The sequence below is a fragment of the Mesoflavibacter zeaxanthinifaciens DSM 18436 genome, from assembly GCF_000422365.1.
GTDB classification, from domain to species: domain Bacteria; phylum Bacteroidota; class Bacteroidia; order Flavobacteriales; family Flavobacteriaceae; genus Mesoflavibacter; species Mesoflavibacter zeaxanthinifaciens.
In genome coordinates this window covers 5,001-120,343 of the sequence record NZ_AULQ01000006.1, presented here as the reverse complement: position 1 = coordinate 120,343, position 115,343 = coordinate 5,001, and the positions used below count along the sequence as shown (strand labels likewise).

General features: G+C 31.5%; 102 protein-coding genes, 1 tRNA gene and 2 rRNA genes (2 of these 105 cut by a window edge). 51 read left to right on the top strand and 54 right to left on the bottom strand.

Going from position 1 to position 115,343, the window contains the following annotated elements; translation table 11 throughout:
- The 19 genes from H574_RS0106505 to mnmE all read right to left on the bottom strand — a co-directional run.
- On the bottom strand, positions 1-3,153 hold the 5' portion of the coding sequence (locus H574_RS0106505) for an efflux RND transporter permease subunit (protein ID WP_027879796.1). 585 nt of this gene lie to the left of the window's left edge; the window shows 3,153 of its 3,738 coding nt (coding positions 1-3,153); its start codon is at positions 3,151-3,153; its stop codon lies beyond the left edge, outside the window.
- 107 nt (positions 3,154-3,260) lie between these two features.
- Complete coding sequence (locus H574_RS0106495; RefSeq protein WP_036122971.1) at positions 3,261-3,674, bottom strand: HYC_CC_PP family protein; 414 nt, start codon at positions 3,672-3,674, stop codon at positions 3,261-3,263.
- 71 nt (positions 3,675-3,745) lie between these two features.
- A complete protein-coding gene (locus H574_RS0106490) occupies positions 3,746-5,695 on the bottom strand; it encodes a heavy metal translocating P-type ATPase (protein ID WP_027879794.1) in 1,950 nt (649 codons plus the stop codon).
- Between the two features lie 11 nt (positions 5,696-5,706).
- Positions 5,707-5,913: a GDCCVxC domain-containing (seleno)protein gene (locus tag H574_RS14550; protein WP_081653185.1), complete on the bottom strand. Its 207-nt coding sequence runs from the start codon at positions 5,911-5,913 to the stop codon at positions 5,707-5,709.
- Complete coding sequence (gene merTP / locus H574_RS0106485) at positions 5,913-6,509, bottom strand: mercuric transport protein MerTP (protein WP_027879793.1); 597 nt, start codon at positions 6,507-6,509, stop codon at positions 5,913-5,915. Before merTP ends, H574_RS14550 begins: the two co-directional genes overlap by 1 nt.
- A 61-nt stretch (positions 6,510-6,570) precedes the next feature.
- Positions 6,571-6,984, bottom strand: a complete 414-nt coding sequence (locus tag H574_RS0106480; protein ID WP_027879792.1) for a Fur family transcriptional regulator — start codon at positions 6,982-6,984, stop codon at positions 6,571-6,573.
- 2 nt (positions 6,985-6,986) lie between these two features.
- A complete protein-coding gene (locus tag H574_RS0106475) occupies positions 6,987-8,192 on the bottom strand; it encodes an efflux RND transporter periplasmic adaptor subunit (protein ID WP_027879791.1) in 1,206 nt (401 codons plus the stop codon).
- 4 nt (positions 8,193-8,196) lie between these two features.
- Entirely contained in the window at positions 8,197-12,531 is a 4,335-nt protein-coding gene (locus H574_RS0106470; protein ID WP_027879790.1) for a CusA/CzcA family heavy metal efflux RND transporter, read from the bottom strand.
- A 117-nt stretch (positions 12,532-12,648) separates the two neighbouring features.
- On the bottom strand, positions 12,649-12,960 hold the full coding sequence (locus H574_RS0106465) for a DUF6660 family protein (protein ID WP_027879789.1): 312 nt from the start codon (positions 12,958-12,960) through the stop codon (positions 12,649-12,651).
- A 46-nt stretch (positions 12,961-13,006) separates the two neighbouring features.
- Entirely contained in the window at positions 13,007-15,118 is a 2,112-nt protein-coding gene (locus H574_RS0106460; RefSeq protein WP_027879788.1) for a Piwi domain-containing protein, read from the bottom strand.
- A 6-nt stretch (positions 15,119-15,124) separates the two neighbouring features.
- Positions 15,125-15,418 carry a helix-turn-helix domain-containing protein gene (locus H574_RS0106455; RefSeq protein WP_027879787.1) on the bottom strand — a complete coding sequence of 98 codons (294 nt, stop codon included), beginning with the start codon at positions 15,416-15,418 and terminating at the stop codon, positions 15,125-15,127.
- A 155-nt stretch (positions 15,419-15,573) separates the two neighbouring features.
- Positions 15,574-17,325 (bottom strand): DUF3987 domain-containing protein, encoded by a 1,752-nt coding sequence (locus H574_RS0106450; RefSeq protein ID WP_027879786.1) that lies wholly within the window; start codon positions 17,323-17,325, stop codon positions 15,574-15,576.
- The gene (locus H574_RS0106445) at positions 17,322-18,230 is read right to left on the bottom strand and encodes a BT4734/BF3469 family protein (protein WP_027879785.1); all 909 of its coding nucleotides are present in this window, start codon (positions 18,228-18,230) and stop codon (positions 17,322-17,324) included. The genes H574_RS0106450 and H574_RS0106445 overlap by 4 nt, the downstream gene beginning before the upstream one ends.
- The gene (locus H574_RS0106440) at positions 18,217-18,489 is read right to left on the bottom strand and encodes a helix-turn-helix domain-containing protein (protein ID WP_223878837.1); all 273 of its coding nucleotides are present in this window, start codon (positions 18,487-18,489) and stop codon (positions 18,217-18,219) included. The genes H574_RS0106445 and H574_RS0106440 overlap by 14 nt, the downstream gene beginning before the upstream one ends.
- A gap of 20 nt (positions 18,490-18,509) precedes the next feature.
- Positions 18,510-18,812, bottom strand: a complete 303-nt coding sequence (locus H574_RS0106435; RefSeq protein WP_027879783.1) for a helix-turn-helix domain-containing protein — start codon at positions 18,810-18,812, stop codon at positions 18,510-18,512.
- Positions 18,813-18,968: 156 nt separating this feature from the next.
- A complete protein-coding gene (locus H574_RS0106430; protein ID WP_027879782.1) occupies positions 18,969-19,916 on the bottom strand; it encodes a DUF6617 family protein in 948 nt (315 codons plus the stop codon).
- On the bottom strand, positions 19,916-21,010 hold the full coding sequence (locus tag H574_RS0106425; RefSeq protein WP_027879781.1) for a site-specific integrase: 1,095 nt from the start codon (positions 21,008-21,010) through the stop codon (positions 19,916-19,918). Before H574_RS0106425 ends, H574_RS0106430 begins: the two co-directional genes overlap by 1 nt.
- Positions 21,011-21,017: 7 nt before the next feature.
- Positions 21,018-21,470 carry a helix-turn-helix domain-containing protein gene (locus H574_RS0106420; RefSeq protein ID WP_235898267.1) on the bottom strand — a complete coding sequence of 151 codons (453 nt, stop codon included), beginning with the start codon at positions 21,468-21,470 and terminating at the stop codon, positions 21,018-21,020.
- 130 nt (positions 21,471-21,600) lie between these two features.
- Positions 21,601-23,007, bottom strand: coding sequence for a tRNA uridine-5-carboxymethylaminomethyl(34) synthesis GTPase MnmE (gene mnmE / locus H574_RS0106415; RefSeq protein ID WP_027879779.1), 1,407 nt, complete (start codon positions 23,005-23,007; stop codon positions 21,601-21,603).
- Positions 23,008-23,071: 64 nt separating this feature from the next.
- Between mnmE and H574_RS0106410 the strand changes: the two genes are divergently transcribed.
- Positions 23,072-23,584, top strand: coding sequence for a peroxiredoxin family protein (locus H574_RS0106410; protein WP_027879778.1), 513 nt, complete (start codon positions 23,072-23,074; stop codon positions 23,582-23,584).
- Between the two features lie 61 nt (positions 23,585-23,645).
- On the opposite strand, the gene H574_RS0106405 is transcribed toward H574_RS0106410, so the two are convergent.
- Positions 23,646-24,296: a rhomboid family intramembrane serine protease gene (locus H574_RS0106405; RefSeq protein WP_027879777.1), complete on the bottom strand. Its 651-nt coding sequence runs from the start codon at positions 24,294-24,296 to the stop codon at positions 23,646-23,648.
- Between the two features lie 62 nt (positions 24,297-24,358).
- Here H574_RS0106405 and H574_RS0106400 point away from each other — a divergent pair, with 62 nt between their 5' ends.
- Positions 24,359-25,249, top strand: a complete 891-nt coding sequence (locus H574_RS0106400) for a lysophospholipid acyltransferase family protein (RefSeq protein WP_027879776.1) — start codon at positions 24,359-24,361, stop codon at positions 25,247-25,249.
- A gap of 70 nt (positions 25,250-25,319) precedes the next feature.
- On the opposite strand, the gene H574_RS0106395 is transcribed toward H574_RS0106400, so the two are convergent.
- From H574_RS0106395 to uvrA, 3 genes are all read right to left on the bottom strand, one after another.
- Complete coding sequence (locus H574_RS0106395) at positions 25,320-26,009, bottom strand: LOG family protein (protein ID WP_027879775.1); 690 nt, start codon at positions 26,007-26,009, stop codon at positions 25,320-25,322.
- A gap of 146 nt (positions 26,010-26,155) precedes the next feature.
- Positions 26,156-26,323: a lmo0937 family membrane protein gene (locus H574_RS14635; RefSeq protein ID WP_027879774.1), complete on the bottom strand. Its 168-nt coding sequence runs from the start codon at positions 26,321-26,323 to the stop codon at positions 26,156-26,158.
- An 88-nt stretch (positions 26,324-26,411) separates the two neighbouring features.
- Positions 26,412-29,246, bottom strand: a complete 2,835-nt coding sequence (gene uvrA / locus H574_RS0106385) for an excinuclease ABC subunit UvrA (RefSeq protein ID WP_027879773.1) — start codon at positions 29,244-29,246, stop codon at positions 26,412-26,414.
- A gap of 152 nt (positions 29,247-29,398) precedes the next feature.
- Here uvrA and H574_RS0106380 point away from each other — a divergent pair, with 152 nt between their 5' ends.
- A complete protein-coding gene (locus tag H574_RS0106380; protein WP_027879772.1) occupies positions 29,399-29,923 on the top strand; it encodes a hypothetical protein in 525 nt (174 codons plus the stop codon).
- A gap of 121 nt (positions 29,924-30,044) precedes the next feature.
- On the opposite strand, the gene H574_RS0106375 is transcribed toward H574_RS0106380, so the two are convergent.
- The 3 genes from H574_RS0106375 to H574_RS0106365 all read right to left on the bottom strand — a co-directional run bounded on the left by H574_RS0106375 (position 30,045) and on the right by H574_RS0106365 (position 33,228).
- Positions 30,045-30,773 (bottom strand): hypothetical protein, encoded by a 729-nt coding sequence (locus H574_RS0106375; protein ID WP_027879771.1) that lies wholly within the window; start codon positions 30,771-30,773, stop codon positions 30,045-30,047.
- Between the two features lie 170 nt (positions 30,774-30,943).
- Entirely contained in the window at positions 30,944-32,632 is a 1,689-nt protein-coding gene (gene ggt, locus H574_RS0106370) for a gamma-glutamyltransferase (protein ID WP_027879770.1), read from the bottom strand.
- The gene (locus H574_RS0106365; RefSeq protein ID WP_027879769.1) at positions 32,629-33,228 is read right to left on the bottom strand and encodes an acyl carrier protein phosphodiesterase; all 600 of its coding nucleotides are present in this window, start codon (positions 33,226-33,228) and stop codon (positions 32,629-32,631) included. The genes ggt and H574_RS0106365 overlap by 4 nt, the downstream gene beginning before the upstream one ends.
- 40 nt (positions 33,229-33,268) lie before the next feature.
- On the opposite strand from H574_RS0106365, the gene H574_RS0106360 reads away from it, so the two are divergent.
- The 6 genes from H574_RS0106360 to H574_RS0106335 all read left to right on the top strand — a co-directional run bounded on the left by H574_RS0106360 (position 33,269) and on the right by H574_RS0106335 (position 43,694).
- On the top strand, positions 33,269-34,339 hold the full coding sequence (locus H574_RS0106360; protein WP_027879768.1) for an acyltransferase family protein: 1,071 nt from the start codon (positions 33,269-33,271) through the stop codon (positions 34,337-34,339).
- On the top strand, positions 34,336-35,724 hold the full coding sequence (glmM, locus tag H574_RS0106355; protein WP_027879767.1) for a phosphoglucosamine mutase: 1,389 nt from the start codon (positions 34,336-34,338) through the stop codon (positions 35,722-35,724). The genes H574_RS0106360 and glmM overlap by 4 nt, the downstream gene beginning before the upstream one ends.
- Positions 35,725-35,751: 27 nt before the next feature.
- On the top strand, positions 35,752-37,251 hold the full coding sequence (locus tag H574_RS0106350; protein ID WP_027879766.1) for an aminotransferase class V-fold PLP-dependent enzyme: 1,500 nt from the start codon (positions 35,752-35,754) through the stop codon (positions 37,249-37,251).
- A 10-nt stretch (positions 37,252-37,261) separates the two neighbouring features.
- On the top strand, positions 37,262-38,098 hold the full coding sequence (locus H574_RS0106345) for a hypothetical protein (protein ID WP_027879765.1): 837 nt from the start codon (positions 37,262-37,264) through the stop codon (positions 38,096-38,098).
- 232 nt (positions 38,099-38,330) lie between these two features.
- Positions 38,331-41,096, top strand: coding sequence for a metalloprotease (locus tag H574_RS0106340; protein ID WP_240471257.1), 2,766 nt, complete (start codon positions 38,331-38,333; stop codon positions 41,094-41,096).
- Between the two features lie 186 nt (positions 41,097-41,282).
- On the top strand, positions 41,283-43,694 hold the full coding sequence (locus H574_RS0106335) for an alpha-ketoacid dehydrogenase subunit alpha/beta (protein WP_027879763.1): 2,412 nt from the start codon (positions 41,283-41,285) through the stop codon (positions 43,692-43,694).
- Between the two features lie 71 nt (positions 43,695-43,765).
- Here H574_RS0106335 and H574_RS0106330 read toward each other — a convergent pair whose 3' ends face one another.
- Complete coding sequence (locus tag H574_RS0106330) at positions 43,766-44,596, bottom strand: alpha/beta fold hydrolase (RefSeq protein ID WP_027879762.1); 831 nt, start codon at positions 44,594-44,596, stop codon at positions 43,766-43,768.
- A 147-nt stretch (positions 44,597-44,743) separates the two neighbouring features.
- On the opposite strand from H574_RS0106330, the gene H574_RS0106325 reads away from it, so the two are divergent.
- Positions 44,744-45,010: a DUF202 domain-containing protein gene (locus H574_RS0106325; protein ID WP_027879761.1), complete on the top strand. Its 267-nt coding sequence runs from the start codon at positions 44,744-44,746 to the stop codon at positions 45,008-45,010.
- A complete protein-coding gene (locus tag H574_RS0106320) occupies positions 45,011-45,484 on the top strand; it encodes a hypothetical protein (protein ID WP_027879760.1) in 474 nt (157 codons plus the stop codon). It abuts the gene before it with no gap.
- Between the two features lie 84 nt (positions 45,485-45,568).
- Here H574_RS0106320 and H574_RS0106315 read toward each other — a convergent pair whose 3' ends face one another.
- The 3 genes from H574_RS0106315 to holA all read right to left on the bottom strand — a co-directional run bounded on the left by H574_RS0106315 (position 45,569) and on the right by holA (position 47,657).
- On the bottom strand, positions 45,569-46,129 hold the full coding sequence (locus tag H574_RS0106315; RefSeq protein ID WP_027879759.1) for a type 1 glutamine amidotransferase domain-containing protein: 561 nt from the start codon (positions 46,127-46,129) through the stop codon (positions 45,569-45,571).
- Positions 46,130-46,290: 161 nt separating this feature from the next.
- Entirely contained in the window at positions 46,291-46,653 is a 363-nt protein-coding gene (locus H574_RS0106310; RefSeq protein ID WP_027879758.1) for a cupin domain-containing protein, read from the bottom strand.
- Positions 46,653-47,657 (bottom strand): DNA polymerase III subunit delta, encoded by a 1,005-nt coding sequence (gene holA / locus H574_RS0106305; protein ID WP_027879757.1) that lies wholly within the window; start codon positions 47,655-47,657, stop codon positions 46,653-46,655. The genes H574_RS0106310 and holA overlap by 1 nt, the downstream gene beginning before the upstream one ends.
- Positions 47,658-47,753: 96 nt before the next feature.
- Between holA and H574_RS0106300 the strand changes: the two genes are divergently transcribed.
- From H574_RS0106300 to H574_RS0106290, 3 genes are all read left to right on the top strand, one after another.
- Positions 47,754-48,203 (top strand): type I restriction enzyme HsdR N-terminal domain-containing protein, encoded by a 450-nt coding sequence (locus tag H574_RS0106300; RefSeq protein WP_027879756.1) that lies wholly within the window; start codon positions 47,754-47,756, stop codon positions 48,201-48,203.
- Between the two features lie 47 nt (positions 48,204-48,250).
- A complete protein-coding gene (locus H574_RS0106295) occupies positions 48,251-49,240 on the top strand; it encodes a glycosyltransferase family 2 protein (protein ID WP_027879755.1) in 990 nt (329 codons plus the stop codon).
- 95 nt (positions 49,241-49,335) lie between these two features.
- Entirely contained in the window at positions 49,336-50,199 is an 864-nt protein-coding gene (locus tag H574_RS0106290; RefSeq protein WP_027879754.1) for an OmpA/MotB family protein, read from the top strand.
- A gap of 61 nt (positions 50,200-50,260) precedes the next feature.
- Here the strand turns inward: H574_RS0106290 and H574_RS0106285 are convergent, their stop codons facing one another.
- The 4 genes from H574_RS0106285 to H574_RS0106270 form a co-directional block, all read right to left on the bottom strand.
- Entirely contained in the window at positions 50,261-50,605 is a 345-nt protein-coding gene (locus H574_RS0106285; protein ID WP_027879753.1) for a VOC family protein, read from the bottom strand.
- 147 nt (positions 50,606-50,752) lie between these two features.
- Positions 50,753-51,373, bottom strand: coding sequence for an L-threonylcarbamoyladenylate synthase (locus tag H574_RS0106280; protein WP_027879752.1), 621 nt, complete (start codon positions 51,371-51,373; stop codon positions 50,753-50,755).
- A gap of 109 nt (positions 51,374-51,482) precedes the next feature.
- Positions 51,483-53,822 (bottom strand): ATP-dependent helicase, encoded by a 2,340-nt coding sequence (locus tag H574_RS0106275; protein ID WP_027879751.1) that lies wholly within the window; start codon positions 53,820-53,822, stop codon positions 51,483-51,485.
- A 75-nt stretch (positions 53,823-53,897) separates the two neighbouring features.
- Entirely contained in the window at positions 53,898-55,448 is a 1,551-nt protein-coding gene (locus H574_RS0106270; RefSeq protein ID WP_027879750.1) for a hypothetical protein, read from the bottom strand.
- Between the two features lie 113 nt (positions 55,449-55,561).
- On the opposite strand from H574_RS0106270, the gene H574_RS0106265 reads away from it, so the two are divergent.
- Positions 55,562-57,115: an FMN-binding glutamate synthase family protein gene (locus tag H574_RS0106265; protein ID WP_027879749.1), complete on the top strand. Its 1,554-nt coding sequence runs from the start codon at positions 55,562-55,564 to the stop codon at positions 57,113-57,115.
- Between the two features lie 87 nt (positions 57,116-57,202).
- Positions 57,203-57,721 carry a DUF7935 family protein gene (locus H574_RS0106260; protein ID WP_027879748.1) on the top strand — a complete coding sequence of 173 codons (519 nt, stop codon included), beginning with the start codon at positions 57,203-57,205 and terminating at the stop codon, positions 57,719-57,721.
- 3 nt (positions 57,722-57,724) lie between these two features.
- Here the strand turns inward: H574_RS0106260 and H574_RS0106255 are convergent, their stop codons facing one another.
- Positions 57,725-58,657, bottom strand: a complete 933-nt coding sequence (locus H574_RS0106255) for a patatin-like phospholipase family protein (protein ID WP_027879747.1) — start codon at positions 58,655-58,657, stop codon at positions 57,725-57,727.
- Between the two features lie 25 nt (positions 58,658-58,682).
- Positions 58,683-60,731: a M1 family metallopeptidase gene (locus tag H574_RS0106250; RefSeq protein WP_027879746.1), complete on the bottom strand. Its 2,049-nt coding sequence runs from the start codon at positions 60,729-60,731 to the stop codon at positions 58,683-58,685.
- Between the two features lie 83 nt (positions 60,732-60,814).
- Here H574_RS0106250 and recG point away from each other — a divergent pair, with 83 nt between their 5' ends.
- From recG to H574_RS0106235, 3 genes are all read left to right on the top strand, one after another.
- Positions 60,815-62,953, top strand: a complete 2,139-nt coding sequence (gene recG, locus H574_RS0106245; RefSeq protein WP_027879745.1) for an ATP-dependent DNA helicase RecG — start codon at positions 60,815-60,817, stop codon at positions 62,951-62,953.
- A 54-nt stretch (positions 62,954-63,007) separates the two neighbouring features.
- Positions 63,008-63,538 carry a CIA30 family protein gene (locus H574_RS0106240; RefSeq protein ID WP_240471256.1) on the top strand — a complete coding sequence of 177 codons (531 nt, stop codon included), beginning with the start codon at positions 63,008-63,010 and terminating at the stop codon, positions 63,536-63,538.
- A gap of 392 nt (positions 63,539-63,930) precedes the next feature.
- Positions 63,931-64,533, top strand: coding sequence for a hypothetical protein (locus H574_RS0106235; RefSeq protein ID WP_027879743.1), 603 nt, complete (start codon positions 63,931-63,933; stop codon positions 64,531-64,533).
- A gap of 162 nt (positions 64,534-64,695) precedes the next feature.
- Here H574_RS0106235 and H574_RS0106230 read toward each other — a convergent pair whose 3' ends face one another.
- The 3 genes from H574_RS0106230 to H574_RS0106220 all read right to left on the bottom strand — a co-directional run bounded on the left by H574_RS0106230 (position 64,696) and on the right by H574_RS0106220 (position 66,960).
- The gene (locus tag H574_RS0106230; RefSeq protein WP_027879742.1) at positions 64,696-65,901 is read right to left on the bottom strand and encodes a peroxiredoxin family protein; all 1,206 of its coding nucleotides are present in this window, start codon (positions 65,899-65,901) and stop codon (positions 64,696-64,698) included.
- 88 nt (positions 65,902-65,989) lie between these two features.
- Complete coding sequence (locus tag H574_RS0106225) at positions 65,990-66,745, bottom strand: coiled-coil domain-containing protein (protein WP_027879741.1); 756 nt, start codon at positions 66,743-66,745, stop codon at positions 65,990-65,992.
- A gap of 2 nt (positions 66,746-66,747) precedes the next feature.
- Positions 66,748-66,960 carry a hypothetical protein gene (locus H574_RS0106220; RefSeq protein ID WP_027879740.1) on the bottom strand — a complete coding sequence of 71 codons (213 nt, stop codon included), beginning with the start codon at positions 66,958-66,960 and terminating at the stop codon, positions 66,748-66,750.
- A 290-nt stretch (positions 66,961-67,250) separates the two neighbouring features.
- On the opposite strand from H574_RS0106220, the gene pheT reads away from it, so the two are divergent.
- The 4 genes from pheT (at position 67,251) to H574_RS0106200 (ending at position 71,848) form a co-directional block, all read left to right on the top strand.
- Positions 67,251-69,680, top strand: a complete 2,430-nt coding sequence (gene pheT / locus H574_RS0106215) for a phenylalanine--tRNA ligase subunit beta (protein ID WP_027879739.1) — start codon at positions 67,251-67,253, stop codon at positions 69,678-69,680.
- Between the two features lie 7 nt (positions 69,681-69,687).
- Complete coding sequence (locus H574_RS0106210) at positions 69,688-70,545, top strand: phosphatase PAP2 family protein (RefSeq protein WP_027879738.1); 858 nt, start codon at positions 69,688-69,690, stop codon at positions 70,543-70,545.
- Between the two features lie 308 nt (positions 70,546-70,853).
- Positions 70,854-71,570 (top strand): hypothetical protein, encoded by a 717-nt coding sequence (locus H574_RS0106205; protein WP_027879737.1) that lies wholly within the window; start codon positions 70,854-70,856, stop codon positions 71,568-71,570.
- A 50-nt stretch (positions 71,571-71,620) separates the two neighbouring features.
- On the top strand, positions 71,621-71,848 hold the full coding sequence (locus tag H574_RS0106200) for a putative signal transducing protein (protein ID WP_027879736.1): 228 nt from the start codon (positions 71,621-71,623) through the stop codon (positions 71,846-71,848).
- 70 nt (positions 71,849-71,918) lie between these two features.
- Here H574_RS0106200 and H574_RS0106195 read toward each other — a convergent pair whose 3' ends face one another.
- Positions 71,919-72,497 carry a fasciclin domain-containing protein gene (locus H574_RS0106195; RefSeq protein WP_027879735.1) on the bottom strand — a complete coding sequence of 193 codons (579 nt, stop codon included), beginning with the start codon at positions 72,495-72,497 and terminating at the stop codon, positions 71,919-71,921.
- Between the two features lie 159 nt (positions 72,498-72,656).
- Positions 72,657-74,276 (bottom strand): ABC-F family ATP-binding cassette domain-containing protein, encoded by a 1,620-nt coding sequence (locus H574_RS0106190; protein ID WP_027879734.1) that lies wholly within the window; start codon positions 74,274-74,276, stop codon positions 72,657-72,659.
- Between the two features lie 191 nt (positions 74,277-74,467).
- Between H574_RS0106190 and H574_RS0106185 the strand changes: the two genes are divergently transcribed.
- Complete coding sequence (locus H574_RS0106185; RefSeq protein WP_155912604.1) at positions 74,468-75,862, top strand: TlpA family protein disulfide reductase; 1,395 nt, start codon at positions 74,468-74,470, stop codon at positions 75,860-75,862.
- Positions 75,863-75,906: 44 nt separating this feature from the next.
- On the opposite strand, the gene H574_RS0106180 is transcribed toward H574_RS0106185, so the two are convergent.
- The 4 genes from H574_RS0106180 to H574_RS0106165 all read right to left on the bottom strand — a co-directional run bounded on the left by H574_RS0106180 (position 75,907) and on the right by H574_RS0106165 (position 79,699).
- Positions 75,907-76,263 (bottom strand): heavy-metal-associated domain-containing protein, encoded by a 357-nt coding sequence (locus H574_RS0106180; protein WP_027879732.1) that lies wholly within the window; start codon positions 76,261-76,263, stop codon positions 75,907-75,909.
- Positions 76,264-76,275: 12 nt separating this feature from the next.
- On the bottom strand, positions 76,276-78,513 hold the full coding sequence (locus H574_RS0106175; RefSeq protein WP_027879731.1) for a TonB-dependent receptor: 2,238 nt from the start codon (positions 78,511-78,513) through the stop codon (positions 76,276-76,278).
- 1 nt (position 78,514) lies between these two features.
- Positions 78,515-79,240: a heavy metal translocating P-type ATPase gene (locus H574_RS0106170; RefSeq protein WP_027879730.1), complete on the bottom strand. Its 726-nt coding sequence runs from the start codon at positions 79,238-79,240 to the stop codon at positions 78,515-78,517.
- Between the two features lie 66 nt (positions 79,241-79,306).
- Positions 79,307-79,699 (bottom strand): HYC_CC_PP family protein, encoded by a 393-nt coding sequence (locus H574_RS0106165; RefSeq protein WP_240471255.1) that lies wholly within the window; start codon positions 79,697-79,699, stop codon positions 79,307-79,309.
- 132 nt (positions 79,700-79,831) lie between these two features.
- Here H574_RS0106165 and H574_RS0106160 point away from each other — a divergent pair, with 132 nt between their 5' ends.
- The 5 genes from H574_RS0106160 to H574_RS0106140 all read left to right on the top strand — a co-directional run bounded on the left by H574_RS0106160 (position 79,832) and on the right by H574_RS0106140 (position 84,395).
- Positions 79,832-80,623, top strand: a complete 792-nt coding sequence (locus H574_RS0106160) for a DUF3108 domain-containing protein (protein WP_027879728.1) — start codon at positions 79,832-79,834, stop codon at positions 80,621-80,623.
- Positions 80,624-80,626: 3 nt separating this feature from the next.
- Complete coding sequence (locus H574_RS0106155; RefSeq protein ID WP_027879727.1) at positions 80,627-80,959, top strand: hypothetical protein; 333 nt, start codon at positions 80,627-80,629, stop codon at positions 80,957-80,959.
- 158 nt (positions 80,960-81,117) lie between these two features.
- The gene (locus H574_RS0106150; protein WP_027879726.1) at positions 81,118-82,152 is read left to right on the top strand and encodes a M28 family metallopeptidase; all 1,035 of its coding nucleotides are present in this window, start codon (positions 81,118-81,120) and stop codon (positions 82,150-82,152) included.
- Positions 82,153-82,247: 95 nt separating this feature from the next.
- Positions 82,248-83,807 (top strand): M28 family metallopeptidase, encoded by a 1,560-nt coding sequence (locus H574_RS0106145; protein ID WP_027879725.1) that lies wholly within the window; start codon positions 82,248-82,250, stop codon positions 83,805-83,807.
- 135 nt (positions 83,808-83,942) lie between these two features.
- Positions 83,943-84,395: a hypothetical protein gene (locus tag H574_RS0106140; protein ID WP_027879724.1), complete on the top strand. Its 453-nt coding sequence runs from the start codon at positions 83,943-83,945 to the stop codon at positions 84,393-84,395.
- 45 nt (positions 84,396-84,440) lie between these two features.
- On the opposite strand, the gene H574_RS0106135 is transcribed toward H574_RS0106140, so the two are convergent.
- The 4 genes from H574_RS0106135 to H574_RS0106120 all read right to left on the bottom strand — a co-directional run bounded on the left by H574_RS0106135 (position 84,441) and on the right by H574_RS0106120 (position 87,368).
- Positions 84,441-84,516: transfer RNA gene (locus H574_RS0106135), tRNA-His, on the bottom strand.
- A gap of 81 nt (positions 84,517-84,597) precedes the next feature.
- A complete protein-coding gene (gene bshB1 / locus H574_RS0106130) occupies positions 84,598-85,314 on the bottom strand; it encodes a bacillithiol biosynthesis deacetylase BshB1 (RefSeq protein WP_027879723.1) in 717 nt (238 codons plus the stop codon).
- 4 nt (positions 85,315-85,318) lie between these two features.
- Positions 85,319-86,209 (bottom strand): 23S rRNA (adenine(1618)-N(6))-methyltransferase RlmF, encoded by an 891-nt coding sequence (gene rlmF, locus H574_RS0106125; protein ID WP_027879722.1) that lies wholly within the window; start codon positions 86,207-86,209, stop codon positions 85,319-85,321.
- Between the two features lie 4 nt (positions 86,210-86,213).
- The gene (locus H574_RS0106120; protein WP_027879721.1) at positions 86,214-87,368 is read right to left on the bottom strand and encodes a trans-sulfuration enzyme family protein; all 1,155 of its coding nucleotides are present in this window, start codon (positions 87,366-87,368) and stop codon (positions 86,214-86,216) included.
- A 140-nt stretch (positions 87,369-87,508) separates the two neighbouring features.
- Between H574_RS0106120 and H574_RS0106115 the strand changes: the two genes are divergently transcribed.
- A complete protein-coding gene (locus H574_RS0106115) occupies positions 87,509-87,880 on the top strand; it encodes a hypothetical protein (protein WP_027879720.1) in 372 nt (123 codons plus the stop codon).
- A gap of 27 nt (positions 87,881-87,907) precedes the next feature.
- Here H574_RS0106115 and mscL read toward each other — a convergent pair whose 3' ends face one another.
- From mscL to H574_RS0106095, 3 genes are all read right to left on the bottom strand, one after another.
- Positions 87,908-88,366, bottom strand: a complete 459-nt coding sequence (gene mscL / locus H574_RS0106110; RefSeq protein ID WP_027879719.1) for a large conductance mechanosensitive channel protein MscL — start codon at positions 88,364-88,366, stop codon at positions 87,908-87,910.
- A 371-nt stretch (positions 88,367-88,737) separates the two neighbouring features.
- The gene (locus tag H574_RS0106100; RefSeq protein ID WP_027879717.1) at positions 88,738-91,950 is read right to left on the bottom strand and encodes a cytochrome c biogenesis protein CcsA; all 3,213 of its coding nucleotides are present in this window, start codon (positions 91,948-91,950) and stop codon (positions 88,738-88,740) included.
- 75 nt (positions 91,951-92,025) lie between these two features.
- Positions 92,026-92,433, bottom strand: coding sequence for a group III truncated hemoglobin (locus H574_RS0106095; protein WP_027879716.1), 408 nt, complete (start codon positions 92,431-92,433; stop codon positions 92,026-92,028).
- 58 nt (positions 92,434-92,491) lie between these two features.
- Between H574_RS0106095 and H574_RS0106090 the strand changes: the two genes are divergently transcribed.
- The 21 genes from H574_RS0106090 to H574_RS14685 all read left to right on the top strand — a co-directional run bounded on the left by H574_RS0106090 (position 92,492) and on the right by H574_RS14685 (position 114,779).
- Positions 92,492-93,253: a Rossmann-like and DUF2520 domain-containing protein gene (locus H574_RS0106090; RefSeq protein WP_027879715.1), complete on the top strand. Its 762-nt coding sequence runs from the start codon at positions 92,492-92,494 to the stop codon at positions 93,251-93,253.
- Entirely contained in the window at positions 93,243-93,773 is a 531-nt protein-coding gene (locus H574_RS0106085) for a KdsC family phosphatase (RefSeq protein ID WP_027879714.1), read from the top strand. The genes H574_RS0106090 and H574_RS0106085 overlap by 11 nt, the downstream gene beginning before the upstream one ends.
- Before the next feature lie 44 nt (positions 93,774-93,817).
- On the top strand, positions 93,818-94,726 hold the full coding sequence (locus H574_RS0106080) for a geranylgeranylglycerol-phosphate geranylgeranyltransferase (RefSeq protein ID WP_081653183.1): 909 nt from the start codon (positions 93,818-93,820) through the stop codon (positions 94,724-94,726).
- A 2-nt stretch (positions 94,727-94,728) separates the two neighbouring features.
- On the top strand, positions 94,729-95,322 hold the full coding sequence (locus H574_RS0106075) for a Maf family nucleotide pyrophosphatase (protein WP_027879712.1): 594 nt from the start codon (positions 94,729-94,731) through the stop codon (positions 95,320-95,322).
- A gap of 33 nt (positions 95,323-95,355) precedes the next feature.
- On the top strand, positions 95,356-96,258 hold the full coding sequence (locus tag H574_RS0106070) for a hypothetical protein (protein ID WP_027879711.1): 903 nt from the start codon (positions 95,356-95,358) through the stop codon (positions 96,256-96,258).
- Between the two features lie 40 nt (positions 96,259-96,298).
- Positions 96,299-96,826: a mechanosensitive ion channel domain-containing protein gene (locus H574_RS0106065; RefSeq protein WP_027879710.1), complete on the top strand. Its 528-nt coding sequence runs from the start codon at positions 96,299-96,301 to the stop codon at positions 96,824-96,826.
- Positions 96,827-96,828: 2 nt separating this feature from the next.
- Complete coding sequence (gene corA / locus H574_RS0106060) at positions 96,829-97,908, top strand: magnesium/cobalt transporter CorA (protein WP_027879709.1); 1,080 nt, start codon at positions 96,829-96,831, stop codon at positions 97,906-97,908.
- Between the two features lie 276 nt (positions 97,909-98,184).
- Positions 98,185-100,713, top strand: a complete 2,529-nt coding sequence (locus H574_RS0106055) for a PIG-L family deacetylase (protein ID WP_036227213.1) — start codon at positions 98,185-98,187, stop codon at positions 100,711-100,713.
- Positions 100,714-100,755: 42 nt separating this feature from the next.
- Positions 100,756-101,649, top strand: coding sequence for a carboxypeptidase-like regulatory domain-containing protein (locus H574_RS0106050; RefSeq protein WP_027879707.1), 894 nt, complete (start codon positions 100,756-100,758; stop codon positions 101,647-101,649).
- Between the two features lie 110 nt (positions 101,650-101,759).
- Positions 101,760-103,460: a sodium:solute symporter family protein gene (locus tag H574_RS0106045; protein ID WP_027879706.1), complete on the top strand. Its 1,701-nt coding sequence runs from the start codon at positions 101,760-101,762 to the stop codon at positions 103,458-103,460.
- The gene (locus tag H574_RS0106040; protein ID WP_027879705.1) at positions 103,453-104,433 is read left to right on the top strand and encodes a Gfo/Idh/MocA family protein; all 981 of its coding nucleotides are present in this window, start codon (positions 103,453-103,455) and stop codon (positions 104,431-104,433) included. Before H574_RS0106045 ends, H574_RS0106040 begins: the two co-directional genes overlap by 8 nt.
- Before the next feature lie 111 nt (positions 104,434-104,544).
- The gene (locus H574_RS0106035; protein ID WP_036227210.1) at positions 104,545-104,769 is read left to right on the top strand and encodes a hypothetical protein; all 225 of its coding nucleotides are present in this window, start codon (positions 104,545-104,547) and stop codon (positions 104,767-104,769) included.
- Between the two features lie 40 nt (positions 104,770-104,809).
- Positions 104,810-105,418 (top strand): hypothetical protein, encoded by a 609-nt coding sequence (locus tag H574_RS0106030; protein WP_155912600.1) that lies wholly within the window; start codon positions 104,810-104,812, stop codon positions 105,416-105,418.
- A gap of 78 nt (positions 105,419-105,496) precedes the next feature.
- On the top strand, positions 105,497-106,174 hold the full coding sequence (gene trmD / locus H574_RS0106025) for a tRNA (guanosine(37)-N1)-methyltransferase TrmD (RefSeq protein WP_027879702.1): 678 nt from the start codon (positions 105,497-105,499) through the stop codon (positions 106,172-106,174).
- A gap of 196 nt (positions 106,175-106,370) precedes the next feature.
- Positions 106,371-106,724, top strand: coding sequence for a 50S ribosomal protein L19 (gene rplS / locus H574_RS0106020; protein ID WP_027879701.1), 354 nt, complete (start codon positions 106,371-106,373; stop codon positions 106,722-106,724).
- A gap of 621 nt (positions 106,725-107,345) precedes the next feature.
- Complete coding sequence (locus H574_RS0106015; RefSeq protein ID WP_240471254.1) at positions 107,346-107,969, top strand: pentapeptide repeat-containing protein; 624 nt, start codon at positions 107,346-107,348, stop codon at positions 107,967-107,969.
- A gap of 154 nt (positions 107,970-108,123) precedes the next feature.
- A complete protein-coding gene (locus tag H574_RS0106010) occupies positions 108,124-110,349 on the top strand; it encodes an NADP-dependent isocitrate dehydrogenase (protein WP_027879699.1) in 2,226 nt (741 codons plus the stop codon).
- 79 nt (positions 110,350-110,428) lie between these two features.
- Positions 110,429-112,804 (top strand): TonB-dependent receptor, encoded by a 2,376-nt coding sequence (locus H574_RS0106005; RefSeq protein ID WP_027879698.1) that lies wholly within the window; start codon positions 110,429-110,431, stop codon positions 112,802-112,804.
- Positions 112,804-113,616 (top strand): DUF4249 domain-containing protein, encoded by an 813-nt coding sequence (locus tag H574_RS0106000; RefSeq protein ID WP_027879697.1) that lies wholly within the window; start codon positions 112,804-112,806, stop codon positions 113,614-113,616. The genes H574_RS0106005 and H574_RS0106000 overlap by 1 nt, the downstream gene beginning before the upstream one ends.
- A gap of 112 nt (positions 113,617-113,728) precedes the next feature.
- Entirely contained in the window at positions 113,729-114,547 is an 819-nt protein-coding gene (murQ, locus tag H574_RS0105995) for an N-acetylmuramic acid 6-phosphate etherase (RefSeq protein WP_027879696.1), read from the top strand.
- A complete protein-coding gene (locus H574_RS14685; RefSeq protein WP_027879695.1) occupies positions 114,537-114,779 on the top strand; it encodes a DUF6095 family protein in 243 nt (80 codons plus the stop codon). The genes murQ and H574_RS14685 overlap by 11 nt, the downstream gene beginning before the upstream one ends.
- A gap of 81 nt (positions 114,780-114,860) precedes the next feature.
- Here H574_RS14685 and rrf read toward each other — a convergent pair.
- Together rrf and H574_RS0105980 are read right to left on the bottom strand one after the other, a co-directional pair.
- Positions 114,861-114,967 (bottom strand): 5S ribosomal RNA (rrf, locus tag H574_RS0105985).
- A gap of 99 nt (positions 114,968-115,066) precedes the next feature.
- Positions 115,067-115,343 (bottom strand): 23S ribosomal RNA (locus H574_RS0105980); it runs 2,543 nt beyond the window's last position.

Genomic DNA, 115,343 nt, shown 5'->3' with positions numbered 1-115,343 from the left:
TGCTCTTAATTGGTTTTCATACGTTCCTGTAAATTGATAGTTAATGCCTTTTGGTACAACCAATTCGCCATTATCTATCTTTTCTTGAATTAAGGTTTGTGCATTTTCAACCACATTTACTTCTGCAAAACCATCCATTTTATCAAATAACACATAGCCAACTAAAAAAGTGTCTTCACTTTTAATTACTTGTGGACCTTGTTCATATTTTATAGTCGCCAATTCACTTAACGGAACAGGGCTTCCTTTTTCAACAGGCACATAGATTTGTTTTAAATCGGTTGGATTTGCTCTTAATTCTCTTGGGTAACGAACTCTAACACCATAACGCTCACGACCTTCTACTGTTTGTGTTAATACCATACCACCAACAGCCACTTTTAAAACATTTTGAACTTCCTCAATGGTTACGCCATAACGAGCAATTTTCTCTCTATCAATATCAATTAACAAATAGGGTTTACCTACAATACGGTCTGCAAAAACAGCTTCATCTTTTACACCTTCAGCTTGTTTTAAAATATCTTCTAATCGCATTCCAAACGCTTCAATCTGCTTTAAATCTTGCCCTTTTATTTTAATACCCATTGGTGCTCGCATTCCTGTTTGCAACATTACCAATCGGGTTTCAATAGGTTGCAATTTTGGTGCAGACGTTACGCCTGGTAATTTGGTCACTTTTACAATTTCGTTCCAAATATCATCTGGTGATTGTATTTCTGGTCGCCAGTTTCGGTAAAACTCGCCATCATCGTCTGGGATTAATTGAGACCTTTCTACATTTAATAAAGTTGACTTTATAAACGCATTGTTCTCGACTGCGCCCGAACTGACAGCTATATTTTCATTGTGAATTAAACGACCATCTTTTAATTGATATAATCCATCTTCATTGACTTTGAAACGTTGACGTTCTCGGTTTTCATTCAGCATATATTCTGACTTATACTGAATAACATTTTCATACATTGATAGTGGTGCTGGGTCTAATGCAGATTCTGTACGACCTGCTTTTCCAACTACAGTTTCGATTTCAGGAATACTGGCAACTGCCATATCTAACTGCTGTAAAACACGCTTATTTTCTTCTACACCAGAATGTGGCATAGAAGTAGGCATCAATAAAAAAGAACCTTCATTTAACGATGGCATAAATTCTTTGCCTGTGTTTTTCATAATGAAAAAACCAGTAATGACAATTGCAGTTGGAATTGAAAGAAATAGTAATTTATTATCTAAACACCATCTTAAAATTCGAGTATAATACCTGATAAACAATGAGAAAACACCCAATAAGCCAAAGCAAATGACACTCACAAAAATGAGGTTCCAGAAGATACTTTTATCAACTCCTAAAGGTCTCCAATATTCCGCTAACAGAAATACTATTGCTGTTGCACATATTATGATATTAATTAAGTTGGATTGTTTTTCGGTTATTTTGTTTTGAGTACTTAACAATGCTGTAATACCAAAAGCTATCAAAATCAATCCTAACCAATACCCATAGACTATGGCTACGATTCCCAATGCTATTAAAACGCCATTTAAAACATATTTAAAAGTGTTTTTAATGGATTTCTTTCGGAATAAGAATGCAGCAAAAGGCGGAATTAAAAATAACGCTACAATAATGGATGCTGTTAATGCAAAAGTCTTTGTAAAGGCTAATGGTCTGAATAGTTTTCCTTCTGCTCCAATCATTGTAAATACAGGAATGAAACTAATAATGGTGGTCATTACTGCGGTTACGATTGCACCAGACACTTCAGCTGTTGCATTGTAAACTACCGTGTTAATGGATTGTGTACCATCATCTTCATCTAAATGCCGAATTATATTTTCTGATAATATAACACCAACATCGACCATTGTACCAATAGCAATAGCAATACCTGACAAGGCGACTATATTGGCATCGACACCAAATAGCTTCATCGCTATAAATACCATTAATACTGCTACTGGTAATAGTCCAGAAATTAGTACTGAAGCTCGAAGATTAAACACCATAATAATAATGACAAGAATGGTAATTAAGATTTCTAAAGTCAATGCTTCATTTAGAGTCCCTAAAGTTTCTTGTATCAGTTCTGTTCTGTCATAAAATGGGACTATTGTTACTTGGGAAGTTCTACCATCCGCCAATACTTTTGAAGGTAATCCTGCACTTAATTCATTAATCTTCTCTTTCACATTATTGATGACTTCCATTGGGTTAGCACCATAACGAGCCACAACTACAGCACCAACAACTTCAGCACCTTCCTTATCTAATAATCCACGTCTTGTTGCAGGACCTAATGAAACTTTACCTATATCCTTTATTCTAATTGAAGTATAATCTTCTGAAGTGACTACTGCATTTTCAATGTCTGAAATGGATTTAACATAACCCAAACCACGAACTAAATATTCTGCTTGATTAATTTCCAAAGTCTGTGCGCCAATATCCTTATTACTTTCTTTTACAGCTTTAACAATATGATGTAACCCAATGTTATATTGACGCATTAGTTCTGGGTTTACATCCACTTGGTACTCTTGAACATAACCACCAATTGATGCAACTTCAGAAACACCGCTTGCAGAGGACAAGGCATATTTAACATAGTAATCTTGAATACTACGTAATTCGTGTAAATCCCAACCACCTGTTACATTACCGTTCTCATCACGACCTTCAAGTGTGTACCAAAATATTTGTCCTAATCCTGTGGCATCTGGACCTAACGCTGGATTAACACCTTCAGGCAATAAACCACTTGGTAATGAATTGAGTTTTTCGAGAATACGACTTCTACTCCAGTAAAACTCTATGTCTTCTTCAAAAATGATATAGATACTTGAAAAGCCAAACATAGACGAGCTGCGTATGGTTTTTACTCCAGGAATACCCAACAATGATGTGGTTAATGGATAAGTAATTTGATCTTCAATATCTTGTGGTGAACGACCGTCCCATTTCGTAAATACAATTTGTTGGTTTTCACCTATATCTGGAATTGCATCTACAGCTACAGGGTTACTTGGCAAAAATCCTGTATCCCAATTAAAAGGTGCATTAACAGTTCCCCATCCAATAAAAAGGACAAGTAGTAAAACTGCAACGAGTTTGTTTTCTATTAAAAATTTGATGCTTTTATTTAGCATATGATTGATTTTAAACAATTAGACAATAGTGTTGTAAAAACACCGAATACAGTAAATTATCCTTACGACATTGCAGTCATAGGATAAAAGAGTCTATTGTTTAAAAATCAAATTAAGTATGTCTCGTCAATCTTGTAGAGTTGCCTTATGACGAGTGGTGGTTTGTATTCTTCGTAGGTAGATACATTACTGTCTAAACCTTCAAAAAGGTTAATGTAAGTATAAACAAATGAAGCGATGAATACTTGTTGCTCAAACGTGATTTTGTCAACTTGCAATTGTAATTCGTCTTGACCTTCAATTGCTAATTGTTTATCATCACAACAATTTTTCTTGGTAATAGAACATTCTTCGGTTGAAGGCTTTTCCATTTCCATTCCGCAACCTTTGGCTTTTTGAAAGATAGCAGATTCTACTAAAGTATCTCCACAATAATGCATATTCACAGTAAATGACATTGTAGAGAATAACACTACAAAAGTCATTGCTAAAGACATTATTTTATGGAAAATCTGCTTCATATTGATTACGAAGTTACGAAATTTTAACAACTATTGATTTTGTTTAACAGAAGTTTAATTGATTAATCTGCTTAATCCCATTTCATTTTCTGCAATCGAACTGCATTTAAAATTGCTAATAATGCTACTCCTACATCTGCAAAAACAGCTTCCCACATTGTGGCAAAACCACCTGCTCCTAATATCAAGACAATAACTTTAACTCCAAACGCTAAAATGATATTCTGCCAAACTACTTTGCGTGTAGAACGACTAATTTTAATGGCTCTCACTACTTTTGATGGTTGGTCGGTTTGAATAATGACATCTGCTGTTTCAATAGCTACATCACTACCCAAACCACCCATTGCAATACCAACGTTACTTGCTGCTAAAACAGGCGCATCGTTTATACCATCCCCTATAAATGCTACTTTATTTTCAGGATTCTTTTTTAAAATTTCAACTTCGTTTAACTTATCTTCTGGTAATAAACCACCTTTAGCATTTTCGATATTCAACTCTTTAGCGACTTGTTGCGTGATGGAATCTTTATCACCGGAAAGCATCATAATATTTTTAATGCCTACTTTGTGTAATGCTGTAATAGTTTCTTTTGCATCTTCCTTTAATTCATCTGCTATGACTACATAACCTGCAAATTGATTATCGATTGCAACTAATACTATCGATTCTACAATAGATTCCGTTTCAGATGGAACATTTATATTATTCGCAGTCATTAAGGCTTTATTTCCTACTAAAACTGTTTTACCATTTACAATGCCTTTTAAACCTTTACCTGCAATTTCAGAAACGTCTTGAGCTTCAAAATCTTCTCCTTTTGCTTTATACTCTAAAATGGCTTTTGCAATTGGATGCGTGGATTGCTCTTCCATCGCCATTAAATATTGCATAAATTCGGTTTCATTCCAACCAATTGCTTTTACTTCTTTGATTTTAAAAACACCTTTGGTAACGGTTCCTGTTTTGTCCATTACCAAAGTATTTATCTTGGTCATTGCATCTAAAAATGAAGCACCTTTAAATAATATTCCATTTTTTGAAGCTGCTCCCAATCCACCGAAATATCCTAATGGAATTGAAATCACTAACGCACAAGGACAAGATATTACCAAGAAAATTAATGCTCTGTATAACCAATCTCTAAACACATAATCATCTACAAAAAAGTATGGTATAAAAGTTACACCAATAGCTAAAAACACTACAATTGGTGTGTAGATACGAGCAAACTGTCTGATGAATAATTCTGTTTTAGACTTACGAGCTGTAGCATTTTGAACCAAGTCTAATATTCTCGCAATAGAACTATCTTCAAAGGTGTTGGTTACCTCAACTTCAACAACACTTTCTAAATTGATACTACCTGCGTAAACCTTTGCATCTTTCTGAATAGAATCTGGTTTGCTTTCGCCTGTTAATGCTGCGGTGTTTAGAGATGCTTTTTCGGATAATAAAATACCATCCAATGGAATTTTTTCACCTACTCGAATTTGTATTTTCTCGCCAATATTTACAGCTTCTGGCGACACACTTATATAATCACCATCACGAAATACATTAGCTTCTTTTGGTCTAACATCTAATAAGGCTTTAATATTTCCTTTTGCTCTATTAACTGCTGCGTTTTGAAATAATTCTCCTACTGCATAAAATAGCATTACTGCAACACCTTCGGGATATTCGCCAATGGCAAATGCACCTAAAGTGGCTATGGACATTAAGAAGAACTCTGTAAAAACATCACCTTTTTTAATACTATTCCAACCCTCTTTCACAACAGGAAGGCCTACAGGTAAATATGCAATACCATACCAAGCAATACGAATCCAATCCTTAAAGAAGGAAACATCAAAATAATCTAAACCTATACCAATGATAAGCATTGTAAAACTTATGATTGCAGGTACATAGGTTTTGAATGCACTACCATTACCGTGATTATGACCATCATCGTGAGAATGTTGTTCTTCTGAATTTGGTTTTAAATCTCTTAAATTGACTTTCTTTTTTTTCATTTAGTTTTGTTTTAGCAACAACTTTTGTTTTGTTGAATTGGTGGACAAGGAACTGTACCATAAGAACAATACACACAACAATCACCTTCGTTTGGTTTTAGAACCGTTTTACAATGCTCACACTCGTAAAAGAATTGACAAGCGTTAGTTGGCATATCTTCCACTTTTTTATGACCGCAGTTAGGGCAAGTGATTTCCGATTTTAATATGGTTTGCATCAATTTTCTTTTTTATCAGTTACTTTATAACCTGTAGCATTAATTGCTTTCTCAATCTCCAATTCATTGGTTTTAGTTTCGTCAAACTCAATGATTGAGTTACCATTTTCGTATGATGTTTTTGAGTTTACAATTCCGTTAAGTTTATTTACTTCGTGGTTTACGTGAGCTTCACAACTGGCACAGGTCATACCACTTATTTTATACTCTGTTGTTTTGATATTTGAGTTATTAACTATTATGATTTGTTTTTCGGTTTTTGGATATAACATACTTGAGTAGTATGGGAAAGCCAACATCACAATTGCAAATGCTGTTACCACTCCTAAAAAGGTTTTTGAATGCATAAATTTTGGTTTTTCATCCGTTTCACATTCGCCGCAGTCTATTTCTTTTTCTGGCTTGAATTTTTGATACCAAGCAAAGAGAAGAACTACTATTGTTAGCCCAATTAAGTAAGGTCTAAATGGTTCTATCCAAGAAAAAGTTGAAGCTACACCGCTTGTTCCTGCTATTAAAGCCAAAACAGGTGTTATACAACATAATGAAGCTGTAATTGCTGTAAGCAAACTTGTTATCGCTAATTTACTTTTCATAATTACTTAATTCTTTGATTACAAAAATGCAATTAAAAAGCGTGCAATGGAAGTGCATTTATTATCCACTACACTTATCACATATACCTTTTACAACCAAGTTTACATTTTCCGAAACAAAGCCATCAGGTACTTTAATTTGTGGTATTTTATGTTCTGTTAGGCAAATGGTTTCATTGCAATTATTACAATGGAAATGTAAATGCAAATCGTTTTTTATATCACAATTACATCCCTCTTCGCATAACGCATATTTCGTAATTCCTGTACCATCGTCAATTTGATGCACAATATCCTTTTCTTCAAAGGTTTTAATAGTTCTGTACAAGGTAGTTCTATCTGCTTTTTCAAAAGCATTTTCAATATCACTTAATGTTACCGCTATCTCTTTTTCTGCAAGAAACTTATAAATTAACATACGCATTGCTGTAACACGAATATTTTTTGACTCTAATACTTGTTCTATTGTTTCCATAATTAATCGTGGTCTTCCGCTTCTCCTTTTTTCATTTCTGCCATAAGATAATAAGCATTGTTATAAGCGAATTTTGTGTTTTCATCTATTTCTTCAGTAAATTTAATTGCTACCCATTTGCCATCTTTTTCTCCAACAATCACTTCAACAGGTTTAAAGCTCCAATCATCATTTTCTTTTTCTCCTGAAAATATATAATGTTTATCTCCTTCTTTAAAAATGGCACTTTCCGGTAATGCTTTAGTTTGGGTATTATTTACTTGAATTTTACCTTGAATATACATCCCAGGAATTAAATTACCTTTTTTGTTTTCTATTTCTGCGTGAACGTGAACTGCTTTCGGGCTGTCTTCAAACGTTTTACTCACGGAATAGATTTCTGCGGTAAGTTCTGTATCTGGTATAGATTGTACCGTAAAGTTTACTCTTTGACCCTTCTGTACTTTATGGACATCTTTTTCAAAGACCATAAAATCTGCGTGAGCGTGATGCGTATTTACTACCTCAAACAACTCTGTTTGTGGCTCTACATATTGTCCTGTTTTTACTTCAACTTTTTGTACGAAACCCTCTATTGGACTTCGCAATGCTATGCGCTGTGAAATTGTGCCATTACGAACAGAAGTTGTATTGACGTTCAATATTCTTAATTGTGCTTGCAGACCATTTACTATTGCTTTTGAAGCATCATATTCTGCTTCTGCCTTTTGAAAATTAGCACCAGAGCCAACGCCTGCTTCATACAGCTTTTGTTGACGTTCATAATTCTTTTTTAGAAAATTACTATTGCTATAAGCGTTTAAATAATCCGTTTGTAATTTTATAATATTTGGGTGCGATAGATAAGCCACTACTTGACCTTTATTAACCTTATCACCTTCAATCACTTCAATTGAAACGACATTTGCACCAACAACAGTAGTAATAGCTGCTTCGTTTTGTGGTGGTACTTCTAACGTTCCGTTTGCTTCTACATAGCCGCTCATATTACGTAATGCCAACGTATCTATTTTCATTTTTAAAGCATCGAATTGCTGTTGTGATAGCATTACTTCTTCGCTTTCATTATGTTCTTCATTAACTTCTGTTTTTTCTTCCTCATCGTGGGAATGGCCATCATTCTCGTTATGATTTTCTTTATTTCCGCAAGCTGAAACAAAAATGGTTAACACCATTACGGTAAGAATTTTATATATTTTATTTTTCATTGTCTTATTGATTAAAATATTGTAATTGAAATGTGCTTTCTAAATAGTTTACTAATGCAGTCTGTGCTTCAAGTTCCGATTGAATTGCTTCTTTTATCAACTGCGTAAATGCAGTATAATCAATTTCGCCTTCTCTATATGCCAGTAATGCACCTGTTTTTTGCTCTTTTGTTAATGGTAAAACTTGGTCTTTGTAAAACTCCCAAGACGTTTTCCATTTGAAATAATTTTCTTTAGCCTGAACAAACCTTGATTGTACTTCCTGTTTTTTGAACGCTACGTTGGTTTCTGCTATTTCTTTATCAATTCTGGCACTTCTAACTTGTGCTTTGTTAGAACCTGATAAAAACGGAATTGAAATTCCTGCTTGATAGGTGTAAAATCCTGAATTGCCATTGACACGCTGTAAGCCACCTTGAAGATTGAACTTCGGTAAATTATCTGCCTTTGCAGCTTTATATTTGGCTTCTGCTTCATCTACAATGTTCTGCGACATACTGTACAATGGATGATTTTCAATACTGAACGTTTCCATATCATTCTCCATCACTACGTCAAACTCATCTGAAACTGTAAAAACTTCTTCTGATACCAACCACAAATTGAATTGTTGTAAGGCAATAAGATAATTACTATAGGCTTGCGCTTTTTTATTCTGAATTTGAAACGCTTGATTTTTTGCTGCTGAATATTCTAATTTAGAAATGGCTTCGACTTCATAATTTAAAGCTACTGCTTGTTCAAATTTGGAATAAATGGAATCCAGTTCTTTATACAAGTTATAGTTCCGTTTCATTTGATAGCATTTAGACCACGCTTTTTTTACTTCCAATTCCAGTTCCAATTCGGAAAGTTGAAAGGCTTTTTGTGCTAACTGAATGCGTTGTTCTTGTAACTTCCTTTTTGAACCAATACCAAACACATCAATATTAGATTGACCAATACCTATGGTTGTATAAATACCATTGCCACTATTAACTTCTTCTCCACCTGTAAAAATTTGAGTCGTTCCGAAATCATAGGCAGTCGCTTTTAATTGTTCTTGTTTTGTAATTTCCAACTGCTTTTGCTTCAATAATGGATAATTACTTTTTGCGAGTTTAACAGCTTCCTGTAATGAAATTTCGGGAATTGTATCATTCAACTCTTGTGCATTACTTTGTGGTGAAAAGCCAAATAGTAATAATACAACTGCTGTTGCTGTTACTAACTTTTTATTTGGCTTAAACGTAAAAGATTTGTTTTCTACCCAATGATATAAAATTGGTAAAACAAATAAGGTAAGCAAAGTTGAAGTTAATAATCCACCAATAACTACAGTTGCCAAAGGACGCTGTACTTCTGCACCAGCTGATGATGAAATAGCCATTGGTAGAAAGCCTAATACATCTGTAAAAGCAGTTAGCATAATAGGTCTGATTCTTCGTTTAGTACCTTCAACTATTCTATCCTTTAAATTGGTTACACCTTCTTCTTTTAATTCGTTGAGTCCGCTTATCATTACCAATCCATTTAATACCGCAACACCAAACAACACAATAAAACCAACACCTGCCGAAATACTAAATGGCATATCACGCAACCATAAGGCTACTACACCACCAATAGTTGCCATTGGGATGGCTATATAAATCATTAAGGTTTGAGGTAGTGATTTTAATGCAAAGTATATTAGTATAAATATGAGTAATAAGGCGATAGGAACAACGGTTTGTAATCGGTTGCTGGCACGTTCCAGATTTTCAAATGCACCACCATAGCGAATAAAATAACCCGATGGTAGTTCCAATTGTGCATCTAATTTTGATTTTATTTCAGTTACCAACGATTTTACATCTCGACCTCTGACATTGATACCTACATAGGTTCTTCTGTTGGTATTGTCTCTACTTATTTGCATTGGTCCTGCTTTGTAACTTACATCAGCTACTTCGCGAAGTGGAATCTGTGCACCAGAAGGTAAGTTGATAAACAAATTTTGCACATCTGTTATGTCTTTACGATTATGAGAACTTAACCTAACCACCAAATCAAATCGCTTTTCTCCTTCAAATATAGTACCTGCTACTCCTCCTGCAAAAGCTGATTGCACAATTTGATTTAACGTGTTTATTTGAAGTCCGTATTGTGCCAATTTATTTCTATTGTAAGTAATGGTCATTTGTGGCAATCCTTTCGTAGCTTCTGCTCGCATATCACCTATACCTTCAGTATCTGCAATAATTTTTGATATTTCCTCTGCTTTTTGAGCGAGGATGTTTATATCTTCGCCATAAAGTTTAACAGCAATATCTTCTCTAATACCTTCAAGCAACTCGTTAAAACGCATTTCAATAGGTTGGGTAAACTCATAATTAACGCCAGGAATAATTTCGACTGCCTCTTTTATTTCTTCAATGAGTTCATCTTTTGAAGACACTGTTGTCCATTCGCTTTTAGGTTTTAGGATTACAAAAATATCCGCAAAATCCATCGGCATTGGGTCTGTAGGCACTTCGGCAACACCAATACGACTAACAATTTTTTCTACTTCTGGAAATTTTGCTTTTACTATTTGCTCTATTTTAGTGGTAGTTTCAATGGTTTCAGTAAGGGAACTACCTGGTTTTAAAATAGCGTGAAATGCAATATCACCTTCATCGAGTTGCGGGATAAATTCACCACCCATTCTTGAAAACATAAAAACGGTTATCCCAAACAACACAACTGCAATACCAATTACCCATTTACCTTTTCGCAAGGCTCTAACCAATAAAGGTTGATATTTGTCTTCAACCCAATGTACAAATCTATCTCCATAAGATTTTTTATCATTTTTTGGTGCTCTTAACACTAAAGCAGACATCATTGGCACATAGGTTAAACACAGTACCATTGCACCAATCATAGCAAAAATAAAGGTCAATGCCATTGGTTTAAACATCTTTCCTTCAATACCTTGTAAGGCTAAAATGGGTAGAAAAACGATAAGGATAATCAACTGACCGAAAAACGCAGCGTTCATCATCTTTTTTGAAGCATTAGACGCCACTTTATCTCGCTCTTTGGATGTAAGCTGTTTCTTTTTTAGTACTTGTGATGCAATGAGAAATACTGTACTTTCTACAATAATTACAGCGCCATCAACTATAATACCGAAATCTATTGCTCCCAAACTCATTAAGTTTACCCAAACATCGAACACGTTCATTAAAATAAAAGCGAATAATAAGGATAATGGTATTGTTGAAGCAACGATTAAACCACCTCGCCAATTACCCAATAAGAAGATAAGCACAAAAATAACTATCAATGCACCTTCAATAAGATTTGTGGTTACAGTAGAAGTTGTTTCGCCAATTAATTTACTTCGGTCTAATAATGGTTCAATAATTACGCCTTCTGGTAATGACTTTTCAATTTGAGCCATTCGCTCTTTTACATTGGCAATAACATCATTGGAATTTGCACCTTTTAGCATCATCACCAATCCACCTACAACTTCACCTTCACCATCTTGGGTTAATGCACCGTAACGTATGGCAGAACCGAATTGCACAGTTGCAATATCATTAATAGTTACAGGAATATTATTAACGGTTTTTACCGTAATTTTTTTAATGTCTTCTAAACTCCGTACCAAGCCTTCTCCACGAATAAAATTAGCCTGATGGTTCTTTTCAATATATGCACCACCTGTATTTTGATTATTGGCTTCAAGTGCATTAAAGACATCTGTAATGGTCAATCCAATTGCGTTTAAATCGTTTGGGTCAACCGCGACTTCGTATTGTTTAATTTTACCGCCTATAGCGTTAACCTCAACCACACCTTCTACCATTGCCATTTGACGTTGTACAATCCAATCCTGCATTGAGCGTAAATCTGCAATGTCGTATTTGTCTTTATACTCTGGTGCTACTTTTAAGGTGTATTGATAAATTTCCCCTAATCCTGTGGAAATAGGTCCCATAGTAGGTTCTCCAAAACCAGCTGGAATTTGTTCTTTGACTTCGTTTAGTTTTTCGGCTACTAATTGACGAGGTAGATATGTTCCCATATCATCGTCGAATACGATGGTAACAACCGATAAGCCAAAACGAGAGATTGACCTAATTTCCTTTACATCAGGCAGGTTGCTCATTGCAACTTCCACAGGGTAGGTTACAAATTGTTCAATATCTTCTGTACCTAAATTAGGTGCTTGTGTAATAACCTGTACTTGGTTATTGGTAATGTCTGGAACAGCATCGATTGGCACTTTGGTCATACTCCAAATACCTGCTCCAATTATGGTAAGCGTAAGCAAACCAATAATGAATTTGTTATTGATTGAAAAATCAATGATTTTATTAATCATAGTAAAATTTTAATTCAGTTAAACATATCATTTTGCGCTTCGCGCAAAATAAAAGCGAAGCAATGCTTTTGTTAAAAAGCATTGCGTAAGGATATAGCTATCCTTTAAAAAACTGAATTATGCCTGTGGTGGCTGTAAAATGGAAGTGGTAAAATCTTTTTTTATACCGTTTAAGTAGAGAAAATCTTGAGAAGAAATGTATTTAAACTCAAATTTTATTTCTGCGAATTTGAAATAAGTTGCGTTTATATGGCAACATTGGCAAATACAAAATGGGGAACATAAATCTGCATCTTGATGTTGGTGGTTATCACCTAAATCTTGAGAAATTTTTTTTTTAACTTCATTGTCAAAAGTACCTGTATCTTCACAAGGCACTAAATTTAGTGTGAAGATATAGATTGACAATATGAATGCTAAAAATTTCATTAAGGCAAATATAAGAATTTTTTAATGCAATGGTTGTGCAAATTAATTACAAAAACCATAAGGCATCTTTGGCATCGTCTGGAACACCATTATTAAATCGTGGTGCTATTTGTGCTACCATTTCTGGATATTTTATAGTGATTGGAACATTTTGTTGTCGAAGTGATTTCCAATACAATCTGCTAAACTGATACACTTGTGTTAATAATTCTAACACTACATCTGCATCTTCAAAAGCATCTTCATCTGGACTGCTTATTTTTATCTTTATTGGGAATGGATAACCATCTGTATCTGAATAAAAACGGTCACTTGGATAACGTGCATTATTAAACAATAGGAATTGATTTTCGCTAATTCGTATGTATGTCCCACTAACTGGCATTAGCTTTTTATTCCAATTAAGGTCGTAAGCAATAATATCTTCTGCTTCTGTTTTATTGATATTTAGAATGTAAAGCGGAATTTTTAACCCTAATGTATGCATCCCTCTAATAATTGGTTTTAGTTCCTCGTAGCTCATTTCCTTATAAAAGTGAATGACTACTTTATCTGCTTCTGCAACCGATGTAAAATCTCTAATGGCTTTACATATACTTCCTGCCAATAGGTCTGTTTCGCTTTGGTCAAAATACTCGAACTTTCTAAACAAGCCATTGTTTTGAAAGCTAAAGGCACTTGCTATATAGCGTCTGTTTTCGCCTTGATTGGTAAAAGCACCAACACCAATTACTAATTCTTTTTTATCGGTTACTGCTAGTTTCCAAGGTGCACCACCTAATTTGGCGTGAATTGCCAATGCCATATTTTGTAATGAAAATTGGAAGTTGTATTGATTCTCGATATTAACCACCATTTTTTCATAATCAACAACCTGTGTAACAATGCCTTCGTTTAAAAATAATTCTTTGATTTGAATATAGATGTCTCGGTCTTCGGGATTTGGTGTAAACTTATCGAAAGGACTTAAATAGAACGCTGCATATTTTATATTATCGTGGTCGAAGGTTAAGCTCTCTAACTTTTCAACTATTTCTGGTATTGGGTTGTTTTCGTTGGTAAACTCAATAAAATGTTCTTTAGACGTTGAAGCCTTAATATTTACATAAGCCTCAATTCCTTTAAAATACTTTTTATCCGCAGTAACACCAGTTTTAAGGTTATTATAAAAGGTTTTAATTGCTTCTTTATGTGAGGTATGGTACACAAAGAAAAACTTAATGTTTTGGTTGTTTGGTCTTTTATAAGGATTAAGATTATTCATTGCCAATTTAGGCACTAAATGGGTTTTCTTGTTACCGTATTGGTCTTTACCAAATTCTAATAATCCCACTTGTGGGTCGATGTGGTTGATACGATTGAGTGGCACATCAATAAACGCATCAGTCTTAAACGGAAATATGGCTTTAAAATCTTCTGTAAACAGATAATTGGTAGCGAAATTATTAATAAGTGCTACATACTTTTGGTATTTGTTGGCTGGTCTTACAGGTTCCTCAATAGGTATGTTTAATGCTCGTGCTAATGGCAAATTAAAAATAGGGAATGCTTGGTCAAACTGAATAGCATTGTGAAATTCTTGTTTTTCCTCTGTATCGAGGTCCATTTGGTAATTAAACGTTTTTTGACCGTATACACAACGCTTTATTAACTCTGAATCCTCTATATCCTTAACCGAAGTTGTAAGGACTTTTGATGTGCCATCATACGATACAATAAGCTCTGGTAAGTCGGTTAATTTTGCAAATTGTATTTTAAATGAGAATTTATAGTAGAGGTTATAGTCTGCTGTATTCCCTTTTTTTGATGGCATCCACACTTGTACATCGCCAACAAAGTTTTTTACTACTATATAGTCTTTAGATTTAAAATAGTTTCTTAATTGATGTTTAAGGAATTGCTTGTAAATTCTTAATTCTCTACCATCTACTAAATTTAGCTTAATGCTTGGTGCATCTGGTATTTCTGTTGTAAATGTTGTAAATATTTGGTCTTTGTTAGATAAGTCTGCATCTGGAAACACCTCTTTAATCTGCCTTGAAAATTTAGATTTATGTATGGGATGGCTACCTTCTATATCCTCTGAAGTTAAATAAATGGTAGGCGCACTATTAGGCCATTTAAAGTTAAGTATGTTGGTTTTGAGGTGTTCTTGCATAGACTATTATTTTTTTGTCAATCTATTTAAATTTTCTTCCGCTATTTTGAGGATTTCCGTATGTTCCTTTTCATTTTTGAGCATTAGTACAATTTGTTCGGACATCCATAGCTTAATTAATTCGTTTTCATCTTCTTTTAATGTTTTGGCAAAAGCAACTACTTGTTCGCGTCTTGCCATCCGATTTCCTCTTTCTATTTTGCTTAAATAGGCAACGTCCATATTTAGGTTTGCAGCCATTTCCCTTAATAGCAAATTGCGTTTTTCACGCAATGAGCGTATGTATTCCCCAAATTCCATAATAGAATTATTTAGACTTGTCAATATTTGTCTAATTTAAGAAAAGGAAACAAAAGGAAAGTAAAAAGATATAAACAGTTATTAACAGGTAATGAGGAAGTTGAGGATTTGAGGAAATCCATTTAATCATTTCCTTAAATCCTCGAAATCCTTAACTATGTCTTTGCAGGATTTGAGTAGTTATTGTGCGCTTCTCTATGTATTAAACCTGCATCAACAAATTTGGTAATATAGCCTTCTGCTGTTTTATGTGGGATGCTCTGTTTTGTCGCTAAATCTAAATAATCTTGTCTGCTAAATTGCTTTGGCAAACTTTCTAAAAAGCGTTCTTTTCTATTTGAACGTTTTGTTGTTTTTTGCTCAATTGGTAAATCATTAAATACTTTACTACTGTGTTTTACTAAAATTGAAATTATGGTTAGTGCGTTTTCAAAATCCATATCCTCACATTCTTTAGTTGCATTTACATCACCATCTTCCATAATTCGGAATGCTGTGAATAGCATCATTATCCTAAACGCAATTAAGCCTAATCGCCTTATTGTTGCGATGTACTCTTCAGGTTGTAGGTTGATGTATTTGGTCTGTAAGGATTCAAAAAAGGTATTGAATTGCTGTTGTTGAGTTGTGGTTAATCGTATTTCAATCTCTGGATTGTTTTTTAGCGTTTTGTACAATTCTAAAAACTCACTACCTAATTGGTTATAGTAATCATCTAAACCTACTTTATTGCTATTTTGAAACACGTTTTTCCAAGTTGGTTTTATATTCATATAGTAAAACATAAAACGACTAAACAAACCATTTTCGGCATTGGGTATTAAGGTTGCCACTTGTTTAGGTGTGCCTGATAATACTGTTGACAAACACGGTTTCTCAATATCTACATATTCTCTATCTGTTCTGCGATAATAGCTTATAGTTTCGTGATGAAAGGCTTTACGAAAACCATCGGAATAATTACCATAATCGCTTTTAAAGGCTTGTGCTAACGTATCGCCTTCGGTTTCAAAAATTAACCCTCTGCCTTTATTATCAGAAATTAATTGATATACGCCTGTTACACTATTGTTAGCAGGAATAAACAGCATTCTTTCTGGTGGTTTACTTGGTTTTTCCAAGTTTTCATCTTTACCCTTGTTCATATTGTAAGTAGCAGTTTCTGCTTGAAATTGCTGTTTTAATACTTTGGCTTGTTCCCGTTTTAACTTGTGAACAGGTTCTACCAAATTTTTAATTTGGTTAAGTCTTCCTTTACCTGCAGATGCAGGTGCTGTAACAAATAGATATAAATTACAAAACACTTTACGTTGGTCATAGATTCCGAAGAGTTTAGGAAAGCACGCACTAAATGCTGTTAATGCGCCTAATAACAAAATGTCCTTTTCTTCCTGACCATTAGCAGGGTTTACAACTTGTTGTAAAAACTGTGGCAAATTCTCATATACCTTTTCTGGTATTGTTGGCATTGCTTGGTTGGGTGTATCAACAATAGTTGCAACGTTTGTTTCAACTTCGTTGTTGTTTTGTTGTTTGGTCGGTTTGATACCTGATTGATGTGCGTAATGGTAAAAGGTAGCAATAGTAATTCCGTGTCCTTTTGCATTTAAGCATTTGTTGAATTGTTCATCACATTCTTTTGAATCATAGCCCGCATAGTTTTTGCTTATTCGGTGGAAATAATCTCTTCCTGTTTCTCCATATTCTTCAGCTAAAGCAAAACCTAAATCTCTCCAAGTTGCATAGTTTCCTGTTATGTCTGTACCTGATTGCTCGATTGCTGAAATGTAGGATTCAATGTCGTTATCAGCAACAGCAACAACGTGAGTTATTGTCTTGTTGCTTTTTGGTTTTATTGGCTCTTTAGGAACTTCTAACCAATCTTTTGGGTTAAATATTTTAGTCATAATGCTTGATGTCTTTTATGTAGAAAGGCTGTTGGGTCATATGGTAAAAAACACGCTCTGGAAACGTCTTTACCTGACTGGTCAACCTCAATGTTATAATTGTGTTTAATGTAATTTGCTACTGCTGTGAAATATTCTGAATGTGATACTTCTGAAATATCTATTCTAATAATCCATTTTAAACCATCACCAGATGGTGATATGAATAGCATTTCGGTTTCAAAATATTCATCATTTAAGAGCTGTGTTCTTAACTCTTGTAGATTCTCTAAATGGTCAAAATCAATGGTTAATAAATTAGAATGCTTTAGCAAATTTTTATCGCCTCGTTTTTCAAATATTCCTGAAAGTGTTACGTAATCAAAGCGATTTGCTTTGAATTTACGTGCTTCTTTTACATTGGTAATTGCTCTTAATTCTTCAGTAATCCTTTTGTATTTATCACTTGTGATTAATGCAAATATTTGATGCAGTCGCAATGTTTCCGCAGGAAATACATTACGAACAGGTGCTTTGAAAAAGCTACAGTAAGCATACCAGGTATCGTCTGGTTCGTTTAACCATTCTAACTCGTCATTTTCTTTGATTTCTAAATTCAGATGTACTGCTTCATTTATTTTCTGCAATAAATCAGCTTCATCAATAGTTTTAAAATGATATTTGGCAAATTCAAATACATCACCGTTAAAGGTTTTTAGTTCGGTATCTCTATGGGTTGCAATCACTCCATCAATATGAATCCGTAAAGTTTCTTTTCCACCATTAAATGGGTTACGAGTTATCCCGCAGTCCCTTCCTTTTACGGAAAGGACTGTTGTATCAGGATAATACTGTCTTAACACATAGGCATAAATCTTTAAGCCATAATGTGTTTTGTCTAAAATTGCTTCTCTACTTATTTCCATCTTGCTTGAAATTATGGTTGTAGTAGTTATCTTGAAGCAATTGCTCTATGTCAGCAACTCTATAGTAAAATTTACCTTTTACTTTGCTGTAAGGCAAAGTGCCATTGGTTCTTAAAGTTTGCAACGTACGCTTACTAATATGTAAAGTCTGCAATACATCTTGATTGTCTATCCACGTATCCTTTAATACTTCTGCTCTCGATTGTCGCAACAATTCGATACGTGCTTTTAAGTCCTTGATATCTTGCGAGAGTGCCAAGATTAAATCGATTATTTCAGTCATAACTTCACCGCTCCTTTCTTAATGAGGTAATCGGCAGCTTGCTGTTCGATTTCATCTCTTGAGTCCATACGGTTACGTAGTAACCAATGGTCTAACTCTTCTCGTTGGAAATAAATCTTTTTACCATTCGGTTTATAATGTGGAATGGTTCCCGTACTTGTAAGTTTATACAAGTGCGATTGGGATAATTCTAAATACTTGCAAGTTTCATTAAAGTTTAATACTTGCTTTTGCATTGTTTGTTGCTCTAACAAGAGTTTTTCAATGCGGTCTAACTTTTCGATGATATTTGTATCCATCGTTTATTTTGTTTTAAATAAATGAGGACATCTGGCCAAATGTCATTCTTGGTTTTCAAGAACAGGACAAAGGTTGAAAATGTAGATTTTTAAAAAATGAAGATTTTTAGGTAGTATTGAGATTACATTGAGAAAGCTCAATGTTCTCAATGTTTTTTATTGCATTTGTTTGAAAATATTATCAATAGTTTCTTTTTCTTTAAAAGTATATTGCTTGCTTGAAGATAAATTTTGAGCAGTTAACTCAAAATCATTTTTAGTATAAAACTTATTAGACCTTTCAATTTCGGATAACTTTAAATTTTTAAATTGAGGTTTTAGTTTATCAAAGATGTATCTAATTGCAGTTGTATTAGCTTCAAAATAAATATTAAAATTTAAAGAAGTAAAATCATCTGTTGTTAGAATCTCTAACAGCTGTTTTGTAGTCGTTCTATTTTCTAATAAATCTATTTTAATTTGAAGCTGTTCAAGTACTTTTAAAAGATTTGATTTATCTTTTCCTTTAAACGCAAATGAGGTTTTCGGTAAGCTTTTAAGTTTTGATATTGTTTTGGTAGCCACTTTTTTAGTGGTGTTCTTTTCTATTAAGCTAACATCAAAAGTTTCATCATTAAAGTATTTTTCTGCAATTTCAGAAATAGAGAATTTTGTATTTTCCGAAAACTGTCCGTATTGCTCTTGTAGTTCAGAATACAACCTTATTACAGATGCTTTTAAGTAGTTTATAATATAATTGTCATCATTATTTAAATCTGCTGTTACTCCTCTTTTATTGATATAAGTTGAAATGTCATTTAAGTACTTATCAAATTTATTAAGTAGAATGGTATAGCTGTATTTATTTTCTGGTGTGGTTGTATTTTTGGGAAATTCCTTTACAAATGATGCTACTGTATTTTCTGTTTCATTAAATATTAGCTTTTGGTAGTATTCTTTTTTCGCATTTAAAGGCTTTTTAAAGTTTACTTTAAAAACTGCGTTATTAGCTTTTGGATTCAAATTAAAATCAGACAATAAGTATTTAAAATCCTTTTCCTGCCTATTATCTCTATGTAAGCCATTGGTTATTGAAACCAAACTTGAAAATATACTTCCTTTCATTACAAATCCAGTTGAATACGGTTAGCAGCTTCTTTCTTTTTATCGTCAATTACTTTAGCATAAATCTGTGTAGTGCGTAACTCTTTATGACCTAATAATTTTGATACTGTATAAATGTCTGTACCCAAAGTTAATTGTAAAGTTGCATAGGTATGACGCGCACAATGGAACGTGATATTTTTTGTTATTCCTGCTTTAAGCATCCATTGTTGTAACTTTAAATTTGACCAGGCACTATAATGCAAACCATCAAATACTTTATCGTCTGGATTACCTTTTTCTCCTAATAGATTTCTTGCTTGGTCTGAAATTGGTAAGGTTTCGACACCTTTAGTTTTCTTTTGCCTAAATCGGATATAATATCCCATTTCTTTAGAGTGCTGGATTTCTGACCATATCAATTTTTCAATATCTGACCAACGTAATCCGGTTAAAGCTGAAAAAATAAAAGCATTCTTTAAAATAGGCAGTTCACATTCTGTATTAACTGCCTTTTGTAATTCATCAAGCGTTAAAAATTCTCGTTGAGGTTCACCTTGTTTGAAGTATTCAACACCATTTGCAGGATTTACTTTTAAAATACCATCCTTGACCGCCTGTTTTAATGCTGCTGAAAATTTTCCGAAATATGAATATTTTGAATTTTGAGACAGTTTTTTACCTGCTCTACTTATTGCATCTTTATCTAAATACTCTTTGAAACGCTCAACAAATGATTTGTCTATGTCTTGAAAACTAACATCAGTTGGACAAAACTTTTTTAAATGTTTTAGCATACTATTCCAATTTCCATAGTTGCCAGAGCTTGTATTTTTCTTTTCTGCTAAAGCTGTGATGTAAGTAATAAAACTGCCTTTTAGCTTTTCAATATCTTGAAAGCCATAAATACCGTTTTGAATTTCAATCTGTCGTTGTGCACAAATAGTTTCTGCAAGTTGCTTCGTTTTCCTATTTACCTCTCTTTCCGTTTTGGTTTTAGGATTTGGTGTAAGGTATAAGCGTAAGTATTCGGTTTTACGTTTACCTTTATGATAGTAATCTAAATACAGGCTTATTTTGTCGTTCTTCTTGCGTTGTCTTAATGTTACTTTCATAATGGAATTAATTAAAGAGGTTTTCTATTTGCCATCTGGCCACAATACGCTTTCTACCAAAAGGAACTGCTTTTAAACGTCCTTGTTGAATCATTCTTTGAATGGTCCATCTACTCACACCAATAAGTTGTGAGGCTTCTGTAACGCTTAAAAAATCTTTGTTATTTACAGCATTAGGGTTGTGAACTTCAACAACTTGTTTTTGCTGTTGCATATCTTTAGTAAGAGTAGCTTGGATTTTTTCTTGACGTTTGCGTGCCTTATAGGCTCTTTTTGCACAAGTATCGCCACAGTATTTAGTAACTGTTGTACGTGCTGTGAAGGCATTACCGCAATGCTTACAAGTTTTAGGAATGAATAAATTACTGCTCATAAATGGTGCTTTATGTAGCGTAATGGTGCAACGTGGTGCGTTATGGTGCATCATTTCGCCTTTATTTTCGCCAACAGATTTGGGCAACAAATCCGTATTTAAGGCAACAGATATACAACAAATTTAATCAAAAAAGAGCAAAAAAGCAACAAATAAAAGAAGATAAAATAATATAAAGTAAACAATAACAAGGGATTAACAAATAAAAGAAAGTAAGTTACTTCCCGATACAGAAATTAGCAAAAATATTACCCAAAAGATCATCACTTGTTATCTCACCAGTAATCTCTCCAAAATGATACAAAGCTTGGCGAATGTCTATTGCCATTAAATCTCCAGAAAGTCCAGTTTCTAAGCCGTATTTTACTTTTTGGATTTCTTCAAAAGCTTTTAATAAAGCATCATAATGACGTGTGTTTGTGACAATAGTTTCGTTATTGTTTAATGCACCAGTATTAACAAAACCTATTAATTTATCTTTTAAATCTTCTACACCTTCGTTATTTTGTGCCGAAATCATTAATGCTTCAATGTGTTGAATTGTATTTAAAGATTGTGACACTTCTTCTTTTTCTTCCTCTGATAATTGATCTACTTTATTGGCGATAATTAACATTGGTTTAAGCGGAAACTTGTTTTTAATCTTTTCTACCTCTACAATCAAACGTTCGCTTTGTGTTTTAAACTCATTAGCAGAAAATAAGAAAACAACAACTTGCGCTTGTTCTATTTTCTCAAAAGTTTTTTTAATCCCAATATTTTCAACAACGTCTTTTGTATCTCTAATTCCTGCGGTATCTATAAACCTAAAACCAATACCGTTAATCACCAATTCATCTTCAATGGTATCTCTGGTTGTTCCTGCTATATCACTTACTATGGCACGTTCTTCGTTTAAAAGCGCATTAAGTAATGTAGATTTACCAACATTTGGCTCTCCAACAATTGCTACTGGTATTCCGTTTTTAATCACATTTCCTACTGCAAAACTATCTATTAAACGTTTTAAAACGAAAGAAATACGATCTACCAAATCTTTAAATTGTGTACGATCTGCAAACTCAACATCTTCTTCTGCAAAGTCTAATTCAAGTTCTATTAGAGAAGCAAAATTTAACAGTTCTTCACGTAGCTTAGCTATTTCAGAAGAAAATCCGCCACGCATTTGCTGCATTGCAATTTGATGTGATGCTTCATTATCACTTGCAATTAAATCGGCAACAGCTTCGGCTTGGCTTAAATCTAGCTTTCCGTTTAAAAAAGCACGTAAAGTAAATTCACCAGGATTGGCCATTCGGCAACCTTTTCTTAAAAATAGCTGAATAATTTCTTGTTGAATATAAACCGAACCATGACACGATACCTCAACTACATCTTCTCCTGTATAAGAATTTGGATTTTTAAAAACCGATACTAAAACCTGATCTATCACACGGTTTTCGTCAATAATATGTCCCAAATGTATGGTATGCGTCTTTTGGTCGCTAAGCGACTTTTGGCTTTTTACAGACTTAAAATTATCTGCCGCTATCTTTATAGCGTCTTTACCCGATAATCTTATTATGGCAACTGCGCCAGCACCAGAAGCGGTTGCTAAAGCTACTATGGTATCGTTGTATATCATAGTGCAAAAATATGCATATTTTATTCAACTTTTATAGTTTATATTTGTTGCAAACTTATTTGTAATGAAAAACACTTTAATATTATTTATTTCGGTTTTAGCATTGTTTTCTTGTAAAGAAGAAAAAAAGGAAATTACCGTTTTTGGGACTAACATTGGTGATTATGCGCCAACTTTTACTGCGCCAACTCCTGATGGGGCTACTTTAAATATTAACGATATTAACGCTAAAGTCACTATTTTAGATTTTTGGGCTAGTTGGTGCGGACCTTGCAGAAAAGAAAACCCAAATGTGGTTAGAATGTATAACCAATATCACGATAAAGGCTTAGAAATTGTAGGGATTTCTTTAGATAAAGCACAGCAAAAAGACCGATGGTTAAAAGCTATCGAGCAAGATAATTTAACTTGGAAACATGTATCTAACCTACAAGGTTGGCAAGAGCCAATTGCACAAACTTATGGTGTAAGATCAATACCTGCCACTTACATTTTGGATAAAGATGGTAAGATTGTAGCAAAAAATTTACGTGGTAAAGCTTTAGAAGATAAAGTTGCTGAGTTATTAGCGAATTAAAATTTTTATTTCACTTTCGTGGAAAATCAAGAACTTCGATAAAACATCGGAGTTTTTTTGTTTAGATTTTGCCTAACTTTTTCATAACAAACAATAAAATGATTGGTAATGCTAAAACAACAACCATTGTTAAATTAATTTGAAACAAGTACGGAACAAAAACTAAAGTAGTTACATAACCACCAATTGCGCCTCCAAAATGCGCATCATGACCAATATTACCAATACGTTTTTTCATTCCGTAGATAGAATATAATAAATATCCAATACCAAAAACATAACCAGGAATTGGAACAGGAATAAAAAAGAAAAACAAACTCATGTCTGGATTAAGCAGTATTGCAGCGTATAAAATACCTGTAACTGCTCCACTTGCTCCTACTGCGCTGTAATGGTATTCATCTTTATGAAAATATAGCGACAATAATCCACCAGCAACTAAGCTAACTACGTAAATAATTATAAATTTAAGTGAACCAACATATGCAATTACATTGTTAGCAAAAAAATACAGCGTAATCATGTTAAATAACAAATGTTGTGTATTTACATGTAAAAATCCAGAACTAAACAATCTAAATTGTTCGCCTCTTTTTATGGCACCAACATTAAATTTATACTTATCAAAAAAACCATAATCTTCAAATCCTTTGTAAGAAATTATGACGTTTGCAGCGATTATAATTATTGTAACAATTGCTAAATTACCCATTTCAATATTTAAGTTTCATTCAAATATACTATATATTTGCCAAGCTAAACTAAGAACGCATCATGCAATTTATTGCCTACATATTAATCTACCCTTTTTTGTGGTTAATCTCTATCTTACCCTTTAGATTACTTTACGCATTTTCTGATGGATTGTACATTTTAATCTACCGTATTATTGGCTACAGAAAAAAAACCGTAAAGGAAAATTTAAGACTTGTTTTTCCTGAGAAATCTGATGATGAAATTAATACGATAACTAAAAGATTCTATCATCATTTATGTGATATGGTTGTTGAAGCTATAAAATCTATGACTATTTCTGAAAAAGAAATGAAAAAACGCTTCACGTTTAAAAATATTGAAGAGCTTAAAAAACACGAAAAAGAAGGTAAGAGTATTGTAATGATGACTGCGCATTATGCCAGTTGGGAATGGATTTTTGTACTACAAACCTATATAAACTACACTGGTTACGCTATTTACAAACGATTAAACAATAAGTATTTTGATCGTTTAGTAAAACGTATTAGAGCACGTTACAATTCTTATTTAATAACTACTAAAGAAACTTTTGACGTACTGCAAAAAGCAAAGAATAAAGGCGAATTAACTATTAATGGCTTTGCTGCAGACCAAAGTCCTAAACCAGATAAAGCTTACCATTGGTTAAATTTTATGGGAATTAAAGTTCCTGTTTATACTGGTGCCGAATTAATGGCAAAACGCCTTGATATGACTGTAGTATTTTTTGCTGTAAAGCGTGTTAAAAGAGGTTATTATGAAACCACAATTACTACTCTTGCAGAAAACCCTCATGATTTTAAAGATTATGAAATCACCGATCGTTTTTTTGAATTAGTAGAACAACAAATTTACGAAGCACCAGAATACTACTTATGGACTCATAAACGATGGAAACACAGAGATAAGGTGCCAAAAGAGTTTATGTAAAACAAAAAATTTCAGAAAATAACATCATATTATCTTCTGAAATTTCTTTTTTTAAAACCTATTTGTTTTTTTAGAAGTTTGGACTTAAACCATATTCTTCGTAAAATTTATCTAGTATTTCTACCACTTCATCTGCTGTATCTACTAAATGTATTAAGTCGATATCTCCAGGACTAATATTTTTAAAACTATCTAAAAGTGTTGTTTTAACCCAATCCATTAATCCTTCCCAAAACTCGGTACCAACTAATATAATCGGGAATTTTTCTATTTTGTTAGTTTGAATTAAAGTAATTGCTTCAAATAATTCATCTAACGTACCAAATCCACCAGGCATAACTACAAAACCTTGAGAGTATTTTACAAACATTACTTTTCTTACAAAAAAGTAATCAAAGTCTAAGCTTTTATCTGAGTCTATATAAGGATTATCGTGTTGTTCAAAAGGTAATTCTATATTTAATCCTACAGATGTTCCGCCAGCTAAATGAGCTCCTTTATTACCTGCTTCCATAATACCTGGTCCTCCACCAGTAATTACACCATAACCGGCATTAACAATTTTTGAAGCTACTTCTTCTGCTAATTTATAGTATTTATGATCTGGTTTTGTACGAGCAGATCCAAATATAGATACACTTGGTCCTATTGCACTCATTTTTTCAAATCCGTTAACAAACTCGCCCATGATTTTAAAAATCGCCCAAGAGTCGTTTGTTTTCTTTTCATTCCAACCTTTAGGATGTTGTTCTTTTCTCATATTATAGTTTTAAAAAATTCAAACAAACAAATTTAATAGATTTGAAAGGATTTAGCTGTTCTATTCACATTTTTTAAACAAAAAAAGACTAGCAATATTGCTAGTCTTTATATAATATTCTAAAAATGAATATTTTATACTAAAAATTACAGTGGTTTTCTTCCTGAAATGATGTTATAAAGCACTGCTATTACTGCAATTACTAATAACACATGTATTAAACTTCCGGTTCCCATTCCTGAAACAATTCCGAAAAATCCAAGAACCCACATGATGATACAAATTACGGCTACTAGCCAAAGAATACTTCTCATAATATATTGGTTTTTAATGGTTAATGTTACTTAAAGTTACATATCCAAATCACCAATATGTGTTAACAAAATCGTAATTAGCTTATTATTAAGAGTTTAATTCTTTCTTTAAAAAACGTGCTGTATGGCTTTTTTTATGTTTAGCAACTTCTTCTGGTGTGCCTTCAGCAACTACTTGTCCGCCACCTTTTCCACCTTCATATCCAATATCTATAATATAATCTACCGTTTTAATTACATCTAAATTATGTTCTATAATCAACACAGTATTGCCTTTATTAGCTAATTTGTTTAACACTTGCATTAACACTCTTATATCTTCAAAATGAAGTCCTGTTGTTGGCTCATCTAAAATGTAAAAAGTATTTCCTGTATCGCGTTTACTTAGCTCGGTTGCTAATTTTATACGTTGCGCTTCTCCACCAGAAAGCGTTGTACTTTGTTGTCCTAAAGTAATGTAACCTAATCCAACATCTTTTATGGTCTTCAGTTTTTTATGAATCTTTGGTATGTTTTCAAAAAAGTCTACCGCTTCATTAATGGTCATATCTAATACATCACTAATGCTTTTTCCTTTGTATCTTATTTCTAAAGTTTCGCGATTAAAACGTTTACCTTGACACGTTTCACATTCTACATAAACGTCTGGTAAAAAGTTCATTTCAATTACTCGTAATCCGCCACCTTTACAAGTTTCGCATCTTCCACCAGCGACATTAAAACTAAATCTACCTGGTTTATAACCACGAATCATGGCTTCTGGTATTTTGGCAAAAAGACTACGTATTTCGTCAAAAGTTTTGGTGTATGTTGCTGGATTACTTCTTGGTGTACGACCAATTGGCGATTGGTTAATATCAATCACTTTATCAATGTGTTCTAAACCTTTTATGCTTTTGTAAGGCATTGGTTTTTTTACACCATTAAAGTAATGTGCATTTAGAATTGGATACAACGTTTCGTTAATTAACGTCGATTTTCCGCTTCCTGAAACACCTGTAACACCTATCATTTTTCCTAAAGGGAACTTTACAGAAACATTCTTTAAGTTATTACCTGTACAGCCTTTAAGCTCTAAAAATTTACCATTACCTTCACGACGCTTTTTGGGGATTTCAATTTCCATTTTACCATTAAGATACTGCGCTGTAATCGTGTTACCTTTTAATAACGCTTTTGGCGTGCCTTCACTTATAATTTCTCCACCATGTTTTCCTGCTCGTGGACCAATATCTATAACGTGATCGGCACGTTCTATCATATCTTTATCGTGCTCTACAACTATTACCGAATTACCAATATCACGTAAAGACACCAAACTGTTAATTAGCTTTTCGTTATCGCGTTGATGTAAGCCAATACTAGGTTCGTCTAAAATATATAACACGCCAACTAACTGCGATCCTATTTGTGTTGCTAACCTTATACGTTGTGCTTCTCCACCAGATAAGGATTTTGAACTTCGGTTTAACGACAAATAATCTAATCCTACATCTAATAAAAATTGAATTCTGGCACGAATTTCCTTAATAATTTCTTCTGCAATTTTTAGTTGCGTTTTGCTTAAATGTTGTTCTAAATCACTAAACCAAGCAGAAAGCTCACTAATATCCATGTTTGCTAGTTCGGCGATGTTTTTTTCGTTCACTTTAAAATAAAGCGACTCTTTACGCAATCTACTGCCTTCACATTCTGGACATTCAATTTTGTCCATATATTCTTTTGCCCAACGTTTTAATGATGTTGACTCTGCAGTATTGTATTGGTTTTCAATAAAATTAGCGACACCTTCAAAATCTATTTTATAATCTCTGGTAATGCCTAATGTTTTACTTTCCACAGAAAACTTCTCATTTCCGCCATATAAAATCACTTGTTTTGCTTCGTCAGGAATTGACTTGTAAGGATCTGTTAATTTGAAATTATAGCGTTGTGCAATGGTTTCAAACTGCTTAAAAATCCAGCTCTTTTTTTCTGGTCCATGAGGCGCTAATGCACCAGCTTTTATGGATAAAGAATCGTCTGGAATTATTTTTTTCTCGTTAACTTGATACAAGGTTCCAATACCGTTACATTTTGGACAAGCACCTTTTGGCGAGTTAAAAGAAAAGTTGTTAGGTTCTGGATTTGGATAAGAAATCCCTGAACTTGGACACATCAAATTTCGGCTAAAATAACGTGCTTCTTGCGTATCTTGATCAATCACCATTAACACGTCATCACCATGATACATTGCTGTATTGATTGTCTCGGTTAAACGTTTATCGTTATCTACATTTTCATCTATCTTTAAGCGATCTATAACAATTTCTATATCGTGTGTTTTGTAACGATCTAGTTTCATGCCTTTAACCAAATCTCTAATTTCGCCGTCTGTTCTCACCTTTACAAAACCTTGTTTTGCAATTTGCTCAAACAACTCGCGATAATGTCCTTTTCTAGATCTAATCACTGGCGCTAACACGTTAATGCGCTTACCTTTATAACTTTCTTTAATTAATTTTTTAATTTGCTCATCACTGTAACTCACCATTTTTTCGCCAGTATTGTAGCTATAAGCGTCACTACCTCTTGCAAATAACAGTCTTAAAAAGTCATAAATTTCAGTAATCGTACCAACTGTAGATCGTGGTGATTTGCTGGTTGTTTTTTGTTCTATAGCAATTACGGGAGACAAACCATCAATTTTATCTACATCTGGTCGTTCTAATCCGCCTAAAAATTGTCTAGCGTACGCCGAAAATGTTTCGATGTAACGACGTTGTCCTTCGGCATAAATGGTATCAAACGCTAAAGACGATTTTCCGCTTCCTGACAAACCAGTAATCACAACTAGTTTTTCTCGTGGAATGGTAACGTCTATATTTTTTAAGTTATGTGCTCTTGCGCCTTTAACTTCAATGTTTTCTTCAAAATTTGTCATAGCAATTTTTAGCAAATATCTGTGAATTGGCAAAGTTGCAAAGATACGGTTTTTATCAATCTTTTTGAAGTGCAATTAGTTATCATTTTCTTAATGAAGTCTTTGTGATTTTTTATATTTTCGTTGTCACGGAAATTAAAAAACAGATACTAATGAAACTTTTAGGAATAGGATCAAGAATTAATCATACATCATACGGAAAAGGCGTTGTTACCAATGTTGACAGTCAACAATATTGGGTAACATTTATTGAAAACGGATTAGAAACTATACCGTTAGATGATGATTTTGAAACTATTGAAGCTGCCGAAAACGAGGTAGATACAGTTAGCTTTTTTGATATTGAAAGTAGCTTGGTAAGTATCTTAAAAAAATACAGTGATGTCTCTGAAGTTGTGCATATTGGCGACAAATGGAAAGGCGGCACAATGGAATTAAAACCAGCTGACGACAATTTAAAAAGTAAGGAGATAAAAATTGAAGACTTTTTTCATAAGATTACAATGGTTCGTGATCGTTTGCGTGTGATGGAACAAAAAATAAACTCTAGCAATCTTGAAGAACAAGAAAAAATAGATTTACAGCAATATATTACACGTATTTATGGTAGTTTAACCACATTTAACGTATTATTTAAACTGAAAGAACAACAGTTTGTTGGGCAGAAAAAGAAATAGTTAGCAGTTAGCAGTTAGCAGTTAGCAGTTAGCAGTTAGCAGTTAGCAAAACTAAAATTATGTAGTTAAACTTTGTTTTCTTATTAATTATTTGCCAAACATATTAGTGGTAATTCGTGTTTTATTCTGACCTCGAAGTTTTAATATCATCCAACTCTAAACCTAAAAACATAAATTTATGAAAGGTTGGTAATTGCGCATTTGTTTCGGTAGTTTTCCAGTCGCTCCATGTTGCTTCCAAACCACCAATTGGCAAAATATCTACCCACATTTGAAAGCTTTTAGGTTTATAATTCTCGTCTAAATGCCATAAATAAGAATCGCCTGGTGTACTTCCGCCTTTAGTATAGGTCACTAACAAACCTTCTTCTCCGTCTTCATTTTTGGCAATACTTCGTTTTGTTCCAGCATCAAAAACTTTATATGGCGCTACTAACCAAAACGTATCATTATTAAAATAATCTATTGCTTTTTGTACGTATTTCTCTTTTTCTACGCCATTATAAGCTTGATCTTGCACAAATACTTTGGAGTTACTTTTGTTATTTAAATCTAACTCTACTTTAAAATGACTCCAAAATACATTACAAGTATTTTCTAATTTGTTCCATTGGTATTTGTGTCTTTGTTTAAAAGTAAACTCGATATAATCGGTATTTTTATAAGCCTCGTAATCTAAAGCCTCTAACATTTTATTAGCTAAACTATCCGCTTTTTCTGTTGGGTTTATTTGAGGTAAATCTTCTGCATATTTAAAGTATACAAACCCAAAAAACAGTAATGATGGTAGTGTAAAAAAGATAATTACTCCTAAAATTATTTTAAATATTTTCTTTGTCTTTATTGCCATAATATTACGATTTTCAAAAACTTATTATTCGAAATTAAAATTGTTCTCGATACGATTTTTTGTTCAACTTTGACTCAATTCAACTCACTTCGACTACGCTCAGTGACCAACATTTAATTACAAACACTTGGTTGTTACAAAAAATCACTCGAACTGACGTAGATGATATTTTAAAATCCAACTGCGGTATCGTCTCCTCTTGGATCTGCGCCACCTTCTAATTGCCCGTTTTCTTTTACTAAAATAGCATCTACTTTACCAATTATAGGTGTACGATTTGTGTTTATAATATACCCTTTTTCTTCTAATTTATTAGTCAACTCTTCATTAAAAGCGTTTGGCTCTACTCTAATTTCGTCAGGTAACCATTGATGATGAAATCTAGGTGCTCTTACTGCTTCTTGCATACTCATGTCAAATTCATGCACATTAATTATAGCTTGCATTACACTTGTGATAATAGTAGATCCGCCAGGTGTACCAACAACCATATATAATTGTCCATCTTTTTCTACAATAGTTGGCGTCATAGAACTTAGCATACGTTTTTCTGGTAAGATACTGTTTGCTTCTGCTCCGATTAAACCATAAACGTTTGGTTCGCCTGGTTTACTTGAAAAATCATCCATTTCGTTATTAAAAAAGAAACCTAATTCTTCTGAATACAATTTAGAACCATAACCAGAGTTTAATGTTGTGGTTACAGCAACTGCATTACCGAATTGATCGACAATAGAATAATGTGTTGTTTCGTCACTTTCAATAACCTGAACATCGCCATGTTTTATCTTTGTTGAAGGCGTTGCTGACTCAAAACTAAAATCTTTCATCCTATTAGACGCGTAACTTTCGCTTATTAATTGGGTTTGCGGAATGTTTACAAAATCAGGATCTCCTAAATAAAAACTTCTATCGGCATACGCACGTCTTTCGGCTTCTGTAATTACTTGAATGGCTTTAAGAGAATTATGTCCAAACTCACTTAAATCATAAGGTTCAATTTGATTCATAATTTGCGCTAAACAAATTCCACCACTTGATGGCGGCGACATAGAAATGATCTTTAAATCATCATAAGTAAAGGTTATTGGATCTCGCCATTTGGCTTCGTACTTTGCAAAATCTTCTTTCGTTATTATTCCACCATTTCTTTGGATGAAATTTGAGATAGAATCTGCAATTTCACCTTTATAAAAGGCATCACGACCATCAATCATAATTTTGACCAACGTTTGTGCTATCTGTTTATTTTTAATGGTATCTCCAGCTTTCCAATGCTTAGCAAATAGAATAGTATCTTTATTAACTTCAAGAAAATCTTTTCGTTTTTCATCTAAAACAGCTTGTTGCTTTTTAGTGACCACAAAACCACGATTAGCCAAATCTATCACAGGTTGCATAATGGTTTGAATAGGTAAACTTCCAAACTTGTCGTGTACAGCAAATAATCCAGCAATAGTACCTGGTACGCCAACAGCCAATCCGCCTTTTGTACTTAAATTAGGGATGACATTACCCAAACTATCCAAATACATTTGTTTTGTAGCAGCAAGTGGTGCTTTTTCGCGATAATCTAACGCGCCAATTTTACCATTTTCTAGTCGGTAAACCATAAATCCGCCACCACCAATATTTCCAGCATACGGATAACAAACCGCCAAAGCTAAATCGGTTGCTATCATGGCATCAAAAGCGTTCCCACCTTTTTTAAGAATCTCTACTCCTATTTTTGAAGCTTCAGCTCTTGCAGAAACGATAATAGCTTTATCTGCAATTACACCTTCTTTTGTTAGTTTTTTGTCTTCTTTACAATTGAAAAATGAAAGAAAAACAATTATTAGAAGTAACCTGTATTTCATGATAATTCTTGGTTGATTTGGATTAGCTTTTCTTCTGAAAATACGATAAGTTCCTCAAAAAAAGAGGTGAATTCGGCTTCAAATTCATCATAAAATAAATCAAGTTCTTTTGTCGCTAAATTCATTTGTGATCGGTTTTTGGTTCGCTTATTCATTCCGTCTAACACTTTTGCTATGCCTTCTTTTGTCGCATAACTTAACAACCAATTTCCTGAAATTAAATGTGGCATCATTTTTAGGATGCGTTGTGGTAAAATTTCAATATTATCGGTTAAAATTTGATAAAAATTTTCGGCATAATCTTCTAATGGCACATCAGAATATTTTGACCAGTTTTTGGCTAAAAAATGATCATATAAAATGTCTACAATGATGCCAGAATAATGTCCGTAATTTTTATGAAGCTTTTTGGTGCTTTGTCTAACGGTCGGATGCGCATCTGTAAAGGTATCGATTTGACGGTGTAATAATATACCTTTTTGAACTTCTATCGGGTATGTTTTATACTTTTTACCGCGTATTCCATCGGCGATAAAGTTACCAATAGTTAGCATTTTGTTATTTCCGGAAAGGTAGATATGCGCTAAGTAGTTCATTCAATAAATATATGTATTTTTAGCCTTTTAATTAAGAGATTTGAACAGATTACCAAACTTAGATGTTTTACGATTTATATTAGCCAGTTTAGTGATAATTTTTCACTTACCGCAATTGTGTCGTAATCAAGGTCTTCCGTATTTTTTAGACGCACCAATTTTTAATCGTGGTGTTGAAGCGGTCTACATGTTTTTTGTTTTAAGTGGTTTTTTAATTATTAAAATAATTTATAACGATAAGTTACGTGACCGATTTTCGATTAGAAAATTTTATATAAGACGAATTTTAAGAATCTTCCCTCTATACTATCTAATTTTAATTTTCGGTTTTGTGTTTTATTGGCAAATTTTACCTGTTTTAGGTATTCCTTTTGAAAATAATTACAACCTAAGCAATGCGGTTTTATTAGGTACATTTTTTCTACCAAACGTGATGTCAAAACTATATATGCCTGGCGGAATTCTTGAAGTGTTATGGTCTATTGGTATTGAAGAACAGTTTTACATTATCGTTGCGCCTTTACTTTTTATCGTCAATAAACATCGAATATTACAAACGCTTTTAATATTAACAACGGTTTATTTTATTGTATTTCATCTTGAATTTTTTAATGTTTTACAGGAGTACATTATGGTATTTTTCTTCTTATTTTTTGGTGGAATTGTCGCCATTCTTGAAGACAAAAAACAGTTAGAATTTTTAAAGAAAAACTTGATTTTTCCTGTTTTAATAACCGTTTTAACAGTCTTGTATTTTACAACGTCTTTATTTGAATTAGAATCTGTTTTTCTTTTCAACTTAGTAACAATGTTACTTTTTGGAAGTTTTATTCATACCATTGCACATAATAATAAAGGTGTAGAGATTAGAAACCGAATGCTAAATTATTTTGGACAAATTTCTTACGGAATTTACATGTATCACGTTATCGCTTTAAACATAATCGTCTTTCTATTTTTAAAAGTAGAATGGTTAAAAACATTTAGTGATAACATGACCATTATTTTAATTAATATTTTGACCTTTGCACTAACCATTTTTATGGCGCATTTGTCTTACAGATATTTTGAGACTTATTTTTTAAAACTGAAAAACAAATTTAGAGAATGACACTTATAAAATCTATATCAGGAATTAGAGGAACCATTGGCGGTAACGTTGGAGACAACTTAACACCAATTGATGCAGTAAAATTTGCTTCGGCTTACGGTACGTGGCTAAAACAACAACGCGATAAAAAAGATTATAAAGTTGTAGTTGGTCGCGATGCGCGTTTGTCGGGCGATATGATTCAAAATTTAGTAATGAATACACTTGTAGGTTTAGGTATTAATGTGGTTGATTTAGGGTTATCAACAACACCAACAGTAGAACTTGCTGTACCAATGGAACACGCAGATGGCGGCATTATTTTAACTGCAAGTCATAACCCAAAACAATGGAATGCTCTAAAGTTGCTTAACGCGAAAGGTGAATTTTTAAATGGTAAAGAAGGCCAAAAAATATTAGAAATTGCCGAGTCTGATAACATGACGTTTGCAGAAGTTGATGATTTAGGTGAAATCACTAAAAACGACGCTTACTTTGATTTGCATGTTGAGGAAGTGTTGGCTTTAGATTTAGTGAATAAAAAAGCAATAGAAGACGCTAATTTTAAGGTTGTTGTTGATGGTGTAAATAGTACTGGCGGTATTGCTATTCCTTTACTTTTAGAACATTTAGGTGTAGAAACCGTTAAATTATATTGTGATCCAACAGGTCATTTTCCGCATAATCCAGAACCTTTAAAGGAACATTTAGGCGATTTAAGTGATGCTGTAAAAAAACATAATGCAGACTTTGGTATTGTTGTAGATCCAGACGTAGATCGTTTAGCGTTTATGGATGAAAACGGAAATATGTTTGGTGAAGAATATACCCTTGTTGCTTGTGCCGATTGGGTTTTAAGCCAAACACCTGGAAATACTGTTAGCAACATGAGCTCAACTAGAGCCTTAAGAGATGTTACCGAGAAGCATGGCGGAACTTACCAAGCTTCTGCTGTTGGAGAAGTAAATGTGGTTGAATTAATGAAGAAAAACAACGCCGTTATTGGAGGCGAAGGTAATGGCGGAATTATCTATCCAGCTTCTCATTACGGTCGTGATGCTTTAGTTGGAGTAGCTTTATTTTTAAGTCTTTTAGCTGATAAAAAAATGAGTGTTAGCGAACTTAGAAAAACTTACACTAGCTACTTTATGAGTAAGAAAAAGATAGAGTTAACGCCTACTTTAGATGTTGATGCTATTTTAAAAGCAATGGAAGATAAATACAGTAATGAAAATTTAACCACTATTGATGGTGTAAAAATTGACTTTGCTGAAAGTTGGGCTCATCTAAGAAAAAGTAACACAGAACCCATTATTAGAATATATACCGAAGCTAAATCTCAAGAAGCAGCAGATACTTTGGCAGAAAAAATCATTTCAGAAATTAAAGAAATTGCTAATATTTAGTATATTATAGCTTAAAATTTTCAGGTTATGTACACAACAAACGCTAAAAGAACCGAAACTTCTAAACTAGAAACTTATTTCTCTCAGTTTAGAAAACATATTATAGGAATAGACCAAGAATTTGAATCACCTTACGGAAAACAAAAAATGGTTTATACAGATTGGACAGCTTCTGGTAGATTGTACAGACCGATTGAAGAAAAAATAACCAATCATTTTGGTCCTTTCGTAGCCAATACACATACGGAAACTACTGTGTCTGGTACTGCAATGACTAATGCTTATCATAAAGCAAGACAAATCATTAAGGGACATGTAAACAGTAATAAAGATGATGTTTTAATTGTTGCTGGAAATGGTATGACAAGTGTAGTCAATAAGTTTCAACGTATTTTAGGACTAAAAGTCCCTGAAAATTTAAGCAAATACACTAAAATACCAAACGAGATAAGACCTGTTGTGTTTGTTACACATATGGAACATCACTCTAACCAAACTTCATGGTTAGAAACTATGGCAAAAGTTGAAGTTATTCCTGCAGGAGAAGATGGTTTATTCTGCATGAAAAACCTTGAAATTTTATTAGAACAGTACAAAGACTGTCCATTAAAAATCGCTTCTGTAACTGCCGCATCTAACGTTACTGGTTTAAAAACACCTTATCACCAAATTGCTAAAACAATGCATCAACATGGTGGTGTTTGTTTTGTAGATTTTGCGTGTGCTGCACCTTATGTAGATATTAATATGCATCCAGAAGATGAAGACGCTTATTTAGACGCTATATTTTTCTCTCCTCATAAATTCTTAGGCGGACCTGGAACATCTGGTGTTTTGGTTTTCAATAAAAAATTATACAAAAATATGATTCCCGATTGTCCTGGTGGCGGTACTGTAAGCTGGACAAATCCTTGGGGAGAACATAAATATATTGATAGTATCGAAGACCGTGAAGATGGCGGTACACCAGGTTTTTTACAAACTATTAAAACGGCTTTAGCTATAAAGCTAAAAGACCAAATGGGTGTAAAAAATATTTTAGATAGAGAACATGAAATGTCACATCATATTTTTAAAAGTTTAAAAAACATTGAAAATTTACATGTTTTAGCTGCAGAACATGAAGATAGATTAGGCGTGTTTTCATTCTATATTGAAGATTTACACTTCAATTTAGGTGTAAAATTATTGAATGATAAATTTGGAATACAAACACGTGGTGGATGCAGTTGTGCAGGTACTTACGGTCATTACTTATTACACGTAGACAAAGAAAAATCTCATTCTTTAACTTGTGAAATTACAGCTGGTGACTTATCTCAAAAACCAGGTTGGATACGTATGTCTATTCACCCAACAACCACTTGTGCTGAAGTAGATTATGTATGCGAAAGCATAGAAGCTTTAGCCAAAAACCATAAAGAATGGGCTGAAGACTATGAGTATAACAAAGCGAATAATGAGTTTATTCATAAAACATACATACCAAAGCAAACAACTAAAGTTAAAGATTGGTTTGAATTGTAATGTTTTTAAAATGAAGTCTTTTTATGTGTTAATCACTACTTTAGTTTTATTTACTTCTTGTGCTAAAAAAACACTTTTATCAGAATATAAGGAGGAAATATCTGCACTAAAAACAGATCAGGAGATAGAAGACTATTGGAAAGATCTTTTAGACCAAGATCAGAACGCATTATATAAAGATAATTACATAGCAAAACAACACGATTCTCTTACCATTACGCACATGATTAAGTCTGCGTTAATGATTGAAATTCATGGCTTAGAACACTATCTTCCTAATAATAGTGTTGTAGAAATGCACCATATTCATAATTATTTTGGACCTTCACAGATTGCATATTGGCCAATTATAAAAACTTGCGCTAATGCAAAAGGTAATCAAAAGTTAATTCAATATCCAGCTTATCAGTTAGAAGGGATTTCATTAACATTTTATAACTACTCTGTTTATGGCGAAAGCAATAAACATCAATCATTACTAGAAAAACTAAATAAAATAAATAGCAACACAGTAAGTAAAGACTTATATGACGCTTTTATATACCAACTTAAACTTCAAAAACTAAAAGAAATTGAAGTTATAGGCAAATGGCACCTTCAATCTTTTAAAACAAAAAAGGAAGATGGTTATTTTGAATTTGTAAAAATGAGTGATAATAACTTATACTATAGAAAACATAAAAGAATTCAAAAATTAAAGCTTGTAAAAACTTCTAACAACATTAAATATTACAGAGTTGAAAAAGAACCTTTTGGTTGGCAATTTGTTTTAGACCATAATGGTCAATTATCATTAAAAGATGAAACCAATAGTGTATTAATTTCGTATTCTATATACAAGGACTAGAGAAAATCTCTAAAACAAACATTTTCAATCAATTAAAACAATATTGATTTTCTTTCGTTATAATTTTTAAAAAAAATTGTTGTTCGCTGTACATTTTTAAATTTGAAAACATTATTTTCAAGAAAAAAAGTATTGCTATAACTTTTAAAAGCTATTAAAAAGAAAATTGAAATTTAAATACACTTTCATCATAATCTGCCTGTTTTCCATTTCGGCGCTAAGCCAAAATAAAATGGACATTAATGCTGTGTTTGACACAAACAATCACAGTATTGCAATCACTCAAAAAATTACTTATTATAATAATTCTAACAAGGTTTTAGATACTATTTATCTTAACGATTGGAGTCATAGTTATTCTTCCAAAACATCTCCTTTAGCCGAGCGTTTTGCAGACGAGTTTAAAACCGTTTTTCATTTTGCTAAAAACGAAGATAGAGGTTACACTGCCCTAACAAGCATAAACCAAGATAATAATGCCTTATTTTTTGACCGTTTAGATAAGAAACATATAGATGTTATTAAAGTTGCTTTAAAAGAGCCGTTACAACCTAAAAGCAGTTATAATTTAACTTTAAACTACATTGTACAAATACCAAACAATAAATTTACACGCTATGGTGTAACAGATGATGGTCAATATAATTTACGTTTTTGGTACATTACTCCTGCTATTTTTGATGGTAAATGGCATTATTACAGCAATAAAGATTTAGACGATTTATACTTACCAAAATCTGATGTTAATCTAACAATAACCTACCCAAAATCCTTTACTCCTATATCTGAATTAAACACCTTAAAAAATACAACAAGAGGAGACAATGTCACTACTGTTTTGCAAGGAAAAGATGTTTTAACGACCAAGTTTTCTTTAGTTAAAAACAATGATTACAAAACTGTAGAAACAGACTTCTTTAACATCAAATCTAATATTGATACTGAAGATTTAGATCCTGCTGAAGTTGCTATTGTTACAGATAGAGTAACTCAATTTATTAATAAAAACTTGGGTGAGTATCCTCACAATAAAATGTTATTAACCTGGATAGATTATAAAAAAGATCCAATTTACGGTCTTAACTTATTACCAGATTTTATAAGACCGTTTGACGATACATTTCAGTACGAACTAAAAATCTTAAAAACAGCACTAAGAAGCTATTTAGAAAACACATTGCTAATCAACCCAAGAAAAGATCAATGGATTTTGGATGGCATTCAGATTTACTATTTAATGAAATATGTAGAAGAAAACTATCCAAATCAAAAAATACTTGGTAAGCTAGCTAATATTTGGGGCGTTCGAGCTTTTCATGCATCAGATTTAGAGTTTAATGACCAGTATCCATTTTTATACATGCACATGGCACGTACCAATCTAGATCAACCACTAGATATGTCTAAAGACAGCTTACTTAAGTTTAATAAAAACATATCTAATAAATACAAAGCAGCTGTTGGACTTAATTATTTAGATGACTATATAGGAAATAAAACCATTGAAAATAGTATTTCTGAGTTTGTGAAAACTAGAAAAATGAAACCAATTTCTGCTCTAGATTTCGAGGATTTTATTAGAAATAAGACTAACAAAAATTTAGATTGGTTTTTTGAAGATTATGTCTCTACAAGTAAAAAAATAGATTATCGTATAAAAAGAGTTAAAAAAACTGAAGACTCCTTAGAAATTACAATAAAAAACATTCGTGACAACACAATGCCAATTGCCTTGTTTAAACTAAAAAATGATACGGTAATTTCTAAACAATGGATTGAAGGTTTTAAAGGCACAAAAAAAATAAAAGTAGAAAAAACTGAAGCTGATCAATTAGCTTTAAACTATGATAATGTTGCGCCAGAATTTAATCAACGTAATAATTTTAAAAAACTTGATGGTTTTTTCTTAACCAATAAACCATTACAGTTTAGACTATTTAAAGATATAGAAGACCCAAATTATAGCCAAGTCTTTTTTATGCCAGAGTTTGAGTATAATTTTTATGATGGTCTTTCACCTGGATTAAAACTTTATAACAAAACCTTATTAAGCAAAAGACTTAATTACAAAATAAGCCCAAAGTTTGGTATAAAAAGTAAACAATTAGTCGGTAGTGCATCTGTATCGTATTCTGCAAGACCAGAAAACTCTAATAATTTTAGAACACGTTATGGTATATCAGGTAATTACTACAATTATGCACCAAATTTATCATATACAAGCTTTACTCCTTATATAGATTTTATATTTAGAGACCATAAAAACTTAAGAGATAATAAAAGAGAATATCTAAATTTTAGATATGTGAATATTGACCGAGAAGTTGATCCAACAGGCGAATTTGAAACCGATGGAGAGCCAAAATATGGTGTTTTTAATGCTAGGTATAGTATTAACGATAGAAATTTAAAAGAAACAAAATACTTCAACTTAGACTTACAACTCTCTAAAGATTTTGGTAAAGCATCTACTACGTTAGAATTTAGAACACTTACCGAAAAAAACAATCAATTTAATTTAAGGGTTTTCTCTGGTATTTTCTTGTATAATCAAACTTATCAAGATTCTGACTTTTTTAGCTTTGCTTTAGACAGACCTACAGATTACCTATTTGATTATGATTATTTAGGACGTAGTGAAGAACAAGGCTTATTAAGCCAGCAGTTAATTATTGCTGAAGGAGGGTTTAAATCAAAATTAGAGCAACCCTATGCCAATCAATGGATTACTACTGTAAACACAAGTGCTACAATATGGCGTTATATAATGGCGTATGGAGATGTTGGAGTTATAAAAAGTCAAAACTTAAGCCCTAAATTTGTTTACGATTCTGGTATACGACTAAATCTTGTAGAAGATTATTTTGAAATATACCTTCCTGTTTATTCTAATTTAGGTTGGGAAATTGGTCAACCAAACTACGACCAAAAAATACGTTTTATCGTCACACTTTCTCCTCAAACTTTATTAGGTTTATTTACAAGAAGATGGTATTAAAAAATAACTTATTTGAAGTTTTTAGATATTAAAAAATTCTTAACCAAAATTGATATTTCTTTTAAATAATAAGAAATTAACAAAATTTTACTTATTTAATTTAATTTTTCGTATTATTTTAAGATAATCACACATTGCAAAAATCAGATTTAATGCCTATTTTTGCAAGTAACTTATTCCTATATTATGCAAGCAAAAACTAACACAAAAAAAGACCTTTCTTTTGAAGACTTTAAAACAGAAGTCCTTAACGATTATAAAGTAGCTGTAACCAGTAGAGAATGTAGCTTACTTGGTCGTAGAGAAGTGTTGACTGGTAAAGCAAAATTCGGGATTTTTGGTGATGGTAAAGAAGTACCTCAACTAGCATTAGCTAAAGCTTTTAAAAATGGTGATTTTAGATCTGGATACTATCGTGACCAAACATTTATGATGGCTATCGGAGAGCTAAACATAGAACAATTTTTTGCTGGTTTGTATGCCAATACAGATCTTAAAGAAGAGCCTATGAGTGCTGGTAGACAAATGGGTGGACATTTTACCACACATAGCTTAGATGAAAACGGAAACTGGAAAGATCTAACCAAACAAAAAAATTCAAGTTCAGATATCTCTCCTACTGCAGGACAAATGCCAAGATTATTAGGATTAGCACAAGCTTCTAAAATATACAGAAATGTAGACGGTATAGATGCAGCAAAATTTTCTAATAAAGGTAACGAAGTAGCTTGGGGAACCATTGGTAACGCAAGTACAAGTGAAGGTTTATTTTTTGAAACCATTAATGCTGCAGGAGTTTTACAAGTACCAATGGTAATTAGTGTTTGGGATGATGAATATGGAATTTCTGTTCATGCAAAACATCAAACTACAAAAGAAAATATATCTGAAATTTTAAAAGGATTTCAACGCGATAAAGACAATGAAGGTTATGAAATTTTACGCGTAAAAGGTTGGGATTACGTTAACCTAATCGAAACCTATGAAATGGCAGGAAAAATTGCAAGAGAAGAGCACGTTCCTGTCCTTATCCATGTACTAGAATTAACTCAACCTCAAGGTCACTCGACTTCAGGATCTCATGAGCGTTACAAATCTCAAGACCGTTTGTCTTGGGAAAGAGAACATGATTGCAACATAAAAATGCGTGAATGGATGATTGCGCATAACATTGCAACAGAAGATGAGCTTGAAACCCTTGAAAAGAATATAAAAAAGCAAGTAAGAGATGGTAAAAAAGCTGCTTGGACAAGCTACTTAAAACCAATTCTTGAAGAAAAAACAGAAGTCATTTCATTATTAACACAATTAGCAACAACTAGTTCTAATAAAGTTTTTATTGAAAAACTTACTAACGAGCTTAAAGATATAAAAGAACCTAACCGTAAAGACGTTATTTCTTCAGCTAGAAAAGCTTTACGTTATGTAATATCTGAAGAAAGCGAAGCTAAGAACCAATTACTAAATTGGATAGAGAATTACTTTGCCAAAATTCAACCAAAATATAGCTCTGATCTTTTAAATGAAACAGAAACAGCTGCTATTCATGTAAAAGAAGTAAAACCAACTTACGATGATAATCCAGAGCAAGTAGATGGTCGTGTAGTAATACGTGATAATTTTGATGCTATTTTTAATAAATATCCTGAAACATTAATTTTTGGTGAAGATTCTGGTAATATTGGTGATGTAAACCAAGGTTTAGAAGGTTTACAAGAAAAATATGGCGAATTACGCGTAGCAGACGCTGGTATTAGAGAAGCAACAATTGTAGGGCAAGGTATTGGTATGGCTATGCGAGGCTTACGTCCTATTGCAGAAATTCAATATCTAGACTACATAATGTATGCGCTACAAATTATTAGTGACGATTTAGCTACAGTAAGATACAGAACAAAATCTACACAAAAAGCACCTTTAATTGTACGTACTCGAGGACACAGATTAGAAGGTATTTGGCATTCTGGATCACAAATGGGTGGTATTTTAAATCTAGTTAGAGGCGTACATGTTTTAGTACCAAGAAATATGACTAAAGCAGCTGGTTTTTATAACACGTTATTAGAAAGTGATGAACCAGCAATAATTGTAGAATGTCTAAACGGATATCGTTTAAAAGAACCTATGCCAAATAATATAGGTGAATTTAAAACACCTTTAGGTGTTGTAGAAACTGTTAAAGAAGGAACCGATATTACACTAGTTTCTTATGGCTCTACACTAAGAATAGTTGAGCAAGCAGCTAAAGAGTTGTTAGAAGTTGGTATAGATGCAGAAATTATTGATGTACAATCTTTATTGCCTTTTGACTTAAATCAAGATATCGTAAAAAGTGTAGCAAAAACAAATCGCCTAATGGTTATTGATGAAGATATGCCAGGCGGAGCATCTGCATACATTTTAGATCAAATTATAAATAAACAAGGCGCTTTTAAATACTTAGATAGCGTACCAAAAACATTAGCAGCAAAACCTCATAGACCAGCTTATGGTACAGATGGCGATTATTTTTCAAAACCATCTACTGAAGATGTTTTTGAAGCTATTTATGATGTAATGCATGAGTCTAATCCTACTAATTTCCCTAAATTAAGGTAGGTAATTTTAAGTTTTAATTAAAAAAAGCGCATCTTTATAGGATGCGCTTTTTGTTTTAATATATACTAAGTTTATTCTTCTAAAAATTTAATTAAAAGATTATTCAATTCTTCTTTGTGCGTTATATTTAATCCATGAGGAGCGTCTTTTATAATATGAAAAGTATTATTTACAATTCCTTTTGCTGCTTGTTTTGCAGAAGTTTCTATCGGTACAGTATTATCTGCATCTCCATGAATGATTAATGTTGGTACATCTACATTTTTTAATTCGTCTCTAAAGTCAGTATGCATCCATGCTTTGGCTGCTTCAATTGTACCACGTGGCGATGCATGAGACGCTACGATAAAATCATAATCTAACTGTGCTTGACTAATTTTATCTTTATTTTCTTCATAATTATAAAATCCTTTAGAGAATTCTTTTAAAAAACCTACACGGTCATTTTCTAAAGCGTCTTTGATTCCTAATAAATCCTTTTCTGGTACTCCAGTTGGATTGTCATCTTTTTGTTTTACTAAAGGAATTATACTACTAATTAATGCTGCTTTAGCAATTTTATCAGTTCCGTAATCAGTACAATATCTAACTACTTCTCCTCCACCCATAGAAAAACCAACAATAATTGCGTCTTCTAATTCTAATTGAGTGATAATTTCATTTAAATCGCTAGCTAATGAAGAGTAATCATATCCATTCCATGGGAAAGAACTAATCCCAAATCCACGTCTATCATAAGATATACAACGGTAACCTGCTTCAACAATTTTCCAAACTTGATGTTCCCAAGATTTTCTGCTTAGTGGCCAACCATGAATTAAAATGACCGGCTGTCCTTCTCCATAATCTTCATAAAAAATATCTACAATTTCTTCTGTATTTTCATTTGTAATAAAAGGCATAATTAAAATTTTAATTGGTTTACTTAAAGTTACATTTTTAAAGACCTTTTGATGTTAAACTAGTGATAAACTATTCTTTTTATTATGTTAAAGCTAAAAAAAAGAGTAATAATTATTTAATATCTTTAACCTAAATTATATTTAACAATGAGCATTACTAAAAACGATCTAACCACAAGAGATTGGCTTGCTATAGAACGTACTAAACTAGCAAACGAAAGAACTTTTTTAGCTTATTTTAGAACCTTTTTAGTCATTTTAGGTACCGGTATAACTATTTTAAAAATTGAACTTTTTGAAGACTTAAAAACCTTTGGAGTTGTTTTAATCGCTATTGCTCCTATTATATTATTAATTGGTATTTTTAGACTTTTTAGGGTTAAAAACACCATTAGAAAACACTATAAATTATAGATGAAATCTGCTACCGTTGCGAACATACGTAAAGAATTAAAACATAAATCTAACGACGAACTTGCCGAGCTTTGTCTACGTTTATCTAGATTTAAAAAAGAAAATAAAGAACTACTTACCTACTTACTTTTTGAAGCAGATTACGAAGCTGGTTATATTGAAACTGTAAAAGCTGAAATTGATGAACAGTTTGACCAAATTAACACCAATAGCTTTTTTTACATAAAGAAAAGCGTTCGCAAAATTTTACGTAATACTAAAAAATACATCAGGTATTCGCTTAACAAAGAAACTGAAGTCGAACTCCTTTTATATTTCTGTCAAAAATTAAAAGCTATGACGCCTTCAATATCTAGAAACACGACATTAACCAATCTTTACAACAGAAATATTTTAGCAATTAAAAAGAAAGTAAAAAATCTACACGAAGATTTACAGTATGATTATAACCTAGAATTAGAAGACCTTAAATAACTACTTTCTTTTACTAACCTTAATTATTGGACATAAAAAAAGCGAACTTAAAAGTTCGCTTTTTTATTGATATTTACTTACTTATTATGCAGTTTGCATTTGATGTTTACCTTCGTAAACTTCTTCAATTAATTTTTTATTAAATGCTGGTAAGTCATTAGGGTTTCTACTAGTTACTAATCCTTCATCTACAACTACTTCGCTATCTTCCCATTTTGCTCCTGCGTTTACTAAATCTCGTTTTATTGAATTAAAAGATGTAATTTTTCTTCCTTGTAAAACATCTGCTTCTGCTAATAACCATGGTGCATGACAAATAGCTCCTACTGGTTTTTTATTTGCAAAAAATGATTTTACAAATCGTATGGCATCTTCGTTACGTCTTAAAACATCTGGATTAATTACTCCTCCTGGTAACATTAGCGCATCATAATTTTCTTGAGATGCTTCATCAATGGTTTTATCTACTTCATATTCATTACTCCAATTTCCATCTTGCCATCCTTTAATTTTTCCTAAATTTTCTGATACAATATGTACATCTGCACCAGCTTCTTTTAAAGCATTCATTGGTTCTTTCAACTCGCTTTCTTCAAATCCATTTGTTGCTAAAATCGCAACTTTCTTTCTATCTAAATTTTCCATTTTTGATTGTTTTTTGTGATTAATAATTCTTTTTCGGTATCTAAATTACTAAAAATGAATACTAAACAAGAAAATCAAAATTGGTTTAACCGGACTTTAATACTTAATGTTAAAGAATATGTTTGTTGTGTTAAAAACAGAGTGAAATGTTAAAGACTTTATTACTTAGGTTCTATAATTAAATAGACAGAAGTACTATCTCCTACATTTAATACCTCGTGCTGTGTTACTTTTGTTTTACTCCAAGTTGTTCCTGTAGGTACTTTAATAGTTTTTGTCCCCGAAGTATCTGTAATTTTAAAAGTGCCTCCTTTTAAGGTATAACCAAAATGTGGATTGTGATAGTGTTTTTGATGCCCAACTCCTGGTGGAAATGTACACTTTAATATGCGCTGCTCTTTAGTATCTTGCAACACTTCGCATACTTTTTTACCATTCCATCCAGCTTCTAAAGGATCTGGAAGTGTTTGTGTTGTTTTGCATGAAAACAAAGAAATTATTAATATAAAAGTAAAGTATTTCATTAATTTAAAATCTTAACTAATAATTCCTTTAGTAAATCTCCTTGCGGTACAGCATTACTATTTACACCTTTACTTTTAACATCAAACTCTCTAAGTAAAGCTACAACTTGACTTACTTTTCGCATTGGGAAGTTTCTTGCTGCATCCAAATATTCGTTTACAAAATAAGGATTAACTCGTAATGCACTTGCCACACTACGCGGATTTCTATCTTTCATTCCGTGTAATTGTAGTAACTGAGAAAAGAAATTAAAGAGCAAAGCAACCGTAACAACCATTGGATTATCTTTTGGGTTATCTGCAAAGTATTGTACAATTTTAAATGCTTTTACACTATCTCTTGCACCTATTGCTTTTCTAAGCTCAAAATTGTTGTAATCCTTACTAATCCCAATATTTTCTTCGATATGCTCTGGCGTAATTTGTGTGTTTTTAGGTAAAACTATTTGAAGTTTTTCAAGTTCGTTATTAATTTTTCCTAAATCTGTCCCCAAAAACTCTACCAATAATTGAGAAGCTTTGGGTGTTATTGCATAACCTCTTGGTGATAAAACACGCTTTATCCAATCTGGTACTTGATTATCATATAGTTTTTTACTTTCAAAAACAACACCAGATTTTTTTATTGCCTTATACACTGCTTTACGTTTATCTACTGTTTTGTATTTATAACAAAGCACCAAAACGGTTGATGGCTGTGGGTTTTTAGCATAATCATCCAACTTGTCAAACGTGCGTGATAAATCTTGAGCTTCTTTTACTATAACCACTTGGCGTTCTGCCATCATAGGAAAACGCTTTGCATTGCTCACAATATCTTCTACTGCTACATCACGACCGTACAAAATCATCTGGTTAAAACCACGTTCTTCTTCTGCAAGAACAGTTTGTTCTATAAATTCTGAAATTTTATCAATATAATAAGGTTCTTCACCCATTAGAAGATAAATGGGTTTGATATTTCCGTTTTTTATATCTGTTACCAGTTGTTTGACGTCGTCCACAAGCTTAAAATTGCAAGTTTAAAATTCCAAAAACATGACATGGAATTTGCTTTTTTATTATTGTACCTTAACTTTGAAATAAATTATACAGCGTTAATGCTAGACCTCAATTTTCCAAAGTTTTCGTTTCGTTTCAAAAATAGCGAAAATAAAGTATCTATCTTTGATGTGATACGTAAAAAATTTATCGTTTTACAACCTGAAGAATGGGTAAGACAGCATTGTATTCATTATTTAATTGAAGTTAAAAATTACCCGATTTCTTTAATTAATGTTGAAAAAGAACTGAAGGTAAACGACTTAAAAAAGCGTTACGACATTGTTGTTTTTAACACCGACGGAAGCATTAAGTTGATTGTTGAATGTAAAGCGCCTAAGATTAAAATAAGCCAAGATACTTTTGATCAAATTGCGCGTTATAACTTAACGCTAAATGCAGACTATTTAATGGTGACCAATGGTATAAATCATTATTATTGCAAAATGGATTTTGAGGCTGAACACTATCAGTTTTTAAGAGATATTCCAGAATATAGTCAGCAGTAAACAGTACGCAGTTGGCTGTATTAGAAAACAAATAAACACATCAACAAATATTGAAAATAGCAGTTGTCATATTAAATTGGAACGGAAAAGCACTTTTAGAGCAGTTTTTGCCTTCTGTTATTGATTATTCTAAAGACGCCACAATTTATGTAGCTGATAATGCATCTACTGATAGTTCTGTTGCTTTTGTAAAAGATCAGTTTCCTAATGTAAAAATCATAGAAAACAAAATTAATGGTGGATACGCTAAAGGCTACAATGATGCATTACAATTTGTAGACGAAGATATTTTCTGTCTTCTTAACAGCGACATTGAAGTCACTCCAAATTGGCTTGACCCAATACTTGACACTTTTAACACTGAAACTGAAACAGCAATTATTCAGCCTAAAATTTTAGATTACAAAGACAAAACTAAATTTGAATACGCTGGCGCTGCTGGTGGTTTTATTGATAAATACGGCTATCCCTTTTGTAGAGGTCGTATTTTTGATACTATAGAAGTTGACACAAATCAATATCAAAGCAAAAACATTTTTTGGGCATCTGGCGCCTGCTTTTTTATACGAAAAGAAGTTTTTAAACAATTAAATGGTTTTGACGAAAGCTTTTTTGCCCATCAAGAAGAAATTGATTTATGTTGGCGTGCATTTAATTTAAACTACAAAACAAAATATGTTTCAGAAAGCACTGTGTATCATGTTGGCGGTGCAACGTTAAGCGCAGCAAATCCTAAAAAAACGTATCTAAATTTTAGAAATAGTTTATTTACTTTAACAAAAAACGCTAAAGGAAATTTGTTTTTGATAATCTTAGTTAGATTAATTTTGGATGGTATTGCCGGATTAAGATTCTTATTACAACTAAAGTTTAATCATTTCTTAGCCGTTTTAAAAGCTCATTTTTCATTTTATGGCAAATTAAAAACACTTTTAAGGCAACGTAAAAACTTAACCCAACAAGCAGGATATTTCTCTATAAAATCTATTGTTTATCAATATTTCATTAAAAAGAGATCTACTTTTTCAAAACTTTAAATCTTTTAGCAAAAGTTTTGTTAAACCTAATTTTAACATTTTAAATATTTATACTTTTGGTGTGTATAAATTTAATTTTATTCAATCCATAAATTATGAAGAAACTAATATTATTTAGTGCAAGTGCACTACTGTTACTAAGCTCATGTGTATCTAAAAAAGAATACGCTGCATTAGAAGCAAAACATAAAGAAACACAAGATTTATTAAACACAGCTACAGTTAAACTAAACTCTTGTTTAGCAGATAAAGCTGCAGAGTTAGCAAGAGTTAAAGAGTTACAAGATCGTTTAGCCGATATGAAAGCTAATAACGAAGCTTTAATACAAAGCACTAAAGACATGACTGTTTTAACAACAAAAGGTGCAGAAAACTTAGAAAAATCTTTAGAAAGCTTAAAAGAAAAGGATTTAAAAATCTCTAGACTACAAGACGCGTTAACTAAAAAAGACAGTGTTACACTAGCTTTAGTAACAAGTTTGAAGAAAGAAGTTGGTCTTAATGACGAAGACATTGAAATTAATGTAGAAAAAAGCGTAGTATTTATCTCATTATCAGATAAATTATTATTTAAAAGCGGAAGCTACAACATTACCGACCGTGCAAAAGAAATCTTAGGTAAAGTAGCAACAGTAATTAATGGTAAACCAAACTTTGAAGCTATGGTAGAAGGACATACAGACAATGTACCATACAGAAAAGGCGTATTGTTAGATAACTGGGACTTAAGTGTAAAACGTAGTACCTCTATCGTAAGAGCTTTACAAGAATTAGGTGTTAAGCCAGAACAATTAATTGCTGCTGGACGTGGTGACCATTTACCTTTAGTACCAAATGATACTGCTGAAAACAGAGCGACTAACAGAAGAACAAAGATTTATATCTTACCAAAAATTGATCAGTTTTATAAAATGATTGAAGAAGAAATGAAAACATTATCTGAAGAAGAAGGTAACTAATCATTTTCTTATAAAATATATTGAAAGCTCAACTTTAAGTTGGGCTTTTTTTATGGATTAATTATTCACTCCAAATAGCTAGCTCATTACCCGAAGGATCTAAAAATTGAAAGCGCTTTCCGCCAGGAAAAGAAAATATATCTACAGAAATTGTCGCGCCTAATTGAATTAGTTTTGATTTAATACTTTCTAAATCGTTATGATACAAAACCACTAATGCACCATTTACAATTGGTTGATTTGATTTTTCAAAACCACCATCTAGTCCGCTAGATTCAAAAGCAATATAACTATCGCCATAATCTTTAAACTGCCAACCAAAAGCGTTGCTGTAAAAGGTTTTTGTAGCTTCTAGATTGGTTGCTTTTAATTCGATGTAGTTAATGTGGTTATTGGTTGGTTTCATTTTTTATTTTAGTTTATTTTCTACGATTAAAGAAAATTCAATATCATAAAACTACTTCTCGATACAATTTACTCATACTTCGTAAATCACTCGAAGTGAAATATTTAAAATAGATAGCTAGGCAAAACTTTTTCTAAACAACAAATACTAAAAAATCTCTAAACTACCTTTTCCTTCTCTAACAATTAAAGGTTCTTCTTTAGATAAATCGACAACTGTAGATGCTTGATTATCTCCATAACCACCATCAATAACTAAATCTACTAAGTTGTCCCATTTTTCTAGAATTAACTCTGGATCTGTTGTGTATTCTATAATTTCGTCTTCATCTCTAATAGATGTTGAGACAATAGGGTTACCTAAAAGTTTTACAATTTCTAAAGCAATATTGTTATTAGGCACACGTATACCAACTTCTTTTTTCTTTTTAAACGCAGCTGGTAAGGTTTTAGAACCTGGTAAAATAAATGTGTATGGTCCTGGTAAAGCGCGTTTTAGGATTTTAAAGGTTTTAGTATCTATTTGCTTAACATAATCTGATAGATTACTTAAGTCGTGACAAATAAATGAGAAGTTTGCTTTATCCAATTTTACGCCTTTTATACGTGCGATTTTTTCTAGTGCTTTTGTATTTGTGATATCGCATCCTAAACCATAAACAGTATCTGTTGGATATATTATTAAACCTCCTTTTTTTAATACCTCTACTACTTGCTTAATCGCTTTTGGGTTTGGGTTTTCTTCGTATATTCTAATAATATTTGCCATTTGTTTTATTATTAAATTAAAACTTCTCGATACATTTTGATAATACCTCACAAAACACTCGAAGAGACGTTACTCTTCAAACTTTTAGACTTTGAACTTTGAACTAAAGTTACCCTATTACATCTAATTTTGCAAAACGTAATAACAGCTTTTTAACTCCAGCAACTTCAAATTTAATTTCTGCTTTGGTATCAGTTCCTTTTCCTTCTATTTTTAAGACTTCTCCTTTTCCAAATCGCATATGACTTACAATATTACCAACAGCTAAATTACCATCAAACAAGTTAGTACTTGGCACATCGTTTTTACCTAAAGCATCTACTTTTTTAAGGTTTTTAGGTGTTGATGGTGTAAACTTTTCTGGTGCTTTCTTTTCTTTCTTTTTAAACTTAGGTTGGATTGGCTTTTTAAACCTAACCTTATTTGGTTCTACATCTCCAAAAATATCGGCAGATAACATTGGATTGATACGTCTTTCTTCTTTTGGCGTAATATTTTCTATAAACTGATCGTCTATTTCTTCAATAAATCGGCTAGGATCAGAATCTACTAATTTTCCCCAACGGTAACGTGATAAAGCATACGTTAAATAGGCTTGTTTTTCGGCTCTAGTTAAGGCTACGTAAAACAGTCTTCGCTCCTCTTCCAACTCGCTACGCGTATTCATACTCATAGCACTTGGGAATAAATCTTCCTCTAAACCTACTACAAATACATTATTAAATTCTAGTCCTTTTGCAAGGTGAATGGTCATTAATGCTACCACATCATCATCTCCTTTTTCGTTATCTAAATCTGTAGCTAATGCAACATCTTCTAGAAACTCCGCTAAATCACCTTTGGCATCTGCTAATTCTTGCTGTCCTTCAACAAAATCTTTAATACCGTTTAGCAATTCTTCAACGTTTTCTAGTCTTGTTACACCTTCTGGAGTTCCGTCTTTATTAAACTCGCGCATTAGACCACTAGATTTTACAACGTGTTCTGCAAGTTCAAAAGCGGTAGCTGTTTGATTCATCACTTGATAACTTTCAATTAAAGTCACAAAATCACGAAGTTTATTTTTGGTACCGTTATTTATATTTACTTGAACTGTGTCTATTTCTTTTAAAATTTCCCAAATGGTTTTACCTAAACCATTGGCTGCAACTACTAAACGATCTATCGTAGTTTGACCAATACCTCTTCCTGGATAATTGATAATTCGTTTTAAAGCTTCTTCATCTGAAGGGTTTAAAATCAAACGTAAGTAAGACAATACGTCTTTAATTTCTTTACGTTGATAGAAACTTAATCCGCCATAAATTCTGTATGGAATATTTCGTTTACGTAACGCGTCTTCCATTGCTCTTGACTGTGCATTGGTACGGTATAAAATGGCAAAATCGCTATTGTTAAGTTGCTGATTCATTTTGGTTTCCCAAATGGTGCTTGCTACATAACGACCTTCGTCACCATCGGTTAAACTTCGATGCACTTTTACTTTTGGTCCTTCTTCATTAGCTGTCCAAACTACTTTATCTAACTTAGTTTGGTTATGATCAATCACTGAATTTGCTGCACCAACAATATTTTTTGTAGAACGGTAATTTTGTTCTAATCTGTACAATTTTACATTATCATAATCACGCTGGAAATTAAGAATGTTATTAATATTTGCACCACGAAAGGCATAAATACTCTGCGCATCATCACCAACCACACATATATTTTGAAAACGATCTGCCAACGCACGTACAATTAAATACTGACTATGGTTTGTATCCTGATACTCGTCTACCAAAATGTATCTAAATTTATCTTGGTATTTTGCTAAAACGGTTGGGAAACGTGTTAAAAGCTCGTTTGTACGCAATAATAAATCATCAAAATCCATAGCACCAGCTTTAAAACAACGATCTACATATGCTTTATAAATATTACCCATTTGTGGTCGCCTTGCCATAGCATCTGCTTCCATCAATTCTGGATTGTTAAAGTAGGCTTTTACAGTAATTAAACTGTTTTTGTAAGATGAAATCCTGCTGTAAACTTGTTTAGTTTTATACAGGTCTTTATCTAAATTCATCTCTTTGATAATTGACCCTAGAAGTTTTTGAGAATCTTGTGTATCGTAAATTGTAAAATTACTCGGAAAGCCTAAATGATGACCTTCTACTCTTAAAATACGAGCAAAAACGGAGTGAAATGTACCCATCCAAAGATTTTTAGCTTCACTTTCGCCAACAATTTGAGCAATACGCTCTTTCATTTCGCGTGCAGCTTTATTGGTAAATGTTAATGCTAAAATACTAAAGGAGTCTACGCCTTTATGCATTAAGTAAGCTATACGATACGTTAATACTCTTGTTTTACCAGAACCTGCACCAGCAATAATAATCATTGGTCCATCTACTTGTATTGTTGGTTCTAATTGCGCGTCGTTAAGTTGAGAAAGATACTTTTCCAAGGGTAAAAATTTTTGTTGTAAAAATAACCATACCACTTGGTTTTACTAAAGGTTTTTATCAATAATTATAAACAATTACAGCATAGCTTCTTTAAGTCCTGCTCTTATATTAACCCATATAAAATTAAAAACCGACTTATGTTTAACGCGTTGTATATTTTTAGCTGTTGCTTTTCTAAAATTATCTGATTGATCATTACTGTTATTTGATACAAATAGATTTATTAAACCTGACAAAAACTTATTTTTTTCTTCACCATTTTCTTTTAAAACAATTACATCAAAATTTTCATATTTAGTTTTTAAATCAATATTTGAAACATCAGAGTTTCCGTTTATTGTAAAGTAAGTTTTCTGTAATTGCCCATCTAATCTTATATTTAAATTAGGCTCCATAAATTGGTTTAGTTGACTTGCATTTAAAACACCTATATCTGCTTTAAAAACAAATTGATCTAATTGGTTATTAACGTCAAAATCCCAACTAACTTTTAAATTGGAATTATCCATAAATGTAGAGGTAACATCAATTTTTGTAGTACCCAAATCAGTAAAAGCATTGCCTAAATGACTAATGTTAGCGTTTAGATTGGTAAATTTTATTTGACCAGCAGGCTTATCGTGTTTCACCTTTTCTTCATAAGTGATAAAAGCATTTTTAATTTGCACATTTTTTACTTTTAAATCGAAATTTAAATCTCTTAATTGCTTACTATACATAGGTTTTACAGACAAATCATCTGCTACCAACTTATCTCTATAAATGTTGAAATTTGGCTGCTTTATAACTACATTCTCTGTTGTAAAACTAAAAATACTGTCATTTTTAAAGTTTGTTGCAAAGTCATTGACTACAATCTCTTTAACATTTAAATCATAGTAATCACGTTCTACTTTTAAGTGTTTAGAAAGTTCTTGCTTTTCATATTTTGTTTTGATATTTAAATCGGTAAACGTTGCGTTATTTTTATGGACTTCAATTTTATTTACAGTCAAGTTTTCAAAATCGTTTAATACATAAAATGTTTGATTAACCGAAAAGTTAAAACTTTCAAACTTAAAAGGTATTTTAGCATTAGATGTATTTGCATTAAAAACAATATTTGATGTAGATAAGTTTAATTGTTCTGATTTAAAAAGTACATCTTCAGTATTAAAATCAAAAATTTCAACATTGGCATTTTCTACAGAAAAAGTTTCAATATAAATAGGACTTTTAACCTGACTTTTTATTTGAGTATTAAAATCTTCAGAAGATACTTGTTTATTATAAAAATGAGTGATTTTTGGAGATTTTACGTTTATATTTTCAACATCAATTGTATTGTTTTTCCAATAATTCCAATAACTAAAATCTTCAATAGATAGTGTTTTAAATTCTAACTGCGTGTTTATTTTTTCGGTAGTTTTTCCTTTTATCGTAAGTAAAGCTTCTTGTATATTAAAATCGCCATTCAACAAGTCTAAATCTATAGATTTATATTGCAACTCAATGTGTTCTGGTAGATTAGACAAATAGTTTTCAACTTTATTTAAAATACTAGTTTTAGTAATAAAATAGCCAACAATCAATACGATTATTGATAAAATTACGATTAATCCGGTTTTTTTGGTTTTTGTGGTCATATACTAAAGATAATATTTAGAATGTGTAACCTTTCAATTTTATAATTATATTAACTTAACAGAAATATTAGCATTGTAATTTTACTATTTTTGAAAAAACAACTTATAAATTCATGGATACATTATTAAGTTTTTTATCTAACATCTCTTGGTGGATGTGGATAATTATAGCGCTTGCTTTAATCGCTGTACGCGATATTATTCAACGTAAACATACCATAAGTCATAACTTTCCTGTTGTTGGTCATATTAGGTATATGCTAGAAAGTATTGGTCCAGAGTTAAGACAATATCTTGTCGCTAATAACCGAGAAGAGCTACCATTTAATCGTATAGAACGCGGTTGGGTTTATGCGTCTTCAAAAAACGAAAACAACTATGAAGGTTTTGGTACCGATAGAGATATTTATGCGCATCAGCATATTTTTATAAATAATGCAATGCTTCCTTATAAATTAGAAGACAATCATCCAAATAAAAAAGACAACCATTTTTTACCATGCGCAAAGGTTATGGGGCAATATAATAATCGTAAACGACCATACAGACCTGCATCTGTAATTAACGTATCTGCGATGAGTTTTGGATCTTTATCTGCAAAAGCTATAGAATCCTTAAATAAAGGTGTAAAAATAGCTGATGCATATCATAACACAGGTGAAGGTGGTTTATCACCATATCATAAACATGGTGGTGACGTTGTATTTCATTTTGGTACAGGATATTTTGGCGTTAGAGATGATGATGGAAATTTTTCTATGGAAAAACTTAAAAAACTAGTTCAAGATAATCCGTTTATAAGAGCAATAGAAGTAAAACTATCACAAGGAGCAAAACCAGGAAAAGGTGGTGTTTTACCTGGCAGCAAAATCACTAAAGAAATATCTGAAATTAGACACGTGCCAATGGGTAAAGATGTATTATCTCCACCAAATCATTCGGCTTTTAATACAATACCAGAGTTAGTCGAATTTGTAGAAGCAATTGCACAAGAAACTGGCTTACCTGTTGGTATAAAAGCTGCTATTGGTAAACTTGGACAATGGGAAGAACTTGCAGATTATATGAAAGCCAACAATAAAGGTCCAGATTTTATTACTGTTGATGGTGGCGAAGGTGGTACTGGTGCTGCACCACCAAGTTTTGCAGACCACGTGTCTTTACCATGGGTTTATGCTTTTGGTGATTTATATAAATTATTTAAGGACAAAGGATTAACAGAGCGAATTGTATTTATTGGTAGTGGCAAATTAGGGTTTCCTGCAAAAGCAGCTATGGCGTTTGCAATGGGTGCCGATTGTATTAATGTAGCGCGTGAAGCAATGATGAGTATTGGTTGTATACAAGCACAAGTTTGTCATACCAATCGATGTCCTGCTGGCGTTGCAACGCAAAATAAATGGCTACAACGTGGTATTGATGTGCCTTTAAAAAGTGAACGTTTAGCACAATATTTTAACACCTTTAAAAAAGAATTTTTAGAAATTACTCATGCTGCTGGTTACGAGCATCCTTGTCAATTTAAAATGAATGATGTTGAAGTTAACGTAGATGACCACAACTTAAGCAAAGAGCTTGACAGCACCTATAAATATCATAAAGTTGAAGTTCCTTTTAGCGGCATGCAGAGTTTAAAAGATTGTCCTCATTTAGGTGGTATTGCTTAAAATTAACATAATCCATAAATATAAAATCAAGTTACTTGTACAATAATTTAAAACACATTAAGTTTGTTGTATAAACAAAAAACATCCATGGAAGATCAAGTTTTAACTTTATTATTATATTGTATACCTGCTTTAATTACTGGTATTGTTGCTTACTTATTTTTTAGAGAATACTTTAATAATGAATTTGAGCGCAGAAAATATGAAGTAGCTAAAGAGCTTAACAAACAATCTTTACCAATACGATTACAAGCTTACGAACGTTTAACGCTGTTTTTAGAACGTATCTCTCCTAATAAATTATTACTTCGTGTTGCTCCTGTAGGAAACAATAAAGAAGACTACGAAACTTTATTAATAAAAAATATCGAGCAAGAGTTTGAGCACAACCTAGCACAACAAATCTACTTTAGTGATAATTGTTGGAGTGTTATCAATGCATCTAAAAGCGCAACTGTGCAATTAATTAGAAAAGTCGCTATGAGCGAAAAAATTGATAATGCAGATAAACTTCGTGAAGCTATCTTAAACGAAATGCTAGATAAACCAGCACCAAGCAATGCAGGTTTACACTATATTAAAAAAGAAGTATCTGAAATCTGGTAAGAGTTAAGGCTCTATTTCGTCCTTAAACTTTTCACTTTGATCCATCGGTTGCCCTATAGCATGTTTGGACTCAGCGTAATGATACCCTTGCTGCCACCAGGTTTCCATTAATTGTTTATTAAAGATTAATGAGTTTTCGGTAAGTTTTGTAGGTGTAAAATATAGATTAAGCTTTACATTTCTATGTTTTGCTGCCAATCGTCCTATTGCGATATCGCCTTTTTCTACTTGATCAGACAAATGTCCAAATAGATTAATCATTAAAGAAAACGGGTTTTTACCTAAAACCTTGTTATACTCTAAGTTTTCACTTTCTAAAATAATCGCATCTACTTCGGTTGCACCTCTTAAAATAGCTTCTCTTATTGGCACAACACAAGCTAATCCACCATCGGCATACTCAAAACCATCTTTAGTTGCTAAAGACATAAACGGTACTAAATTGCACGAAATCCAAATCCAGTCGCAAAATTCTTCATAACTAAAATCTTTAATAGACTTATACTCTGCTCTATTTTTAGATAAATTAGTTACCGTAACAATCACGTCTTCTTTAGTAGCACGAATACGATCATATTCTTCTTTAGTAAAATTCTCTTTAATATTCTTTCTTAAATTTTTACTTTCTCCAAAGGTTCTCTTACGTTTAATAAACTGCAAAACAGTATTAAAGTAATTAATAGATACGTACTCTCTATCTCCTTTCTTCTTTACTACAAATGGGTTAATATTAAAAATAGAATGCTGATTAACATGCGTATAAATATCATACAGCTTACCAATATCATGCGCTGCCAAATGCGGAATTAACAAACTACCGGTAGATGTGCCCAAATACATATCATAATCTCTACCTTCTTGCTCTATCAAATATTGCGCGACGCCACCTGCAAACGCACCTTTACTTCCGCCACCAGAAATTACTAAAGCTTTCAAATTTAATCTTGTATTTGGATTACTATTATTTTTGCAAATTACTAATTATTGATTGATATCTATCGTCTTCAGATAATTTTTCTAATAGCGATTTAGCAAAACTTTTAAATCGCCAATTATGATGTTTTGAAGCTTCAATTAAGTGTTTTAAAGCATCTTCATTAAACACACCAATACTAGACAAATAACCAAATGCGTTTTGACGCAAACTAAACGGTTGCTTTGGATTGGTATAACTTACCAATTCCTCAAAAAAATCTTGTTTTTTATCTGTTTGAAATTCTGGTGTTGCCAAAGCCAATGTTAACCATAACGTACGCACATTGTAATCGTTAAATCCATAAATAGATTGAGTTTGCTTTAAATATTCATTTCGCTTTCGCGGAAAATTTGCCCAAAGATTATACAAAGCAGCTTCAATGGTGACGTACGACTGATCGTTTAATAAGGTTTCATAATCCTGCTGAAAGTCTTCCGGAATTTCAGACATGTTTAATGCTAATGCTTGTCTTAAATGAAAGTTTTTAGACGCAAACGCTTCTTTTACCAAATCGTTGTAAGTTGGATAGTCTGGTTTAGACAACGCCTTTTTTAATACTGCAACTTGCATTGGATAAAATCCTTCTGGTAATTGCGTTACCAAACTTGATGGTATATAATTATCATCATCATCTGTTCTGTAAGTTAAATACGGATGTTCTTCGATAGTTAATAAAAATGCAGACGTTTCGTTAGATTGTAATGCGTTTGTCATCTCATTAATTGGCAGCGTTTTATTTTTTAACCAAACTTGTACAAAATTAGACAAGTCCATTTTGGAAGCTTTTTCAACTTCACTTATAAAATCATTAGTCTCTACATTACCATAAGCATGTTTCTTCAAATAGCGTTTAACAGCTGTTTTAAACGCCTTATCGTCTACTTTTTCTCTTAGAACATGCAAAACCCAAGCGCCTTTTTTATAAAATGTCGTACTGCTAGATTTTGGATCCAATAATGCTGTACTTTGTCCAGCTTGTTCTTGTGCTTCTAATTCTTTTAAATATTGGTACAATTGCCAATAGTAATAATCGTCACCAAAAATATCACGTTCTGCTAACAGCGCGTAATACGTAGCAAATCCTTCTTGAAGCCAATGGTGTGTACCTGAAGTTTCGGTAACCAAATCGCCAAACCATTGGTGAGCTAACTCATGCGCATTAACATTAACGTAGTTTTTATCTGTAAAACCAACCTCATCAATCATAAAATCGTCTGAAAAAATCGTACAACTTGTATTTTCCATACCTGAATACAAAAAGTCTTTTACAGGTACTTGTTTGTAGTTTTGCCAAGGATATGGTACGTCAATTTCTTCCTCTAAAAAATCAAACATCTGCTCTGTGTAACGGTACGTTGGCTCTACTTTTGCAGAATCTTCTGGATAGTAATACAATTGGATAGGAATACCGCTTTTTGAAGTGATTTCTTTTTTATCGTATTTACCAATAGCTAAAGCAACAAGGTAACTTGACATTGGTTGTTGCATGTCGTAATGCCAAGTTTTAAAACCATTATTTTCTTCAATATTTAATAATTTACCGTTTGAAATAACATAATAATCTTCATCAGCTATTATACTTAAATCAAACTCAATTTTATCATTCATATCATCAATACTTGGCAACCAATTACTAGTGTATTTACCTTGTCCTTGTGTCCAAACTTGTGTATATTCTTCTTTTTCGACAAAATACATAGCTTTTTTAGGCTTTGACTTATAACTTAACGAAAGCTCATTATCTACCGAAACATCAAGTTTTTTCTTAATAATTAAATGATTTGATGTTAAATTAACCTCAACTTTACTTCCATTAACAGACACATCTTCAAACTCGATGTTTTTTGCATCTACATATAAAGAATCTATTGGTTTTAAAACATTAAAATAATAAGTAACCAAACCAAAAATTGATTTATCCTCTGTCTGTACAGTAATATTTACTTCTGCTTTTTCAAAATCAACAACATCGGTTTGCTGTGCAGTTACAAGGCAATTAAAAAATGTAAAAAGAAGTAATAGGTAATATCTCATAGTTTGTTTTTATCAAGGACTAGACCAAAATACATAAAATTTAGAGTTTCATCTTTCAAGTTAAAGATTTATCTTCGTTGCTTATGAGTACCAACTTACAAACTCCTATAGATTATTTAAAAGGCGTAGGACCAAATCGTGCAGATTTACTACGTAAAGAGTTAGGTATTCATACGTATCAAGATTTAATAAATCTGTTTCCTAATCGGTATTTAGACCGCACGCAGTACTATAAAATTAACCAGTTACAACCTAATGCTAGCGAAGTTCAAATTGTTGGTAAAATTATCAAGTTTGAAGAAGTTGCTCAAAAAAGAGGCAAACGATTAGTTGCTACTTTTAAAGATGAAACTGGCACTATGGAACTAGTTTGGTTTAGAGGTCAAAAATGGATTAGAGAAAGTTTAAAACTAAATACACCATACGTCATTTTTGGTAAAACAAATTTGTTTGCAAACAAGTTTAGCATGCCTCATCCGGACATCGAATTACTATCCGAGCATCAAGCAAATTTGCGTAGTAATATGCAAGCCATTTATCCCTCTACAGAGAAACTTTCTAACAAAGGAATTAGCAATCGTGTGATGACAAAAATCATGCAAAATTTGTTCTTAGAAACGAAGGGAAAATTTGCCGAAACTTTGTCTAAAAATTTACTAAAAGAAAACCAATTAATTTCCAAACCTGAAGCTTTATTCAACATCCATTTTCCGCAAAATCAAGAAGCACTTTCTAAAGCAAAATTTAGGTTAAAATTTGAAGAATTATTTTACATTCAATTACAATTAATTTTAAAAAATTTAATCAATAAAAAGAAGATAAAAGGATTGCCTTTTGATAAAGTTGGAGAACACTTTAACAACTTTTACAAACACCATTTACCGTTCGAATTAACCAATGCACAAAAACGTGTTTTAAAAGAAATTCGTTCAGATTTAGGTAGTCATGCGCAAATGAACCGCTTATTGCAAGGTGATGTTGGTTCTGGAAAGACCATTGTTGCGCTAATGTCAATATTAATGGCGCTTGACAATGGTTACCAAGCCTGCTTAATGGCGCCAACTGAAATTTTGTCAGTCCAGCACTACAACGGATTAGTTGAGTTGTGTAAAGATTTGAAAATCAGAATTAAACTACTTACAGGTTCAAGTAAAACTTCAGAACGAAAAGAAATTCATAATTTGCTAGAAAATGGCGAATTAGACCTCTTAATTGGCACACATGCATTGCTTGAAGATAAGGTGAAATTTAAAAATTTAGGACTCGCAATTATTGACGAGCAACATCGATTTGGAGTTAAGCAACGTTCTAAATTATGGAAAAAAGGTCCGTCCATAATTTTAGAAAACGGCGAACAATCTGCTCCTATTCCACCGCATATTTTGGTGATGACAGCAACACCAATTCCGCGTACTTTAGCCATGTCAATTTATGGCGATTTAGACATCTCGATTATCGACGAATTACCACCTGGAAGACAAGCCATAAAAACCGTTCATCGATACGATAATAATCGACTTAAAGTGTTCCGATTTATACGTGATGAAATAGCTAAAGGAAGACAAGTTTATATCGTCTATCCGTTGATAGAAGAAAGTGCCCAAATGGACTATAAAGATCTAATGGATGGATACGAAAGTATTGCTAGAGATTTCCCTGCGCCTAAGTATCAAATTTCGATTGTTCATGGACAAATGAAACCTGCCGATAAGGATTTTGAAATGCAACGTTTTGCTAAAGGCGAAACTCAAATTATGGTCGCTACAACGGTGATAGAAGTTGGTGTAAATGTGCCAAACGCTTCTGTAATGATTATTGAAAGTGCCGAGCGTTTTGGCTTATCGCAATTACACCAATTACGTGGTCGTGTTGGTCGTGGCGCAGCACAAAGTTATTGTATCCTAATGACAAGCCACAAACTATCAGAAAACAGTAAAACACGCATCCAAACCATGTGTCAAACCAACGATGGTTTTGAAATTGCCGAAGTAGACTTAAAACTTCGTGGTCCAGGAGATATTATGGGTACACAACAAAGCGGTGTACTTAACTTGCGTATTGCAGATGTAGTAAAAGACAGCAACATTTTACAACACGCACGTTATTGGGCTAAACAACTACTAAGCAAAGATCCAAGCTTATCACATCCAGAAAATGCGGTTATTTTAAACACCTATCGTCAAATGGCTAAGTTTAAAAACATCTGGAATTACATATCCTAACACCAATTCATTTAACAAACTGCTATAAAATCCGTATTTTTAGAGTAAAAAACTATGAAAACTCTAATCTTAACCTTAATCCTTTTTGCTTTTATGACTTCAATTACAATTTTTCAGTTTAATAACACCAGTAATTTAGATGATTGGCAAGTTGTAGATGATGTCGTTATGGGTGGAAAATCTAACGGAAACTTTCAATTAAATAAAGATGGTTATGCAGTATTTAGCGGCGACGTATCTTTAGAAAATAATGGTGGTTTTAGCTCTGTGCAATATACTTTTGATGCATTAGATATTACCAACTACAAAACAGTTTGTATCAAGCTTAAAGGCGATGGTAACAACTATCAATTTAGATTAAAAAAAGACCAAAACGACTATTATTCTTACAAAAAAGAGTTTAAAACCAACGGAGATTGGCAAATCATTAAATTACAACTAGCTAGTTTGCAACCAACTTATAGAGGTAGATCTTTAGATATACCAAATTTTAACAGCAATAGTATTGAACAGCTTACTTTTTTAATTGCTAATAAAAAAACACAGTCTTTTAAGTTAGTATTAGATAAGATTTGGCTGGAGTAAACTATTTTATTGTTTACGTTATAGGAAAAATCGTATCTTGATTTGTAGTGTCGGATTTGCATACTCTGCTCTGTGTTAATTGTGTGATGTCTCCCGTGTGTTCGACAGGACTTGCGTAGTCATTTCGACGGTAGGAGAAATCTCATCTTAGTTACAGTGTTAGATCTGCTTACTCTGCTTTGAGCTACTTGTGCGATGTCTCACGTGTGTTCGACATGACTAAAGGATGCTTTTTAACTCTTTACAAAACCTAACGGTATTTAATATGAATTAATTGGTTTTATATCGAATGTTTTTTCATGTTTTAAACAAAAATTGTATCTTCACTTTACAATAGATAAAAGTAATTGAAAACTCGATTTATCTAAGTGTTGTATGTAATCCAAAAACGCATGAATAATATACTCTTCAAAAAAATAATTTTTCTAATTATAATAATATTTACAAATTATTTAACTGCCCAAGAATCATCTAACTTCAATCATTTAGTTTTAACGAAAGTTGGTTACCTAAATAAAGACAAAGTACTTGATTCAATTACTATAAAACAGGATACAGTAAATAAATTTAGACCTTATAGATTAGAAATCTATCTGAGTAAGAAAAAAGTTGGTAAAATTTTATCAATATCAACCGACAAAGCAATTACGCCTGAATACTTTCTAGGGTCTAATGGAATGGAAAAAGAAAAAAGTTTTTCAGATATTGAAATCAGAAATTACATTTTAACAATAAAACATGATCGAGAAAATGAACATAAAGAACATTCATTTCGACTTCTAGGTAATAAGTTCAAGCTAATTAAATACTATTTTATCAAATCAGATAATTTAGGGAAAATTCACTATGAAACAATAAACTTTGATAAACTTATTAGAAAAACGAAATCTGTAAGTAGGTCAAACAATCGTATTCTTGATCAAAATGAATATAAATTAAGAATGAATTCAAGATATTTAGAGGATTTAAATATGGTATCTGAAGTTCATCATTAAACACTACACACAACAGCGGTTATAATCCATTGCGGCTGAAATTCCTATCGGAATTTCATTGCAATTTGCTATCTTTCGGCTATTGCGGAAAGAATCCTGCGGATTTTTCCGCAACGTATCATAGCCGAGACCGTAAAATGCAATAAAAAATTAAGACACTTACTATTCCGCTAACAATTTATCCATAAACGTTGTAAACTCTTCTTTAAACTCGGTAAATTTTTCTCCAGTTGCAGGACCGTTAAAACCTGTGTGTATCTTGCGTACTTTACCATTTTTATCTATAAAAATAGACGTAGGATAACTTAATACATTATTAAGCATTGGTAGTTTTTCGTTGGCTTTACTTTTGCTAGTTGTGCCGGTTTGCGCTAATAAAATTGGATAGTTAATCCCTACTCTGTCTTTAAGACGTTTTATGTTTTTAAACGCTGCTTCTTCAGTTTTTGCGTATTCAAAAGCTAGCGCTACAAATTCGATGTCTTTATCTTTATTGTTGTTGTAATATTGAGCATAGTAATTACTTTCATCTAAACAATTTGGACACCACGTACCCATAATTTGTACAACTACTACTTTGTTTTTAAATCTATCATCGGTTAATGATATTTGGTTTCCGTTTTCATCAGGAAATGTAAATTCTAAAGTTTCATAACCATCTTTTAAATAAGTTAATGTGTTGGCATCTGCTAATTTAAAATCGTCATTACGTTTAGCAATAAAAGGTTCTTCCCAATGGTTACCAGAATAAAATGTACCGTTTAATGTACTATCGGTTACGGTTGCAGTAAATAAAAATGCATGTGAGCCATCAAATGTTGATAATTGCATTTGGTTACCACTAATTACTCCATCTAAGTAACGATAATCACCTGTTTCAGTTCTAAATGTTCCTGTTACAGTGTTTCCGTTTTGTTTAAATATTCCTTTTGCTTTATAGCTATCATCTGAATTAGGGCTAAATGTAGTTTCCCAATTACCAGATATATTAGTTTTTGGCAAGTTAGAGGTGTTAAATCGTGTTTTTTCTGGTTTTGCTGTAAATGGCACGCTACGATCTTTTCCTTCGGTAATGAATTGTCCTGTGATTATTTTGTTTTCTACTTTTGCTTTTATGTAGCTTTCAAATACTGGCATTTGTATAAAAACCGAGTCGTTTTTGTAGCTTATCTCATCTACCTTTATAACTTCTTCTGCATTATAAATTTCTAAAGTATTAGCATCTTTAACTTTAAATAAAAATGGTAGATTAAGGTTGTCTTTTATTTTTAGTTCTGCTCTGTATAGTCCTGAATATAAAAACTCAGTTGTATCTTGTTGACAAGAAAAAATAAGCACTGCTATTAGTAGAATTGTTATTTTACGCATGTTATAAGAGTTTAAGGTGGTAAAAATAGTCACAAAAAAAGGTGTTGCCAAAACAACACCTTAGTTTTATGTAAATATTAAGACTGCACTACTCTTCTATTTGTTCTATTTTTTGCTCTTGTTTAGCTATTTCAATTCGTTTTAAAGCTACTTTTTCTTTTACTTCTTTAATCTTTAATTCGTGTTGTTTTAAGCGTTCTTCAATCTTATTTATCTTTTCTAACCTAGATTTTGCGTCTTCAATGGTTAGCTTTTTGTCTTCTAGCATCTGTTTAGTTTTTATCCTTGCTAATTCTAACCTAGATTGGCTGTTACTAACAAATTCTTGACGCTTTTCTATATGTTTCTGACTTATTTTTAAACGTTGTTTAGCTATCTCTGCACGTTTAATACCAAATTGTTTTTGACTTATTCCGGATTGTTGTCGTTGCTCTTCTAAGATTTGTTTACGTGCCTCTAACTCTTCTTTATAAGAATTGTGGATTTCTTTTAGCTCTTCTTGCTCTTCTTGACGCAGTTGTTTTAATTCTTGCAGTAACGCTTTACGTTCTTCTGGAGATGCCTCTTTCATTTTTTCTTTAATCGCTTCTGCTTGCTGTTGCATTTGACTATACACTGCTTTGTGTTGCGATTTCATTTTGGCATGTTTTTCTTTTATTTCTTCACGCTTTTCTTGAATATCTTTACGATTTGCTTCATGTTTCTGTATGGTTTTCTCCCTTTCTATTTCTTTTTGTTGCTCGATCTTGTTTTTGGCTTCATTTAATTTGTTTTGCGCCAATAACTGTTGCGGTGCTAATCCTATTAAAAAGACAAGCATTAAAAGTGGTTGTAAGATTTTCATAATTATTGATCTAAGTTTTCTAAGTCTTGCAAGTCTTGGTCTATATCTTTAGCTTCTTGGTCTAACTGTTCGACCATCTTCAGTGTTTCTTCTTCTATAGATTGAATAGAATCTACTGCAGCTTCAACATTTTTATTGTCTTCTGTTTTTGTTTCTCTACAAGATGTTAAAGAAATAGTAAGCATAAAAAATATGATACTAAATATTGTTTTCATTTTTATGAAATTAATTAATCATTGTTCAAATTACGTATCATCTAATTAAATAGACTTTCGATTTAGAGGTTTAACACTGTTTTTTAGTTGAATTACACTTTTTACCGATACAGAACATAAAAAACTCAATACCAACAACTTAAGATGAAGAATTAGCAAAGAAGTTTCTTCAGTAAAACTTTTAATTTGCTTTAATTTAAAACTTATAATTTAATTTTTACAAAAAACGTTTTTAGGCGTTTCTATTGCTGCCAAGTATTGTTATATTTGTGCCCTTAATTAGCAGATAAATGAAGATTTCTTACAACTGGATAAAACAGTTTATAAAAACCGATTGGACAGCAGAACAAACTAGCGAATTACTAACAGATTTAGGTCTTGAAGTTGAAGGGTTAGACCTTTACCAAAGTGTAAAAGGCGGTTTAGAAGGTGTTGTTGTTGGCGAAGTTTTAACTTGCGTACAACATAGTAATGCAGATAAACTTAAAGTAACCATAGTAAATATTGGACAAGAACAACCTTTACAAATTGTTTGTGGCGCACCAAATGTTGCTGCTGGACAAAAAGTACCTGTAGCAACTATTGGCACGACTTTGTATACTGAAGATGGTGAAGCATGGACTATTAAAAAAGGTAAAATAAGAGGCGTAGAATCTCATGGAATGATTTGCGCAGAAGACGAGCTTGGTTTAGGTAAATCTCATGACGGTATTATGGTATTACCAGAAGACACTATAGTTGGTACACCTTGCGCAGAGCTTTTTGAAGTAGAAAATGATCAAGTTTTTGAAATTGGTTTAACACCAAACCGTGCAGATGCTATGAGCCATTTTGGTACTGCAAGAGATCTTAGAGCTGGTTTATTACAAAAAGGAATTAATTTAGAACTTATTACACCTAGTGTAAGTTCTTACCACGTAGATAGCAGAACTTTAAAAATAGATGTAGATGTAAAAGATTATGATTTAGCACCACGCTATTGCGGTGTAACTTTATCTGGTCTAAAAGTTGAAGAGTCTCCTGCTTGGCTACAAAATAGATTAAAAGCTATTGGATTAGCACCAATAAATAATATTGTAGACGCTACTAACTATGTATTACACGAGTTAGGACAACCTTTACACGCTTTTGACGCTGCAAAAATAACAGGACATAAAGTTGAAGTTAAAACTTGCGAAGCCGGAACAAAATTTACCACTTTAGATGGTGTTGAACGCGAGTTACATGAAGACGATTTAATGATTTGTGATGCAGAAAAACCAATGTGTATTGCTGGTGTTTTTGGTGGTGCTGATAGTGGTGTAACAGAACACACTACATCCATCTTCTTAGAAAGCGCATACTTTAATCCTATTAGTGTGCGTAAAACAGCTAAGCGTCATGGGTTAAACACAGATGCATCTTTTAGATTTGAACGTGGTATTGATCCAAATCTTACTAAATACGCTTTAAAACGTGCGGCTTTATTAATTTTAGAGATTGCTGGTGGCGAAATTACTAGTGATATTTTAGATTTTTACCCTAAAAAAATTGAAGATTTTCAAGTCACTTTAAGTTTTGATAAAATTACAAAACTTGTAGGGCAAGAAATACCTAAAGAAGAAGTAAAATCTATACTAGCATCTTTAGATATTAAAATAAATAGTGTTACAGAAACTAATTTAGGTTTAATCATACCGCCATATCGTAACGACGTTACAAGAGAAGCAGATGTTATTGAAGAAATATTAAGAGTATACGGATATAACAATATAGAAATTAGCACAAAGATGAATGCTTCTGTATCAAACTCTTCTCGTTTTGAAGATTATAAGCTACAAAACGTTGTTGGTAACTTATTAGCCTCACAAGGTTGGTACGAAATTATGGCTAATTCTTTAACAAGCGCTAAATACATAGAGTTAAGCGAGCAGTTAAAAGAAGAGCATAATATACAAATGCTTAACCCATTAAGTCAAGATCTTGGCGTAATGCGTCAAAGTTTAGTTTTTTCAGGATTAGAAGCTTTAAGCTATAACATCAATAGAAGACAAACCAATTTAAAGTTTTTTGAATTTGGTAAAACCTATCACAATTATAACGGTAAAAGAGAAGAACATAAACACTTATCATTATTTGTAACAGGTTTTAAAAACGAAGAGAATTGGGCACATACACCACAAGAAAAGACAAACTTTTTTCATTTAAAAGGAAGTGTTGCCGCAATATTATCAAGATTAGGTATTGATAGATATCAAGAAAGCACAGCTAAAAATGACGTGTTTAGCGAAGGTTTACAATTAAACATTGGACGTGATACTTTAGTTGAGTTTGGAGTTTTAAAAAGTAAAATAGCTAAACAGTTTGACATTACTCAAGATGTGTTTTATGCAGATTTTAATTGGGATACAATTTTAGTTGTAGCAAAACGAAACAAAATTAAGTTTACACCAATACCTAAGTATCCAGAAGTAAGACGCGATTTTGCTTTGCTATTAGATAATAATGTAACCTTTGAAAGCATTACTAAAATAGCTAAGAAAACCGAAAAGAAATTACTTAAAAACATTAATCTATTTGATGTTTATCAAGGTAAAAACTTACCTGACGGTAAAAAAAGTTATGCAGTAAGCTTTACATTTTTAGACGAAAACAAAACGCTTACAGATAAGGTTGTAGATAAAATTATGAGTAAGCTACAAAGCAACTTTGAAAGTGAACTTGGCGCTGAATTAAGATAATACGCTCATGAAAAATCATATTTTAATAGTTTTTAGCATTGCTATGCTAATTAGCAATACAGTTAATAGTCAAAATAAACTGTATAAAATTAATCAAGACTCTACATCTACACTTGGTCTTTTAAAATATGATATAAATACAACCTTACAGAGTGTAAAACACGCCTTTACAAGACCTATTTACTGGAAAAAAAAGGATTACACTAAGTTAGGAGGTTTAATTGCAGGTACAGCTTTGTTATCCTTAACAGATGAAAGTGTTAATAATTTTGCTAACAAACATTCTGATAAATTCCCAAAATTAATCAGAGATGTTGGTTGGTATTTTGGTAGTCCTCAAAACTATTTTATGGCAAATGCAGGATTATACGGTTATGGTCTTTTTGCTAAAAACGAAAAAGTTAGATATACTAGCGTTTTAATTATATCCTCATCCATTACATCTGGTTTTTTACAATCCTTAGCAAAAAATGCATTTGGAAGAGCTAGACCAGGAAGAGACCTAGGCGCATTTTACTTTAAACCACTATCTAAAGAAGGTGGATTTCACTCTTTCCCTTCTGGTCATACCGTATTGTCTGTTACTATGACGCATGCAATTGCAAAACAGTTTAAAAATCCTTGGGTAAAAACAGGAATTTATGCTTTTGGTGCCATACCACCTTTATCAAGATTGGTAGATGACGCACATTGGATTACAGACATAGCTTTTAGCACTGCTTTAAGTATTATTGTTGTAGATAGTATTGATAAGTTTTTAAAGAAAAATAACGCTTTTGATTTAGACCATAATAGACCTTCAAATAAAATCTCTTGGAATTTTATGTTTAGCGGTAATAAAGTTGGTCTTATTGGTACTTTCTAACAAAACCTAAACATGTCAAACATTTCAAAAAATCAAGGCAGCACTTTTAGTTTAATCCTAGGTATTTTCTTTATAATTTTTGGCATTTACAGAGTCTACAAATATTTTATTAATGAAGTAAGCACTTTTAGAGCTATACTTGGTTTTGGTTTTATTATATACGGTATATTTATTTTATCCAGATACAAAAAATCAAAACAGCCATAATTATTACTTGTTAAACAAAACATTTTTTTCTAGTATTCTAAATGTTAAACCTTTGCAATTAAGCTAAGTATGTTTTATTTTTAGGTTAAAAAATAAATGCTATGATTTTTAACACTACAAACATAGAAGAAAAACTACGTCTGCAACAATCTAAACAAATAGCACAACCAGACATTTTAAAACAAGTACATGCCATTTTTGATGCTGAAAATGAAAAAGAAATTAATATTGAAAATGAATTGAAATCTGCCAATAGTAGCACTAGCAATTTGTTTAATGTAGAGCTTTTAAAAAGTGATCAAATTTTTCATATAGACAGTATTAAAAAAACGTGTATTGATTACCGACTTCGATTTTTAGATACTAAGTATTTTAAAAATGAATTTCCGCAAGAAGCCATTAATAAAATAAAAGCTTTAGAAAAAGAACACAACATCACACTAAGCGGATTTAAAATCATGGCGCCTTCTAAACTATTTAAGTTAGAAAACCCAGATGATCCTTTATTATTTGCACCCATAGGAAATGGTTACTATTACTTAATACACAAATGGGGAAATGATTTAAATCCATTAAGAAAATGGCGTATGCTACCTTTTAAAAATTATGAAAACTTATTGGTCTTTGCGTTAATTGTTAGTTTTGCATTAACCTATCTTTTTAATTATAACTTACCACAAGACAACAATTACACAAGTTATTTTTTCTTATTGTTTCTATTCATGTTTAAATCTATAGTTGGCATTGTTATTTACTATGCGATTTCTCAAGGAAAAAATGTGAATTCTGCAATTTGGAATAACAAATACAGTAAGTAATTTATTGCATAATTTTTAGTATCTTTAATAGAAATCAATACTAAAAAACTATGGAAACGGAATATATAAAAATTTACACTGGAGACTTTTTAACCTCACAACGCATACAACAACGCTTAGAAGATATTGGCATTAATGCAGTGGTAAAAAATGAAGATGAATCTGCAAGACTGGCTGGTTTTGCAAATCCTGTACCAAGCTTGCAAGATATTTATGTACATGAAACCGAACTTGAAAAAGCTAAAACAGTTGTTGATGCTATTAAAAGCGAGATTTAATTAAAAGAAAAAAGCCTCTTCAAAACGAAGAGGCTTTTAACACTAATTCAAATAGCATTTACACGGTTTATTATGACTTTGGTAATAATACAGTATCTACAACATGTATTACACCATTAGATTGATTTACATCTGCAATAGTTACTTTTGCTGAGTTTCCGTTTTCATCGGTTACATAAACGTCATTTCCTTTTGTCCAAGCAGTTAATGTTCCTCCTGAAACAGTTTTAATTACTGCTTTACCATCGCCTTTTTTAATTAATTTAGCGATAGCTTTAGCATTCCATTTTCCAGAAACAACATGATACTTTAAAATAGTTTGTAATTGTTCTTTATTTTCTGGTTTTACTAAAGTTGCTACTGTTCCTTCTGGTAATTTATCAAATGCTGCGTTTGTTGGTGCAAATACAGTAAATGGTCCTTCACTTTGTAAAACTTCAACTAAACCTGCTGCTTTTACTGCTGCTACTAAAGTTGTATGATCTTTAGAGTTTACCGCATTTTCTACAATATTTTTAGAAGGATACATTGCTGCTCCACCAACCATTTTTGTATCTTCTTTCATCATTTTGTTTTGAGCAAATCCTAAAGAAGTCACAAAGAATAAACTAAGCCCTAATACGATTTTTGATAATTTTTCTGTTTTCATAATAAATTGATTTTTGGTTTTTATGTTCAGTCTATCTACGCAGTTAAGTTTTGCTTGGTTTTATATTTTTTCAATTTAACAGAGAATTAACAAAATCCCTAAATAAAAAAAGCCTTCAAATTAAATCTGAAGGCTTTTAACGTTTTATTTTTAAGATAGTTACACAGCATACATTTTATCACGCTGCTCTTTAATCTTTTTATCTTCCATATACTCATCAAAAGTAGTATATCTATCAATTACTCCATTTGGTGTAAGTTCTACTACTCTATTTGCTACAGTTTGAGCAAACTCATGATCGTGAGTTGTAAAAAGAACAGTTCCTTTAAATTTCTTTAAAGAGTTATTAAAAGCTGTAATACTTTCTAAGTCTAAGTGGTTTGTAGGTTCGTCTAGCATTAACACGTTAGCTCTAATCATCATCATTCTTGATAGCATACAACGTACTTTTTCTCCTCCAGATAGTACATTAGATTTTTTAAGTGCTTCTTCTCCAGAAAAAATCATTTTTCCTAAGAAACCTCTAATATGTACTTCTTCTCTTTCGTCTTCTGTTTTTGCCCATTGACGTAACCAATCTACTAGCGTTAAGTCGTTTTCAAAAAACTTACTGTTATCTAATGGTAAGTAAGATTGTGTTGTGGTTATTCCCCAAGAAAATTCGCCAGCATCTGCATTTTGGTTACCGTTTAATATTTCATAAAATGCTGTTGTTGCACGAGAGTCTCTTGAAAACACAACCACTTTATCTCCTTTTTGAAGATTTAAATCGATGTTTTTAAACAGTACTTCGCCATCTAAAGATGCTGCTAAACCTTCAACATTTAATATTTGATCACCAGCTTCACGCTCACGTTCAAAAATAATAGCTGGATAACGTCTTGATGTTGGCTTAATTTCGTCCACATTAAGCTTATCAATCATTTTCTTTCTTGATGTAGCTTGCTTACTTTTTGCAACGTTAGCAGAGAAACGACGAATAAACTCTTCTAATTCTTTTTTCTTCTCTTCTGCTTTTTTGTTTTGTTGTGCACGTTGTCTTGCTGCTAATTGTGAAGACTCATACCAAAACGTATAGTTACCAGAAAAATGATTTATTTTTCCGAAGTCAATATCACTAATATGCGTACAAACAGCGTCTAAAAAGTGACGGTCGTGAGATACAACAATTACACAGTTATCATAGTTTGCTAAGAAGTTTTCTAACCAAGTTATTGTTTCGTAATCTAGATCGTTGGTAGGCTCATCCATGATTAACACATCAGGATTACCAAATAATGCTTGTGCTAATAATACACGTACTTTTTGCTTACCATCTAAATCTGCCATTAAGGTATAATGTAAATCTTCTTTAATACCTAAGTTAGATAACATAGCTGCAGCATCACTATCTGCATTCCAACCATTCATCTCTTCAAACTGTACTTGAAGCTCACCTATCTTTTCAGCATTTTCATCAGTATAATCTGCATAAAGAGCATCTATTTCTGTTTTAATTTTATATAAAGGTTTATTTCCTTTTAAAACAGTTTCTAACACTGTATCTTCATCGTGCTTATTGTGGTTTTGTTCTAAGACCGACATACGTTTACCTGCTTCTAAACTAACATGTCCAGAAGTTGGCTCCATCTTTCCAGATAATATTTTAAGGAATGTCGACTTTCCTGCACCATTGGCTCCGATAATTCCGTAGCAGTTTCCGTTATTAAATGTGGTATTTACCTCATCAAAAAGAATACGTTTACCAAATTGAACAGATAAATTAGATACTGATAACATAAGCTATAATTTAATTTTTTGCAAAAGTAGAAAATTAGTATCAAAAAACACTATATATTGCCTTATTATAAGTTTTAACAACGCATTAACATTATGAATATATTGCAAAACATATTTTTGTTGATATATAGATAATAAGCCCTTAATATATAATGAATTATAAATTCGTATACTTTTTTTTAGCAATATCTTTGAGTTTTTTTTCTTGCGAAAAGGATAAAAAGGCTAGCCTAGATGGTAATGCTTTTTTTGGAGGCGAAATTATTAACCCAAATTCTAACTTTATTGTAATACTTAAAGAAAACAAAGTTTTAGACAGTGTTAATTTAGATCAAAACAACCGTTTTTCTTATATTTTTAAAAACTTTGAGCCTGGTCTTTTTAGGTTTTATGACGGTAAAGAATTTCAATCTGTACTTATACAACCCAATGATAGTTTGATGTTTAGGTTAAATACTATTGAATTTGATGAATCTTTAGTGTTTACCGGTATTGGCGAAAAAGAAAATAACTTTTTAATTGATTTATTTCTTCTAAACGACAAACTACAAGATTCTGTCTTAAAAATTAGTCAATTAGAGCCTGATGAATTTGAAGAAAAGTTAGATGAAATTAGAAATCAAAAACTAGAAAAGCTTAAAAGTTTTAATGAAAAAAACGAAACTACTGAGATTTTTAACACTTTAGCAAAAGCTAAGATTGATTATAATTATTATTATAGTAAAGAAGCGTATCCTTTTATAAATTACAGAGAAAACGAAGAACAAATTTTTAACGAACTACCTGAAAATTTTTACAGCTACAGAAAAGATATAGACTACAATAGTAATTTATTAAGAGAATACAGACCTTACGTATCTTTTTTAAGAGTACACTTTAATAATCTAGCTCTACAACAACATTTTAAACACTCTGAAGATAGTACCTATAATAATAAGTCTTTAGAGTATAACATAGATAAGTTTAATCTTATAAGCGATAAAATAAATGACACATTTATTAAAAATAGACTGCTTTACTATAACATGGTTAAATTTATTAATGGATCTGAAAATGATAAAGATTACGAGACGCTTTTAAATTTATTTAAAAAGAAAAGCACTAATAATGATCAAATAGTTAAGGCTAGCAAGCTTGTTAACACATACAAAAGATTAAAGCCTGGTAACAAATTACCTGATGTAACAGTAATAAATAAAAATGATGAGTTTTTATCTATTAAGAGAATAATAGAGAAACCTAGTGTTATATACTTTTGGGATGTATCTAAGCGCTACAGATACCACTTAAAAGATGTACATCTAAAAGCTGCAGAATTAAGTAAAAAATACCCTGAAATAGAATTTATTGCTATAAATGTAAATAACATTAGTACAAGAGAACAAGCAGATATTTTACAGCGTAACCGTTTACCTTTTGTTAATGAGTATCATTTTAAGTCGCCTAAAAAAGCTGTAGAATTATTAGCTATAAGTCCTATTAACAAAGTATTTTTAGTGGATAAAAAAGGTAATATTGTTAATCCAAAAGGTAATATGTTTGACATCAAATTTGAAAATGAGTTATTAGCCTTGATTAATAAGTAAATTATAATTATGTAAAAAAAGCCTGCTTATTAGCAGGCTTTTTTTTAGTCTTTCTTATGATCATTTTGTACTTCAATATCTCTATATCTGCAACATGCGTGTACAGAGTTATAAGCTTCTTCTGTTGCTTTTAGCGTTTTTGTATCGTGTCCTACAGATACTACACTTTTTTTAATGCTATCTAAATTTGTTTTACGCTCATCGTAAATTAGCTTTAATTCGTGTGTTTCTACATTCCAATTAGCACTTTTTACGCCTTTAGTTTGGTAACATGCTTTTTCTATTCGTGCTTTACACATACCGCAAATACCATCTACTTCTAAAGAAACTCTTTTATTTTTATTTTGAGCAAACGTAGTTATAGTAACTGTCATAATTAATAAAATCAATAATTTTTTCATTGTAGTATATTTTTAATTTAATTTATATCGTAATCCTGTATAATACATACTTCCAAAAATTGGACCGTACACAAAATTAGTATCAAACGCTGTTCCAAAAGGGTCATTTGCACTAACTATAGGATTATCTTGTTTTACATTAGTTATATTTTCTCCTCCTAAATATATTTCAAATTTAGATGAAAACACTTTAGTAACTTGCATGTTTAATGTAGCTACTGTTGGAGTAAATTTATTTAATTGATATTGTATTGGGTTATCTATTGTTGAAGAAAATCGTTGCTCTCCTAACCAATTAAAAGTAGCATCAAACTTCCATTGACTTTGGTTTTTTAATTCTGTTTTATATCCTGCATTAGCAAAAAAACGATGTTTTGGTGTTAATGGTTTTGATAATTTACCCCTTTGGTAGTCGGTTTTAACATCATAATACTTATATGCTGTTCTTAAATCGAAGTTATTAAATGCTTCGTAGTTTACTTCAACTTGAAAACTATTTGCGTAACTACTACCTTGTAAATTATAAAAACTAACAGCTTGAGCATTTTCTAAATCTACAACCACTTGGTTTTTAAAATCTGTTCTATAAAAATCAAAAGTTACATCTGCTTTTCTTCCAAAAAGATTAAAACCTTGTAGATATGAAACACCATAATTCCATGCAATTTCAGGATCTAAACCATAAATTGGTCCATTATTATTTAAAATTGAAAACTGTCTTGAAGACGCAAATAAGTTCTGGTTTTCAGCAAAAATATTAGCGCTACGTTTACCGCGACCAAAAGAGACTCTAAAAGCAGATTTGCTCCAAGGAGAATATCTTAAATGAAAACGTGGTGTAATAAATTCGCCTAATAAATTATGCGTATCAAAACGCAATCCTGCAGTAAGGTTAAGTTTTTTTAAATTATCAAAAGAATACTCAAAAAAACCACCAAAGCTACGCTCTACCCTATCATAATTTGTATTTAATGCAAACTCATCATAATTATCATACGTAAAATTTACACCTGTTTTTATTTTATGTCTAGAGTCGCTTATTATCGAGTTATAAATAACGTTAGAATATACACTTGTGTGTTCTATATTATATTCATTTAAACCAAAATAAGAATCTTGTTGGTGATTACTTAATGCCATTTGAACACCTAGACTTTGCCAAGGTAAGTCCGCATTTACATATCCAAATTTACCCGAAATTTCGTAACGTTTAGTATCTATTTCGCTTCCCCAATTATTAGTTGTTAATTTGTCTGTATCTGGATCAAAATCAATTTGACCTGATTGCTTATAATCATCTAAATACTTAAGGTTTAAAAAAGTAACAATACCTTTTTGGGTATTAGTATACTGCCAACGATTCATCACATTAATTTGATTAAACTTTGGCATATCCAAAAATCCATCATTATTTCGATCATGCTCTTCTTGATGTGTATTACCATGTATATAAAGACCTGTACTAATGTTTTTAGAAACATTTGTATTAAAGTGTGTGTTAAGTTCTAGCCTTTCGCTTGTTGCGGCATAAAGGTTAACAAATACATTATCATCTGTCATCGGTTTTTGCAATTCGGCATTGATCTGTCCCGAAATACTCTCGTACCCATTGACAACACTTCCTGCTCCTTTTGTTATTTGTATACTTTCTACCCATGTTCCTGGAATAAAGCTTAATCCGTAAGCTTGAGAAGCACCACGAACTGATGGAATATTTTCGGTAGCAATTAAAATATAAGGACTTGATATACCTAACATTTTAATTTGCTTAGTGCCTGTTACTGCATCACTAAAGTTAACGTCTATAGAAGGGTTAGTTTCAAAACTTTCGGACAAATTACAACATGCAGCTTTTAATAACTCATCACTACTTACATATTGTATGTTTTCTGATTGTATATAAGATCTTGAAGTAGATTTAACTTTAGAGTCTAAAACCACTTCATCTAAACTTGTTGTAGGTTCTAACCAGTGTTTTATCGTTTTACTAGAGTTTACTGTTATTGTATCTGTTTTAAAACCAACATAGCTAATCACTAATTGATTAGATGTTTTACTTAAAGGTAAACTAAAGCTGCCGTCAAACTCTGTAGATGTTCCTACTGTTGTGTTTAACCAAACTAGATTAGCGCCAGGTAAAGGGTTTTCTTTTTGTTCTTCGTTTGCTTCATACACATAACCCTTAAGTTGGTTTTGCGCAAAAATGGTTAATGGTAAAAAGCAAAATAGTAATATAAATAGCTTTTTCATATTACCCATAAATTTCAATTAGCATTACTATTGCCATTATAATCATAATGGAATTTTCTATAAACGTAGCTTTGGTCATTGGTAATTTTAAAGCAGTACCCAAACAAGCACATTGTATTGCTTTTTTGTCCAATAAAGATTTTGATACACCAACTGTTGTAATGCCTAAAATTATTATTGTAATTATTAATGCTACAGAAATTTCTATTCGCATTAAAAACATTACCCCTAAAATAAGTTCTATAAAAGGGTAAATCCAACCATAAGCAGGTAAAGCCTTAGCTAATGGGTCATACATTTTAAAACTTTCAGGAAAACCTTTTAAATCTAAAAACTTAAAAAAGCTAAATACGATATAAAAAATACCCATAAAATCTAGCATAAAGTTTGAAACATCAAACCTATTTCTATTTAGTAAATATGAGGCAGCAATAATATATCCAAAGATTAAAAATAGTGGAAATAACTGTCTTATTTGTGATTCTTTTTCTTTAGAAACTGAATCAAAAACGTTGTTCTCTTTACTTTTCTTATTAATAGTATATTTACTAGACAATGCGTCTTGTAAAGTATTTATTGAAATGTGTTTAGACGTACCTATTTCAACCTCGGCATTTTCTAAATCTACCGAAACATCTGTTACGTGGTCTAAACTTTGTAAAGCTTTTTCAACAGAAGCTTTACAACCATTACAGGTCATTCCTGTAACGTTATATGTGTGTGTCATGATTTTTTAATTTAATTGTACAATATTTAATTCCGCAAAAGCGGAGTTATTTAAGAAAATTGTAAATCAAATTATATAAACATCGTGAAGTTGCTGTAAATCTATAACTAGATTTGGTGGTGAATAAAATTGATGCGGAACAGTTTGCTTTGGCAAACTTTCTTTATACAAAAAGAAATTATAAACAAACGCTGTAAACACAATTTGCTTACTTATATCTAAGTCTTCAAACTTAGTAACTTTAAGCTTGTCTTGTCCCTTAATTATTTCTACATCGTCTTTACAACATGATTTTGGCATTTCAATAACATCAGAACATTTTTTTACTTTAGAAAATACTGCTGAGTCTACCAAACGATCACCACAATAATGCTTTTCTACAGTAAAAGATAATGTAGAGAACAGCACTAAAAATGCCATTAATACTGAAAAGACGCTATGTAAAATTTTTATTTTCACGATGCAAATTTACAAAATAAAATGACTTACTAAGCGTTTAACATTTGGATTAACATGTCTTTAAAATATTGTAGATTAATATTCGGCACAATTCGTGTTATATTATATCTTTGAAATTATAATAAACAACCTATGAAACATCTTTTTACAACTATTACTGTTTTATTATTATCCTGTGCTTCTTTTGCTCAAAATAATAATGCTTTTAAAGCAGGTGAAAAACTAACATTTTCAGCAGCTTATAATATGTCTGGTATTTTAACAGATATAGCCGAAGTTAAAATGGAAACAAGCGCTGTAAATACAAGCGGAACTACATTATATCGTTTAAAATGTTCAGCAACAACATATTCTAATTTTGATAGTTTTTTTAAAATTAGAGATTTATACGAAAGCTATGTTAACCCAAAAACTGTAGCTCCATATTTATACCAAAGAGATATTAGTGAAGGTGGCTATTATAAATTTGTAAAGTACAAGTACAGTTATAAAACTAACACAGTTTCTAGTTTAATTAGAAAAAAATCTAAAAACTTTGCTTCTGGTTTTTGGGACAGAAATAATACTATAAAAATTAAGCCAGGTACAAGAGATATAGTTTCTACTTTATACAAATTAAGAACTTTAGACATACACAAAGCACCTGTTGGAGCTAGTGATACCTTTACAGTTTTATTTGATAATAAAGAAGTTAAATGTAGCTTTAAACTTTTAGGCAAAGAAACTATAAACACTGCTATTGGTAGAAAAGAATGTTATAAAATAGCCATAAACGTTACTAATAATAATGTTTTAAAAGGAAGTAACGCTAATATTATATGGCTTACTGCAGATGAGAATAAAATACCTGTTTATGCTAAATTTAAAATAGCGGTTGGAAGTGGAGAATTAAAAATTAAATCTGCAACTGGCTTAAAAAATTAAATTATGAAAAAAGTAACCTTAATATTATCTTTAGTTTGTGCTATTTTAGCAATTATCTTAGCTATATTACCTTTATTTAAATTAGCTTTTATACCAGCAATTTTAGCGTTAGTGTTTGGTATTATATCCTTTATAAAATCAAGAAAAGACAACCAATCTACGCATGTTGTACAGGTTTCTTTTTTATTAGTAATAATAGCTTTAGGATTATCTACTTATAAAACTGTTTTTACTGTACAAGAAGTTGGTAACACAGAAGAACTTGAGCAACGTGAAAAAGAAAATGAAGAAAAAGCTTTAGAAGAACTTGAAGATTTAGATATAGAGCTAGATTAACAAATTAGATTGTATGTAGTAAAAAAGAGGAATCTTAAAATAAGATTCCTCTTTTTTATTACACTGATAATTAATGTGTTTTGAAAATTTTGAAAAGAAAAACATTTATTTTTGAAACAAATAAACATATCTTTACCGACCAAATATTCATCTTGATAATGAAATCGCTTTTAATAATCTCTGCACTATCCTTAGTCGGTTCTTGTACAACCACTAAATATTCAACCAAAATAAATAATCTTAAGGATTCTATTGTTATAAAAGATTCTGCAACAATTAGTAAATATGCAAAAACAATTACTGTAGAAGAACTTAAATCTCAAATTTATAACATAGCTTCAGACTCTTTTAATGGTAGAGAAGTTGGAAGCAAAGGTCAAAAGTTAGCTGCAAACTACATTAAAGATTTTTATGTCAAAGAAAAAATATTACCTGGTAATGATTCAACGTATTTTCAATATATACCAAAGTCATTTCTTCCAAAAAAATATAATGCTTCAGAAAATGTTGTAGCCTTCATAAAAGGAAAAGAAAAACCTGAAGAAGTATTAATTATCTCTGCACATTACGACCATTTAGGCGTAACTGATGGACAGATTAATAATGGTGCAGACGATAATGGATCTGGTACTGTTGCCATGCTGCAAATAGCACAAGCTTTTAAAGAAGCAGAACGTAATGGGATTTCACCAAGAAGAAGTATATTATTTTTACACCTTACTGCAGAGGAAATTGGTTTACAAGGCTCTTTATACTACACACAAAATCCGCTTTTTCCTTTAGAAAACACCATTGCAGATCTTAATATTGATATGATTGGACGTGTAGATGATAAACATAAAAACAATCCAAATTATATATACTTAATTGGTTCTGACAGAATTAGTAAAGAGCTTCATTTTATTTCAGAAAAGGTAAATTCTACCTCAACAAACATAGAATTAGATTATACGTTTAATCAAAAAGACGATGCTAACCGATACTATTACAGATCAGATCATTATAATTTTGCTCAAGAAAATATTCCTGTAATCTTCTACTTTAATGGTACTCACGAAGATTACCATAAACCTTCTGATACTGCAGATAAAATTAATTTTAACTTATTAGCTAAGCGTACTAAACTTATTTTTTCTACAGCATGGTACTTAGCGCATAAAGAAGAATTCCTATTACATAACAGTGATATTTAACAACTAAATTCTTCTTAATTATTAAATCTTAGACCTTCAAACTAGAATTTTGTGTTATTTTTGAGAGGCAATTATAGCTCTTAAAACAAATACATATGAAATCATTATTATCTATTGCTAGCTTTAGCTTACTACTTGCTGCTTGTGGTAGTCAACAAAAACAAGCAGAACAAAAAACAACTCAAAAAGAAGTTAGCCCAACAACTTATGCCGAAACAATTACTGAAGCCGAGTTAAAAACTCTTCTTTATGAATATGCATCAGATGAATTTAATGGACGAGAAACAGGTACAGAAGGTGAAGAAAAAGCAGTAAACTTTTTAAAAGCCCACTACATGACTTATGGTGTTCCTGCTGCCAAAGGAAACAATGATTATTTTCAAAAAGTACCACTAGAAAAACTAGCAGCTCCAGATGTAACTTTAACCGTAAATGGTACCGCATTAAAAAACTTAGAAGATATTGTATCTATCACAGCAATGCCAACAAGTCAATTTTCTGCAAACCAAGTTATTGATTTAGGTTACGGTATAGAGGCTGACAATTACTCTAATTATAAAAATATTGATGTTTCTGGTAAAGTCGTTTTTATACGTTCTGGAGAACCTAAAAACGAAGATGGCACTTACCTAATCTCTGGTACAGAAGAAGCTACTAAATGGTCTAACCTAAGACAAGAATTTGCTACAAAACGTGATATTGCAAAAGAAAAAGGCGCTAAAGCTGTATTGTACTATAATCCAAATATTTTTGGTATGGCTGCTAGACGCTATGGTAGCTCTAGCGGACGTATGGCACTAAGCGGTAAAGATAATAACATGTATTATATGTTATTAAATGATAATGCTGCAAAAGCTATTCTTAAAACAGATACAGCAATAAACAACGCTTTTACTAATAAAGTTTACAATGCAAGTATTGAAATAGACTATACTAATAAATCTGAAGCTTTAAATGGAAATAACGTAGTTGCATTTGTTGAAGGAACTGAAAAACCAAACGAATATATTATTATCTCTGCTCACTTAGACCACATTGGTAACCATGATGGCGAAATTAATAATGGAGCAGACGACGATGGTTCTGGTACTGTTGCAGTCTTAGAAATTGCAGAAGCTTTTGCTAAAGCCAAAAAAGATGGTCACGGACCAAAACGTTCTATTGTATTTTTAAATGTTACAGGAGAAGAAAAAGGCTTATTAGGTAGTAGTTATTATGCAGATATGGATCCTATTTTTCCTTTAGATCAAACCGTTGCAGATTTAAATATAGACATGATTGGGCGTATTGACCCAAAACGTGAAGGTGACAGAAATTATGTTTACTTAATCGGAAGTGATAAATTAAGTACAGAATTACATAATATTTCTGAAGAAGTAAACAGTAAGTACACTAATATAGAATTAGATTACACTTATAATGATGAAAACGATCCAAACCGTTTTTACTACAGAAGTGACCATTACAACTTTGCAAAAAACAATATTCCGGTTATATTCTATTTTAACGGTACACATGATGATTACCATAGACCAAGCGATACTGTAGAAAAAATTAATTATGATCTATTAGAAAATAGAGCGCGTTTAGTATTTTATACAGCTTGGGAATTAGCTAATCGTGACCAAAGAATAGTTGTAGATAAAGCAGAATAAATATAACTACTGCTAAGTAAAATAACTTTTACCATTAATAATCTATCTTTTACTAATTAAAACGTAACGTTTACTCATTACGCTTTTAATAAAAGGTAGATTATTTTTTATTTAGAGTAATTAAAATTTTTTAAAATGAAATTCTTACTCTTATTTAGTATCCTTTTATCTTACACAAACATATACTATACATCAACTTCTTTTGATTTAAAGACTATTAAACAAGAAGAAAATCAATACCTTTTTTTTAAAAATTTAAAAGAAGGAGATCAATTAAGTATAACATATCAATCCTATGGTTGTTTTAATCAACATTCAGAAACTTTAGAATTTAAATATTTAGACAAAACTCTTACAGCTACACTTTTAAGCAACGATATTAAAAAATCGACAATCATAAAACCAACAGAAATTGACTATTTAATTGAATTTGAAACACAATTAATTAATATAAACAACACAAAAAGAGGCTGCACAACAGTAAACTCTTTCACGTTTAAATTAAATAACGATAAAAGTATAGTAAGAAAAGATGATACTTGTAATTGGAATGGTTATAAAGTATTAAAAGAAAAATTTTTCAAATAAAGCTTACAAAAAAAGCCTTTCATTTCTGAAAGGCTTTTACTTTTTGGGTGGAAGATCGGTCTCGAACCGACGACCTCCTGAACCACAATCAGGCGCTCTAACCAACTGAGCTACAACCACCGTGTATAACGCATATTAAAATGCGTGTGCAAATGTAGTTTATTTACTAAATATCACAAAAGATTTTTAAATAATTTTTATACTATTTTAAATCAAAAAGACTATTTACTGCTGCAAACCGCTCAACTGTAAAACCTTCTGCGTATTCACTATTAATTAAACGCCCTAAATCTCTTGCTCTATAAATAATACTATCTGTAAAATTTTTACTAGAAATTGGTGTTTGAGGCTCATTACTGTCTGGATTATAAAATTGTGTTTTATAAGCTAAGACACTTTTCATTTTTATATCAATAAAATCTGTAACGTCTACAACAAAATCTGGTTCTATATGCTTCCATTGTATGTAATGGTAAACCTGTTTTGGTCTCCATTTTTCTTGTGGCTTTCCTTCTATTTCTGTTTCAATTTTTAATAATCCACTTAAAAAACATGCATCACTAACCAATTTACTGGCTTTACCATGATCTATGTGCCTATCATCTATAGCATTACACAACACTATTTCTGGTTGATATTTGCGTATCATTTTAATGACTTCTAACTGGTGTTGCTTATCATTCGTAAAAAAACCATCGGCAAAGCCTAAATTTTCTCTCGCAGCGACACCAAGTATGTTTTTTGCGTCTTCTGCTTCTGTTTTACGTGTGTGTTCTGTACCACGTGTACCAAGTTCTCCTTTAGTTAAATCTACTATAACTACTGTTTTACCATTTGCTACTTCTTTTGCTATGGTTGCTCCTGCGCCTAACTCTACATCATCTGGATGTGCCCCAAATGCTAATATATCTACTTTCATTATGTTATTTATTCCACTGTTTTTGTTGGTCTTCATTTAAAAAAGTCCAAGCTACTACTCTACTCTTTTTTTGACCAATATTAATTGGTAAAGTTTTTATAATTTTTGCTCCTAATTTATCTAAAGACGCATACATTGATTTTATATTGTCTTTATTAGCAACTAATGTTGTATACCAAAAGCACTTATTTTTAAACAAGCTACTTTCGTATAAATAATTGTGTAAAAATGCTTTTTCTCCACCTTTATACCACAATTCATTTGATATTCCAGAAAAGTTTCTGTTTATACTATTTGTGTCTTGATTTAATCCTTTTAACTTTTTTAATGTGGCTGAATTTGCTTCAGTTTCATCTTTGTAAAAAGGCGGGTTACACATAGTTAGGGTGAAGATATCTGTTTTTGTCAAAATACCTTGAAGTATTTGATTTGGATTGCTCTGAAATCTTATTGAAACTCTATCCTCTAAATTGTTTTTTGCTATAATTTTTTCAGCTTGTTTTATCGAACTTTTATTTACATCTGAGCCAACAAACTGCCAATTATAAATTGATTGACCAAGTAACGGATAAATACAGTTTGCGCCAGTACCAATATCTAATACCTTTATGTTTCCATCTAAATTACTACTTAGTAATAAATCTTTTAAAAGATGAATATATGCAACACGACTTGGTATTGGTGGAGTTAGATTATTGTCATCAAATTGCCAATAATTAATACCATAATTAGTTTTCAATATAGCCGTATTTAACGCTCTAACTGCTTTAGCTTCAGAAAAATTTATAGTTAAATTACCGTATTTGTTTTTTAAAACAAATGGTTGAAGTTTAGGGTAGTTATCTATTAAAACTTCAAAATTATAATTATTTGTATGTCCTTTAGCCGATTTCAAAATGTTACTTTTTGATATTTTTTAAAGCTAGTTTTATGTCTGCTTTTAGATCTTTAGTATTTTCTATCCCTACAGAAAAGCGTATTAAACCATCACTAATACCCAATTGCTTCCTCTGCTCTGGTGTTAGTAAAGAGTGTGATGTTTGCGCTGGAGATAACATAGTGCTTTCTACACCTGCAAGACTCATTGATGGTTTGATTAATTGTAATGCTTTTTGAAAAGCTTCTGCGTCTAAATGATCTTTTAACTCAAAAGATAACATACCGCCAAAATCTTTCATTTGCGACTTTGCCAATTTATGCTCAGGATGATCTTTTAAACCAGGATAATAAACCTGCTTAACTTCATCTAACTTATTTAACCATTTAGCCATTTTTAAAGCGTTTTTAGATTGTTCTTTAACACGTAGTCCCATGGTTTTCATGCTACGTTCTAACATCCAAACAGTAAAGTCACTAAGACTACCACCAAGGTTTTTAGAAATGTTCCATATGCGTTCCATGTGTTCTTTACTACCTGCAACAGCGCCTGCACAAATATCACTATGTCCGCCAAAATATTTGGTTGCAGAGTGCATAATTAAATCGATACCAAAATCTGCTGGATTTTGATTTACAGGACTTGCAAATGTGTTATCAATACTAGTAACAATACCTTTTTCTTTCCCTAATTTGGCTATAGCTTTAATATCTGTAATTGTTAATAATGGATTTGAAGGTGTTTCTATATGAATTAACTTCGTGTTTGGTTGTATTGCTGTTTCAAAGTCTTCTACTTGATAACCATCTGTAAAAGTAAATTCTATATTTAACTTAGGAAATTCTTCTCTTATAAAATTTGTTGTGCCTCCATAAATTGTGTTTTGCACCACAATATGATCTCCTGCTTTTAAAAATGCTAAAAACATATGACTAATAGCTGCCATACCAGAACCAAATATCATTGCTGTCTCAGTATGCTCTAAAGCCGCTATTTTTTTGGATAAATATTCTTGGTTTGGCGTATTAAAATATCTTGGATAGCGTTTTACGTCTACATCCATAAACTCATATGAAGAAGATAAAAATATAGGTGAAACTGCACCTTTAAATTGTTTATCTTCTACTTCTCCGACGTGAGAACAAATAGTGTTTAACCCTAAGTTTTTATGTTTCATTTTATAATGCAATTTTTAAACAACTAAAATACAAAATATGTCTCTTAATACTTAAAAGTATAGGCTCTTTAAGTATTATCTTTAAAGCTTTAACACTTCTTTAACCTAAAAAAACATCTACTTTTTGTATAATAAGGGTTATGGTAACAATTGATAAACAAGAACATACGGACATTTTAGAACAATCTATTAAACACCTAGAATATTTAGGTTTTGAAAACATTAAAGCAGACCTTGATGGTTATGATACGCCAAATTCTTTTACCAAAAAGAATGGAGAGGTCACGGTCACACCAGATATAACTGCTTTTAAACGAAGTAGGAAATATTATTTTGAGCTTGGTATTAAAAGTAAAAAACCTAATCTTTTAAAAACCAAATGGCGTTTAATTGATGTGGTTTCAAGAATGAAAAACAGCCGATTTAAAATTATTACAACTAAAGGTCATTATAGTTTTACAAATAAAATTTTAGATGATCTTAACTTAGATAAAAACCTTATTAAACTATAACATAAAGCCTGTTTAAAACAGGCTTATTTATTTTGAATTTATATCTGCTTTAGATTTAAGGAGTTTGTTTTGTTCTTCCATTAAATCTGAAAGTTTGCTAAGCAACTCTATGTCTTTTGGTGTTGTTACAGTTTTATCTTTTGTATCATGGGACTTGGCTCTTAACCTATTCATTGCTTTAACAACTAAAAAGACAGTTAGTCCAACGATTAGAAAATCTAAAAAAGCTTCAAATAACTCGCCATAATAAATGGCAACTTCTTGTGTAGTTACTTCTCCATTTTTATTGGTAACAGCTTCTCTTAATATATAACGTTTATCTTGATAGTTTAATCCATCTGTCATTAGTGACAATGGTGGCATAAATATTTTTTTTACTAAGACATCTATCACTTTATTAAATGAGGCACCAATAATAATACCTACAGCCATATCCATCATATTGCCTTTTACGGCAAATTCTTTAAATTCTTTAAAAAATTTCATCTAAATATTTATACGTGAAGTTATTTTTTTCGAGTTTTATTATAAGCTCTAAGCATGAAAAAAGCCCATAAAACCACTAAAATAAATACTATAATAGAAAACCAAAATACAATATTATTTCCCATCGTTTATAAGCTTTATAAAAATCAATATACCAATAAGCATTGGTGCCCAAAGCCCAATAAATATTCCATGAAGTTGATATCCGTTAAGAAATAAGTATTCGGCTACTATAATGATTGCTAGACAAAGAATTAACATAAATATGTTACCCCAACCTAACTTTTTAATATATTCCACTAAAACTAAAAATTAACAATTTATAATTTGTATCAAGTTAATCATTATTTTCTTAGAAAGTAATTAAAAACTTACTTTTTATAAAATTTGATATATTTTCTATAAGAGAAAACACCTAAAATTGCAATTAAAATAGCCGAAACGCCAATATAAATTAAGCTAATATCTTGTCCTGATTGATAAGAATGTAATCCGGATAAATAGAAGTTAACACCAAAATATGTAAAAATAATACTTCCAATAGAAATTACAGACCATAAATTAAATGTCCATCTTCCTCTTAAGCCTGGTATTAATCGCATATGTATTACAAATGCATATATCATTATACTTATTAAAGCCCAGGTTTCTTTTGGGTCCCATCCCCAATATCTTCCCCAACTTTCATTAGCCCATTGACCGCCTAAAAAGTTACCAATAGTAAGCATTATTAGACCAACGGTTAAAGCCATTTCATTTATATAAGTTAATTCCTTAATACTTAAATCTAGCTTAGTTTTATTATTTTTATTAGTAAATGCCATTAAAAATAAACTTACTAACCCAATTATAAAGCCTAGCGTAAACGGACCATAACTAGCAACAATGACTGCTACATGTATTTTTAACCAATAACTATTTAATACAGGTTGTAAGTTTGCTATTGCAGGATCCATCCAACTTAAATGCGCTACCATTAATAATATTGAAACTACAAAGGAAGTTGCTGCAATAGTTAGCTCGCTTTTTCTTCCAAATCCTAGACCAAAAAACATGGTTGCCCAAGCCACATAAATCATAGACTCGTAACCATTACTCCATGGGGCATGACCAGAAATATACCATCTTGCAATTAAGCCTAATGTATGGATCACAAAAAGTACTATTATTAATACTTTAAATACTTTAATACTTGTCTTTAACCATTTACTATCTATTTTAAAAATTTGCCATATTAATAAGGCTAACAATAAAATTCCTGCTGTTAAATAGTAAATAAATAATTTTTTAAATACATCGTATTTATTGTAAAGTATTTCTGCATTTATCTTAGAGTCGCTTGGCATTACCTCAGCTCCTACTTTAGATTGAGAGGTTTTAAAAGCTTTTAATAATTTTTCTGGTTGGGAGAAATCTCCAGTTTTTTTAGCTTCATTTAAGCTATATAAATACCAATCAAATCCAGCGTTTATAAAACTTCCGTAGGTTGAGTCTTGGATTTTTTGATTATAACCTTCATTTTTATATTCAAATGGAGAAATCCAAGTGTTATTGTCATCGTTAGGTACAGGGAAAATCTTTAACGATCTACCTTCTATTGCATTACTTAATAAATTAACACGATTATTAACCTCTATAAACTCTTTTTGAATAGCTGTTTTTACTTGCGTTTCATAAGCTTCTTCTAACTGTCTATCTAATTTGTAGTTAAAATCGTCTCCAAAGAAATCTAATAACTTAGCATAATTTTGGTCTTTACTAATACCTATAATACTACGTATCGAATCTCCTTTACGTGGTTTTATATAAATAATTGGCACGTTATACCACAACATCGGACTTTCTTGAATGCTTAAGAAAAGTTGATTAGCAGTCATATCTTCATAAGCTTCGTATTTACTTAATTTTCTAAGTAATTCTGAAGCATATGTATCTATAGGCATCATACGACCATCTAAATCTTGTAAAACTAACTTTGCAAATTCTTCGGCGTGAGATTTTGGTGCTACATTTGCCTTTAAAATAGAATCTATTTGCCTTTTTGATGGTGTTTTTGGTACCGTAACTTGATGATCATGACCATCGTCTTCTGTGTGAATATGGTCGTTTTGAGCTATTCCGCTTAAAGCGAAACACAAGAAAAATATAGTTAAAAGTTCTGCTTTTTTAGCTTTTACTTTTTCTAAAAGTCTTTTTAAATCTCCAAAACGTGAATTTTTATCAAACATAATCGCCATCAAACCTATGTATAATAAGAAATAACCAATGTAAGTTACCCAAGTTCCCCAAAAATCATGATTTACAGATAGTTTTGTTCCTTTTTCATCTGGATCAAAACCAGCTTGAAAAAAACGATACCCTTTGTGATCTAAAACGTGGTTCATGTAAATATGATAATCAAAATCGCCTTCTTCTTTATCAAAAATGGTCACTTTACTTTCAAAGGTTTGATAAGAGTTTTGTGTACCAGGATATTTTTGAGCAATAAAATCATTCAACTTTACACTAAATGGTAATTTGTAGACTTTTGCGCCGTATTTAAGGTTAATGTCTAAATTATCGATCGTAATTTTTTTGAAAGGATTGTTTGTTCCTTGTCCACCAATTAAACCAACACGTTTAGTTTTTCCGTTTGCAGTAACATCTAGTATAACACCATCTTCATCAAATTTTAATAATTGAGATTTTTTACCAACGCCTATTTCTCCTTTAATTATTGGATTTGGAACTACAAATTGCATGTCTCCAATAATGTAACGCGAACGTAACATAAATGGTTGAATACTGTCTTTAACAAGTTTACCTTGGCTCATTGTTGCCATTTGCAAATATTCTCCATCAAAAGGAGAATTAATTGTAATTCCGTTTTCAGACTTTGTTAAATTAATAGCACCATCTATTGGCTTATTTAATGCAAAAAGCACATTATGTATACTTTGTACTTCGCCTTCTTTTAAGAAATGATTGTGTGGTGCGCCTTGACCTGCTTCTACTATTTTTAAATAATTTTCGCCATTTTCATTTGGGATAATTGTTTCTTCTGCACCTTTAATAAACTCGACTAACTCAATACTTACCGGTTGATTATTATAAGCTGTATTTAGACTGAAACTATTTTTCATTCTACCAGAAAAATCAACTTCTTCTTCTATTGGTAGACGTTGTGGTACGCCATCAATCATATAATCACCATCAATATATGCTGTGATGTATGTTTTTTGAGAAAGAAATGCGTTGCTAGTTTCTCCTTCACGTATAGGCATCATACCTTCAAAACTGTAATATCTTGTTATTCCTGCACCTACTATAATTAATATAAATGCTAGATGTAATAATAGCGTTGCCCATTTTTCTTTACGTAATAACCTGTATCTTGAAATATTACCTATAAAGTTAACAACAAATAGTACCATTATAGCTTCAAACCACCATGCATTATAAATTAAATTACGGGTGTAAGGTGTTGGAGATGTATCCATTTTGGCATCTAAAAATGTACCAGTAGCCATAGCGATGGCAAATACAATAAATAATATAGCTGTTAATCGTGTTGAGAATAGAATCTTGCCCAATTTATTTTGCATAGGTAAAGCCTTTTTTTGCTCGTGCAAAGATAGTTGTTTTTGTTGGTTTAAAATCAGTTTAAATAGTTAAAAAGTTTAACTGTTTTGTTGCCTTGCTTCAAAAATTTTAAGATGGATAAATGTACCCATTTTTCTTGCTCTTCGTTTAGCTAACTCTGCATTTTCTCCTGCAAATAAGTGTTCTATAGTTTCAAACCAAAGGTTTAACCAAATACCAAAATGATGTTCTGTAATACTATTATTATTTGCTTTATCTACTTTTACGTGCACTTCTAATGGGTTTCCTATATATTTTTTCTTTAAAGGTTTCCCCATAAACAAGCTACTTTCCCAAAACGTGGTTAAGTGATCTAAATGTTGATCCCAATTGGTAATAGCTTGATTAAAAATTGGTCCCAAAATAGCGTTTGCTCTTACTTTTTTGTAAAATTGATCTACTAACAAAGCCACATCTTCTCGTGTATTTATATCGTCTTTAATCATTATAACAAAGATACGTTAATGTCCGTTTTTATAGATATTTTCTTATTATTTTTACACCATGATAAAAATAGTTTTGCTTGGCGCAGGAAATGTAGCCACTCATTTATATAAAGCAATTTCTGCTACTGATAAAATTAGCGTTATACAATGGTATAATCGTACTTTAAACAATATTTCATTATACAAAAATGAAGTTAGTATTACCGATAATTTAAACGAATTAGTTGATGCTGATTTATATATTATTTGCGTAAGCGATGATGCAATTGAAACTTTAAGCAACAACCTTCCTTTTGAAAAACGTTTAGTTGTTCATACTTCTGGAAGTGCTAGTTTATATGATATTGACAAAAAACACTATCGCGGAGTTTTCTATCCGTTGCAAACTTTTAGTAAAGATGTTGCTTTAGACTTTACAACAGTACCAATTTGTATAGAAACATTAAGAAAACAAGACTTTAAACTTTTAAAATCTATTGGAGAAACGTTAGGCTGTCAAACCTACAAAGTTAATCCAGATCAAAGACCTGCTTTACATTTAGCTGCTGTTTTTGTAAATAATTTCACTAATCAATTGTATAGGGTTGCTCATGAAATAACAGAACAACATGGTGCAGAATTTGATATTTTAAAACCATTAATTACCGAAACTGCTAAAAAAGTTCAAGACGTTTCGCCATACAAGGCACAAACTGGTCCAGCTAAACGTAACGACAAAAAAACAATAAAAAGACATTTAAAATTATTAGATAACGAGCATCATGAAGCTATTTATAAACTAATGACTTCATCTATAAAAAAAACACATAATGGAAGATAAAAGCTACAAAGAATACTTACACCAAATCAACACCTTTATTTTTGATGTAGATGGCGTTTTAACTAACGGAATAGTTACTATAACTACTTCTGGCGAAATGATAAGACATATGAATGTTAAAGATGGTTATGCAATCAAACAAGCACTTAATCATGGATTTAATATTTGTATTATATCTGGCGGGACAAACGAAGGTGTTAGATTGCGCTTACAACATTTGGGTATTAAAGATGTTTATTTGGGCGCTCATCAAAAATTAACTCAGTATAACGAATATATTAGCAATAATAACATCAATGCAGAAAACGTGTTGTATATGGGAGACGATATACCAGATGTCCCAGTACTTAAACAAGTAGGATTAGCTACTTGTCCACAAGACGCAGTACCAGAAGTTAAAGATATGTGTAATTATGTATCACATAAATTAGGTGGCGAAGGTTGCGTAAGAGATGTTATACAACAAGTATTAAAAGTACAAGGGAAATGGGACAGCGATTTTGATGCCCAAACATTTTAATGCAACAAAATTAGAATAACAAAAAACTAAAAAACCAACAACTAGTGAATATTATCAACCTAATTAGATATAAAAACTTAATATTAATTGCGTTAGTGCAAGTACTTATTAAATACGCGATGTTTCCTGCCTTTAATGTAGATACAACGCTAAGTACTTTTCAATTTATCATTTTAGTTATTTCAACCGTATGTATCGCTGCTGGCGGTTATATTATTAACGATATTTTTGATGTAGAAACAGACGCAATTAATAAACCTAACAAGCAAATAGTAGGAAAAACCATTGCAAAAGATAAAGCCTATAATTATTATATGGCATTTACTTTTATTGGCGTTGTTACTGGGTTTTACCTAGCTAACGATGTTAACAGAAGTACCTTTTTTGGCATTTTTGTAGTCATTGCCGCACTACTTTATATTTATGCTTCCTTTTTAAAACCAATGCTACTTGTTGGTAACATCGTAATAAGTGGTCTTGTAGCATTAAGTCTAATTGTTGTTGGTATTTTCGATTTACTACCTACCATAAATATGCAAAATAAGTTTATACAATCTTCGATGTTTGAAGTTATTGTAGATTACGCCGTTTTTGCATTTTTAATCACTTTTATTAGAGAAATTGTAAAAGATATTCAAGATATAGATGGCGATTACAATGCGCAGATGAAAACTTTACCTATAGTCTTAGGTAAAAACAGAGCTGCAAAAATTGCTTTTGGATTAACTGTTGCTTCCATTTTAATATTAGCATATTACTTAAATGCGTATCTTTATATGCAAACCATAGCCATTATTTACTTTTTAATTGCTGTGATAGCACCTTTAATCTATATCGCTATAAAATTGTTTTCTGCTGAAAACAAAAAAGATTTCAAATTGATTAGCAGATTATTAAAAGTCGTAATGCTATTAGGCATGCTATCTATGGTCGTGTACTATTTTATCATATAATTATGCTGAAAGAAAAACTAAAAGACAGACATATAATATTAGCTTCTGGATCACCAAGAAGACAACAGTTTTTTAGAGATTTAGGATTAGATTTTGAAGTCCGATTAAAAGACACTAAAGAAGATTACCCTAATCGCTTAATGCATTTTGAAATTAGCGACTATCTTGCGCAATTAAAGTCTTTACCTTTTTTAGACGAACTTAAAGATCATGAAATATTAGTAACCAGCGATACCATAGTTTGGCATAAAGGCGTAGCATTGGGCAAACCTAGAAACAACGACGAAGCATTTGCAATGCTTAAATCTTTAAGTGATAATACGCACGAAGTGATTACATCTGTATGTGTACGTACAAAAATCTTTCAAAAAACGGTAAATGCAACTACAAAAGTGACGTTTAAAGCGTTTACAGATGAAGAGATTTGGCATTATATTAAAACCTACTCGCCTTTAGACAAAGCTGGCGCTTATGGTATACAAGAATGGATTGGACAAATTGGCGTAACCAGTATTGAAGGCTCGTTTTTTAACGTTGTTGGTATGCCAACTCATCTTGTTTACAAAACGTTAAATACCATTGCAGAAGAGTTTTAAGATTGTAAATTTATATTACAATTTCTTATAACCATGCGATTTAAACTAACCACAATTTTACTTACTTGTCTATTTACTTTTGCTTGCAAAGAACAAAAACAAACTACAGATTCACCTAAAAAAATTACAACTAAAAAAGAAGAAAAAAAGCTACCGCCAGCCTATAAACCTGACCAACAATTTAAAGACTATTGGTATGCTGGAAAAGCCGAAATCACTTCTTACAAACTAGAACAAACGCGTTATGGTGAATTACGTGACGGAAAAGCTGTATTAGTTTACGTCACAGAGCCTTTTTTACCAAAAGTACAAGTAAAAGCAGACCAGAAAAACCCAGAAAACATAAGCGTTTTAAAGTTAAATGCCACTAAAAAATTCAATACTGGTATTTACCCGTACAGCATTATGCAAAGCACATTTTATCCCGTTGCAAACAACCAACACGCTTTAAAAGTTAGTGCTTCTATACAAGAATGGTGCGGACAAATTTACACACAAATCAACAACAGAGAGCAATTTGAAGTTACATCGCATTCCTATTTTGAAGGTGAAGCAGATCAAAATTTCAACTTAGAAAAAGCAGTTTTGGAGAACGAAATTTGGACACAACTTCGCATTGATCCAAACAGTCTTCCTACTGGTAATTTTAAAATTATTCCAAGTTTAGAATACATTCGTTTAAAACATAAACCTTTAAAAGCTTATAATGCTTTCGCGGAAATTTCAGAAAGGAAATACAAGCTTTCAATTGAAGAATTAAACAAAACACTTACTATTAATTTTGAAAACAATTTCCCTTTTAGCATTACAAGTTGGGAAGAAACTATAGACGGATTAACAACAAAAGCAACAAAACTTAAAACTATAAATACCGCATATTGGAGTCAAAATAGTAATAAAGATTTACCATTAAGAAAAACATTGCAATTAGATTAACAATTCAGTTTAAAATCTATATTTACCAAAATTTTAATACATGTTTGAGCATTTACAAGACGAAATTTTAAAAACAATAGTTCTTCTTATTATATTTTTAATAATAAGGTCTGTTTTAAAAATTTCAATTAAAAAAATAGGACAAAAAAGTAGCATCAATGATGCTAGAATTGGGTTAATATCTAGATATTCTACCTTTACTCTAATTCTAATATTTTTACTATTTGTTTCTTATATATTTGGTGCAACACTAGAAAACCTAACACTACTTTTCTCTTCGGTTTTTGCAGTTATTGGCATTGGTTTATTTGCCATTTGGTCAATTTTAAGTAACATTACTTCTGGAATAATCATGTTTTTTTCGTTTCCTTATAAAGTTGGAGACAAAATAAAAATCCACGATAAAGATTCGCCTTTAGAAGGTATAATTGAAGATATTCGTGCGTTTCAGCTTCATCTAAGATTAGATAATGGAGATTTAGTGACGTATCCAAACAATTTAATTCTGCAAAAAGCTGTAACTTTAGTTCAGAAAGACGCAATTGAAGACTTTGGAGATTTCCATTAATTATGGCAAAAAACAAACAAAAAAAACGCACACAAAACTATAAAAAGCACTTAGGTCAAATACCTGGCGCATTGGTTTATACAGGAAAAAAAGAAGACGTAAAATTACACCTTCATTCTTTTGATTATACCGATAACGACATTCACGAAAAAGACCTTTCTAACATAGAAGAAGCGTTTGTTTTTAAAGATACAGAGTCTGTAACATGGGTTAACCTTAACGGATTAAATAATATTAACGAGATAGAAACCATAGGTAGTTACTATCAACTTCATCCATTACTTTTAGAAGACATTGTAAATACTTCTCAACGCCCAAAAATTGACGAGTATAAAAGTTACATCTTTATCGTTTTAAAAATGATGTATTACGATGATAATGAAACTATTATATCAGAACAAGTAAGTTTTGTACTAGGCAAAAACTATGTATTGACTTTTCAAGAAGCCGAAGGTGATGTTTTTGAAAATGTAAGAGATCGTATAAGACACAAAAAAGGACGTATACGTACAGAAGGTGCAGACTATTTATTGTATGCCTTAATAGATGCTATCGTAGATCATTATTATGCCATTATAGAAACTATGGGTAATAAAATTGAAGACCTTGAAGACGATCTTTTTAATGGAATTTCTCAAGAAGAAATCTCTCAGCAAATACAAAATTTAAAACGAGAAGTTTTAAAAGTACGACGCGCTATTTTTCCGCTTCGCGAAATTATTGGTCGTATAGAAAAAGATCCAAATAGTTTAATTGAAGAACAGACAACACATTTTTTTAGAGATGTTTACGACCATATTATACAAGTCACAGAAAACTTAGATATTTATCGCGAAATGATTTGGAGTTTAATGGATATGTACATGACAACCATTAGCAACAAAATGAACGAAGTCATGAAGGTGTTAACCATTATCGCTACTATTTTTATCCCATTAACCTTTATTGCTGGGATCTACGGGATGAATTTCATTAACATGCCAGAGCTACAATACAAGTATGGTTATCATATAGTTTGGGCTGTAATGATTCTTATTTTCTTAGCGATGCTGTACTACTTTAAACGTAAAAAGTGGCTTTAGTTAGCAGTTAGCAGTTAGCAGTTAGCAGTTAGCAGTTAGCAGTTAGCAGTTAGCAGTTAGCAGTTAGCAGTTAGCAGTTAGCAGTTAGCAGTTAGCAAACGTAAATGATTTGTGACAATTCGTGTAATTCGTGTCAAAAAGAAAAAAAATATAGAAATATAAATTAGCTTCACTTCTTAAAATTAACATCCTAAAAATAACGTTAAAAAAGGCTTAAAACAGCTATTCCGCTAAGGCTATTATGTATATTTACCTCAAACATAATTAACCTTAAAAATGCTAAAAAAACTAGCTTCGCTCCTATTTATTTTTGTTTTGGCTCTGCCTTTACAAGCACAACAACCAAAAAAACTTAACGCATCTCAAATTCATGATGCTGTAAAAAAACTTAACTTTTTAGGTACAGTTCTTTATGTAGCAGCTCATCCGGATGATGAGAATACACGCCTAATTTCTTACATGTCTAACCAAATAAAAGCACGTACAGCTTACCTATCTTTAACTCGTGGTGATGGCGGACAAAATCTTATCGGTCCAGAAATTAGAGAATTATTAGGTGTTATACGTACACAAGAATTATTAGCCGCAAGAAGCGTAGATGGTGGCGAGCAACGTTTTAGTAGAGCAAACGATTTTGGTTACTCAAAACATCCTGAAGAAACTTTAGATATTTGGGACAAAGACCAAGTATTAAGCGATGTTGTTTTAGCCATAAGACAGTTTAAACCAGATATTATCATTAACCGTTTTGATCATCGTACACCTGGCACAACTCACGGTCATCACACAACTTCTGCTATGTTAAGCGTAGAAGCTTTTGATTTGGCAAAAAACCCAAACATATATCCAGAACAAGCTAAAACATACGGAACTTGGCAACCAAAACGCCAATTTTTTAATACCAGTTGGTGGTTTTATGGTAGTGAAGAAAATTTTGAAAAAGCAGACAAAAGCAAACTTTTAAATTTTGATATTGGCGTATATTACCCTTCAAAAGGGTTATCAAATAACGAGATTGCTGCACTTTCAAGAAGTAAACATTTATGTCAAGGATTTGGTGCTTTAACGCAACGTGGATCACAAACCGAATATATCGAACTTATTAATGGCGATTTACCAAAAGACAAAACCAACCTTTTTGAAGGTATAGACACAAGCTGGAATCGTGTGAAAGGCGGAAAAACTATTGGTGACATTTTAAAGAAAGTTGAGACAAATTTCAATTTTGAAAATCCTTCAACACACGTTAAAGACTTATTATTAGCAAGACAGTTAATCCAACAATTAGATAATGAGTATTGGAAAAACTATAAAACTCAAGAAATTGACGCTATAATTGAAGCTTGTTTAGGTCTATATTTAGAAGCATCTGCTAATACGCCAACTGCTTCTGCAGGAGAAACTATTACATTAAATATTGAAGCAGTAAACCGTAGTGCAATTAATATGGAATTGGTGTCTTATCAACTTTCTACAGATAAAATAGCTACTTTAAAAGCGCTTCCTTTAAAAAATAATGATAAACAAAATGTAGAGCAATCGCTTACTATTCCTAAAAATATGCAACCGTCTTCACCATATTGGTTGAATAAAAAAGGAACTTTAGGTATGTATAAAGTTGAAGATAAAAATTTAATAGGAAAACCAGAAACACCAAGACCAATAAGCGTGACTTTCAATTTAACGATTAATAATCAACCGTTTTCTGTAACTAAATCTATTGTTTACAGGTACTCTAAACCAGATAAAGGCGAATTATATCGTCCATTTGAAATCATTCCTGAAGCATCAGCAAAAATTTCAGAGAAAGTCATCATTTTTGATACAGATCAACAAAAAGACATTTCGGTAATTGTAAAAGCTGGTCGTGATAATTTAAATGGTTTTGTTCAAATAGCGCATCCAAACAATTGGTCTGTTTATCCTGAAAAGCAAAATATAGATATTAAATATAAAGATGAAACACAAACATTGACGTTTACGGTTATTCCTCCAAAAAATCAAAACGAAGGATTAATAACGCCAATGGTTCATGTTGGTGAAGACGTTTACACAAGAGAATTAGTTGAAATCGATTACGAACACATTCCTTATCAAACTGTTGTGCTTCCAAGCGAAAGCAAAGTAGTACGTTTAGATATTAAAAAACGAGGCGAAAACATTGCTTATATTGAAGGTGCTGGCGATGTTGTACCAGAAAGTTTAAGACAAATTGGTTACAATGTAATGGTTTTAAAACCAGAAGACATCACTACTGAAAGATTAAGCGCTTTTGATGCTGTAGTTGTTGGAATTAGAGCGTATAACATCTTAGACGAACTTAAATTTAAACAACAAATTTTATTCGATTTTGTAGAAAATGGTGGTAATATGATTGTGCAATACAATACAAATCGCGGTCTAAAAGTGGAGAACTTATCTCCTTTTGAGTTAAAAGTGTCTAGAGATCGTGTTACTGATGAGAATGCAGAAGTTACACTTTTAGCTAAAGATCATCCAGTTTTAAATTATCCAAACCAAATTACAAAAACCGACTTTGAAGGTTGGACGCAAGAACGTGGTTTATATTTTCCAAACCAATGGTCTAACGAATTTACACCTATTCTATCCATGCACGATAAAGGCGAAACCGAAAAACAAGGTAGTTTGTTAGTCGCAAAACACGGTAAAGGCTATTATATTTACACAGGTCTTAGCTTTTTTAGAGAATTTCCTGCTGGTGTTTCTGGTGCGTACAGATTATTTGCTAATATGTTAAGTATTGGAAAAGACAATTTAGATAATAAAGAACAGTTTAAGGATTAAAGCGTCACCTCGAATGCAGTCTAGAGTTCAAAAACATTTTAAATGAAAAAAAGTATTTTAATACTATTCTTTTTTGTTATTAAAATAAGTGCTGGATACAGTCAAACAAAAGCTGTTGTTATAGATAGTAACACTTCTAAAACTGTTCCTTATGTTAACATTTGGGTTGAAAATGAAAATAACGGTACTACATCTAATGATTATGGAGAATTTATTATAAATGAAACCGATTCAACAAAAAACATAGTTTTTTCTGCTATTGGATACAAAAGAGAAACAGTTCAAATTAGCCAAATAAAAAACATAATTTATCTTAAACCTGAAACTACAGTTTTAGAAGAAGTTGTTTTAACTAAAAAGAAAGAGTCTAAAAAAATAGTTATTGATAAATTCAAAAAATCAAAAATTCATTTTTATTATGGCTCAGGTAAAACACCATCGATGGTTGGAAAATACTTTCCTAATGAAGATAAATACTCAGACACACCTTTTATAAAGGAATTTGCTTTTTTAACAAATTCAGAAATCGAAAATGCTAAATTCAATATTAGATTGTACGAATACGATAGTTTAAATTTTATCGGAAATTCTGTTTATGATAAAAACATAATCTCTTCAGTAAAAAAAGGAAAGAAAACAACAACTATTGATATTTCAGATTTAAACATTAGATTTCCTAAAAAAGGATTAATCGTTGTAGTTGAATGGTTAATAATAGAATCTAATAAAAGAGAATATTCTTATATATCTAAAGGAATAAAGAAAAAGAACACTGCTTTTGAACCTATGTTTGGTGCTGTTGCAAAAGACACTAATAAATATGCTATGGTTTATAGAGGCAAATGGATGAAAACATTTAAAAACACCAATCAATCTATAAAAAATTATAAAGATAAATACAGTGAACTTGCTGTTTCTTTAACATTAACAAACTAAAAATGCAAAACCAACCAAAATACCAATGGAAACCAATGTACACCTTAGTACTATTGGCTAATATTTTATATTTAATCGCTTTTTATTTAATCACGTTATATTTTTAAAAAATGCAAACATTAGATTGGGTTATTTTAATAAGTACATTACTAATCATAGTTATTTATGGTACGTACCAAACTAAAGGCAGTAAAAATGTACAAGATTACTTAAAAGGCGGTAATACAACACCTTGGTGGACAATAGGTTTATCGGTTATGGCAACACAAGCCAGCGCAATTACGTTTTTAAGTACGCCAGGACAAGCATTCCATTCGGGTATGGGATTTGTACAATTTTACTTCGGATTGCCAATTGCAATGGTCGTGATTTGTATGGTGTTTATCCCGTTATATCACAGATTAAAAGTCTATACGGCTTACGAGTTTTTAGAAAACCGTTTTGATAAAAAAACCAGAACACTTACTGCGATTTTATTTTTAATTCAACGTGGTTTGGCTGCAGGAATTACCATTTTTGCTCCTGCAATTATTCTATCGGCTGTTTTAGGCTGGAATTTACTACTCCTAAACATCATCATTGGCGTTTTGGTAATTATTTACACCGTTTCTGGCGGAACAAAAGCTGTAAACGTTACTCAAAAACACCAAATGGTTGTAATTTTTACAGGAATGATCATTGCGTTTGTTTTAATTATTAATCAACTTCCTAATGATATTACATTTTCTAAAGCGCTTCAAATAGCTGGTGCAAGCGGTAAAATGGATGTTTTAGACTTTTCTTTCGATTTAAATAACAGATACACCGTTTGGAGTGGATTAATTGGTGGTACCTTTTTAATGTTATCTTATTTTGGGACCGATCAAAGCCAAGTACAACGCTATTTATCAGGTAAATCTGTAAAAGAAATGCAATTAGGTTTACTGTTTAACGGACTTTTAAAAGTGCCAATGCAGTTTTTTATTCTGTTAGTTGGTGTTATGGTTTTTGTCTTTTATCAGTTTAACGAATCGCCTATAAATTTTAATCCAACAGCAACCGAAGTTGTTTTAAACAGCGAATATTCTCAAGACTATCAAACGCTTCAAAAGCAACAAAACGAATTATTTGCTGAAAAACAACAAGCTATTTTCAATTATGTAAAAACTGAAAATAATGTAACTGCCAAGACTATTTCAGAATATAACACTAAAAGTGATGCGTTAAGAAACGAAGCCCAAAAACTAATTGAAAAAGCTGGCGAATCAAAGAATTTAAAAGTAGAAAGTAATGATAAGGATTACGTATTTATTCACTTTATATTAAACAATTTACCAAAAGGATTAATCGGATTATTATTAGCGGTAATTTTAAGCGCAGCAATGTCTAGTACCGCTAGCGAACTTAACGCTTTAGCAAGTACAACAACCATAGATTTATACAAACAACGTGTTGGAGAAAAATCTGAAGACGAAATGGTAAAAGCCTCTAAAGGTTTTACTTTACTTTGGGGAATTTTAGCAATTGGTGTAGCCTGCGTTGCCAATCTTGCCGAAAATTTAATTCAGTTAGTAAACATTATCGGTTCTATTTTTTACGGTAATGTTCTTGGTATCTTCTTATTAGCGTTTTTCTTCAAATTTATTAAAGCAAACGCTGTGTTTATTGCAGCATTAATCACACAAGTTTTAGTCATTGGTTTATTCTTTTTAAATCAATTTGAAATTATCAACTTGCCATTTTTATGGTTAAACTTTGTTGGCTGTTTAATTGTTATGGTTATCGCTTTTGTCATTCAGACTTTAATGAAAAATGAAATGAATTATGCATAAAGAACAAACCATACATTGGGGAATTATAGGTCTTGGAAAAATTGCTGAAAAATTTGCGACAGATATGCAAAAAGTAAGCAATAGCAAGATTTACGCAGTAGCTTCAAGAACATTAGAAAAAGCCGAAACCTTTGCTAAAAAACACCAAGCCACAATGGCTTATGGTAATTATGAAGAATTGTTAAGTGACCCTAAAATAGACGCCATTTACATTGCTACACCACATAGTCTACACAAAGAAAACACACTTATGTGTTTACAAAACAACATTCCTGTACTTTGTGAAAAGCCATTAGCTTTAAACCGTTTTGAAGTAGAAAACATGATAAATGCTGCCAAAGAAAACAATACGCTTTTAATGGAAGCTTTGTGGACATACTTCTTACCACATTATCAAAAGGTTTTAGAATTATTAGAACAAAAACACTTTGGAAACATCTTAAAACTAGAAGCAGATTTTGGTTTTAAAGCTAGTTTAGATCCTTCAGGAAGAGTATACAATAAAACTCTTGGTGGCGGTAGTCTTTTAGATATTGGTATTTACCCAATATTTAGTGCACTTACAACACTTGGTATTCCTAAAAAGACCGAAGCAAAAGCTACTTTTTTTGATAATGGTGCAGACGCTACTTGTAATATGATTTTTTATTATGATGAAGCAATTGCCCGTTTAAAATCTACTTTAGTTGAAAAAACTAACACAGAAGCAATTTTTACCTGCGAAACTGGTGTAATTAAAATAAACTCAAGGTTTCATGAGCCAACAACAGTAACATTAAAATCTAATAACGGTGAAGAAAAAACACTTGATTTTAACTACAACTCTATTGGTTACAATTTTGAAATAGAGCATTTTAATCAATTAATCAGAACTAATAAAAAAGAAAGTCCAATTATGAGTTTTCAAAAAAGCACCGAATTAATTGATTTATTAGACTTAATTAAAGCACAAATTGGGTTGAGTTATCAATAATTCTTCATTCAAAACTCTTAGTTTTTAAAATATATTTGAAATTGTTAAGCTTTTAAAGTAACTTAGTACAAACTAGTTACAGAATTATCGTAACTAATTAAAGTTTCAGTTATGGAAAAATCTTTAATTGTAATACTAGCTTTAGTCATTTTTTCGGCAATAGGTTTTGCGTATTCTGTGTTCTTAAAAAGTTATGTCAAAACTTCGTTTGGCGAAAAATGGCTTCACCTTTGGAATAACAAACTTTACTTTTGGCAAAGCACCATTTTTGTTAGTGCAGCGTTTACCTTTTTAATCATGTATCTTTTAAAATGGATTGATGTATTGAATTTTTAAAGAAATATTGTGTAACATCAAACAATAATTATTCTCTATTTTGAAAAAGATACACTTTCTATTATTTATTTTGATTTTTAATCAAATTATTTCTTGTAAAAAGAAAAATAACACCGATTTAATAAGTAATAAATTTAAAATTGATTTTTTAGTACAAATACTATCAGATACTACTGAATCTAAACTACTAAATGATAAAAGAGAATTAGTTTCAAATTTTACAATAGTTGTTCCTCCAAGTTTACCTATTGACCCAATAAATAAAAACAAATCAATTAACCTTTCACAATATATTTCAGATACTCTAAATATTAATGATATTGAATTTGTTAAACAACAATTTATAGACAACAAAAGGTTTAGCTTTAATCAATTATCCAACAAAGGATTTAACGTTATTGATATTGAAAAATATTATTCTAATAATATTAAATGGGACTCAATTAATAAAATAGCTTCAAATTATTACAAAAAGGAAAACATGAAAAATTATTTTTCTTATTTAAGTATAACAAAACCAATATTTAATAGAGAGCTAAACTTAGCATATGTTAGAATTAGGCTTGGTTCTGGTGGTATGAGCAGAATCTATCAAAATGTAAATGGAACTTGGGATGTAAAATATGAATTTGATGAATATGTAGAATGATGTTCTAGGTAACTAAATTAATAGAGATATTACTTTCCAAACTTTTAATCTATCTTTGCAACCCAATAAAGCAAAGCCATGAGAATAGATATCATCACTGTTTTACCAGAGTTACTTAAAAGTCCGTTTGAAGCATCCATTTTAAAACGTGCTATTGAAGCAGATTTGGTAGAAGTACATTTTCATAATTTAAGAGATTATACTACAGATAACTACAAAACCATTGACGATTATCAATTTGGTGGCGGCGCAGGTATGGTAATGCTTATAGAACCTATAGATAAATGTATAAGCAAATTAAAATCGCAACGTCACTATGACGAGGTTATTTATATGACACCAGATGGCGAAACCTTAAATCAAGGTATTGCCAACACCTTATCATTAAAAGAAAATATCATTATCCTTTGCGGACATTATAAAGGTGTAGACCAACGCGTACGCGATATGTTTGTTACCAAAGAAATATCTATTGGCGATTATGTTCTATCTGGCGGAGAACTTGGTGCTGCTGTACTTTGTGATGCTGTAATACGATTAATACCAGGTGTTTTAGGTAACGAAACTTCGGCGTTAACAGATAGTTTTCAAGATAATTTATTAGCGCCACCAATTTATACAAGACCTCGAGATTACAACGGACATAAAGTACCAGAAGTATTATTTAGCGGTAATTTTCCAAAAATTGAAAAATGGCGAGAAGAACAAGCTTATAAACGCACAAAAGAAAGAAGACCAGATTTATTAGATGAATAATTTGGTCTGTTCGAGTATTTTTTGAAGTACAAACAAAATGTATCGATAACTTAAAAACCGTCTTCGTCAACAAACATTTTTTAAACTTTTACTTTTATCAATTAACTTTTTGCTTATATTTGCACCCAATTTCGGATTAACCTCTGGCGAAATACGTGAATGTTGTTCTGAATCAAACACTTAAACATAAATAAAGATGGAATCTTTAATAAAATTTGTACAAGACGAATTTGTAACAAGAAAAGACTTACCAGAATTTTCAGCTGGTGACACAATTACAGTTTACTACGAAATTAGAGAAGGAGAAAAAGTAAGAACTCAGTTCTTTAGAGGTGTAGTATTACAAAGAAGAGGTACTGGTACTTCAGAAACTTTTACAATTAGAAAAATGTCAGGAACAGTTGGTGTAGAGCGTATCTTCCCTGTTAACTTACCTGCATTACAAAAAATTGAAGTTAATAAAAGAGGTAAAGTTAGAAGAGCAAGAATCTTTTACTTTAGAGGTCTTACAGGTAAAAAAGCTAGAATTAAAGAAGCTAGAAGAAAATAATTTACCACTTCAAATCATATATAAAAAGCCTAAACTTAATCGTTTAGGCTTTTTTAGTTATTAACTTTTGTTAATAACCATGGTTCATAAACGGTTGATATTTAAATAGTTAAAAACTATAAAAAACTAATAAAAAGACTTATCTTAGTAAAACAATTAATAACAATATTAATTATTGGTTTCGATAAAATGAATTTGATTTAGTTGTATTGTTTTTTGAGGTTTTTGAAAATTACATGTGTAGTCGTGTAAATTGTAAAATTAAGAGATTTTAAAAAGTGCTTTATGTGAAAGCAGAAAGGAACTAATAAAATTGAAAGTTTTAAGTAATCTTAAGTAGCAATAGCTACTTTAAGAAGAACAAAACAATGTTTTACAATGGTAATTTCATGAAAATTGAAATTAAAAGAGTAAATCATCCAGAAAAACAATTACTATGTACATTTTGTAACAAGTCAACACATTTTGAAAGTTACCCAAATGTACTATTGATTTGACAAGTGCGTGAACCGAAAAGATGTAAAACGAAAGTTTTGGATCGATTTAATGAAAGTTAAATAGGTCATCACCAAAGTGTTAATTCAAGAAAGCCATAGCAACAATAGTTAATTCTATTATGTTATGGCTTTTGTTTTTTTAGGTTTCTTATCTTACAGCATAAATAAAAGTACAATGCCTCTACCCTTTATCGCAGATACCGTTTATAAAAACAAAGATTTTACTTCTCAAGCATTACAAAGAGCAGAATATGATAACTGCACATTTATTAACTGTAATTTTGAAAACAGTTTTCTATCGGCTTTTAGTTTTTTAGACTGCGTTTTTGAAGGTTGTAATCTAAGTAATATTAAAGTTAAAGATGCTACGTTTAAAGATGTAACGTTTTTAGACAGTAAAATGTTAGGTATTTTATTTTCTGACTGTAATAAGCTTTTATTTTCTGCAAGTTTTACAGATTGTGTTTTAAACTTTTCTTCTTTTTATAAAATCAAATTAGTCTCGAGTAAATTTAAAAACTGTGTATTTGATCAAGTAGACTTAACCGAAGCTAATTTTACTAAAACTACGTTTGATACTTGTAATTTTAAAAATGCTGTTTTTGAACAAACAAACTTAGAGCAAGCAGACTTTAGTAAAGCAATAAATTACAGTATTAACCCAGAAAGAAACAAAATAAAAGGCGCTAAATTTTCAAAAGATCAAATTTCAGGACTTCTTGATACTTATAAAATTGTGATTTCTTAAAATTTTAATCATATTTTATCAAATTCGTAATTTTATAATCTTCTAAATATCATCATTATAATAAAACGTTAAGTGCCAATTTTCACTTTAAAAAACCTCTTGTTTTTCGTATATTCGTCAAGCTAAAAAAATAACTAACATTCAATTTAATTATATGTCAAATTCACCAAAAATTATATATACAATTACAGATGAAGCGCCAGCATTAGCAACGCGTTCTTTTTTACCGATTGTTAAATCTTTTACAGCTTCTTCTGGTATAGAGATTGAAACAAGAGATATCTCTTTAGCAGCTAGGATCTTAGCTGTTTTTCCTGATGTTTTAACAGAAGAACAACGTGTATCTGATGACTTAGCCTTTTTAGGAGAATTAGCAAAAACACCAGAAGCTAACATTATTAAACTACCTAATATTAGTGCTTCAATACCTCAATTAAGAGCTGCAATTAAAGAGCTACAAGCTAAAGGTTACGCTGTACCAGATTATCCTGAAGAAGCTACAACAGAAGAAGAGAAAGATGCTAAACAACGTTATGACAAAATAAAAGGTAGTGCTGTTAACCCTGTTTTACGTGAAGGAAACTCTGATAGACGTGCGCCAAAAGCAGTAAAAAATTACGCTAAGAAAAATCCACATTCTATGGGTGCATGGTCAAAAGATTCTAAATCTCATGTAGCGACAATGTCTCATGGTGATTTTGCACACAACGAGCAATCGGTAACTTTAGATAAAGCAACTACTGTAAAAATACAACATACTGACAACAACGGTAATGTTACTGTTTTAAAAGATAATTTAAACCTTTTAGAAGGTGAAATTATGGATGCAACAGTAATGAGTAAAAAAGCTTTATTAACCTTTTTAGAAGAGCAAGTAAAAGACGCTAAAGAACAAGGTGTATTGTTTTCTTTACACATGAAAGCTACAATGATGAAGGTGTCAGACCCAATTATTTTTGGTCATGCTGTACGCGTATTCTTTAAAGATGTTTTTGCTAAGCATGCAGAAACTTTTGAAAAAATTGGTGTTGACGTTAATAATGGCTTTGGTAACTTAATAAGTAACTTACAAGAGTTACCAGAAGCAGAGCAAAATACTATTTTAGAAGATATTGAGGCTGCATATAACAACAATCCAGATTTAGCAATGGTAGATAGTGATAGAGGTATTACTAACTTACACGTACCAAGTGATGTTATTATTGATGCATCTATGCCTGCAATGATACGTACTTCTGGACAAATGTGGAACAAAGAAGGGAAACAACAAGATACTAAAGCTGTAATACCAGATAGCAGTTATGCTGGTATTTACACAGCTACTATAAACTTCTGTAAAGAACATGGTGCATTTGATCCAACTACCATGGGTACTGTACCAAACGTAGGTTTAATGGCGCAAAAAGCTGAAGAATATGGTTCTCATGATAAAACTTTTGAAATATCTACTGACGGAAAAGTTGAAATCGTAGATACAGACGGTAATGTTTTAACATCACATGATGTTGAAACTGGAGATATCTGGAGAGCTTGTCAAGTAAAAGATTTACCAATACAAGACTGGGTAAAATTAGCTGTAACACGTGCAAAAGCTACTGGTTGGCCAGCAGTTTTCTGGTTAGACGAAAACAGAGCTCATGATGCAGAATTAATCAAAAAAGTAAATGCTTACTTAAAAGATCATGATACAGACGGATTAGAAATTCATATTCTTTCACCAATCAAAGCAACAGAGTTTACTTTAAAAAGAGTAAAAGCTGGAGAAGATACAATTTCTGTAACAGGTAATGTATTACGTGATTACTTAACAGATTTATTCCCAATTTTAGAACTTGGTACTTCAGCAAAAATGTTATCTATTGTACCGTTAATGAATGGTGGAGGATTATTTGAAACTGGAGCTGGTGGATCTGCACCAAAACACGTTCAACAATTTGAAAAAGAAAACCACTTACGTTGGGATAGTTTAGGAGAATTTTTAGCACTTGCTGTGTCTTTAGATCACTTTAGCGAAGTTAACAACAATCCTAAAGCAAAAGTTTTAGGTGATGCGTTAGATGTTGCCACAGAAAAACTACTAGAAAACAAAAAAGGTCCTTCTAGAAAAGCAGGAGAAATTGATAATCGTGGTAGTCATTTTTATTTAGCAATGTACTGGGCTGAGGCTTTAGCAAACCAAGATAAAGATAGAACTCTAAAAGCTCAATTTGAGCCAGTTGCTTTAACTTTTAAAGCTGAAGAAAAAACTATAATAAAAGCTTTAAATGATATACAAGGTAAATCTGTTGATATTGGTGGTTACTATGAACCAACCGACGAATTAGCTGATCAAGCTATGAGACCAATAGAATTATTTAATAATATTTTGAAGGAAATATAAATTCCCTTATCGAAATTAATAAATTGTTAAAAGCTCCTTTTACAGGAGCTTTTTCTTTATTTTTACTTTAAAAATTGTAATGAATTCTAAGCTAATCCTAACCATAGCATTTTTAATTCAAATCTCCTTATCTGCATTCTCTCAAGAAAAATTCACATTAAGTGGAAAAATAACAGACACCAATACTAACGAGTCATTAATTAGCGTAAATGTTATTATTCCTGAATTAAATACTGGCACAACTACTAATGAGTATGGCTTCTACTCTATCACATTACCAAAAGGTAACTACAAAGTGATAATTTCTTATTTAGGTTATGCAGAAACTTCAGAAACTATCAATCTAAATGAAGATATTACTAAAAACTTCAATTTAACTGAATCTGTTGAAAGCTTAGAAGAAGTTGTGATTACAGAAAATGTAGAGCGACTAAACATAAGAAAACCACAAATGAGTGTTAATGCGTTAAAAGCTTCTACAATAAAAAAAATACCAGTAGTTTTAGGAGAACCTGATGTTATCAAAGCAATTACTTTATTACCTGGTGTCACTAACGCTGGAGAAGGTAGTTCTGGATTTAACGTACGTGGTGGCGCTGCGGACCAAAACTTAATTTTATTAGACGAAGCTACTGTTTTTAATTCTTCACATTTATTCGGGTTATTTTCTGTTTTTAATCCTGATGCTATTAAAGATTTAAAACTATATAAAGGAGGAATACCATCACGCTACGGTGGACGTGTTTCTTCTGTTTTAGATATTTATCAAAAGGAAGGAAATAGTAAAGAGTTTCATGCAAATGGAGGTATTGGTTTAGTTGCTAGTAGATTATTAGCAGAAGGACCATTAAAAAAAGACAAAGGTTCTTTTCTTTTTGGTGGACGTAGTAGTTATGCTCACTTATTTTTACCACTTTTTGATATTGATAACGTGGCTTACTTTTATGATTTAAACACCAAATTAAGCTACAAACTAAATGATAAAAATAATATCTATTTATCTGGATATTTTGGTCGTGATGTATTTAGAATTGCAGATAGTTTTGATAACACCTACGGTAATACGGTTGTAAACTTTAGATGGAATCACTTGTTTTCTGATAAGTTATTTTCAAATATGTCATTAATATATTCTGATTACTATTATGGATTAAAGCTTAATTTTGTTGAATTTGATTGGGATTCAGGAATTAGAAATTTCAACTTTAAATATGATTTTAAACATTATATTTCTAATAATTTCAAACTTCAATATGGTTTAAACAGTATATATTATAAGTTTAATCCAGGAGAAATTGAACCTTCTACACCAACTTCAGGAATAAATCCTTTCAAACTAATAGATAAATATGCATTTGAAAATGCTATTTATTTAGATGCAGAGCATGAACTATCTGATAAACTATCTATTAATTATGGGTTAAGGCTAAGTTCTTTTTTACGTTTAGGTCAAGATGAATTAAACATTTATGAAAACGATCAACCTGTAATTTTTAATGAAGATTTACAGATTTATGAAAAGGCAGAACCAATAGGTACAGAAAACTATAACAGAAGTGATGTTATAAAATCCTTTTTTAATTTAGAACCAAGATTTTCAGTTGCATATCAATTAAACAAAAATAGTTCTATAAAAGCAAGTTATAATCGTATGACACAGTATTTACACTTGTTATCAAACACTAGTTCTCCAACACCTTTAGACGTGTGGACACCAAGTGGTAAATATGTAAAACCACAACTGCTAGACCAAATAGCTGTAGGATATTTTAAAAGTTTTAATAATAACGATTACTCCTTAGAAGTAGAAAGTTTTTATAAAACAATAAAAAATAGAATCGATTATATAGACGGCGCAAATTTGATAGCTAATAATGCAATTGAACAAGTTATTTTAAACGGAAAAGCAAGAGCTTATGGATTAGAAATTCTTTTTAAAAAAAATGTCGGAAAATTAGAAGGTTGGATAGCCTATACTTTATCAAAATCAGAACAACAAACAACAGGAAGAACACCTGAAGAGCTAGGTATAAATAACGGTAATTGGTACAATACTGCATTTGATAAAACTCATGATATTTCAATAACTAGTAATTACGAATTGAATAAAAAATGGACTTTTAATGCCAATTTTGTTCTTCAAACAGGACAACCTACAACATATCCTGTATCTCAGTATCAATACGCAGGTTTAACAATACCCAATTACGGTAATCGTAATTCTAACAGATTACCAACGTATCATCGTTTAGATATATCTGCAAATTATACACCAAAACCTAACAAGACAAAAGGTTGGCAAAACTATTGGACTTTTAGTATTTATAATGCATACAATCGTTACAACGCTGCTTCAGTAAGTTTTTCAGAAAATAGAATAACCGGAATTAATGAAGCTACAAAATTTTCACTTTTTGGTATTATACCTTCAGTAACCTATAACTTTAAATTCTAATGAAAAAATTTATATATATAAGTGCCCTTTTATTACTTTTTAACTGTGAAGAAGTTGTAGACATTGACTTACCAGAAACAGAACCAAAACTTGTAATAGACGCTTCGCTAAATTGGTTGGATGGTACAACAGGTAATGAACAAGATATTAAATTAACATTGTCTGCTCCATTTTTTGATACAGAAATTCCACCAGCTAATAATGCAATAGTTAGTGTAACAGATCAAAATAATAATACTTTTATTTTTACTGAGGACGGTGATACTGGTATATACAAAACAACAAATTTTATTCCTGAAATAAACCAAGAATATACACTTACAATCCAATATAACGGAGACACTTATGTTGGTTCAGAACATTTAAAATCCGTAACACCTGTAGAATATGTAGAACAAAATGATGAAGGCGGTTTTTCTGGAGAAGATATCGAGTTAAAAGCCTATTATAATGATCCTGCTAACGAGCCAAATTTTTATTTATATCAATTTGATACAGATATAGCAGTAATTCCTACTTACGAAGTATATGATGACGAGTTTACAGATGGAAATCAAATTTTTGCATTTTTCACCGAAGAAGATTTAGAATCCGGTGATGAAGTAATCATTAAAAACTACGGAATTTCTGAACAATATTATAATTTCATGTTCCTTTTACTACAACAATCCTCAGAAAATGATGGTGGCCCATTCGAAACACAACCAGCAACAGTTAGAGGTAATTGTATAAATATTACCAATCCAGACAATTATCCGTTAGGCTATTTTAGGGTATCACAAGCCTATCAATACAATTATACAGTAAATTAATTGGGCGTTACCACAAGGGTCGCGCTATCCGTTGCTAGTTTTGGTTCGCTGCAAGCCTCACCAAAAGCTAACCACTACTATCGCTAACGCAAAAATAGCTAACTTTACACCTATGAAATTTATAAAGACCACAGAACAAGATTCTAAATATAATCACTTAGAAAAGATGAGCATTAATCAACTGCTCACAAACATTAATAAAGAAGATCAAACTGTACCGTTAGCAGTACAGAAAGCTATTCCTCAAATAGAACAATTAGTAGAACAGATTGTAATTAAACTAAAAAAAGGTGGTAGATTATTTTATATCGGTGCTGGAACAAGCGGTAGATTAGGTATAGTAGATGCTTCAGAATGTCCACCAACATTTGGCGTGTCATATGATTTAGTTATAGGTTTAATAGCTGGCGGAGATTTAGCTATTAGAAAAGCAGTAGAATTTGCAGAGGACTCTACAACACAAGGTTGGGAAGATTTATTAAAACATAATATAAACGAAAAAGATGTAGTTATTGGTATAGCAGCATCAGGAACAACACCTTATGTAATATCAGCTTTACAAAATTGTAATACAAACAATATAACTACTGGATGTATAACATGTAATTCAGATAGTCCGCTTAGTACTACAGCACAATTTCCAATAGAAGTTATAGTAGGTCCAGAATTTGTAACAGGTAGTTCACGCATGAAAGCAGGAACAGCTCAAAAGCTTGTACTTAATATGATTAGTACCTCTACAATGATTCAGCTAGGAAAAGTGAAAGGTAATAAAATGGTCAATATGCAACTAAGTAACAATAAACTTGTAGATAGAGGAGAAAAAATGCTAATCTCTGAACTTAATATAGATCGAGAAACTGCTCAAAATATATTAAAAAAATATGGTAATGTTAGAGAAGCTATAAAAAACTATAAAAATGGAAACTAAATCTACAGATAAAGAAATATTAATAAAAGGGTTAAAACAATTAGGATTATCACTATTACTAATGTTTATAGGACCTTCTTTTTTATACCTTATTCTAAGCAATAAAGATAAGCCGTTCTATATAGTATTATTAATATTAGGAATAATAATTTGCTCTTTAGCTGTTTACTTTGCTTTTAAAGGTATAAATACTATTCTTAAAAGTCTCTTCGAAAGTAATAAAACAAAGTAGTATACTTCGTAGTTTCATTTAATTTTTCAAAAACTAAAAAACAAAAAAAAGTCCTCAACAAAAAAATGTTGAGGACTTTAAAAAAGGCGACGACCTACTCTCCCACAATGTAGTACCATCGGCGCTAATGGGCTTAACTTCTCTGTTCGGAATGGTAAGAGGTGAGCCCCATCGCTATAATCACCTTAAATCTTTCGGTGTATGTAGAATATTCTACTTTACCGTATATAATGACATATTGAAAAATAATTCATGAAAATTTTGTTGTACTCTTAAAAAAACAGGCGTACAATAAGCCTATGGGTTATTAGTACTACTCGGCTATGACATTACTGCCTTTACACCTATAGCCTATCAACGTGGTCATCTTCCACGACCCTTTAAAGAAATCTCATCTTGTGGTGGGTTTCGCGCTTATATGCTTTCAGCGCTTATCCCTTCCGAACGTAGCTACTCTGCAATGCTCCTGGCGGAACAACAGATACACCAGAGGTTCGTCCAACTCGGTCCTCTCGTACTAAAGTCAGATCCACTCAAATTTCTAACGCCCACTGTAGATAGAGA

Excerpts from the sequence above, each read along its gene's own strand:
- H574_RS0106365 (WP_027879769.1), bottom strand. The coding sequence starts at position 33,228 with ATGAACTACTTAGCGCATATCTACCTTTCCGGAAATAACAAAATGCTA.
- H574_RS0106260 (WP_027879748.1), top strand. The coding sequence starts at position 57,203 with ATGGAAGATCAAGTTTTAACTTTATTATTATATTGTATACCTGCTTTA.
- H574_RS0106240 (WP_240471256.1), top strand. The coding sequence starts at position 63,008 with ATGAAAACTCTAATCTTAACCTTAATCCTTTTTGCTTTTATGACTTCA.
- H574_RS0106340 (WP_240471257.1), top strand. The coding sequence starts at position 38,331 with ATGGACATTAATGCTGTGTTTGACACAAACAATCACAGTATTGCAATC.
- H574_RS0106445 (WP_027879785.1), bottom strand. The coding sequence starts at position 18,230 with ATGGAAATAAGTAGAGAAGCAATTTTAGACAAAACACATTATGGCTTA.
- H574_RS0106040 (WP_027879705.1), top strand. The coding sequence starts at position 103,453 with ATGCATAAAGAACAAACCATACATTGGGGAATTATAGGTCTTGGAAAA.
- H574_RS0106075 (WP_027879712.1), top strand. The coding sequence starts at position 94,729 with ATGCTGAAAGAAAAACTAAAAGACAGACATATAATATTAGCTTCTGGA.
- H574_RS0106270 (WP_027879750.1), bottom strand. The coding sequence starts at position 55,448 with ATGACCACAAAAACCAAAAAAACCGGATTAATCGTAATTTTATCAATA.
- H574_RS0106120 (WP_027879721.1), bottom strand. The coding sequence starts at position 87,368 with ATGAAACATAAAAACTTAGGGTTAAACACTATTTGTTCTCACGTCGGA.
- H574_RS0106055 (WP_036227213.1), top strand. The coding sequence starts at position 98,185 with ATGCTAAAAAAACTAGCTTCGCTCCTATTTATTTTTGTTTTGGCTCTG.
- H574_RS0106455 (WP_027879787.1), bottom strand. The coding sequence starts at position 15,418 with ATGGAATTTGGGGAATACATACGCTCATTGCGTGAAAAACGCAATTTG.
- H574_RS0106320 (WP_027879760.1), top strand. The coding sequence starts at position 45,011 with ATGAAATCTGCTACCGTTGCGAACATACGTAAAGAATTAAAACATAAA.
- trmD (WP_027879702.1), top strand. The coding sequence starts at position 105,497 with ATGAGAATAGATATCATCACTGTTTTACCAGAGTTACTTAAAAGTCCG.
- rplS (WP_027879701.1), top strand. The coding sequence starts at position 106,371 with ATGGAATCTTTAATAAAATTTGTACAAGACGAATTTGTAACAAGAAAA.
- H574_RS0106090 (WP_027879715.1), top strand. The coding sequence starts at position 92,492 with ATGATAAAAATAGTTTTGCTTGGCGCAGGAAATGTAGCCACTCATTTA.
- H574_RS0106435 (WP_027879783.1), bottom strand. The coding sequence starts at position 18,812 with ATGGATACAAATATCATCGAAAAGTTAGACCGCATTGAAAAACTCTTG.
- H574_RS0106325 (WP_027879761.1), top strand. The coding sequence starts at position 44,744 with ATGAGCATTACTAAAAACGATCTAACCACAAGAGATTGGCTTGCTATA.
- H574_RS0106070 (WP_027879711.1), top strand. The coding sequence starts at position 95,356 with ATGCGATTTAAACTAACCACAATTTTACTTACTTGTCTATTTACTTTT.
- H574_RS0106205 (WP_027879737.1), top strand. The coding sequence starts at position 70,854 with ATGATTTTTAACACTACAAACATAGAAGAAAAACTACGTCTGCAACAA.
- H574_RS14550 (WP_081653185.1), bottom strand. The coding sequence starts at position 5,913 with ATGCAAACCATATTAAAATCGGAAATCACTTGCCCTAACTGCGGTCAT.
- H574_RS0106280 (WP_027879752.1), bottom strand. The coding sequence starts at position 51,373 with ATGGCAAATATTATTAGAATATACGAAGAAAACCCAAACCCAAAAGCG.
- H574_RS0106180 (WP_027879732.1), bottom strand. The coding sequence starts at position 76,263 with ATGAAAAAATTATTGATTTTATTAATTATGACAGTTACTATAACTACG.
- H574_RS0106410 (WP_027879778.1), top strand. The coding sequence starts at position 23,072 with ATGAAAAACACTTTAATATTATTTATTTCGGTTTTAGCATTGTTTTCT.
- H574_RS0106210 (WP_027879738.1), top strand. The coding sequence starts at position 69,688 with ATGAAAAATCATATTTTAATAGTTTTTAGCATTGCTATGCTAATTAGC.
- H574_RS0106230 (WP_027879742.1), bottom strand. The coding sequence starts at position 65,901 with ATGCGTAAAATAACAATTCTACTAATAGCAGTGCTTATTTTTTCTTGT.
- H574_RS0106330 (WP_027879762.1), bottom strand. The coding sequence starts at position 44,596 with ATGCCTTTTATTACAAATGAAAATACAGAAGAAATTGTAGATATTTTT.
- H574_RS0106405 (WP_027879777.1), bottom strand. The coding sequence starts at position 24,296 with ATGGGTAATTTAGCAATTGTTACAATAATTATAATCGCTGCAAACGTC.
- H574_RS0106335 (WP_027879763.1), top strand. The coding sequence starts at position 41,283 with ATGCAAGCAAAAACTAACACAAAAAAAGACCTTTCTTTTGAAGACTTT.
- H574_RS14635 (WP_027879774.1), bottom strand. The coding sequence starts at position 26,323 with ATGAGAAGTATTCTTTGGCTAGTAGCCGTAATTTGTATCATCATGTGG.
- H574_RS0106430 (WP_027879782.1), bottom strand. The coding sequence starts at position 19,916 with ATGAAAGGAAGTATATTTTCAAGTTTGGTTTCAATAACCAATGGCTTA.
- H574_RS0106145 (WP_027879725.1), top strand. The coding sequence starts at position 82,248 with ATGAAATCATTATTATCTATTGCTAGCTTTAGCTTACTACTTGCTGCT.
- pheT (WP_027879739.1), top strand. The coding sequence starts at position 67,251 with ATGAAGATTTCTTACAACTGGATAAAACAGTTTATAAAAACCGATTGG.
- H574_RS0106425 (WP_027879781.1), bottom strand. The coding sequence starts at position 21,010 with ATGAAAGTAACATTAAGACAACGCAAGAAGAACGACAAAATAAGCCTG.
- ggt (WP_027879770.1), bottom strand. The coding sequence starts at position 32,632 with ATGAAATACAGGTTACTTCTAATAATTGTTTTTCTTTCATTTTTCAAT.
- H574_RS0106015 (WP_240471254.1), top strand. The coding sequence starts at position 107,346 with ATGGCTTTTGTTTTTTTAGGTTTCTTATCTTACAGCATAAATAAAAGT.
- recG (WP_027879745.1), top strand. The coding sequence starts at position 60,815 with ATGAGTACCAACTTACAAACTCCTATAGATTATTTAAAAGGCGTAGGA.
- H574_RS0106095 (WP_027879716.1), bottom strand. The coding sequence starts at position 92,433 with ATGATTAAAGACGATATAAATACACGAGAAGATGTGGCTTTGTTAGTA.
- H574_RS0106310 (WP_027879758.1), bottom strand. The coding sequence starts at position 46,653 with ATGAAATACTTTACTTTTATATTAATAATTTCTTTGTTTTCATGCAAA.
- H574_RS0106350 (WP_027879766.1), top strand. The coding sequence starts at position 35,752 with ATGTACACAACAAACGCTAAAAGAACCGAAACTTCTAAACTAGAAACT.
- H574_RS14685 (WP_027879695.1), top strand. The coding sequence starts at position 114,537 with ATGGAAACTAAATCTACAGATAAAGAAATATTAATAAAAGGGTTAAAA.
- H574_RS0106160 (WP_027879728.1), top strand. The coding sequence starts at position 79,832 with ATGAAACATCTTTTTACAACTATTACTGTTTTATTATTATCCTGTGCT.
- H574_RS0106250 (WP_027879746.1), bottom strand. The coding sequence starts at position 60,731 with ATGAGATATTACCTATTACTTCTTTTTACATTTTTTAATTGCCTTGTA.
- H574_RS0106395 (WP_027879775.1), bottom strand. The coding sequence starts at position 26,009 with ATGAGAAAAGAACAACATCCTAAAGGTTGGAATGAAAAGAAAACAAAC.
- H574_RS0106000 (WP_027879697.1), top strand. The coding sequence starts at position 112,804 with ATGAAAAAATTTATATATATAAGTGCCCTTTTATTACTTTTTAACTGT.
- H574_RS0106225 (WP_027879741.1), bottom strand. The coding sequence starts at position 66,745 with ATGAAAATCTTACAACCACTTTTAATGCTTGTCTTTTTAATAGGATTA.
- glmM (WP_027879767.1), top strand. The coding sequence starts at position 34,336 with ATGACACTTATAAAATCTATATCAGGAATTAGAGGAACCATTGGCGGT.
- H574_RS0106140 (WP_027879724.1), top strand. The coding sequence starts at position 83,943 with ATGAAATTCTTACTCTTATTTAGTATCCTTTTATCTTACACAAACATA.
- merTP (WP_027879793.1), bottom strand. The coding sequence starts at position 6,509 with ATGAAAAGTAAATTAGCGATAACAAGTTTGCTTACAGCAATTACAGCT.
- H574_RS0106375 (WP_027879771.1), bottom strand. The coding sequence starts at position 30,773 with ATGGCAATAAAGACAAAGAAAATATTTAAAATAATTTTAGGAGTAATT.
- H574_RS0106065 (WP_027879710.1), top strand. The coding sequence starts at position 96,299 with ATGTTTGAGCATTTACAAGACGAAATTTTAAAAACAATAGTTCTTCTT.
- H574_RS0106200 (WP_027879736.1), top strand. The coding sequence starts at position 71,621 with ATGGAAACGGAATATATAAAAATTTACACTGGAGACTTTTTAACCTCA.
- H574_RS0106490 (WP_027879794.1), bottom strand. The coding sequence starts at position 5,695 with ATGAAAAAAAAGAAAGTCAATTTAAGAGATTTAAAACCAAATTCAGAA.
- H574_RS0106400 (WP_027879776.1), top strand. The coding sequence starts at position 24,359 with ATGCAATTTATTGCCTACATATTAATCTACCCTTTTTTGTGGTTAATC.
- H574_RS0106380 (WP_027879772.1), top strand. The coding sequence starts at position 29,399 with ATGAAACTTTTAGGAATAGGATCAAGAATTAATCATACATCATACGGA.
- H574_RS0106465 (WP_027879789.1), bottom strand. The coding sequence starts at position 12,960 with ATGAAATTTTTAGCATTCATATTGTCAATCTATATCTTCACACTAAAT.
- H574_RS0106480 (WP_027879792.1), bottom strand. The coding sequence starts at position 6,984 with ATGGAAACAATAGAACAAGTATTAGAGTCAAAAAATATTCGTGTTACA.
- H574_RS0106150 (WP_027879726.1), top strand. The coding sequence starts at position 81,118 with ATGAAATCGCTTTTAATAATCTCTGCACTATCCTTAGTCGGTTCTTGT.
- H574_RS0106450 (WP_027879786.1), bottom strand. The coding sequence starts at position 17,325 with ATGACTAAAATATTTAACCCAAAAGATTGGTTAGAAGTTCCTAAAGAG.
- uvrA (WP_027879773.1), bottom strand. The coding sequence starts at position 29,246 with ATGACAAATTTTGAAGAAAACATTGAAGTTAAAGGCGCAAGAGCACAT.
- H574_RS0106195 (WP_027879735.1), bottom strand. The coding sequence starts at position 72,497 with ATGAAAACAGAAAAATTATCAAAAATCGTATTAGGGCTTAGTTTATTC.
- H574_RS0106460 (WP_027879788.1), bottom strand. The coding sequence starts at position 15,118 with ATGCAAGAACACCTCAAAACCAACATACTTAACTTTAAATGGCCTAAT.
- H574_RS0106100 (WP_027879717.1), bottom strand. The coding sequence starts at position 91,950 with ATGCAAAATAAATTGGGCAAGATTCTATTCTCAACACGATTAACAGCT.
- H574_RS0106155 (WP_027879727.1), top strand. The coding sequence starts at position 80,627 with ATGAAAAAAGTAACCTTAATATTATCTTTAGTTTGTGCTATTTTAGCA.
- murQ (WP_027879696.1), top strand. The coding sequence starts at position 113,729 with ATGAAATTTATAAAGACCACAGAACAAGATTCTAAATATAATCACTTA.
- bshB1 (WP_027879723.1), bottom strand. The coding sequence starts at position 85,314 with ATGAAAGTAGATATATTAGCATTTGGGGCACATCCAGATGATGTAGAG.
- H574_RS0106115 (WP_027879720.1), top strand. The coding sequence starts at position 87,509 with ATGGTAACAATTGATAAACAAGAACATACGGACATTTTAGAACAATCT.
- H574_RS0106010 (WP_027879699.1), top strand. The coding sequence starts at position 108,124 with ATGTCAAATTCACCAAAAATTATATATACAATTACAGATGAAGCGCCA.
- H574_RS0106235 (WP_027879743.1), top strand. The coding sequence starts at position 63,931 with ATGAATAATATACTCTTCAAAAAAATAATTTTTCTAATTATAATAATA.
- corA (WP_027879709.1), top strand. The coding sequence starts at position 96,829 with ATGGCAAAAAACAAACAAAAAAAACGCACACAAAACTATAAAAAGCAC.
- H574_RS0106290 (WP_027879754.1), top strand. The coding sequence starts at position 49,336 with ATGAAGAAACTAATATTATTTAGTGCAAGTGCACTACTGTTACTAAGC.
- H574_RS0106085 (WP_027879714.1), top strand. The coding sequence starts at position 93,243 with ATGGAAGATAAAAGCTACAAAGAATACTTACACCAAATCAACACCTTT.
- H574_RS0106495 (WP_036122971.1), bottom strand. The coding sequence starts at position 3,674 with ATGAAGCAGATTTTCCATAAAATAATGTCTTTAGCAATGACTTTTGTA.
- H574_RS0106005 (WP_027879698.1), top strand. The coding sequence starts at position 110,429 with ATGAATTCTAAGCTAATCCTAACCATAGCATTTTTAATTCAAATCTCC.
- mnmE (WP_027879779.1), bottom strand. The coding sequence starts at position 23,007 with ATGATATACAACGATACCATAGTAGCTTTAGCAACCGCTTCTGGTGCT.
- H574_RS0106265 (WP_027879749.1), top strand. The coding sequence starts at position 55,562 with ATGGATACATTATTAAGTTTTTTATCTAACATCTCTTGGTGGATGTGG.
- H574_RS0106190 (WP_027879734.1), bottom strand. The coding sequence starts at position 74,276 with ATGTTATCAGTATCTAATTTATCTGTTCAATTTGGTAAACGTATTCTT.
- H574_RS0106345 (WP_027879765.1), top strand. The coding sequence starts at position 37,262 with ATGAAGTCTTTTTATGTGTTAATCACTACTTTAGTTTTATTTACTTCT.
- H574_RS0106470 (WP_027879790.1), bottom strand. The coding sequence starts at position 12,531 with ATGATTAATAAAATCATTGATTTTTCAATCAATAACAAATTCATTATT.
- H574_RS0106035 (WP_036227210.1), top strand. The coding sequence starts at position 104,545 with ATGGAAAAATCTTTAATTGTAATACTAGCTTTAGTCATTTTTTCGGCA.
- H574_RS0106050 (WP_027879707.1), top strand. The coding sequence starts at position 100,756 with ATGAAAAAAAGTATTTTAATACTATTCTTTTTTGTTATTAAAATAAGT.
- H574_RS0106300 (WP_027879756.1), top strand. The coding sequence starts at position 47,754 with ATGCTAGACCTCAATTTTCCAAAGTTTTCGTTTCGTTTCAAAAATAGC.
- H574_RS0106475 (WP_027879791.1), bottom strand. The coding sequence starts at position 8,192 with ATGAAAAATAAAATATATAAAATTCTTACCGTAATGGTGTTAACCATT.
- H574_RS0106220 (WP_027879740.1), bottom strand. The coding sequence starts at position 66,960 with ATGAAAACAATATTTAGTATCATATTTTTTATGCTTACTATTTCTTTA.
- H574_RS0106285 (WP_027879753.1), bottom strand. The coding sequence starts at position 50,605 with ATGAAACCAACCAATAACCACATTAACTACATCGAATTAAAAGCAACC.
- H574_RS0106170 (WP_027879730.1), bottom strand. The coding sequence starts at position 79,240 with ATGACACACACATATAACGTTACAGGAATGACCTGTAATGGTTGTAAA.
- H574_RS0106045 (WP_027879706.1), top strand. The coding sequence starts at position 101,760 with ATGCAAACATTAGATTGGGTTATTTTAATAAGTACATTACTAATCATA.
- H574_RS0106175 (WP_027879731.1), bottom strand. The coding sequence starts at position 78,513 with ATGAAAAAGCTATTTATATTACTATTTTGCTTTTTACCATTAACCATT.
- H574_RS0106315 (WP_027879759.1), bottom strand. The coding sequence starts at position 46,129 with ATGGAAAATTTAGATAGAAAGAAAGTTGCGATTTTAGCAACAAATGGA.
- mscL (WP_027879719.1), bottom strand. The coding sequence starts at position 88,366 with ATGAAATTTTTTAAAGAATTTAAAGAATTTGCCGTAAAAGGCAATATG.